Below are 114145 nucleotides of genomic sequence, written 5' to 3' on the forward strand. Positions count from 1 at the left end.
GGGAGCCCACCCTACGGTTGCCGTGCACGATGGGCACCCCGTGCCCACGATGGTCTGCACGAATCCACACGAGCGCATAAAATCCTCGCTTTCCCCACGAACCCACAAGGACAACAATGCGCATCCTGCACACCATGCTACGCGTCGGCGACCTGCAGCGCTCCATCGACTTTTATACGAAAGTGCTCGGCATGAAGCTGCTGCGCACGAGCGAGAACGCGGAATACAAGTACACGCTGGCCTTCCTCGGCTACGGCAGCAACCCGGACCACGCGGAACTCGAACTGACCTATAACTGGGGTGTCGACAAGTACGAGATGGGCTCGGCCTACGGCCACATCGCGATCTCGGCCGACGACATCTACAAGACCTGCGACCAGGTCCGCGCCGCCGGCGGCAACATCACGCGCGAGCCTGGCCCCGTCAAGGGCGGCACGACCGTGATCGCCTTCATCACCGATCCGGACGGCTACAAGGTCGAACTGATCGAGCGCCCCGACCATGCCGGCGGCGCGGGCCTGAGCAGCTGATCACGTCGTCACGGGCGGGTCATAAAAAAACGGCGCCGCGGCGCCGTTTTTAACATCGTGAGCAAGCCTTACGGCTGCTGCAGCAACGCATTGATCGGCTGCAGGTCTTCCTCGCGCAGCGAGCCCGCCGCGGCCTTCAGCTTCAGGCCGGCCAGGATCGTGTTGTAGCGGGCGCGCGCCAGGTCGGTGCGGGTCTGATACAGCTGGCGCTGGGCATTCAGCACGTCGATGTTGATGCGCACGCCGACCTGGTAACCGAGCTTGTTCGATTCCAGCGCGGAATTGCTCGACACCTCGGCGGCTTCCAGCGCCTTCACCTGCGCGAGGCCGCTGTTCACGCCGAGGAACGATTGGCGTGCCACCAGCGCGGCATTCCGGCGGTTCGCTTCGAGGTCGTTGCGGGCCTTGTCTTCCAGCGCGATCGATTCGCGCACGCGGCTCGTCACGGCAAAGCCGCTGAAGATCGGGATGCTGTACTGGATGCCGATGGAGTTGCTGTTGCTCTTGCCCGACTGGGCGAGCTGGCCGTTCACGTCGCGGTGCAGCGACGAGGCGACGAGGTCCACGGTCGGGTAGTGGCCGGCGCGGTTCTTCGAGATGTCGCGCTTGGCCGATTCCAGCTGCAGCTGCGCCACGGTAACGGCATAGTTCTGGTTCTCGGCGGCGGACACCCACTGGTCGACGTTGATCGGCTGCGGCGCCGTCAGGTTCACGCCCGTGCGCAAGGTGGCCAGGGTCGCCGGCGCCGTGCCGATGATGGCTTGCAGCGCCGTCTTCTTCGTCTCCAGGTCGTTGACGGCGGCGATTTCCTGCGACACGACGAGGTCGTACGCGGCCTGGGCTTCATGCGTGTCGGTGATGGTCTGCGTGCCGACTTCGAAGTTGCGCTTGGCGGATGCCAGCTGTTCCGTCACGGCGACTTTCTGCGCGCGCGTCGATTCCAGCGTGTCCTGCGCGGCCAGCACGTCGAAATAGGCCTGCGCCACGCGCGTGATCAGGTCCTGCTGGGCCTGCGCGAACTGGGCTTCCGAGATCGCTTGCTGCAGCTTGCTCTGCTGATAGGTTTCCCAGCGGTCCCAGCGGAACAGCGGCTGCTGCAGCGTGACCTGGACCTCGTTCGTGCGCAGGTTGGAACCGCCGCCCAGCAGCGGACTGTTGTTCCATGCGGTGAAGTCGGAGTTGTTCTTCGTGACGTCACCGGTGACGCCGACGGTCGGCAGCAAGCCGGCACGCCCCTGGGTGATACGTTCCCGACCGGCGGCGGCGGCCGCGCGGGCGCTGGCATAGGTGGCGTCGTTCGCCAATGCCTGCTGGTACACCTGGATCAGATCGGCCGCCTGGGCATTGAGCGAAAACGCGCTGGCCAACAGTACGGCGATGAGGGGCTTCTGCATTACTTTCTCCGTCGGAGTCATCAATTGTTAAGGACGCAGGTCGTCAATACTTCGGCATCGATGGATCGACCTGCACGGCCCAGGCGTGTATTCCGCCTGTGAGGTTGGTGATGTTGCTGAACCCGTTGCGCTCGAGGAAGGCGGCCACCTGCATGCTGCGCGCGCCGTGGTGGCACACGCAGACGATGTCCTGGCCGTCGTCCAGTTCGCTCACGCGGATCGGAATCAGGTTCATCGGGATCTGGGTCGAGCCCTCGATGTGGCAGGTCTCGAATTCCCAGTTTTCCCGCACGTCGAGCAGCAGCGGCTTCGGACGCGACGGGTCGGCCAGCCAGGCGGCCAACTCGGGTGCGGTAATGTGCTGCATCTTGCGTCTCCGCTCAGAACTGGAAGTGCGACGGCACCGGAGCGCCCGTCAGGTAGCGCACGTTGGTCTCGAACACCTTGATCGTGCCGTAGGTGTTTTCGCCAGTGCGCGTGATAATCGACGCTTCCATCACCGGTGCCTGGCCGATGATGGCGGCGATGCGGCCACCCACCTTCACCTGCTTCAGGAACGCTTCCGGCAGCACTTCCAGCGCGCCCGAGATCACGATCACGTCGTACGGCGCGCCTTTCGCCCAGCCTTCCGCGCCGTTGCCGGTCTCGACCGTCACGTTGTGGATGCCCGCGTTGGCCAGGTTCTTCTTGGCCAGTTCCGCCGTTTCCGGATTGATTTCCACGGTCGTCACCTTGGCGGCGCGGTGCGCCAGCAGGGCGGCCATATAGCCCGAACCGGTGCCGATTTCCAGCACGGTCTCGTGCTTCCGGACGCCCACTTCCTGCAGGATGCGCGCTTCGAACTTCGGCGCCAGCATGGCGTCGCCGCCCGGCAGCGGGATCTCGACGTCGGCGAACGCCAGGTTCCGGTACGCCGCCGGCACGAACTGTTCGCGCTTGACGACGTGCAGCAGGTCGAGCACATCCTGGTCCAGCACGTTCCACGGACGGATCTGCTGTTCGATCATGTTGAAGCGGGCTTGTTCGATATTCATCTGTAGACTCGGTGGAAAAATAAATAATCCGATATTTTATCGTTGAACGGCTTCAGCAAACATATCTTAACGACATGCTGCCGGACGCCAGGGGAAATTGCGACAGTCTGCAGTTTAAGGGGCATGAAACCCTGAAAACCGTGTCTTGACGTAGGAAAATAGATCACGCGGCCGATGCGGCCGGTAACAGGCCATGCAGCGCCATGTCGAGGAACGTGTCGAGAAAGGCCTGCGGTTCCAGTTCGCCACGGGGGCATGGGCCCACGGAATGCTTCCAGATGATCAGGGTGAGCATCGGGGCGACGAGCACCTGGGTCATCGTGTTTACGTCGATGCGCCGGAATTCGCCGCGCGCGATGCCGCGCTCCAGCATCGACGACATCGCCCGGGTGCCGCGGTTGATGACTTCTTCCTGGTAGAAGCGGGCCAGCTCGGGGAAATTGTCGGCTTCCGCCATGACCAGCTTGATGATGCCGGACGCCTTCGTCGCGCCCAGCCGCTGCCACCACGAGTGGATCAGGTGGCGCAGCAGGTCGGCGCTGTGGCCGTCGAATTCGGCGACGGACGCTTCCGCCTCGCCGATCACGGGCACGATATTGCTGCGCACGACGGCCTTGAACAGCTCTTCCTTGTTTTCGTAATACAAATACAAGGTGCCCTTCGACACGCCGGCGCGGCGCGCGACGTCTTCCAGGCGTGTGGTGGCATAGCCACGCTCGACGAACAGGTCGATGGCCGCCTCGAGCAACTCCTGGGGCCGCGCGTCCTTACGGCGCTCCCAGCGCGGCTTGGTGTCAAAAGGGCATGGCATGCTTCTGTCCGACAACTAACTGTTGAGTCAGCAAATATAGACCTGGGGATAGGGCCAGTCAAGAACCCTGAGGATAGAGCGCTGTCGGTAGTATACTGGCTGCTTGCCTGCCGCCGGTCTTTACATGCCTATCCCGTCTCCCCCCGTTTCCTGCCGCCCTGGCTGCGGCGCCTGCTGCATCGCCCCGTCGATTTCGTCGCCCATCCCCGGCATGCCGGACGGGAAGCCCGCCGGCGTGCGTTGCGTGCAATTGGACGAGCACAACGGCTGCAAGATTTTCGGGCAGCCGGACCGGCCCCGCGTCTGCGGCAGCCTGCCGCCCTCGCGCGAGATGTGCGGCGACACGCGCGAGCACGCGATGCTGTTTCTGTCCGAACTGGAGCGCTTGACGGCCTCCATGTAGACACGGTAACTCGACGGCGAGCCCCTTCCTCATGGTAAGCTTGCGGCCCGCGCAACACCATCCGCGCATGACCCCAACCCTACCGAACGCATACACCAAATGGATATCATTCTCGCTCTGAAAGCGATCATCATGGGCCTCGTCGAGGGCTTCACCGAATTCCTGCCGATCTCGTCCACAGGTCACCTGATCCTGGCCGGTAGCCTGATCAATTTCACGGGCGAAGTGGCCAAAGTGTTCGAGATCGCGATCCAGGCCGGCGCCATCTTCGCCGTGATGTGGGAATACCGCGCGCGCATCGGTGCCGCTGTGGGTGGCGTCGCGTCCGATCCACGCCAGCAGAAACTCGTCCTCAACGTGATCGTCGGCTTCCTGCCGGCGGCCGTGCTGGGCGTGCTGTTCATCAAGGCGATCAAGGCGCATCTGTTCGCGCCGGTGCCCGTGGCCACCGCGTTCATCGTCGGCGCGTTCGTGATCCTGTGGGCGGAACACCGCCACAAGGTACTGCCGGGCGCACACCGTGTCGAGACCGTCGACGACATGACCGTGCTCGACGCATTCAAGGTCGGCTGCGCGCAATGCTTCGGCCTGATCCCGGGTACGAGCCGTTCCGGCGCCACGATCATCGGCGGCATGCTGTTCGGCCTGTCGCGCACGGCGGCCACCGAATTCTCGTTCTTCCTCGCGATTCCCACGCTGCTGGGCGCGACCGTGTATTCCGTCTTCAAGGCCCGCCACGCGCTGCACGCGACCGACCTCCCGCTGTTCCTCGTCGGCGGCGTGACGGCATTCATTTCCGCCTTCCTGTGCGTGCGCTGGCTCTTGCGCTTCATCAGCACGCACACCTTCACGGGATTCGCCTGGTACCGTATCGTGTTCGGTGTGGTCGTCCTGATCACCGCCCATTTCGGCTGGGTCGTCTGGGCCGATTGAATCTCAGGCAGCAAGCACCATCATGACGAGCGACATCCAGCAACGCGCGCTGCAGATCCTGCAGACGGTATTCGGCTACCCCGCCTTCCGCGGACAGCAGGCCGACATCGTCGAGCAGGTGGCGTCCGGCGGCGACGCGCTCGTCCTGATGCCCACCGGCGGCGGCAAGTCGCTGTGCTACCAGATTCCCGCGCTGCTGCGCGACGGCGTCGGCGTCGTCGTCTCGCCGCTGATCGCCCTCATGCAGGATCAGGTCGACGCGCTGGCGGAGGTGGGCGTGCGCGCCGCGTTCCTGAATTCCACGCAGACGTTCGAGGAAACCCTGCGCATCGAGCGCATGGTGCGTACCGGCGAGCTCGACCTCGTGTACGTGGCCCCCGAGCGCCTGATGACGCCGCGCTGCCTCGAGCTGTTCGAGTCGGCGCACATCTCGCTGTTCGCCATCGACGAGGCGCACTGCGTGTCGCAATGGGGCCACGACTTCCGGCCCGAATACATCCGCCTGTCGATCCTGCACGAGCGCTTCCCGCACGTGCCGCGCATCGCGCTGACGGCAACGGCCGACCAGCTCACGCGCGCGGAAATCGCCCAGCGCCTGCAGCTGGAAGAGGCGCGCCAGTTCGTGTCGTCGTTCGACCGGCCGAACATCCGCTACGCCATCGTCGAAAAGACGAACGCCCGCAAGCAGCTGCTCGACTTCATCTCGACGGAACACCCGGGCGACTCCGGCATCGTGTACTGCCTGTCGAGAAAAAAGGTCGAGGAGACGGCGGAATTCCTGAACGAGAACGGCATCCGCGCCCTGCCCTATCACGCCGGTATGGAGCACCCGCTGCGTGCCCACAACCAGGCGCGCTTCCTGCGCGAGGACAGCATCGTGATGGTCGCGACGATCGCGTTCGGCATGGGCATCGACAAGCCGGACGTCCGCTTCGTCTGCCACCTCGACCTGCCGAAATCGCTGGAAGGCTATTACCAGGAAACGGGCCGCGCGGGCCGCGACGGGCTGCCGTCGAACGCCTGGATGGCCTACGGCCTGCAGGACGTCGTACTGCAGCGACGGATGATCGACGAATCGGAGGCCGACGAGAATTTCAAGCGCGTGCTGTCGTCGAAGCTCGACGCGATGCTGGGCCTGTGCGAGACGCTGAGCTGCCGCCGGATGCGCCTGCTCGAATACTTCGGCGAGCGCTCGGGCCCGTGCGGCAATTGCGATACGTGCCTCATTCCGCCGACGTCGTTCGATGCGACGGTGCCCGTGCAAAAGCTGCTGTCCGCGATCTACCGCGTCGACCAGCGCTTCGCCGCGGGCCACGTGATCGACGTGCTGCGCGGCGTGTCGTCCGAACGCATCGTCCAGTGGCACCACGACAAGCTGTCCGTGTTCGGCGTCGGCGCGGAACGCAGCGAGCAGGAATGGCGCGCCATCGTGCGCCAGACGATCGCGCTGGGCCTCCTCACCGTCGACCACGACGCGTTCAGCTCCTTGAAGCTGACGGAGGCTGCGCGCCCCGTGCTGAAGGGCCAGCAGCCGGTGCAGCTGCGCCAGTACCAGAAACCCGTGAAGCCGAAGCGCACGTCGGCGCCGCGCGCGAGCTACGAAGAGATGGAATTGTCGAAGTCCGAACAGGCGATCTTCGACAAGCTGCGCTGGTGGCGCGTGGAGACGGCGCGCGCACACGGCGTGCCCGCGTACGTCGTGTTCCAGGACGCCACCTTGCGCGAGATCGCCAAGGTCAAGCCTGTGTCGCTGGACCAGTTGCGCGGCGTGTCGGGTGTCGGCGAGAAGAAGCTGACCTCGTACGGCGACGAGATCGTCGGCATCATCAGCGAGATGGTGTAACCAGGAGCGGTAGGGTGGACGGCTCAGCCGTCCACGCGTCCAACGATCCGAAATGTCGCTGCAACGCATGCGGGAATTGAACGCGTGGACGGGAAACCCGTCCACCCTACGCCTACCGAATTATCGCTTGGTGAACACGAGGTCCCACACGCCGTGGCCCAGTTTCAGGCCCCGGTTCTCGAACTTGGTCAACGGCCGATACGACGGCTTCTCCGCATACCCCTCGGCCGTGTTCTGCAGCGCCGGCTCGTTGCCCAGCACGTCCAGCATCTGCACCGCGTAATCTTCCCAATCGGTGGCGCAGTGGATGTAGCCGCCCGACGCCAGTTTCTCGCACAGCAGCTTCACGAACGGCGGCTGGATCAGCCGGCGCTTGTTGTGGCGCGCCTTGTGCCACGGGTCGGGGAAGAAGATGTGCACGCCGGCCAGCGAACCGTCGGCCACCATATTGTTCAGCACCTCGACGGCATCGTGCTGGATGAGGCGCAGGTTGGGAATGTCCTGTTCGCCGGCCAGTTTCAACAGGCTGCCGACGCCGGGCGTGTGCACCTCGACGCCGATGAAATCCTGGTCCGGCATCGCCTTCGCGATGTGCGCCGTCGTGTCGCCCATGCCGAAGCCGATCTCCAGGATCAGCGGCGCCGTGCGGCCGAACGCGGCGTGGAAGTCGCACGGCGCCTTGCGGTATTCGATCAGGTAGCGCGGGCCGTAGGCTTCCAGCGCACGTGCCTGGCCGGTCGACAGGCGGCCGGCGCGGGTGACGAAACTGCGGATGCGGCGTTCGGTCGGGTCGTAGAGCATGGGGCGGCCCTGCTCGTTGGTAGGCGTATCGGCGGACATGGGAGATCGATGAAGAGTGATGAAAAAGCGGGCGCCATTATAACCCGGCGCTTGTGCGCACCGATCTCGGACATAATGCGTCTGTTGCAACGAGGAGCCACCATGCGCCAGCAGACCCACCCCATCGCCACCGAAGACAACGTCGCCGCGTACCGCCTGACGTCCTTCCATTACGGCACGCCGGGCCGCGGCAAGAAGGTCTACGTCCAGGCGTCGCTGCATGCGGACGAGGTGCCCGCGATGCTCGTCGCGCACGTGCTGCGCCGCGAACTCGACCGGCTGGATGCGGAGGGCAAGGTTACGGGCGAGATCATCCTCGTGCCCGCGGCGAATCCGATCGGGCTGTCGCAAGTGATCCACGGCGCGCCGTTCGGCCGCTTCGACCTGGCGACGGGCACCAATTTCAACCGCTCGTACCGGCACGTGGCCGACGCGCTGAAGGCGTCCCTGCAGGACAAGCTCGGTGCCGACCCGGCCGCCAACGCCGCCCTCGTGCGCGGGCACGCGCGGCGCGAGGTGGCGGCGTGGCTGCCGAAGAACGCGACGGAAGAACTCAAGAAGACGCTGCTGGGCATGGCGATCGACGCCGACATCATGCTCGACCTCCATTGCGACAACGAGGCCGTCCTCCACATGTACACGGGTACGCCGCTGGCCGACAGGGTGAAACCGCTGGCAGCGCTGATGGGAGCGCACGCCGTGCTGCTGGCGACGGAATCGGGCGGCGAACCGTTCGACGAGGCGTGCAGCCGCGTGTGGTGGGAACTCGGAAAACACTTCGGCGACCGCTTTCCGATCCCGCTCGGCTGCGTGGGCGTGACGGTCGAGCTGCGCGGCGAGAACGACGTGCGCTACGACCTCGCCGAACGGGATGCGCACGGCCTGCTGCAATACCTGGCGCGCGAAGGCGTCGTCGACGTTCCGGTCGAACCGCTGCCGTCTCCGCTGTGCGAGCCCACGCCGCTGGAAGGCGTCGAGCCGCTGCACGCGCCGCATGCGGGCGTGCTCGTGTTCCTGAAGAAGCTGGGCGACAAGGTGCAGGCGGGCGATGCCGTCGCCGACATCGTCGACCCGGTCAGCGGCAGGACGACCACGTTGCGCCCGACGCAATCGGGCGTGCTGTTCGCCAGCACGGCGCACCGTCACCTGCTGCGCGGGATGCACGTCTGTAAGGTCGCCAGCGCGACGGCGTGGCGCAGCGGGAGCCTGCTGGGTGCGTAGCGGCAGGCGTCACGCGGCCAGCGCGTCGTCGAACAGGTAGCGCTGCGCCAGCAGCGGCGCGATCGACGCCGCCGGCAGCGGGCGCGCGACGAGGTAGCCCTGCACCTCGTTGCAGTTCAGCGCGCGCAGGATCGTCAACTGCGCCTCGTTCTCGACGCCTTCCGCGACGACCTCCATCCCGAGCGCGTGCGCCATCGACACGATCGCCTGGAAGAACACGGTGCCTTCCTTCGAGCGTCCCAGTTCGGCCGTGAACGAGCGGTCGACCTTCAGCACGTCCATCTTCATGCGCTGCAGTTGCGACAGCGACGAGTACCCGGTGCCGAAATCGTCCACGTGCAGCTTGACGCCCAGCGCGCGGATCGCCGCGAGTTCCGCGAGGATCTCGGCCTGGTCGCCCATCATCGCGGACTCCGTGATCTCGACCTCGAGCAGGCCGGCCGGCACGTGGTAGCGGGCCAGCGCGTCGGCCAGCTCGCGCTGCACGCCGCCGCGCAGGAACTGCTTCGGCGAGACGTTGATCGACACGGGCACCGGCACGGCGCCCTGCGCGCGCCAGGCGGCCAGTTGCGCGCAGGCGGCGTCGATCACGATGGCGCCGATCGGCACGATCAAGCCGCTCGACTCGGCCAGCGGGATGAATTCGTCCGGACGGATCATGCCCAGCTGCGGATGCTCCCAGCGCAGCAGCGCCTCCATGCTCAAGAGCTCACCCGTGCGGGTGTCGACGCGCGGCTGGTAATGCAGCACGAACTGGCGCTTGTCGATCGCTTCCAGCAGGCGCTGGCGCAGCTGGGTGCGCGTCTTGAGGATGTTCGACTGCGCATGGTCGAAGAAGCGGTACTGGCCCTTGCCTTCGGCCTTCCCGGCATACATCGCGATGTCGCCGTGGCGGATCAAGGTAGCCGCGTCGAGGCCGTCGCGCGGGTACACGGCGATGCCGACGGAGGCGCCGATCATGTGCTGGTCGTCGGCGATGGCGAACGGCTTGCTGAACGCGTCGACGATGCGCGTGGCCACGACGGCCACCTGCTGGTCGCTGTCGAAGGGGCTGAGCAGCACGACGAATTCGTCGCCGCCGAAGCGCGCCACGCTGTCGCCCGGACGCAGCTGCGACAGCAGGCGCTCGGCCGCGAGCTGCAGCAGGCGGTCGCCGATGGCGTGGCCGTGCGTGTCGTTGACCTGCTTGAATTCGTCGAGGTCGATGAACAGCAGCGCCGCCCCGTGGCCGCCGTCCTCCGCGCGCGCCAGCGCGGCCGGGACGAAGTTCAGGAACCAGTGGCGGTTCGGCAGGCCCGTGAGGCTGTCCTCGTTGGCGAGGCGCGCCAGCTGCGATTCGTGTTCCTTGCGTTCGCTGATGTCCTGCAAGGTCACGGCGAGGACGTCGCCCACGCGCACGATGCGGCGGTGGCCCCAGCGGATGTTCAGGCGGTTGGTGTCGGGCATGCGCCGGTCTTCCTGGTGGAAGCCGACGGCCAGCGCCGTCCGGTAGTTCGTGGCCAGGTCGTCGAACGAGACGCCCTGGTGCAGTTCCGAGATCAGGCTGCCGACCAGCTCCGCGCGCGTCGTGCCGTAGAACGACGCGCCCCGTTCGTTGCAATCGACGATGCGGAAGTCGACCGTCTGGCCCTTGCGGTCGCGCACCGGCGCGACCATGTAGAAGCCGTCGTTGCCGCTCTCCGTCGCGGTGCGGTAGGCGCGCTGGATCTCGGCCCGCTCGCCCGCCCGCGCGCCTGCGCGCAGCGACAGCAGGCTCGCGCCCAGTGCCACCAGCACCAGCGCGGCCGTGGCGAGCAGCATGTGGTTGCGGCTGTCGGTCCAGTAGGCGTCGGCCGCTTCCAGCACCGCGGTGTGCGACAGCGCGACCAGGGTCACGAGCGGATACGCGCTGGAACGGCGCCAGCCCAGCACGCGCGCCTCGCCGTCGGCGAACCCGCCCGGCCCCGTGACGAGCTGCACGCCGCGCGCGACGGGCCAGCGGTCGGCGTTCGCGGGCAGCAGCGCCGCGGCGCCCTGGGTGCGCACGACGCCGCGCGCATCCTGCTCGACGCGCAGGTTGTTTTCGGTGCCGACGAGGGCCAGCAGGCTGCCCGGGCCCAAGGTGGGGGAGCTGACGAACGACGTGAAATACGCGGCGTCGACGGCCATCAGCAGCACGCCGTCGAATTCGTCGTCGGCCGTGTCGAGGCGGCGCGTGAACAGGATCGTGCCGTGCGCCTCGTCCAGCTCCGGCGGCGGCACGCCGATGCGCAGCGCCGTCGAGATGTTGTCGCGGTGCTGGACGAAGAACGCCGCGTGCGCGAGATTCAGCGTGCGTCCGTGGATGCGGCTGGACGAGCGGATCGTGCCGTCCGGCCCCACGACGCTCACGTTGACGAACGCGGCATCCGTGAACATGCCGTCGCGGCGCATGTTCTCGATGAGGTTGCGGTCACGCGCATGCTCCCAGCTGTGCTTGAGCTGCATCGTGATCTGGTCGACCTGCGCGACCGAGCGCGTGACGTATTGCTCGTAGGCCTCGGCATACGCGTCGGCTTCCTTGAACGCCTGCTCTTCGGCACGGCGGCGTTCGGCGCCCGCGTGCAGGATGGTTGCGGTCCAGAGGGCCGCGCAGGCGAGCAGCGCCAGCGCGGGCCACAGCAGCGCGAGGAATCGATGGGTGCGCGGGGCGGTGTGCGCACTGGGCTTGGACATGCGGTTTCCGTCAGAAGGCGCGCGCCGGCGGCACACGCTCAGTTACTGTTCAGCAACGCGCAGTGTAAGAAATGAAAGTGACAGGTTGATGACAAGTCGGCACGGCAATATGACGGCTTTGCAACGTCATTCCGGTACGCCGCCGGCCAGTGCACGCGCCAGCGCATCGACGTCGGCCGGCTTCACGAAATGGTAATGGAAGCCCGCGGCGGCCGACGCGTCGCGGTCCTGCTGCTGGCCATAACCCGTCAGGGCGATGAACAGCGCGCCCGCGGCCTGCGGCAGCGTGCGGATCTGGCGCGCCAGCTCGTGGCCGTCCATGCCAGGCAGGCCGATGTCGAGGACGAAGGCGTCGAACGCGCCTTCGCGCGCGCAGACGAGCGCCTGCAGCGGATCGTATTCGACGGCAGCCTCGTGGCCCAGCACCTCCAGCAACATCGCCACCGTCTGTGCCGCATCGGCATTGTCGTCGACGACGAGCACGCGCCGGATGCCCGGCCCAGCGGTCGCGCGAGGGGCATGGCCGGCCTGCGGGGACGCGGGCGCCGCAGGCCGTCCGCCATGGCGCTCGACGGGCCTCTTGGCCGGCGCGGGCGCCACGTCCGTAGTGTCCGGATGGACCAGTTCGGCCCACGCGGTATCGTCCTGCGTCCCTTCGATTACGTCGATGAGTTCGTCCATACGCTCGTTCCCGTATCCGGCCGCGCCGCGGCATGACATGCCAATGGTACGAAAATATGCGCCGCGGGCGCGCAGCCCACGCATGCAGGATGCATCCGCGCGACACATGCACCAAGAATATCCCTACTGGTTCCGGGCGGCAATACGCGCACGATTGAATCTGCGGATCAGCGTCGCGCCTCCGCCAACGCGAGCACTTCGTTGACCTCATTCAAGTCGGCAGGCTTGACGAGATAGTGGTCGAACCCGGCCTGCTGGGCGTCCTCGCGGTCCTGGTTCTGGCCGTAGCCCGTGAGGGCGACGAGCGTGGCGGCAGTGTTCTCCGGCTGGGCGCGCAGGCGGCGCGCCAGTTCGTAACCGTCCATGTCGGGCAAGCCGATGTCGAGCAGCAGCACGTCCGGATGCTCGGCCCGCGCGCGCGCGAGGGCTCCGCGTCCGTCGTACTCGACGCTGACGACATGGCCGTGCGCTTCGAGCAGCGCGGCCAGCATCTGGGCGGCGTCGGCATTGTCGTCGACGACGAGCACGCGCAGGCGGCCGTTGTCCGGCACCGTGGCGGCGTCCCCGCCGACATCGCGCGCCTGTGCGGGCGGGCGTGCCGCGCAGCACGGCAGGGAAATCGAAAATTCGCTGCCCTGCCCCAGGCCGTCGCTGCGTGCCTGCACGGTGCCGCCGTGCAGGCCGACGAGGCTCTTGACGAGCGCCAGGCCGATCCCCAGCCCGCCCTGCGACCTGTCCGGCGTGCGCTCGGCCTGCGTGAACAGGTCGAAGATGTAGGGCAGGACTTCCGGCGCGATGCCCATGCCGTTGTCGCGCACGGCGACGGTGGCCTGCCCGTCGTCCACGGTCACGGCCAGCGCGATGCGGCCGCCGGGCGCCGTGTACTTGGCGGCGTTGTTGAGGATGTTCGAGATCACTTGCACGAGGCGCGTGCGGTCGCCCGTCACGTGCACCGGCCGGTCCGACGGCTGCAGTGTCAGCGCGTGGCGGCGCGTGTCGATCAGCGGCCGCACCTGCTCGACGGCCGCGGCGACGATCGCGTTCAGGTCCAGCTCTTCCTTCTCCAGCGTGACGAGGCCGCGCGTGACGCGCGAGACGTCCAGCAGGTCGTTGACGAGGTCCGTCATGTGCTCGGCCTGCCGCACGATGATCTCGCTGGCGTTGGCCGTGCTCTTCACGTCGAGCCGGCCGAGCTTCAGCAGCTGGGCCGCCGTCATGATCGGCGCCAGCGGATTGCGCAGCTCGTGCGCCAGCATCGCGAGGAACTGGTCCTTCTGGCGGTTCGCGGCGCGCAGCTCGTCCTCCACGAGCTTGCGGTCCGTGACGTCGCTGCCTTCGACGAAGATGCCGTTCACCTGGCCATTGGCATCGCGGATCGGCTGGTAGACGAAATCGACGTAGCGCTCGTCCAGCGGGCCGTCCGGCTCGCGCTGGAGGCGCACGGGCAGCGCGTGGCCGACGAACGGCTCGCCCGTCGTGTACACGCGGTCGAGCAGTTCGAGGAAGCCCTGGCCGACGATTTCCGGCAGCGCGTCACGCGCGCGCTTGCCGACGATGGCGCGGTGGCCGATGAGCTGCATGTATGACTGGTTCGTCAGCTCGAACACGTGCTCGGGACCGCGCAGCACGGCCATGATGCCGGGCGCCTGCGCGAACAGGCCGCGCAACCGCTCGTTCTCCTCGTCGCGGTACTGCTCGGCCAGCACCTGGTCGGTCACTTCGACCACGGCGCAGTACATGCCGGGGATAGCCCCGGTCTCGTCGCGCACGGGTGAATACGAGAACGTGAACCACGTGGGCTCGTCGTAGCCGTGGCGGTTCATGACGAGGTACAGGCGGTCGGCATACGTCGCCTCGCCGCGCAGGGCGCGCTCGATCAGCGGGGAGATGTCGGGCCAGATCTCGGACCAGATGTCGTGGAAGCGCCCGCCGAGCGCGGCCGGGTGCTTGTCGCCGAGGATCTCGCGGTACGAATCGTTGTACAGGAAGCCCAGCTCCGGGCCCCAGGCGACGAACATCGGGAACTTCGAATTCAGCAGCAGGCCGACGACCGTGCGCAGCGCCTGCGGCCACGCGCGCGGATGCCCCAGCGGCGACGCGGACCAGTCGTGCGCACGCATCATGGCCCCCATATCGCCGCCGGCGCTCAGGAACATCAGGGGGCCGGCGCTGTCAGGCAGGTCCGGGTGCAGGGCAGCTTGGTCAGACCATCGTCCGTCTTCTTGCATGATTGATACTGGTAGGGGCAACAAGATCAGTGTGCCATAAGGGGCATGTCACAGGCGCGCACGGCTGCGCGGCGGAAATGACAACCGAAACCGCGACATGTACACGGGTCTTTTTACAATCTTGTCAGCATATCATTCCCTCGGACAACCGACCACTCAGCTGTCGGCATTTTTTACACTTGCGTGCAGTCTGTCTTATGCATTTCCGATAAGTTCCTGAAAACAATTGATATTTCTCAGTTGGCACGATTAATGCTTATAGACAACAAACATTTTCCAAGGGAACTGCCATGAACAAACTGCTCGCCTCGCTGACCATCGCCCTGTTCGCCCAGGCCGCTCACGCCGACGTCGTCAAAGTCGACTTCACCACGAAATACGACTGGAGTGGCTCGCTCAGCACGATCGATCCGATCGCGAGCCTGACGCTGTCGCTGAACCAGAACGGCACCGTGGCCGCCACGCTCGACACCGCTGCCAACCAGAACTGGTATGGCGTGGCGCTCGATTCCGGCTGGCATTTCACCTCAACCGACATGACCCAGGGCAGCGGAACCAGCTGGGGTACTTCCTTCGGCTCGTTCGGTACCGGGCTGGTCTGCTTCAATAACTGTGCGGGATCGGTCTCCTGGACCATCTCGGACTACAACGGCCCCCTCACCTCGGTCCGCCAGGTGCTCGACGGCGGCGGTTCCGCCTACGACGCGTTCTTCTACACCGGCATGCAATACGCCGGCGATGCGGTCGACGCCTCGGCCGTGCCGGAACCGGCCAGCATCGCGCTGCTGGGCCTGGGCCTCGTCGGCGTTGCCACCGGCCGCCGTCGCAAGGCGCGCTGATTCATCGACATCTGAACAACTGCGGCGCGCCCGGATAAGCATGTGGCGTGCCGCGGATGACGGACGATAGAAGACTGTGTGTGGAACGAGGCCTGCGGCTGGGCTAACGCATTGCCGTGGATTGTTCTGAGTCAGAACGAACAGGTTTTCGTGGGGCGCCATGCATTTTGTGGAGCAATGATCAAGGCGCTTCGGCGTCTTTTTCATTGGAGCGGGTGAAGGGAATCGAACCCTCGTCGTAAGCTTGGGAAGCTTCTGCTCTACCATTGAGCTACACCCGCGTTGCCTGCATTCTACGCGGGATTGCCCTCGATTGACAACGACGGGGGCCGGCAGCCGCCGTATTGACCGCGCTCAGGCCGCCGGTCACACGCCTTAGACGTTTTCAGCATGAGCTAGTGCCGAAAAAAACGTTGGGCCAGCCATGGACGAGCTCGTATATTGCCAACTGGTCCATCAATACAGCGGAGGCACCGTGGCGCTCGCCGAATCATTGTCCACATTACGGCCGTACCTGGGCGGCAATCGCTGCCAGGAGCACGACTGATGGCCGACTTCGACATCAACGCGATCGTGCGCGACCTGCACGCCGCGCGGCGCCAGTGGCGCCAGGCCCATCGCCCCTCAGGCGAAGTGCGCGGCATCGAGTTCCCGTCGCGCGACGCGCTGGCGGGCATCGTGGCGCAGCTGAAGGGCGTGCTGTTTCCGCTGCGCCTGGGGCCGCCCGACCTGCGCGAGGAAAGCGAGGACTTCCACGTCGCGCACGCGCTCGACACCGCCCTGCACGCGCTGCTGCGCCAGGTGCGCATCGAGCTGCGCTACAGCGCCGCGCTGCGCCACCTCACCGATACCGACATCGAGCAGCAGGCGCTGGACGCCACGCGCGCATTCGGCGCTGCCCTGCCCGGCATCCGCATCCTGCTCGACAGCGACGTGATCGCCGCGTACCAGGGCGACCCCGCCGCGCGCAGCGTCGACGAAGTGCTGCTGTGCTATCCGGGCATCCTCGCGATGATCCATCACCGCCTCGCGCATCACCTGTACGGGCTCGGTCTGCCACTGCTGGCGCGCATCGTCGCCGAGCTGGCGCACGGGGAAACGGGCATCGACATCCATCCGGGAGCGACGATCGGTGCCGGCTTCTTCATCGACCACGGCACGGGCGTCGTGATCGGCGAGACGGCCGTCATCGGGCAGCGCGTGCGCCTGTACCAGACCGTCACACTGGGGGCCAAGCGCTTCCCCGAAAATGCGGACGGCACTTTGCAAAAGGGTTTGCCGCGCCATCCCGTCGTCGAGGACGACGTCGTGATCTATGCGGGCGCCACGCTGCTGGGCCGCATCACCGTCGGCAAGGGCGCCGTCATCGGCGGCAACGTCTGGCTCACGCACGACGTGCCGCCGGGCGCGCACGTGGCCCAGGCCGCGTCGCGCGAGGACTGTCCGGGGCTGCCCGGCGAGCCGGCGTGACGTACGCCGACCGGTCCGCTCACCTGTCCGCTCACCTGTCCGCTTACCGAGGGCTCTCGACCGCGTAGCCCTTGGCCTGCAACGCGGCCAGGTAGCTCGTCGGGCCGACGATGTCCTGGATTTCCAGCACGGCAAACGTGGACGCATTGCCGGCCAGCGCCTTCTCCGCCGCGCGCAACCACGACAGGCGCAGGCGTTCGCGCATCTGGCGCAGCGCGGCGGCATCCTTCGCGATCGAACTGTTCAGGATCGCATCGAGGCAGGCATCGCGGCGCTCGGCGAAATTCAGGCCGCGGATCTGGCCGATGTCGCCGTTGGCCCAGGCATTCGCGCGCACGCGCATCGTCTCGAGGTCGACGTCCAGGCTGTCCAGGGTCTTCGTGAAGCAGACGAGGTCGTCGACCTGCGAATTCTTGAAGTCGCGCACGAGCTTGCGCGGGTCGTCGAGCATCACGTCGTAGCCGGAATCGCTCATCCTGACCTTGTTCTTTTTCGCGATGTCCTCGATCGTGCCGAGCACTTCGCTGCCGTAGCTCAGGCCGCTCTGCTTGAGGCCTGCGAGCAGCAATTCCTCGCCGGCGAACACGGGCCGGTAGTGCTCGACGCCGTCGTCGTCGCCGATGTATTTCGCCTTCAACGTCGTCCAGTGCGCATACACATCGGCGGGGACGACGTCGTGCAGCACGGCGTCGTCCGGATTGCGCTTGATGCCGATGAGGCTGGGCAGTGCGGTCAGCCCGCGAAAAAAGCCGATATGGGCTTTCGCGACGGGCGGCATCAAGACTTCGTCCGACTTGGCCACGAGCCGCTCCACGCGCGACGCATCCCACTGCATCTTGTGCGGCAGCGGCGCATACGTCCCGAACACCCACATCACATGCGTTCCCTTCGACACTTTCCACACGCCAGGGCCGGGACGGCGGCCTTCGACGACCACCGTGGCCGGCACGGCATCGGCGGCAATGGCGGGATCGGACGCAGGCATGGCGGGCTGGGCGGCAGTTGCGTCGGCGACGACCGGCTGGGCGGCCGGCGTCGCGGTCGGCTGCCCGGCCTCGTCCTTGTTCTGGGCCAGCGCCGGCAACGCCAGCAAGCCCAGCCACAGCGCCCAGGCGTGGCGCAGGGTTCTCTTTCTCATCGGGTGGCATCCTTATTGTTGTGTACTGCAAGCTTAACGTTCAGGATGCAGCCGCGACTACAGGCAAATGCAACGAAGTGTTACAACTCTGACATGCATATGTAACAACCTCGCGCCGTACGCCTCACTTCGGGCTCTCGACCGCATAGCCTTTCGCCTGCAGGTCGGCCAAGTAGCCGTGCGGACCGACGATGTCCTTCATCTGCAGCAGGGCAAACGTCGACGTGTTGTCGGCCAGTGATTTCTCGGCCGCTTTCATCCAGTTGGCGCGGATGCGCTCGCGCACGTTCTGGAAGGCCGAGGTCGTTTTGGCGAGGGAACTGTTCAGCACCGCGTCCGCACAGACCTCGTCCCGCTCCGCCAGGTCCAGGCGCGCGATGGCGGCGATATTGCCGTCGGCCCAGGCATTGGCGCCGGCGCGCATCGTACCGATGTCCTTGTCCAGGTTCTCGACGGTCCGCGTGAAGCATGCCAGGTCTTCCATCTGCGCCTGCTTGAACGCCTTCAGGGTGGTGCGCGGATCGTCGAGTTCGATGCCGAGCATGGTCCACGTCAGCTTGACCTTGTTCTGCTTGGCGATCTTTTCGATCCGGCCCGACACGTCCATGTTCTGGACGAGACCGTTCTTCTTCAAGCCCGCATGCAACAGCTTCTCCGCTGCGAAGATCGGGCGGTCGCGCTCCACGCCATCGTCGTTGCCGATGTACTTGTCTTTCATGACCTGCCAGTGCGCGTACACGTCCGGCGGCAACACGTCCTGCAGCTTGGCGCCATCCGGATTGTTTTGCAGGCCGATCATCGTCGGCAGCATGGTCAATCCGCGCCACCAACTCATGCCGACGGTGAAGCCCGGCGGCTGCAGCACTTCCTGCGACTTGGCGACGAGGCGCTCGACATGCGATGCATCCCATTCCATCTTCTGCGGCAGCGGCGAGTACAGGCCGAACACCCACATCACGTGGTCGCCTTTCGACACCTTCCAGACGCCGGGCCCGGGCCGGCGCCCCTCGACGACGACGGTGGCCGGGGCGGGCTCCTCGGCGGCCGCCGGCTGCACGGCCGCGGCAGGCGCCTCAGGCGCGGCCGCCGTCTGCGCCAGCGCGGGCAAGGCCAGGAAACTCAGGTACAACGCGCATGTCGTGTGTTTGCTCATCGTGCATCCCTTTGTTGTTGTGTGCGCAATAGATTAGCGCCAGGGATGGGCCCCGCCTATCGGGGCAACGAACTGTTACATTTTTGACATGCATATGTCGCGACGGCAACGCTCACGCATCGGGTACGTCGACAGGACGGTGCAAGAGGTCGTGCGCGAGCTTGATGCCCTCGACCATCGTGTTGAACGCATCGCGCTTCGCGTCCTCGCCGGGCACGCGCAGCACGTACGACGGGTGGTACGTGGTGACGACCCAGCGACCCTCGTGGCGCAGCGGCTTGCCGAGGGAAGTCTTCAGCGTGACGTTCGCCGTGCGCAGCACGGATTTCAGCGCGGTGGCGCCGAGCGCGACGATGACGGTGGGCTTCACGCCCGCCAGCTCCTTGTCGAGCCAGTAGTGGCAGGCCTCGATCTCGCGCTGCGCGGGCGTCTTGTGCAGCCGACGCTTGCCGCGCGGCTCCCACTTGAAATGCTTGACGGCGTTGGTGACGTAGATCGTGTCGCGGTCGACGCCGGCCGCATCGCACACGCGGTCGAGCAGCTTCCCGGCCGGACCGACGAACGGCTGTCCCGCGAGGTCTTCCTGGTCGCCCGGCTGCTCGCCGACGAACATGATCTTCGCCCGTTTCGGGCCTTCGCCGCCGACGGCCTGCGTGGCGAACTCCCACAGCTCGCAGCGCCGGCATTCGTCCAGCGTGGACGGCTGCTGGCGGTCGGGCTGGGCGTCCTCGGGGGCGATAGGGATCGTCGTGCCCTTGCGCTGGCCGACGGCCTCGTACTGGCCCACCTTGCGCGCGCCCAGCGCGGCCGCGCTCACCATTTGCGGGACGATCTTCGCCTCAGGCAGGTTTTTCCACCGATCCGATTGAATATGCTGGTGCATGACGTCCGTGTTCAGGCGCGCCGGGTTGAACACGCTGCGGTAGTACGTCAGCCACAGGGCTTCGCCCGTGTCCTCCAGGTCGGCGGCGTCGCGCACCAGGGGGCCCGTATTGTGCAGCGTGTGGCCGTCCCACAGGACGCTCGCGTCGGGCGTGGCGATCATCCAGCTGATCTTGCCCATGCGCGCGACGAAATGCTCGGCCACCTGGGGCAGCACATCGTGGCGCGGCTCGTACCAGGCGACGAAACGGGGCGGTCCGGCTTCTTCGGGGCGCTCGCGGAAGCGGATATAGGCATGCATGTCGTGTTCCTCGCGGTGCACCGCCTTCACCATCGCATGCAGGCGCGCGCCGTCCTCGTCGGCGGGCGACTGCACGTCGTACTCGCCCTGCTGCCAGCGCCAGATCACGCGGTACAGGAACGCCCAGCGGTCCGGCACGCGGCAGCACGCGGCCGATTGCAGCATCTCCATCAGCGAACGCGGGATATGCGGCGCGGGCCGCTGGGGCTCGGTCGGCGGTGAGGAAGGATTATGCGGGGCCTCGGCCGTCGACGGCGCACCCGAGACCGGATCGGTGCCCGCCAGCAGGTCGTCCATGTGCGGCGCGCCCCACGTCACCTGCTTCGGCGGGATGCCGTGGACGAGCAGTTCGCGCGCGGCCTCGCGCCATGCGGCGAACGTCTCGACGACGAGCGGCCGCCCGGCCCGGACCAGCGCATCCGCGGGTTGGAGGGCGGCGTGCGCATCCATCATGCGGCCTGCAGCTCCGGCCACAGGTTCATCTGCTGCGGGGCGTCGGCCAGGTTACGCCGCAGCAGGTCGGACGACGCGGTGCCTTGCGCCGGCTTGTAGTCCGCCGTGATGACGAACGGGGCCAGTTTCTTCAGGCTGCAGCGCAGGCGCGACAGGTCTTCCCAGCGGATGCGCCGCAGCCGCCGCAAGTCGATCAGGCGCTTCGCCGTGCGCAGCCCGATGCCCGGCACGCGCGCGATCATTGTCTCGTCCGCGCGGTTCAGGTCGAGCGGGAAATGGTCGCGGTTCGCGAGCGCCCAGCCCAGCTTCGGATCGATGTCGAGCGCCAGGTTGCCGGCCGCGGGCATCAACTCCTTCGCCGTAAAACCGTAGCCGCGCAGGAGAAAATCGGCCTGGTACAGCCGGTGCTCGCGCAGCAGCGGCGGCGGTGCGGACGGCACGCTGGACGGGCTTTGCGGGATCGGGCTGAACGCCGAGTAGTACACGCGCTTGAGCTTGTAGCTGCCGTACAGCGTCTGCGCCGTATGCAGGATCGTCCGGTCGTCGCTCGCGTCCGCGCCGACGATCATCTGCGTGCTCTGCCCCGCGGGCGCGAACACGGGCGCCTTCGGGTGGTCGTCCTTTTCGTCCAGCTTCGTGCGGATCGAACCCATCGCGAGCTTGATCGTCTGGACGTTCTTTTCGGGCGCGAGCTTCGTCACGCTGTCCTGCGTGGGCAGCTCGATGTTCACGGACAGACGGTCGGCATAGCGGCCCGCCAGTTCGATGAGGCGCGGGTCGGCATCGGGGATCGTCTTGAGGTGGATGTAGCCGCGGAACAGGTGGTCCTCGCGCAGGCGGCGCGCGACCTCGACCAGCTGCTCCATCGTGTAGTCGCTCGACTGGATGATGCCGGAGCTGAGGAACAGGCCGTCGATGTAGTTGCGCAGGTAAAAATCGTGCGTGAGCTTGACGACTTCGTCGACGGAAAAGCGCGCCCGCGGCACGTTCGACGTGCGCCGATTCACGCAGTACTGGCAGTCGTAGACGCAGAAATTCGTCAGCAGGATCTTGAGCAGCGAGACGCAGCGCCCGTCCGGCGTATAGCTGTGGCAGATGCCCATGCCGTTCGTGGCGCCCAGCCCGTCCTTGTCGACCGAGTCGCGCTTGGGCGCGCCGCTGCTCGCGCACGAGGCGTCATACTTGGCCGCGTCGGCCAGGATCTCGAGCTTGTCTTTAAGTTCCATTGCGCCGCCAATACTGTATATATGTACAGTATATCGCAAATCGCGGCGGCCGCGCCGTGCGCGAACGCACGGTTGCGGCGCCATGTTTATCCGACGGCGGCTATTTCACGATGTTAATATCGACGGATCGCCCCCATGCCGGTCAGGATTCACCATGTCTGTACAGTTCCGCAACAACGTCCACGTCACCGGTGCGGGAACGACGACGATGGTGTTCATCCACGGCTTCGGCTGCGACCAGACCATGTGGCGCCACCTCGCGCCGACCTTCGCCGACCGCTTCCGTGTCGTGCTGTACGACCTGACGGGCAGCGGCCGCTCCGACCTCTCCGCCTACGACCGCACGAAGCACGGCAGCCTGCAGGGTCACGTGACGGATCTGTTCGAAATCCTCGACGCCTGCGCGGCCGGCCCCTGCATCGTCGTCGGCCACTCAGCGGGCGCGTCGATCGGGCTGCTGGCGACGGTCGCGGCGCCAGAGCGCTTCGTCGCGCAGGTGCTGGTGGGGCCGTCGCCGTGCTACCTCAACGACGGCGACTACGTCGGCGGCTTCAATCGCGAAGACATCGACGGCCTGCTCGATGCGATGGAGACCAACTTCATCGACTGGTCGCGCAAGATGGCGCCCGCGATCATGGGCGCGCCGAACCAGCCGGCGCTCGGCGAGGAACTGGCGCGCAGCTTTTGCCGCAACGACCCCGCCATCGCCAAGCATTTCGCGCGCGTGACGTTCAACACGGACGTGCGGGCCGACGTGGTGAAGTCCACCGTGCCCGCGCTGATCCTGCAATGCAGCGACGACCTGATCGTGCCGCGCGAAGTGGGCGACTGGCTGCATCGCCACCTGGCGCACAGCACCTTGCGCGTGATCGACAACGTGGGGCATTGTCCGCACCTGAGCGCGCCGACGGCGAGTTCGGATGCGATCGAGTCGTTCCTCGCGCAGACGTTGCGTTACGCGGCGCCGATATAACCGTTGGCCTGAGCGAGCAGCGCAGGCTCCATGCGCGCACTCACGCGCCGGAGGTAGTTGGCGGCCGGCGCGATGCCGGCGGCGCCCGCGCGGTGCAGCCACGCGTACGCTTCCACGAGATCGCTCGGCACGCCCTGCCCCGCCGCATACATCACGCCGAGGTTGAACTGCGCGCGCGCGTGCCCCTGACGCGCGGCGCACAGGTACCAGAAGTGCGCCGCTTCGTAATCGCGCTCCGCGCCGTGGCCGCTGTCGTGGCGCAGGCCCAGCGCGAACTGCGCGAGCGCGTGGCCCTGCTCGGCCGCCTTGCGGTACCACAGCGTCGCCTGGCGCGGATCGACGGTGCCCGTGTCGTCGCGGTCCAGCAGTTGCCCCAGCGCGTACTGCGCGGGCGCGTAATCCTGGTCGGCCGCCTTGCGGTACCAGTACGCCGCTTCGCGCTCGTCCTGCTGCACGCCATTGCCGCTTTCAAAACGCAGCGCGAGGTCGAACTGCGCACGCAGATGGCCCTGCTCGGCGGCCTTGCGATACCAATCCAGCGCGGCGGCAGGATCCTGCGCGACGCCGTGCCCCGCATCGTGCAACTGGCCGAGGTGATACTGCGCACCGGCGAAGCCCTGCTCGGCCGCCTGGCGGTACCAGTGCGCGGCCTGCGCGTGATCCTGCTCGACGCCCTGGCCGTGTTCGTAGCGCAGGCCGAGGTTGTCCTGCGCGGCGGCGTGGCCCTGCTCGGCCGCGCGCCGGAACCATGCGAGCGCCAGTTGCGGATCGCGCGCGACGCCATGGCCCGCATCGTAGATCAGCGCGAGGTTGAACTGCGAGCTCGCGTGGCCCTGCTCACCCGCGCGGCCGTACCACAAAATCGCCTTCTCGCTGTCCTGCGGCAGGTCCTGGCCCTTGTCGTAACGGAGGCCCAGATTGAACTGCGCGGGGGCATAGCCCTGCTCCGCGGCCTTGCGGAACCAGTGGATGGCCTGCTGCACGTCGCGCGCGATGCCCTGGCCGCTGTCATAGCGCAGCGCCAGATTGAACTGCGAGCGCGCGTAATTCTGCTCGGCCGCCTTGCGATACCAGTCGACGGCTTGCGCGACGTCCTGGGCGACGCCCTTGCCGCCCTCGTACATCATGCCGAGATTGTGCTGCGCGCCCGGGTCGCCCTGCGCGGCCGCCTTGCCGAACCAGTGCAGCGCCTCGTGCACGTCGACCGGAGTGCCCTGTCCCTTCGCGTACAGCCACCCCAGGTTGTACTGAGCCTGCACATAACCCTGTTCGGCCGCCTGGCGATACCAGTACAAGGCCTGGCTCAGGTCCTGCGCGACGCCCTGGCCCTTCTGGTACATCACGCCTAGGTTGTACTGGGCCTGTTCGAGGCCGCTGCTCGCGGCCATGCGATACCACGCGACGGCCAGTTCGTAGTTGCGCGGCACGCCCTGCCCGTTCACGTACATGAAGCCCAGGCTGTGCTGAGCCGTGGCGACGCCGCGCTCGGCCAGCGCTTTTACGCGCAGGAACTCCGCCGTGTGGCGGGCCTCAAGCTCGCGGCGTGCGGCCTGGTCGGGCATGGCGCATCAGGCCTGGAAGGCGAGGATGTTCGACGCGCCCGCCGGCAGTCCCTGCGTGCACAGCACGTCGATGAAGCGGCTCAGGGGCATCGGGCGGTGGTACAGATAGCCCTGCATCGTCAGGCAGCCGTTCGAGCGCAGGTAGCGCGCCTGCGAATCCGTCTCGACGCCTTCCGCGATCAGGTTCAGGCCCAGGCCGCGCGCGATCGAGATGATGGCGAGGACGACCGGATAATGCCCGTGCTCGTCGTGGATCTCCTTGACGAACGACTGGTCGATCTTGATCGTGTGGACGGGGAAGCGGTGCAGGTAGGCCAGCGACGAATAGCCGGTGCCGAAGTCGTCGATCGCGACGGACACGCCCAGCTGGCCGAGTTTGTTCAGCTGCTCGATCGCGTGCTGCGGGTTGCGGATGCAGATGTTCTCCGTGATCTCGACTTCGATCTGGCTCGGCGCGATCCCGTAGCGCACCAGCGCGCCGCGCATCTTTTCGAAGAAGTCGCCGCGGTCGAGATATTGCGGCGACAGGTTCAGCGACAGCCGCACCTGGTTGCCGCCGATGTTCTTCCACTGCAGCATATCGCGGCACAGCGCACCGATCATCCAGTCGGAGATCGGCAGCATCAGGCCATTCTCTTCGGCGAACGGCAGGAACTCGCCCGGCGAGACGATGCCGCGCGTCGGATGGTTCCAGCGCATCAGCGCCTCGGCGCCGACGATGCGGCCGCTGATCGCGTCGATCTGCGGCTGGTAATACATCTCCAGTTCCTCGTTCTCGAGCGCGCGCCGCAGGCTCTGCTCCAGCGCGATCTTCTGGTGCGACACGTCCTGCATCGACGGGTCGTAGAACGCATGGCCGTTCTTGCCCTGGCCCTTGATCTGGTACATGGCGATGTCGGCATGGCGCAGCAGCTCGTCGATCGATTCGCCGTGCACCGGATACACCGCGATGCCGATCGATGCCGAGATGTGCACGGCGTGGCCGTCCAGGTCGAATGGCGCCTGCAGCACCTCGAGGAATTTGTCGGCCACCATGCGCGCGTCGTCGCGGTCGCGCAGTTCCGGCAGCACGATCGTGAATTCGTCGCCGCCCTGGCGCGCGAGTGTGTCGCCCTTACGCAGGCATTCCTTCAGGCGGCCCGCGGCTTGCTGCAGCAGCTCGTCGCCCTTCACGTGGCCCAGCGTGTCGTTCACGAGCTTGAAGCGGTCAAGGTCGATGAACATCACGGCGAGCTCGGTCTGCTTGCGCTTGGCCTGGATGACGGCGAGCCCCAGGCGGTCCTTGAACAGGATGCGGTTCGGCAGGTCGGTCAGGATGTCGTGGTATGCCTGGTACGAGATCACTTCTTCCGCGCGCTTGCGGTCCGTGATGTCGCGCGCGACGCCGTAGGTACCGTAGAACTCGAGCTTGCGCACTTCCTGGTCCGGGACGTGCATGCCGATGGCGTTCAGCGAGATCGTCATCAGCGTATTGTTGAACGTGCGTTCCTGGTTGGCGCCCGCGTGGCACTTCAGGCGCAGCTCGACGTTGCGCGACGCGCGTTCGTCGACGCGGCGCTCGTTGAACACGTAGCGCGCGCGCTCCAGGTCTTCGTCGTGCACGAGGATCGAGTAATGCTGGCCGATGAGTTCTTCGCGCTTGTAGCCGAGCAGCTGGTACGCGCGGTCGTTGATGAAGGTGAACTTGCCTTCGTGGTTCAGCGTGTAGATGATGTCGGGCGAGCTGTCCACCAGGTAGCGGTACATCTTCTCCGAGTTTTCCAGCTGGTTCGCGATGCGCGCGTTGGCTTCTTCCAGGCGGCGCTGCTTCAGCGCGTTCGCGACGGTCTTCAGCAGCTCCTCGCGGCTGTACGGCTTGCGCAGGTAGTCGTACGCGCCCCGTTTCAGCGCGCCGATCGCGGCATCGATGCCGACCTCGCCGCTCATCACGATGACGTCCGATTCGATGCCCTTCTGATTGATGAAATCCATGATCTCGTGGCCGCCGATGTCGGGCAGGCGCAGGTCGAGCAGCACGAGGTCGAAGCGCAGGCGCGACAGGTGCGCGAGCGCTTCGCTGCCGGTGGACGCCGTGACGAGCTGGTAGCCGCGGCCCTGCAGCAGTTCGTACAGGGAGGCGAGCAGGCGGGGTTCGTCGTCGACGAGCAGGAGTCGGGGCTGGTCGTTGCCGAGCGACGTTTGGACGTCGTGGGGGCTGGACGACGGGGCGCTGGCGGAGAATGGATTCATTGTTGCCTTATACGGATCCAAGCGCGCGCACCGGCGGGTTGGCCGGTGCGCCGGCGCCGGCATGCGCCGGCAGCAGGATTTCAAAACTGGTGCCGGTCGTGCCGCTGCGGCAGGCGATATGCCCGTTCAGCTTCTTGACCAGGCTGTGCACGATCGACAAGCCGAGGCCGTGGTGCGGCCCTTCCTTGGTGCTCTTCACGGCCGAGAACAGGTTCGCCAACACGTCGCGCGACAGGCCCGGGCCGGTGTCGGAGACGACCAGTTCCAGGTACAGCCTCCGTTCGCGGTTCACGTGGCCGCGGTTGGCGATCTCGATGCGGCCGCCGCCGGCGGACAGGGCCTCGATCGCGTTCTTCACGAGGTTCACGAGAATCTGCTTGAGGATGTCCGGGTCGCCCTCGACGCGCCCCGCGTCGTCGGGCATGCTGACGACGATCTCCACGTTGGCCGGGACGAAATTCGTCGTGCGGAACAGGCGCAGCACGTCGTCCACGACTTTCGCCACGTCCGCCGCCGGCACGCCGCCTTCGATATTGGACGTAGCGACGCCCGGCTGGATCTGCGTCAGGCTGCCCACCAGCTGGCCCACGCGATCGATCTCCTCGTTCAGGATCGACAGCTCGGCGCTGACCGGTTCCTGGCGTTCCAGCTTGCTGTCCAGGACCGACAGGTAGTTCTTGATGATCGACAGGGGGTTGTTCACTTCGTGCACGACGCGGCGCGACGCCTCGCGGTATTCCTCCGCGACGTGGGCAAGCTGGCGGCGCGCGTGGCCCCGTTCCGACAGCGCCGTCTCCAGCGCGCCCGCGGCCTGCGCGCCGAACGCGTGCAGGAAGCGCTCGCGCTTCTGGCACGACGGCAGCTGCCAGCCTGCGACGCCGCCCACCAGGACGCCGAGGCAGCGCGCGCCCGCGACGAGCGGCAGGCACACGAGCGATTCCGTGCCGAGCATGCGCAGCAGCTGTTCTTCCGCGAGGCCGAGTGGACGGCCGTCGCGGCGGATGAAGCCCAGCTTCCTATCCAGCGCGGCCTGCGCGACGGCGCCCCCCTTCGCCAGCGGGATCGTAAACTCCGCGATGCGCTGCTGGTTCACCGTCGGCGCGCCGACGAGGGCTTGCCCGGTCGGATTCTCCAGCAGCACGACGGCGTTCTCGAAATCGAACAGGATGCGCGCCGACCGCGTCATCGCGTCCAGCAGGCCGGACTCGCCTTGCTGGCGCGCGAACGTCTGCCCGACTTCCGACACGAGCACCAGGTTGCGCACTTCTTCCGACAGGCGCTGCTGCACGGGGTCGACGGGCGGCGGCGGCGCGAACGCGGCCGGCACCGGCAGATCGTCGGCGCCCGCGAGGTCGATGCCGAGATGGATCGCGGCCTTCTCGACCTGGCGCGCGGCGAGACCCAGCAATTCGCTTGGTGCGTCCGGATCGAGGCCGCACAGCACGCGCGCCTCGTCGACGAGCGCCTCGTCGTTCGCATGGCTGGACAGCACGTGCGCGACGCGCACGATGCGGATCAGCGGATGCGCCGCTTCCAGGCGCTCGCTCGGCTCATGGTGGTACAGGACGGAATCGGCGAGGAAGGAATCGAGCTGCCAGCGCTCGATCAGCCAGGCGCCCGCTTCCGCGTGCGTGATCTGCAGGGTGCGCTGCTCGACGGCGCACAGGTCCTCGTCGTCGCGCGCCGTGAAGTTGAACGCGTATTCCTTCGGCGCAGTCGCCAGCAGCGCGAGGCGGCCGACGTTGTGCAGCAGGCCCGCCAGGTACGCTTCTTCCGGCTGCGCATAGTCGATGCGGCGCGCCACTTCGCGCGCCAGCACGGCAGCCATCAGCGAATTCTTCCAGAACGCACGCAGGTCGGTGGCGCCGGAATTCGGGAAGCTGTTGAAGGTCTGGAAGACGGAGTCGCTGATGACCAGCGTCTTGATCATGTCCGTGCCCAGCGCCACCATCGCCTGCTCGAGGTTCGGCTGGCGGCTGTTGCGATGGTACGCGGAGCTCGTGGCGACCGTGAGGATCTTCCCCGTCATGCCCGCGTCCTTCGCCACCAGCGCGGCCAGTTCCGGCATACCCAGATCGTCCGCCTGCAGATGCGCGAGCAGCTTGATGAGGATCTGCGGCATGGCCGGCAGTCGCGCGATCAGCAGGCGATTGCGGATGTCCTGGTCTGGTTGATGTATGGATTCAAGCACGGCCGCCAACTTGTTTTCTGGGTGATGGCCGCCTCCCCTGCGGGGGCTGCCACAGCGTTCGTTTTCGCGGTCCCTGGAACAGGAAAGTTATTACATCGTTATTCCAGGCATGAAAAACTTATCTTAGCATATATACATTTCTGGCCGGGAACAATATTTCCCAACAAAATTGATGTGTTTTAGAGTCACAATTCGACTCAGGCGTATTGACAATGCACAATTCAGACGCAGAAATTTAGCATTTAATTATGACAGGCGTTGTTACGATGCCACGCGTCACGCCAACGCCTTGTACCGGCGATAGTGGCGCGACGTCATCCAGCAGGCCAGTGACGCCAGCGCGAACGCGGCCTGGCCGAGCGCCATCGCCAGCACGGAATGCGTGAGCGCCGGCGCGATGATGCCGGCCACCAGCGCACCCATCAACGTGGTCACGAACGACTGGCACGACGCGACCGTGCCGCGGATGTGCGGGAACAGGTCGAGTGCGAGCAACGTGGCGCTCGGGTTGATGATGGAACTGCCGAAGTTGTAGAAGAACATGGGCAACACGGTCCATGGCAGCGCAGGCGGCAGCACGGCGTGGTACGTGACGCTGCCCGTGACGGCGGCAAGCATGAACGCGTAACCGATGCCGATCTGGCGCGAGAACGTCATGCGTCCCGCCAGCCGGTTGGCGGCGAGCGCGCCCAGGAAGATGCCGCTCACGGCCGGCACGAACAGCCACGCGAACTGCGACGGCCCGAGATGCAGGTGCACGGGCAGCAGCACGGGGGCGCCCGCGATGAACAGGAACATGCCGCCGAAGTTGAACGCGACGATCCCGGACTTCATCTGGAACAGCACGGAGCTGAAGATGTCCCAGTAGCTGCGCGCGAGGAAGCGCGGGTTGAACGGCTGGCGGCGCTCCAGCGGCATCGTCTCCGGCAGGCGCTGCCAGCACACCCACCACAGCCCGATGGAAAACGCGAGCAGGCCGAGGAAGATCGAACGCCAGTCGAACGCGGACACGACCCAGCCGCCCAGCACGGGCGCGATGGCCGGGGCGATGGAAAAGATCATCGTCACCATCGACAGCAGGCGCGCGGCCGGTGCGTCCGAATACAGGTCGCGGATGATTGCCCGGCCCACGACGACGCCCGCACCGGCCGAGACGCCCTGCATGATGCGGAAGACCCACAGGTAGTGCACGGAATGCGCGGACGCGCAGCCGAGTGTGCCCACCGCGAACACGATCAACCCGACGAGGACCACGTTACGCCGCCCGAACGCGTCCGACAGCGCGCCGTGCCACAGCGCCATCACGGCGAACGCCAGCATGTACGCCGTCAGCGTCTGCTGTACTTCGAGCCCCGTCGCGTTCAAGGACGCCTGGATCGCGGGGAACGCGGGCAGGTAGGCGTCGACGGAGAACGGGCCGAGCATCGACATCGCGGCCAGCAAGGTGGCGAGGCCGCCCGCGGACAGCATCGCGATCTTGCGCGGCGCCGGCAGCGGGACGGGGATGACGGGGTCTTTCGGCAGATTGTCCGGTTCGGGTTCGGGCAGCATGTTACTGGTCGTCTTTAGGTTTTGCGGCATCGCGCCGGTTGAACCCCGCGACCATGTCGAAGCGGAACAGGCGGCATTCGAGGGCGCCGTTGAAGAACGGAGTCTTGCGCGATTCCTTCAGGCGCAGCATCTTGGGCAGGCCCAGGTCGGCCGTGAACAGGTACACGGTCCAGCCGGCGAAGCGCTGCTTCAACGTGGCGGACAGCTGCTGGTAGAAGCCGACGGCCATCTCGTCCTGCGGGATCGTGGAATCGCCGCGCACGCCGATCCGCTCGCCGTACGGCGGGTTCGTCAGCAGGATGCCGGGCTGGCTGGTGGGCGGCTGCACCTGCTGCGCCTCGATCTGCTTCAGCGGCACGTCGAACAGGATGCCGGCCGAGCGCAGGTTATGGCGCGTCATCGCGACCATGTCGCCGGAGATGTCGGAACCGAAGATCGTGGGCTCTGCCGGCAGCGGATGCGGCTTGATCGCCGTCTTCATCTCTTGCCAGGCCTTCGCATTGAAGTTCCCGAATTTCTCGAACGCGAAGCGGCGGCGCGCGCCGGGCGGGATGCCCTGCACCATCTGCGCGGCTTCGATGAGGATCGTGCCCGAGCCGCACATCGGATCGAACAGCGGCACACCAGGCTTCCAGCCGGATACGCGCAGCAGGCCGGCGGCCAGGTTCTCGCGCAGCGGCGCGTCGCCGGTCTCTTCGCGCCAGCCGCGCTTGAACAGCGCTTCGCCGGACGTGTCGAGGTAGATCGTGAAGTTGCGCTGGTCGAGGAAGCCCATGATGCGCATGTCCGGCTCGCGCGTGTTGACGGACGGGCGGCGGCCGAACTGGTCGCGGAAGCGGTCACAGACGGCGTCCTTGATCTTCAACGTGGTGAACTCGAGGCTCGTCAGCGGCGACTTGATGGCGGTGATGTCGACGCGGATCGTGTGGTCGACGCTGAACCAGTCTTCCCACGGCTGTTCCAGCACGAGGTCGTAGATGTCGTTTTCGTTGGCGTAGTTGCGGTTCGCGATGCGCAGCAGCACGCGCGACGCGATGCGCGAATGCAGGTTGATGCGGTACGCGTCCGCGTCGGCGCCCGAGCAGTGCACACCGCCCGGCACCTGGTTGTGCACCTTCAGCGTGGCGCTGCCGGTGGTGTGTGCGATCTCGGCCAGCTCGTCGGCCAGCGCCTGTTCCATGCCGCGCGGGCAGGGGCAAAAGTAGGAAGCCATAGGGGTACCCTTTATCCGTAGTTAAAAACGAAACGGCCGGGATCAGGCCCGGCCGCCAATCAAGCAAGTCAATCTGTCAGGTCAGAACGGTTTTACGACGACCAGAATCACGATGGCCAGCAGCAGCAGCACCGGCACTTCGTTGAACACGCGGAACCATTTATGGCTGCGCGTATTGACACCACGTTCGAATTTTTTCAGCAGCGATCCACACGCATGATGGTAGCCGATCACGAGCAGCACGAGCGCCAGTTTTGCATGCAGCCAGCCGCCGCTAAAACCATAAAACAACCACAACCATAAGCCTAGTAGTACTGCAGGCACGGCTAGCAGAGAGGTAAAGCGGTATAACCGGCGTGCCATGCCTAGCAATCGCTCGACAGCAACCGAGTTTTTCTCCTGTGCCAGATTAACAAAAATGCGAGGCAAATAAAATAAGCCTGCAAACCATGAGGCCACAAAAACTATATGAAAGGCTTTAATCCACAACATTGGCAAATTCGGCTAACTGTTCAATTAAATCATTTTCAAATCGATCAAAAGAAGGCACACCCCTCAAAGCTTCGAACGATGCGCTACGTGGAGTGATTAGATGGCGCGCTTTTAATGGATTAAATTTATCGAGAGCTCGGCCATTTTTACCACTGGCCGACTTTAAAATCTCAAGCAGTGTATTTTTTGGATCTGGCAAGGCCTCCCATCGATCACGTCTCGGAATATTTAAAACGTGCCGACCACTCGCATTTCCGGCTGCAAAACGTATAGCCTCCTCATCAGACAACAGCCACGCCTCAGTCATACGAATTGGAATAATTGGAACGTGCGGGGTGCCCAGCTCATCCATAGCATTTACGATTTCCTCTATGCGATTTTCGCGAGTCATATTCTCAGCGTCACGATGCACGAAGAGAAGATCACATGGAAAATTTTTGAGAGCAGCACGTATTCGCGAACGCAGATCATTTCCGACCTTACCAAAGTCTCGTGCAAACGACGCAACAGAGCGCACATCGGGCAAGTGCTGTCGTATCAGCCAGTCAATGACTGGCATTAGTACTTCATCAGATGTGCCGTCAGCCAAAAGTGTATACCGAAATATCTCTTTCATGCTACCGGCAATCAATCTCTAATTGGTGATAAAGTTGGGCGACATTTTCTTTTCCGGGCTCCGCCTCCTCATCCTCACCCGCATCGAGATAGTCAAGCAGAGCACCAAAAGTCACAGCAGCGTCCTCGGCGGCAATTCCAGATTTTGTTCGCCAAGTACCCAAAATAGGACAAAACAGAGACAAAGATGCTCCGTCGCTTTTGTATGCCTGAGACACAATAATACTTTCAGTCTGCAGTCTCTGTATGACCAGAGGGGAATGAGTATTAATAATGATTTGTCTCAGCGGGTTATCAGGGCCGATCGCATATTGAGGATCTACAGCCATGTCTCCCAAAAGCTCAACTATCGCAGGGATACGAGCGGGATGGATGCCATTTTCTGGTTCCTCAAGACAAATTACTCCTCCGGCATCCGGATCTGAACCAATAATCGCTAACGCTAAAAACCTTAGTGTTCCATCAGAAAGCGCTCTTGCTTCGTGCCGAATACCACTAACTGTTTCTAAGTGAAGCGTTTTCAGCTCACGTCGCTCATCAATATCTACCCCAAGGCTCTTAATATCGGGGAGCAAATTCGCCAATTGAGCAGCAACTTCATCAAATCTTTTTAGCCGATGTAACGTGGCTGGCAGATGTTCACCGGTTGGAGAAACTCGACTTGGAGCGGAAAAATCATCTGGCTTTCTAAGCGAACTCGATTCGAGCTGTAGATTAATCCAAGACTGCATTTCCCGTCGAGCAGCCAACGCAGTGGGGCGATCGATCGTATTGATGTTACTTAAGATCGTTCGCTCTGCCTTGTCAATAGGAATACTAATCGGCTGCCCCGAAGACCCACCATCCTGCCGAACTTTTGCAATTGAAGAGTTATCTTTATCGATATATATAAAATCGCTTCGACTAGAACCTTGGTAGATAGATTCAAAAAACTCTTGAGAAACAGGGAAACCTAATCGTCGCTTGGCATCGCCCTTTTGCACGAAATCAAGAGCCTCATAAGCCAACTCGATTCCCTCTGGATGCCCATCGGAAGCCGCAACGTACCTCAAAGCCAATTTATATTGCAGATAAGTCACCTTTGGACGTGCCTCTCGCCCAAAATCGTCCACAACCTTATTTCCAACAAGGAAATCGACTTCGAATTCCATTAAATTACATTGTCCATTCGCAGTTCTAGTAAAAAGCGCCGAAAGATTAATCCTCCTGCGATCACTATTGCGAATTCGAGTTGCGGCATCAATTATCGACGTATCTGCCAAGTCTCTAAGAAACATAATGGCATCAAAAAGATTCGACTTGCCGACACCATTAACCCCGGCGACACATGTGAACGGACCAAAGCGAACCTCAATATCTTCTAAACTTTTGAAGCCTTTAACTTTTAACCGAGTTAACACGTGTATCCCCAGAATTAATTTCGTACTTCGCCATGGCCGAACACCACGTACTTCAGCGACGTGAGGCCCTCCAGCCCAACGGGCCCGCGCGCATGCAGCTTGTCGTTCGAGATGCCGATCTCCGCACCGAGGCCGTATTCGAAGCCGTCGGCGAAGCGCGTCGACGCGTTGATCATCACGGAGGCCGAATCGACTTCGCGCAGGAAGCGCATCGCGTCCGTGTAATCCTCGGTGACGATGGCGTCCGTGTGCTTGGACGAATACGTGTTGATATGCTCGATCGCGGCGTCGATGCCGTCCACGATCTTCACGGCGAGGATCGGCGCCAGGTATTCCGTGCTCCAGTCCTCTTCCGTCGCGGGCACGAGGTGCGGATAGCCCTGCAGGATCGCCAGCGCTTCCGGATCGGCGCGCAGCTCGACTTCCTTCGTTGCGTACAGCTCCGCCAGTTGCGGCAGCACGGTCGGCGCGATGGCGCGCGCGACGAGCAGCGTCTCCATCGTGTTGCACGTGCCGTAGCGGTGCGTCTTGGCGTTCATGGCGATCGGCAGGGCCTTCGCGATGTCGGCCTTCGTGTCGATGTAGACGTGGCAGATGCCGTCCAGGTGCTTGATCATCGGGACCGTGGATTCCTTCATCAGGCGCGCGATCAGGCCCTTGCCGCCGCGCGGGACGATCACGTCGACGAATTCAGGCATCGTGATGAGGGCGCCGACGGCGGCGCGGTCCGTCGTCTCGACGACCTGCACGCCGTGCTCCGGCAGGCCGGCGCCACGCAAACCCTCGGCGACCAATGCGGCCAGCGCACGGTTGCAGTGGATGGCTTCCGAACCGCCGCGCAGGATGGCGGCGTTGCCGCTCTTGATGCACAGGCCGGCCGCGTCGACCGTCACGTTCGGACGCGCTTCGTAGATGATGCCGATGACGCCCAGCGGCACGCGCATGCGGCCTACCTGGATGCCCGTCGGGCGGAATTTCAGGTCCGTGATTTCGCCGATCGGATCGGGCAGCGCGACGATCTGGCGCAGGCCGTCGACCATCGTGGCGATCGCCTTGTCGGACAGCGCGAGGCGGTCGAGCAGCGCCGGTTCCAGGCCGGCGGCGGCCGCCGCTTCCATGTCGCGCGCGTTGGCGGCGCGCAGGCTGTCCGCGTCGCGCTCGATGGCGGCGGCGATCAGCAGCAAGGCCTGGTTGCGGGTGGCGCTGTCCGCGCGCGCCATGCCGCGCGAGGCCGCGCGGGCCTGGCGGCCGATTGTGTGCATGTACTCGGTGATGTCCATCGTGCTTCGTCCGTTGCGGTTGCCCGCGTCAATGTTTAAATGCCTCGATATGCAGGTGTTCGTTGAACGCGTGGACGGGAGACCCGTCCACGCGTCCAACCGGCGTTAATTTTTACGAGGCGACCCGCAACGCCAACTGCAGCATCGCATCCCACGCATCGCCCGCGAACTGCTTCGCGCGCAGGCCCTTGATCATCTTGTCGACCTGCGCCGCCTGCTGCAGCGCCGCTTCCAAAGTCGGCAGGGATATCCGGCGCAGCGCCGGTTCCATCATGCGCTCGCGCGGGCCCCAGATGCGGTATTCCTTCAACAAGGCGCCCAGCGGGCGTCCCTGCGCCATCCCTGCCTTCAATTTTAGCAGCGTGCGGATTTCTTCGGAGACGGCCCACAACACCAGCGGCAGCGCCTCGCCCTCGCCTTTCAAGCCTTCCAGCATGCGCACGAGGCGCGCCGGGTCGCCCGCCAGCATCGCTTCCGACAGCTTGAACACGTCGTAGCGCGCCACGTTCAGCACGGCGTCCATCACCTGCTCGACCGTCAGCTTGCCCGGTTCGTACAGCAGCGCGAGCTTCTGGATTTCCTGATGCGCCGCCAGCAGGTTGCCCTCGACGCGGTCGGCGATGAAGTCCAGGCTCTGGCGGTCCGCGCTCTGGTTCTGCGCGGCCAGGCGCGTGCCGATCCAGCCCGGCAGCTGCGCGCGTTCCACGTTCGGGATCTCGACATAGACCGCGGCCTGCTGCAGCGCCGCCACCCACGAGGCCTTCGCCGTCTGCCAGTCCAGCTTCGGCAACGTGATCAGCGTGAGGTTGTCCGGGTTCAGGTCCTTCGCGTAGCTCTGCAGCGCCGCGCTGCCGTCCTTGCCCGGCTTGCCGCCGGGGATGCGCAGCTCGATCAGCTTCTTGTCGCCGAACAGCGACATGGCCTGGTTCGCGGCGAGCAGCTCGCCCCACTTGAAGCTGCGCTCGACCGTGAGCACGTCGCGCTCGGAATAGCCTTGCGCACGCGCGCGGCTCCGGATCTTGTCCGCCGCCTCCAGCGCGAGCAGGTGCTCGTCGCTGGTGATCACGTACAGGGGCGCGAGCCCCTTGGCGAGGTGGCCGTCGAGTGCCTCGGGCCGCAACTGCATGGTGGTCCTTTATCGTTAAATGGCCGTCAAGTGGCCGGCTTCATGGCGGCCAGGCGGCGGATGATCTGCTGCACGATGTCCGCCTGCATGTCGCGGTACAGCAGCGCTTCCTCCGATTCCTTGGCCAGCACCTGCGTCTCGTCGAACGCCATGTTCCGGCGCAGCGAGATCTGCGTGGGCGGCACCAGCTCGACACCCTTGGCGTCGCGCACGACGAACGACAAGGTGTACGTCAGCAGGTATTCGCGCACGCGCCCCAGGCTGTTCAGCGACAGGATCGATTTATTGCGCGATTCGCCCAGCAGCACGAACTGCGCCTCCGCATCGGACGCTTTGTCGGCGATGTCGACCTGGCCCGTCGCGCGCAGGTTACGCTTGAGTTCCGTGCCCAGCGCGGACGTGTCCGGGAAGCCGAGATAAATGCTGTGGAACGGCATCGTGTAGCTGCCGTTCGAACCGCGCAGCTGGAAGCCGCAGCCTGCCGTGCCAGTTGCCACCAGCAGGGCCGCGACGGCGCGCACTACCCACTTCCTGGAAAGGGCGCGCATGCCTTACACCACGATGTTGATCAGTTTGCCGGGAACGACGATGACCTTCTTCGGCGTGCCTTCGACGAACTTCTGCGCCGCTTCCGATGCCAGCGCGGCGGCCTCGATGGCGGCCTTGTCGGCTTCCTTCGGCACTTTCACCGAACCGCGCAGCTTGCCGTTCACCTGGATCATCAGTTCGACTTCCGCTTGTTCCAGCGCGGTCGGGTCCACTTCCGGCCAGGCCACGTTCAGGATGTCGCCGTACTTGCCCGCATAGCCGAGTTCCTGCCACAGCGCGTGCGTGATGTGCGGCGCGACGGGGTTCAGCATGCGCAGGAAGATCGACAGGCCTTCCGTGATGACCGCGTCGCCCGCCGTACCTTCCGCCAGCTTGCTTGATTCCAGCGTATTGAGCATCTTCATGCACGCGGAGACGACCGTGTTGTACTGGATGCGCTTGAAGTCGTAGTCGGCCTGCTGCAGCACCTTGTGCACTTCGCGGCGCAGCGTCTTCTGCGCTTCGTCCAGCGTGCCCGCCTGCTGGCCGGCCAGCGCGGCGGCGATGCGCGCGCGCTGGGCGTAGGCGAACGCCCACACGCGGCGCAGGAAGCGGCTCGCGCCTTCCACGCCCGACTCGGACCATTCCAGCGTCTGCTCCGGCGGTGCCGCGAACATCGTGAACAGGCGCGCCGTGTCGGCACCGTACTGCTCGATCTGCGCCTGGGGGTCGATGCCGTTGTTCTTCGACTTCGACATCTTCTCGGTGCCGCCGATGACGACCGGCTGGCCGTCTTCCTTCAGCACCGCCGATTGCGGGCGGCCGCGCTCATCGAACGTCAGGGTCACGTCGGCCGGGTTGTACCACGTCTTCTTGCCGCTGGCGTCGTCGCGGTAGTAGGTCTCGTTCAGCACCATGCCCTGCGTGAGCAGGTTCACGAACGGCTCGTCGAATTTGACGAGGCCGAAGTCGCGCATGACCTTCGTCCAGAAGCGCGCGTACAGCAGGTGCAGCACGGCGTGCTCGATGCCGCCGATGTACTGGTCCATCGGCATCCAGTAATCGTTGCGGGCCGGGTCGACCATCGAGTCGTTCGAGCCCGGCGACGTATAGCGCATGTAGTACCAGGACGAGTCGATGAACGTGTCCATCGTGTCCGTCTCGCGCCGTGCGGGCGCGCCGCAGCACGGGCAGTCGACCTTCAGGAACGCTTCGTGTTTCTTCAGCGGGTTGCCGGAACCGTCCGGGACGCAGTCTTCCGGCAGCACGACCGGCAGGTCCTTCTCGGGGACCGGCACCGTGCCGCACTTCTCGCAGTGGATCATCGGGATCGGCGTGCCCCAGTAGCGCTGGCGCGAGATGCCCCAGTCGCGCAGGCGGAACGTGACCTTCTTGTCGCCCAGCTCCAGGTTCGCGAGGTCGCCCGCGACGGCGTTGACGGCCGACGTGTAATCGAGGCCGTCGTACTTGCCCGAGTTGACGACGACGCCGCGTTCCTTGTCGCCGTACCACTCCTGCCAGCCGTCCAGCGAGAACGTCTCGCCTTCCACCGCCACCACCTGCTTGATCGGCAGGTCGTATTTTTGCGCGAACGCGAAGTCGCGCTCGTCGTGGCCCGGCACGCCCATCACGGCGCCGTCGCCGTACGTGATCAGGACGTAGTTGCCGACCCAGACCGGCACCTGCTCGCCGGAGATCGGATGCGTGACGAACAGGCCCGTGGGCATGCCCTTCTTTTCCATCGTCGCCATGTCGGCTTCGATGACGGAGCCCTGTTTGCACTCGGCGATGAACGCCTGCAGTTCCGGGTTGTCCTTCGCGGCGTGCTGCGCGAGCGCGTGTTCCGGCGCGACGGCGCAGAACGTGACGCCCATGATCGTGTCGGCGCGCGTCGTGAAGACGTACATCTTGCCGTCGTTGATGAGCTCACCCTGCTCGTCCATGATCACGTGCGGGAACGCGAAGCGCACGCCGGTCGACTTGCCGATCCAGTTCGCCTGCATGATGCGCACGCGCTCCGGCCAGCCCGGCAGCTTGTTCTCGACGTGGTCCAGCAGTTCGTCGGCGTAGTCGGTGATGCGCACGTAGTACATCGGGATCTCGCGCTTCTCGACGACCGCGCCCGAGCGCCAGCCCTTGCCGTCGATGACCTGCTCGTTCGCGAGCACGGTCTGGTCGACGGGGTCCCAGTTCACGGTGCCCGTCTTCTGGTAGATGATGCCCTTCTCGAGCATCTTCAGGAACATCCACTGGTTCCACTTGTAGTACTCGGGCTTGCAGGCGGTCATCTCGCGCGACCAGTCGATGGCGAGGCCCATCGATTCCATCTGGCCGCGCATGTGGGCGATGTTCGAATAGGTCCACTGCGCGGGCGGCACGTTGTTCGCCATCGCCGCGTTCTCGGCCGGCATGCCGAAGGCGTCCCAGCCCATCGGCATCAGCACGTTGTAGCCGTTCATCCGCAGGTAGCGGTACATCACGTCGTTGATCGTATAGTTGCGCACGTGACCCATGTGCAGCTTGCCCGACGGGTAAGGCAGCATCGAGCAGGCGTAATACTTGCCTTTCGGGAAACGCGGGTCGTTCTCGACGGCTTTGTACGCGTCGATCGACTTCCAGTAGGCCTGCGCGGCCTGTTCGACTTCGGCTGGACTATATTTTTCTTGCATGATGTTCTGCGGACTGAAGGAGGTGAGCAGAACATTATATCGTGTCATTCGTCCACGGCGGCGAACCGACAACCGTAGGGTGGACGGCTCGCCGTCCACGCGTCCAACCAGCGTTCCAGATTCGGGAAAATTCAACCGTGCATTGAACGCGTGGACGGCAGAGCCGTCCACCCTACGCGCTTCGTTCCGGCATTACCGGAGTTCGAGTTCGAGCGCCGCCTTCTCGCCGTAGTCCTCGTAGCGCTCGTTGATGCCGATGATGCAGAACGCCATCTCTTCCAGCACGTCCGGCGCCCGCTCGCGCAGGGCTTCCGAATGCGTCACGACGATGTGCAGCACCTCGTCCTTCTTCAGGCGGACGCTGCTCATGCCGTCCTCGTCGCGCAGGTAGCTCAGGCAATCGACCCACGAATCCATCGTGCGCACGTACGAATCGGGAAAGCCGAACGCACGCTGGCTCTCGACGTGGAAGCTTTCCGCGTCCGTGATTACGGCGCCGTTGAGCTCGACGGTGGCCATGTAACTCTCCTAAAAAACACCTCGCGGCCAGTATGCCAGCAGATTGCCGGCATGGCCGTCCAGTTCAGCAGGCGCGCGCGCTCAGCCCTTCAGGCCCAGGACGTCCTGCATGTCGTACAGGCCCGTGGGCTTGTCGGCGAGGAAGCGGGCGGCGCGCAGCGAGCCCTGCGCGTAGCTGACGCGGCTGCTGGACTTGTGGCTGATCTCGATGCGCTCGCCGATGCCGGCGAACAGCACGGTGTGGTCGCCCACGATGTCGCCGCCGCGCACGGTGGCGAAGCCGATCGTCGACGGATCGCGCTCGCCCGTCACGCCTTCGCGCCCGTAGACGGCGCATTCCTTCAAGTCGCGGCCGAGGGCGTCGGCGATCACCTCGCCCATCTTGAGCGCCGTGCCGGACGGGGCGTCGACCTTGTGGCGGTGGTGGGCTTCGATGATCTCGATGTCATAGCCCTCGGAGAAATTCTTCGCAGCCATTTCCAGCAGCTTCATCGTCACGTTCACGCCGATGCTCATGTTCGGTGCGAACAGGATCGCCGTCTTCTCGGCGGCGGCGCGGATGGCGGCCTTGCCGGCGTCGTCGAAACCGGTGGTGCCGATGATCATCTTGATGCCGTGGGCGGCGCAGTATTCCAGGTGGTGCAGCGTGCCTTCCGGGCGCGTGAAGTCGATGAGGAAGTCGGCGTCCGCCAGGCCCTTGTCGAGGGCCGACTGGATCACGACACCCGTCAGCTGGCCGGAAAACGCGCCCGCGTCGGAACCGATGAACGGATTGCCTTCGCGATCGAGGGCACCCGCGAGCACGGCGTCCGGCGCGGCGGCGATGGTTTCGATCAGCATGCGGCCCATGCGGCCGCTGGCGCCGGCGACGGCGATTTTCAGTTGCGTCATGTTATTGTCCTCCACCGCCACCGCCGCCCTTTGCGGCTTCGTCGCGCTTGCGCTTCAACTCGTCCAGCGATTCCTGCTCGGACTTTTCCTCGTATTTCGAAATACCGATCAGGCGATTGATGTACTCGCGTTCCGTCGGCAGGTTGCCGCCGTCGAAGTGGTCGACCTTGTCGTCCTTGAAGTAGACGGTGACGCGGCTCGTCGTCAGCTCGCCATTGCCGCGCGCCAGGTAGAACGGGTAGTCCCAACGGTTTTCATGGAAGGCGTCCTGCAGCAGCGGGCTGCCGAGGATGAACTTCACTTGGTCGCGGGTCTGGCCGACCTTCAGCTGGTTCAGCATTTCCTGCGAGACGAAGTTACCCTGCTGGATGTCCGGACGGTACGGCGAGAAGACCCAGAGGAATTTCTGCAGCTTGGTGACGGTCGTCGTCTGCGCGCCCGAATTCGCGATGGCCGCGGACTTGCTTGCGTCGGCGGCGACTGCGGCGGGGGCGATGTTCGCCGCTTCCGCCGGCTTGGTCTGGTTGCGCCAGGCGGCGCAGCCGGACAGCGCCAGCGTCATGCAGGCGAGGCCGGCCACGAGCGCTGCGCGCGCGTGGGAACGATGGAAAACGGCTTTATTGCGCATATCTGACCTTAAAAATCGATGAGGCGGAGGCTCTGAAAACGCTATATCATAAAGCACTCCGCCCATATCCGAGTAACAAAACATGAGCAACAATCCAACCGACCTGAAGGCCAGCGGCCTGAAAGCGACCTTGCCGCGGTTAAAAATCCTGGAAATCTTCCAGAACAGCACGGTACGGCACCTGACGGCGGAAGACGTCTACAAGACCCTGTTGAACGACAATATGGACGTGGGCCTGGCGACGGTGTACCGCGTGCTGACCCAGTTCGAGCAGGCGGGTCTGTTGAATCGGAATCACTTTGAAACCGGCAAGGCGATCTACGAGCTGAACGCCGGATCGCACCACGACCACCTCGTCTGCCTCGATTGCGGCCACGTGGAAGAGTTCTACGACGACGAGATCGAAAGCCGCCAGCAGAAGATCGCCAGCGAACGGGGTTTTAAAATCGCCGAGCACGCGCTGGCCATCTACGGCCACTGCCAGAAGACCGACTGCCCGCACCGGCATTAAGAACCTGCCCCGGCCGGGCGACTCCCTCAGGAATGACTCAGCGCGTTCGACAGCAGCTTGGCCGTGATGTCGACGATCGGGATCACGCGCTCGTAGGCCATGCGCGTGGGCCCGATGACGCCGAGGGTGCCGACGATCTTGCCGTTCACCTCGTACGGCGCCGTGACGACGCTCATCTCGTCCATCGGCACGAGCTTCGATTCCCCGCCGATGAAGATCTGCACGCCGCCGGCCTTGCTGGACACGTCGAGCAGCTGCATCAGGCCCGTCTTTTGCTCGAACATCTCGAACAGCTGGCGTAGCGAAGTCATGTTGGACGACAGGTCGGCCACGGACAGCAGGTTGCGTTCGCCCGCGATCACCATGTCGTCCGTCTCGGCCAGCGCCTCGCTGCCCGCCTCCACCGCCGCCTGCATCAGGCGCCCCATGTCGTCGCGCAGCTGGCGCAATTCGCCCGTCAGGCGGCCGCGCACCTGGTCGAACGACAGGCCGGCGAAATGCTGGTTCAGGTAGTTCGCCGACTGGATCAGCTGGGCCGGCGTGTAGTCGACGTCGGTCAGCAGCAGGCGGTTCTGCACGTCGCCGCGCGGATCGACGATGACGAGCAGGATGCGCTTTTCCGACAGGCGCAGGAATTCGATCTGCTGGAACGCCGATTCGCGCCGCGGGCTCTGCACGACGCCGGCGAACTGCGACAGCGACGACAGCATCTGGGCCGCGTTGGCGATGACCTTCTGCGGCTGGTGCGCGGGCAGGCGCATGCCGGCTTCGACGGCGTTCTCGTCGATCTGCTGCACGGTGAGCAAGGTGTCGACGAACAGGCGGTAGCCGCGCGGCGTGGGGATGCGCCCGGCCGACGTGTGCGGACTGGCGACGTAGCCCATTTCCTCCAGGTCGGCCATGATGTTGCGGATCGTGGCGGGCGACAGGTCGAGGCCGGAAATCTTCGACAGCGCGCGCGAACCGACCGGCTGGCCATCGGCGATGTAGCGCTCGACCAGGGCTTTCAGCAGGGTTTGGGCACGATTATCGAGTTGCATAGCCTGAGTGTGAACGGGTGCGCCGTCCGGTTGTCATCGTTTCATTTCTGTCATTATGCACGTTCGACGCCCGCATGTGCTTCATCCGTGCTCGCGCTTGAGCCAGTCGAGCAGTTCGTCGAAGTCGCGCACGACCGCATCCGGCACCACGTCGTGTTCCAGGTGCTGCGTCGAGCCCGTGCGATTCATCCACACGGCGCGCAGCCCGGCGCGCTGGGCACCCTGCACGTCGAGCAGCACGTCGTCGCCGACGTAGACCGCGTCCTCGGGCGCCACCTCCAGTTCCTTGCAGGCGGCCAGGAAGATGGCCGCATCCGGCTTGGCCACGCCGAACTGCGACGCCGCCACCGACACCTTGAAGTGGTGCGACAGGCCGATCGTGCGCAGGTCGGCGTTGCCGTTCGAAATGGAGCCGATCAGCACCCGGTTCTTCAGGCGCAGCAGGCCGGGCAGCACGTCGTCGTACGGCACGACGGCATTGCGCGCGGCGAAGAATTGCGTCATCGCGTGCTCGACCTTGGCCGCGTCCTCGCCCGCCTCCTCGAACGCGGCGACGAGGCCCGCGTGGCGCAGCTTGCCGAGGTCGAGGTGGAACTCGGGCTTGCGCGCCAGCAGTTCCAGCCGCGCCTGGCGCAAGGAGTCGACGGTGAAGCGCTCGGCCACGCGCGGCGCGTGCTCGCGCAACCACGCGAACAGCGCTTCCTCGGCTTGCAGGATCGCGGGCGCGATCGGCCACAGCGTGTCGTCGAGGTCGAACAGGATGGCCTTCGGCCAGGCACGGCGCGTGTTCATCGATTGCGGCTTCGGAAACGAAGCTTGGAGAGTGGAAAGAGCCGTCCAAGCATAACGAGGGCGGCGCGGAAATGCAATGCCGCTGCGGCGCCAGGCCCCGGTTACACCGTGATACAAAGGCAAATGGCATCCGGGCTTGGCAAATGCACTAAAATGATGGGTATTTTTCCATTCAGCCGTACCGGCGCCGCGTGCGCGCCACCATTCCACTGTGGAGATTTTATGAAGAGCTCGATCCTGCGTGCCGGCGCCGTCTCGCTGGCATGCGCGCTGGTCCTGTCCGCCTGCGGCGGTGGGAGCGGTGACCTGACCCTGGGCGGCGCCGTCCAGAACGTGACCAAGGACGGCCTCGTCCTGCAAAATAATGGCGGCAACGATACGAACGTCGTGTACCCCTATACGTCGTTCCAGTTCACCAACCGTGTGTCGACCGATGACCAGTTCAACATCACGGTCAAGAGCATTCCGTCGAACGCCAGCGAATGCCATGTCAACAACGGCAAGGCGCGCGCCAACTATTACTCGATCTACCAGGTCAGCGTGGCTTGCACGATCAAGCAACATGCGCTGACCGTGACGGTCAACAACCCGACCGGCGTCGGCATCACGATCGTCAACGGTGCGGACAAGAAAGATGCGCCGGCCGGCACGACGTCGGTATCGATGTCGCCGGTGAACGAAGACGGCCCCTACGGTATCACCGTGCTGACCCAGCCGACCGGCCATACGTGCACCGTCACCGGCGGCAGCAGCGGCAACGGCTCGGGCACCATGGGTTCGGACGAGAACACGACCGTCACCGTCACCTGCGCTTAAATACTGGAATACTGGAGAGCACCACATGAAGTTTTCCCTCGCGCGTCCGGCCCTCGCCCTCGCAATCCTGGCAACGCTGGCTGCCTGCGGCGGCGGCGGCAAGGCCACGTTCCCGATCAACGTCACGGTCAGCAACGTCCAGTACTCGGGCCTCATCCTGACCACGAACGGCATGGAATACAAGGTCGAGCCGCCCGCCACGGCCGGGCAGGACGTCACGTTCGTCTTCCCGAACCAGATCGAGTACGGCCAGACGTATGATGTGATCCCGAAAGGCCAGGTCGTCACCAACGGTACCCTCACGGCGCTGGGCGCCCAGCCGGCCCACCAGACCTGTTCGTCGTCGCTGTTCCCGAAAACGGGCACGGCCGGCCAGCTGGCCAAGATCGACATCCGCTACGTGTGCGCCGTCAATACGTACCCGCTCACCGGCACCGTCAATGGCCTGACCGGAACCGGCCTCACCCTTGCCAATGGCAGCACCTACCTCCCGGTGTCCGTCAGCCCGGCGCTGGACAGTGCCGGTGCCCCGACCGGCGCCGCAGTGCCGCTCGCGATGAACTCGGTTCCCTATGGTGCGACGTATGGCGTGACCGTGCTGACCCAGCCGAAGGACCAGACGTGTACGGTCACAGGCGGCGCCAACGGCACGGGCGGCGGCACGATGGACGACGCGGCGGAAAAAGCCGGCGGCGTCACGAATCTGGTCGTCACCTGCGTCAAATCGAGCTGAGCGGCCGTTCGCCTCGAATGGATGAGATATGGAGAATTCGTATATCGAATATACGAAACAAAAATTGGACTGATATGCTGTAGCGCAGCATAATTGCACCTGTCTCCTCCAACTCTCCTCAGAAAAGAATTGGATTTAAGCCCGCCTCAACAGCGGGCTTTTTTTTCGCCCGCATGTTTGCCCGTATGCCGGCGCGTCGACCGGACGAGCGCGATCGGCGGCGGCGAGGCGGCGCGCGCGGTCGGGGTCTCGGGGTGCCGGCGCGAGGCCGGCATGGTCGGTAAGGCTTGCTGTCGCGGCGCCGTGGACTGCGTGGCAGCCGGGCCGTTTCTTCATCGTTCACTGCCGGGCGGCAGTGGCTTGCTGCGGTGTTGCGTGATGCGGTGCTGCGGCCGCGCTTCAGCCGGCGGCGAGGCGCTTCGCCGTCACTTTGACGACGGCCATCTGCTGGCCTTCGATCGTCACCTGGGCATCGTAGCGGGCGTGCTTGGCGACGCTGGCGGCGTGCGCGGCGCTGGTGACACCGACGAGGACGGCAGCGGCGAGGAAGATGGCTTCCATGTTTTTCAGGATGTTCATGACCGGGCTCCTTCGTTGTGTATGTGCGTGGATCAGATGGCGGCTTTGGGGGCGGCCGGGAGGCGTTTCGCCGTGACTTTGACGACGGCCATCTGCTGGCCTTCGATCGTCACCTGGGCGTCGTAGCGGGCGTGCTTGGCGACGCTGGCGGCTTGTGCGGCGCTCGTGACACCGACGAGGACGGCAGCGGCGAGGAAGATGGCTTCCATGTTCTTGAGGACGTTCATTTTGCTTCTCCTTGAAGGTTCGTCGGTTGGGTCGGTGCCGTGATCGGCTTCGGATGATGTCACTGTAGGCGCGCGCGCCCTGCCCTTCCACCGGGGTGCGACGAACTGCACAAAATGCGGGATAAAAGGCTTAAAAACGCGATGGTGCGTTGCGACACGGCGCGCCCGCACATGCGTACGCTCAACAGCCAGGCCGGCTACGCTGGCGATACTCCTCTGCGGCACACGCGGAGGCGACATGGAACGTTGGAACATCCCGGAACTCGATGCGGACGGCGCGGCGCGGACGGCCCGCACCGTGCGCGGCTGGAACACGCTCGCGCTGCGGGCGACCGGCGCACGGCCGCACGGCGCACACGCGCTCGCGCTGCTGCACGGCGCCATGTACAACGCGTGGGCCGCCTACGACGGCGCCGCGCGCCAGACCGTGCATGGCGTGGCCGTCCGCCTGCCGCGCGCCGAGCGCGACGCCGCCAGCAAGGCGGCCGCGCTGAGCCACGCGGCGCACGGCGTGCTCGTCGGCCTGCATCCGCACGCGCGGCCGGACGCGGACGCGCGCATGGCGAGCCTGGGCCTCGATCCGGCCGCGGCCGCCGCCCAGTTCAGTCCGGCGGGCATCGGCCTGGCCGAGGCGGCGGCTGCGCTCGACGCCCGCGAGGGCCGCCGTTCGCACCGCTGCCGCCCGAGGCCGGCGCACTCCGCACGGCCGCGCCACAACCTGCTGCCGCCATCCCGACGCTGCAGCACTGGTGCCGCCTGGCCCGTCACGTAGCGCTGCGCGACGGGTACGACGACGACCGCGACGTGCTGCTGTTCTTCGTATTGGCCCACGGCCTGGCCGACGCCGCGCGCACGGCGCCCTACGATCCGTCCGTATCGGCCGGCTGCGCCGCCGAGGTCCTGCGCCGCTTCACGGGCAGCGACCGCCTGGGCGCGGGCGCGCGCTGGACCACGTTCACGCAGGCGGCAGGGGCCGGAATGACGAACGCCCGCGACGATGCGCAGGCGTTCGGAAGAAAGGTGGGTGCGCGCGTGTTCGACAAGGCGCGCAGGTATTGGCAGGGGAAGCTGTAGCCGCCTCGCCGCTTGGCGCCGGCTTATTTGTGCGAGGCGCCGCTCGACGCCTGGCTGGCGCCCGTCGACGAACCGCCCGCGCTGCCCGACGCCGAACCGCTCGCGCTGCCGTCCAGGGCCACGCTGCCGTTCAAGCCCGATGCCCCGTCGCGTACCGCGTGGGCGGCGCCTCGCGCCGTACCGGCTGCCTCGCCGCCCGCGTTCGCGACACGGTCACGTGCCTGGCCGGCCGCACCGCGTGCCGCGCCCGCCGCTGCGCTGCCCGTGGTCGCCACACGGTCGCGTGCCGCGCCTGCCGCGTTGCGGGCCGTACCCGCGGCCTGGCTGCCGGCCGTCGTCGCGCGGTCCCGTGCCGCGACAGCGGCATGGCGCGCCGTTCCGACGGCTTCGCTGCCGGTGGCCGTCGCACGGTCGCGCGCTTGGCCGACCGTGCCGGCCGCTTCGCTGCCCGTCGTTACCAACCGGTCCCGTGCCTGGCCCGCCGCGCCGGCGGCACTGCCGAGCGAACCGCTGCCATCCACGCTGGCCGAACCGGAGCCGTCGGCGCGGCCCGATGCCTTGCCATTGCCCGCATCGACGGACGCCGAGCGCTCCGCGCCCGCCGTACCGGACGCGTTCCCGCCGAGACCGCCCATGCCCGACAGCAGGCCCGAACGCTGAGCCGGTGCGGCGGGCTGGGTTGCAGGCTGGGTCGTAGACTGGGTCGCGGGCTGGCTTGCAGCGGTGGCCGGGGCCTGTTGGCGCGACGCGCTCAGCGCACCGTCGAGGGCACCGCTGCCGGACGCATTGCCGGCCGCGCCGTCGCCCGCACCGTGTGCCGCACCGGTGATGTCGCCCGCGCCGCGGGTGGCGCGGCCGGCCACGTCCGCACCGAGGACGCCATTGCCGCGTGCGCCGTCCGCCGTGCCGTGCACCGCGCCGGCGGTGTCGCTTGCGCCGCGGTTCGCGTGACCGGCCGCATCGGCGCCGCGGCTTGCACCGCCACGCATATCGTCCGTCGCATCGCGGACGATGCGGCCTTCGCCACGCAGGCCGCCCATCGAATCCATGCGGCCCATGCCGCCCATGCCGCCACCGCCGATCATGCCGCCGATGGAACCACCCAGCGAGCCGCCCATGCGGCCGCCGAGCAGCTGCGCGTGCGCCTGGTGGGTCATGCCGATGGCGAGGATGAGGGCGATGTGGTGGGCAATCTGTTTGGCTTTCATGTCTGTTCTCCTTGTCAGTGAGCGGCAAAGTGCGCCGCCGATACCAGGAAAACGGATCAGCTCGCCGTTTTCTTCCATCCCTTCCAAAAAATTTTTAAATTTTTTTTCAGCGCAGGTCGGCCGGGTCCGTGCGCACGGCGGCGCCGACGATGCCGTACCCGACCTCGTCGTTCGCGACGGCCTGGCCATGGCCCGCCTCGCGCGCGAGCGCGTCCACGGCGCGCGCGGCGGCGGCGCGATCGGGCCTGGGCAGGCGCTGTGCCAGCAACGCGGCGACGATGGGCGCCGCGAACGACGTGCCGCGCACCTGGCGGTACGGCGGCGTGCCCGGCGCGGCACTGACCATCTGGCTGCCCGGCGCCGCGAATTTCACTTGCGGGCCCCGCGCCGCTTCCGGCAACGGCTTGCCGCGCCGGTCGACACCGGTCACACCGACGACGCCCGGATAGCTGGCCGGGTACAGCGGCGGCGCCGCGGGCCCGTCGTTGCCGACGGCCGCCACGAGCAGGTGTCCGTGCGCCTGCATCGCGGCGACGGCGCGCGCGAGCAGCGCATTCGACGGCCCGACGAGGCTGATGTTCACGACGCCCACCGCCTGCTGGTCGAGCCAGCCGAGGGCGGCGGCGATCCGGTCCGCGGCGCCGCCCACCGGGCTGCCGCAATAGACGTCTGCCGCGTACAAGGAGGCACCGGGCGCAGCGCCGTGCAGGTGCTCGGAGCGCCCGACCATCAGCGCGGCCACCGCCGTGCCGTGCGGCGCGGGGACGGCCTGGCCGTTGCAGCCCCAGCGCGTGATGGCGGCGTCCTCGAAGACGGGATGATCGCCGTCGACGCCGCTGTCCACGAGGCCGACGCGCACAGCCGGTCCGTCGCCGGCCCTCACGCCGCCCGCCGCGCCGCTGCCGGTATAGACGTGATTGAAATCGTAGCTGCCATCGGGATCGATGGCGCGCAGCTGCTCCACCATCGCAGCCGTCGACGCACCGGCCGGCAGGCGCAGCACGACCATGCGGTCGCCCAGCCCCGGCAGCACGTCGTCGCTCACGACCGTCGCGCCCGCGTCGCGCGCGGCCTGCAGCGCCGCCTCGGACGGCGACCACGCAAGCACCTCGCCCCGCAGCGCCGGTTCGCCGCGCGGGTCGGCCTCGAGCTGGTCGGGGTGATTGCGCAGCAGTTGTTTGACGGTGTCCAGGCGCAGGCTGCCGAGGTCCGGCAACGGCGCCCGGTCGAGCAGGCGGTCGACGGGACGCCGCAAGCCGTCCAGCCCCACCGGCCCGATGCGCCCCGGCAGCGGCAGCGACGGCAGCCCCAGCTGCGCGTGCGCGGATGCCGCCGCGCCCAGCAGGACGGCGGCCGCCGCGGCACGCATCTTTACGTAAGGGAATTTCATGAGGAGATCATATATGATTGGGCGATATCGTATAAACGAACGGGAGTGGGAAGAAAATCCCCGTTCGGATCGTTTACCTGACACAGACACCGTTCATGCTTGCCGACGAGATTGCCGCCCTGCTGCCCCGCATGCGCCGTTTTGCGCGGGCCCTGACCTTTCACCGCGAAGATGCGGACGACGTGGTGCAGATCGCAATGGAGCGCGCGCTCGGCCGCAGCGAACAGTGGGAACCGGGGACGCGGCTCGACAGCTGGCTCTTCCGGATCATCAAGAACGCATGGATCGATGAAGTACGCAGCCGCACCCGGCGCGCCGAGCTGTTCGCGCCGGAGGAGGAAGGTGAACATGTGGGCGACGACACGGCGCAGGCGCACCAGCAGCGGCTCGCGGTCCAGAAGGCGATCAGCCTGCTGTCCGAGGAGCACCGGCTCGTCGTCGGTCTCGTGCTGGTGGACGGCTTGCCGTACAAGGAAGCCGCCGAGGTGCTGGAGATCCCCATCGGGACCCTGACCAGCCGCCTGGCCCGCGCCCGCGACGCCCTGCAGCAGCTGCTCGCCGATCAGACACCGAGGACACGATGAGATTTTCCGATGAAACCCTGATGGCCTATGCCGACGGCGAGCTCGATCCGCAGGAGCGCGCCGCCATCGAACAGGCGATGCGCGACGACCCGGCCGTCGCCAATGCCGTGGCCAGCCACCTTGCGCTGCGCGCCGACGTCGCCGCCGCATTTGCCGGCATCCTCGACGAGCCCGTGCCCGCGCGCCTGCAGCCGCCGCCGGCGCCCGCACCGGTGCTGTCGCTCGACGCGGCGCGGGCCGAGCGCGCGGCCGCGAAGGCGCGCCGCACGTGGTCGTGGCCGGAATGGGGCGCGCTGGCGGCGATGCTCGTCGTCGGCGTCCTGGCCGGCAAGGCGCTCCCCGGCGGCGCGCCTGCCATCGCCGGCAACGGCGGACAGGTGGTGGCGCAGGGCGAACTCGCGTCGGCGCTCGACCGCGAGGTCGGCGGCCAGGGCGGCGGGAAGGTGAAGGTCGGCGTCAGCTTCGCCGCACGCGACGGCGATTATTGCCGCACCTTCGTCATGGGCACGTCGGCCGGCCTCGCGTGCCGCACGGGCGGGCAATGGAAGATTCCCGTGCTGTCGGAAACGGCACCCGAAGCCGCCGGCGGCTATCGCCAGGCAGGCAGCGCGTTGCCGACGGCCGTGCTGGACGCCGTCGACGAACGCATCGCGGGCAAGCCGCTCGACGCGGCGGGAGAAGAGGCGGCGCGCGCCCGCGGCTGGCGGGCCGGCCGCTGAGGCGATCAGGCCAGCGGCTTCAATACGTTGGCGAGCGCCACGTACTGTTCCAGCCCCACGGTTTCCGGGCGCGCGCCCGGGTCGATGCCGGCGTCGACGAGCTGCTGCTCGGTGAACATGCCGGCCACGCAGTTGCGGATCACCTTGCGGCGCTGCGAGAACGCCTTCTGCACGACGGCTTCCAGCGCGCCCGCGTCGGCGGACAGCTGGCGGCGCGTGGGCACCATGCGCACGATGGCGGAATCGACTTGCGGCGGCGGATCGAACGCCGTCGGCGGCACGACAAACAGCAGCGCCATGTCGTAGCGCCACTGCAGCATCACGGACAGGCGGCCATAGGCCTTCGTGCCCGGTTCCGCCACCATGCGCTCCACGACTTCCTTCTGCAGCATGAAGTGCTGGTCCTCGATGAGGTGGGCGAAGTCGGCCAGGTGGAACAGCAGCGGGCTGGAGATGTTGTACGGCAGGTTGCCCACCACGCGCAGCTTCCTCCCTTCCGGGACGGGAATGCTGCCGAAATCGAATTTCAGCGCGTCGCCCGAGTGGATCGTCAGGCGTTCGCGCGGATATGATTTTTCCAGGCGCGCGACGAGGTCGCGGTCCAGCTCGACCACGTGCATGTGGTCCAGCTCCTTGAGCAGCAGCGCCGTCATCGCGGCCAGGCCGGGGCCGATTTCGACCATGGTGTCGCCGCGGCGGGGGCCGATGCCTTCGATGATGTCGTGGAGGACGTGGTCGTCGGTCAGGAAGTTCTGGCCGAAGCGCTTGCGGGCTACATGTTTCATTGTCTTATGCGGGTTGTTGCTGTTGTGCGCGCACCATCGAAACGGCGACGCGGATCGCCTCTTCCATGCTGCCGCAATCGGCCTGCCCCAGGCCTTGCGCCGCCAGGTCGAGCGCCGTGCCGTGGTCGACGGACGTGCGGATCAAAGGCAGGCCCAGCGTGATGTTGACGCCGCGGCCGAACGTCGCGTACTTGAGCACGGGCAGGCCCTGGTCGTGGTACATCGCGAGCACGGCGTCGGCATCGCGCAGATACTTCGGCTGGAACAGCGTGTCGGCCGGATACGGGCCGCGCGCGTCGATGCCGCGCGTGCGCGCCTCCGCCAGCACGGGTTCGATCACGTCGATCTCTTCGCGGCCCAGGTAGCCGTTCTCGCCCGCGTGCGGGTTCAGGCCCGTCACGAGGATGCGCGGCGATGCGATGCCGAACTTGCGCACGAGGTCCGCGTGCAGGATATCCAGCACCTGCGTGACACTGTCCCGCGTGATCGCCGCCGGCACGTCTTTCAACGGCAGATGCGTCGTCGCGAGCGCCACGCGCAGATAGGGTTGATCGTCACCGGGCGAACCGGCGAGCATCATGACGACCTTGGATGTACGCGTCTTCTCGGCGAGGTATTCCGTGTGGCCGGAAAACGCGACGCCGGCATCGTTGATGGTGCTCTTCTGCAGCGGCGCCGTGACGATCGCGTCCCACCAGCCGGCCTGCGTGCCTTCGATCGCGAGGTCGAGCGTCGCGAGCACGGCGCGGCCGTTCGCGGCATCCAGCTTGCCGGGCACGACGTGCGCGTCGAGCGGCACGTCGACGACGGGGATGACGTCGGGACCGAAGTGCGGCAGGCCGCTGTGGCGCAGCGCCAGCGTGGAAATCGCGGACAGGCGGATCGCCGGGTCGATCAGGCTCGCCGTGAGGGATAAAAAGGCGGCATCGCCCACGAGGACGCACCGGGCCGTGCCGCGCAGCGCCCACGCCGCGCGGATCGAGATCTCCGGACCGATGCCGGCCGGCTCACCGACCGTGACGGCGAGCGTGGGGCGTGTGCCTGCCGGGGACATCGCTTATTTGTCCTCGCGGAACTCGACGTAGGCGCGGTCGCGGACCTGGCGGCTCCAGTCTTCCAGCGCTTCCTGGCGCTTGCGGTCGGTGAGGACCTGGCGCGCGGCCGAGCGTTCCTTCTCCTTCGACACGTCTTCCGACTTGCGCTCGACGACTTGCACGATGTGCAGGCCCAGCGGGGTCTTGATGACCTCGGACACGTCACCCGGCTTCAGCGCGTTCATCGGATTTTCGAATTCCGGCATCGCGTCGCCCGGGAACAGCCAGCCCAGGTCGCCGCCTTTCGACGCCGAACCGTCCTGCGAGTACTGGCGCGCCATGTCTTCGAACGTGGCCTGCTTGCTCACGATCTTCTGGCGGATGTCCTCGAGCTTCTTGCGCGCTTCGTCCTCACTCTGCGTCGGCGTGATCTTCAGCAGGATGTGGCGCGCGTGCGTCTGCTGCACGACGGCCTGGTCGGCCTTCTGCGCGCTTTCCAGCTTGCGTTCACCCGCCAGCTTGATGATGTGGAAGCCGACGTTGGTGCGGATCACGGGCGTGACCTGGCCCGGCTTCAGCTTGTGCAGTTCGCTCGCGAAGATCGGGGGCAGGCGGTCCGGGTCGCGCCAGCCGACGGCGCCGCCCTTCAGTGCGTCCGGCGAATCGGAATACGTGGCGGCCATCTTGGCGAAGTCGGCGCCCGTGCGCAGCTGGCGCGCGACTTCGTCGGCGCGTGCCTTGCGCGCGGCGATCTGCTCGGGCGACGCGTTTTCCGGGATGCGCACGAGGATCTGTGCGATGTCCATCTCGACCTTGTCGGCCGCGGCGGCCTTCTCGGCCGCCATATACGTGTCGATCTCGGCGTCCGTGACCTGGATCTTGCTGTCGACTTCGTGCTCGATCAGGCGCTGCATCATGATCTCGTTGCGGATCTGCTCGCGGAACTGGGAGAACGGCAGGCCCTCCTTTTCCATCGCGTTGCGCATGTCCTGCACGCTCATCTTCTGGTTCTCGGCGATGCGGCCGATGGCGCGGTCGAGCGTCGTGTCGTCGACGCGCACGCCCATCTCCTTGGCCATCTGGAGCTGGGCGCGTTCGGTGATCATGGCCTCGACGACCTGGCGGCGCAGGTCTTCCTCGGCCGGCATCTGCGCGCCCTGGGCCTTCAGGCGTTGCGTGATTTCGGCCACGCGCTGCTCGACGTCGCGCTTCGTGATGACTTCGTCGTTGACGATCACGTACACGGAATCGATCACGTGGGCGTTGCTGGACGCCGGCGGCAGGAAGCCGGTGCCCGGCTTCGTCGAAGGAGCGGCGGCCGGCGCTCCGGCGGCCGGCGCTCCGGCGGCCGGCGCTCCGGCGGCCGGCTTGGCGGCGGGGGCAGCGGCAGGAGCGGCCGGGGCGGCCTGGGCCAGGACGTCGCCGGCGGCAAAGGCGCATAGCAGCACCGCCGCCAGCTTGAGCTGGTGCGGACGGCGCGAGGACAGACGGGTAGTACGCATATTCAAAGAACTCATTTCAGGTATCTGGTTGTCCATGGCCCGGTCAGGGGCGGCCGACGTTATTCAGCCGGGTGTAGCCGGGGATGCTCTTGTTGAAGGTATCCAGCGCGTTGCCGACGCCCAGGTGCGACAGGCCGTTCAGCTCGAGCTGGAAGAAGCTCGACGTGGAGAGGGTCTGCGCGGCGGTCACGAAACGCTGTGCGCCCATGCGGAAGACCCAGCAATCCGCCTTGTACTCGAGCCCCACGAGGCTCTCGAGCAGCTTGCGGTCGCGCGTCGAGTAGCTGACCCGGCTCACGCCATACCAGCGCTGCGTCAGCGGCCACTGGCCCGAGACGTCGACGTTGCGGAAGCCGTTGGCGATGCCGAAGGTGTCGCGCTGGAAGCGGTATTCCAGGTTCAACACCTTCATCGGGGCCGGCTGCCATTGCACCCCGAGATTCGAGCTGTACAGGCTGCGCGCCTGTGCATCGTATTGTACGCCGCTGTCGACGGTCCACGACTCCGAGATGCGGCCCGACGCCGCCAGCAGCGCGTCCGAACGCGTCTGGTTCTTTGGCTCGCTCGAATTCAGGCGCACGCTGGGGTCGGAGAAATAATAACGGCTGCCGACGGCCAGGCGCAGGCGCTCGGCGCCGTCGGACTCGATGAAGCGCGACACGATCGCCGCCGTCAGCTGGTTCGCGTCCGACACCTTGTCGGCGCCGACGAAGCGGTTTTCCGTGAACAGCTGGGCGTAGTTGAAGCCCGCCACGCCCGTGTCGAAATTGGGGATGTCGTCCTGCTTCTTGTACGGCGTGCGCACATAGAACAGGCGCGGCTCCAGCGTCTGCGTGCCGTCCGGACCGAACAGCGACGACTTGCGCTCGAACGTCAACCCGCCATCCAGCGAGAACGTGGGCAGCACGCGCGAGAGGTGGTTGTCGTTGTTGACGTTGCTCGTCAGGTCGTACTGCGTCGCGTGCAGCATGACCTTGGGCGTGATGAACCAGCCCGGATGCACCCACGGATAGCTGACCTGGCCGACGAAGTTGGCGCGGTTGCCCTGGACCTGCTTCTCGTCCGGATGGCCGAAGCGCACGGCCTCGGCGTCTACCGCCCAGTCGAAGCCACCCAGCACGTCGTAGCGGCCGGCGTGGAAGTTAACCTGCGGCAGGCGGTTGTACGGCGTCGCCACCGTCAGCGCCGGATTCAGCACGGCGCCCGGGTCCTGCAGGATCTGGAAGTTCTGCACGCGGGCCGTCAGGTTCCAGTACTGGCCGTAGTACTCCGTGTGCAGTTCGCGCACGAGCTGGCGCACGGCGCTCGCGGCGACGGTGCGCGAGAAGTCGGACGGGTATTCGTTGTCGGACGCCGCATGCGCGTTCCAGCCGAACGTCCAGCTGGGCGCCAGCACCTGGTTGTGCAAGGTGTCGACCCACCAGCGGTCGCGGTGCGCCAGGCCGTCGTTGGCGAGGAACTCCACGTGGCTCTCGCCGCTGTACGCGCCTCTCCCGGTCTCGCCGATGTAGCGCCCCGTCGCGCCCAGCTGCAGGCCGCGCGCGAAGATGTAGCGCGGGAACAGCGTCAGGTCGCGGTTCGGCGCGATGTTGACGTAGTACGGCACCATCAGCTCGGCCGACCCCTTGGAACCGAGGCCGATCGTGGGCGGCAGCCAGCCGGACCGGCGCGCGCCGGACAGCGAGAACGACATCGCCGGCGTGCCGATGATGGGCACGTCCTTGAAATAGATGATGGTCTTGCCGGCAGTGCCGATGTCGCGGCCCTGGTCCAGGCGCAGGGTGCTGGACTTCAGGTACCAGTCGGGATTCGGGCCTTCGCACGTGCTGTACGTGCCATCGACGACGACGGCCTCGCCCTCGCCGAGGAAGTTGATGCGGTCGGCCCTGCCCTGCGCATTGTTCACGTGCAGGCGGTACGCGGGATGCAGCACCCAGCCCTTGCCCGTTTCCAGATTCAGTTGCAGGGCGTCGCCCTTGTAGCGGTCGCCGAAGCGCCACATCGTGATGTTGCCTTCGGCCGTGACCTCGTCCTCGACGCGGCGGTAGCACGCGGTGTCGGCCGTGACGCCGGTGGCGCCGCGCGTGATCTCGACGTTGCGCACCATGTTCAGGACGCGATCGGGACGGCCGCTGAACTCCTCCGCACGCATCGTGATCGGAAGATCCTGCTCGTCAGTACGGGAAGACGCGGGCTGTCCCGGCGCGGGCGCCGTCGGTGCCGCCGTCTGTGCATACAACGGCCCCGTGGCCACGGCCACGAGGGCGGACAGGGCGGCGGTTCGCCGCGGCGGGAATGGTAGGGCCGTCATCCAGCTCATGAAAGATCGCGTTGCACCATAGAGGGCGATTTTTTGGATTGAATCTCGTATTATATGGGAATTCCTATCACCAACCCGTTTCACCGGGACGCTTCATGTCTTCTCAGTCTCAACACGCTCCCACCTCCCACGACAAGGATGCCCGCCTCGCCCTGTTGACAGAATGGCTCGGTTCGCTCGACCTCGTCGACGTCGCCAGCGTCCGCCCCGCGTCGACGGATGCGAGTTTCCGCCGCTATTTCCGCCTCGATGTTGTGCCGGCGCTACGCGACAAGCTGGGCGCCACCCTCGTCGCGATGGACGCCCCGCCGGAGCGCGAAAACGTGCCTGCCTTCATCAACGTGGCCGACCTGCTGCGCGATGCCGGCGTCACCGTGCCCGCCATCGTGGCTCGCAACGTGGAAGCCGGCTTCCTGCTGCTGTCCGACCTCGGCACGACCACTTACCTGCAGCGCCTGAACGTCGACAACGCGTCGTTCATGTACTCGGACGCCGTCGACGCGCTGATCAAGTTCCAGCTCGCGAGCCAGCCCGGCGTGCTCCCCGAATTCGACCGTGCCTTCGTGCTGCGCGAACTGAACATCTTCCCCGAGTGGTTCATCGGCCGCCACCTGGGCGTGCAGCTGGACGACGCGCAACGCGCGCAGCTCGACAAGGTGTTCGAGGCGATCACGGCCAACGTGTTGGCGCAACAGCAAGTCTACATGCACCGCGATTTCCATTCCCGCAACCTGATGTTCCTCGACCAGGGCAATCCGGGCGTGCTGGACTTCCAGGATGCCGTCTACGGCCCTGTCACCTATGACCTTGCCTCGCTGCTGCGCGACGCCTACATCCAGTGGGACGAGGAATTCGTGCTGGACTGGGTCGTGCGTTACTGGCAGAGCGCGAAGCAGGTCGGGCTGCCCGTCAATCCGGACATCGACACGTTCTACCGCGACTTCGAATACATGGGCTTGCAGCGCCACCTGAAAATCCTGGGCATCTTCTGCCGCCTGAACTACCGCGACGGCAAGTCCACCTACATGGGAGACCTGCCCACGGTGATGGACTACGTGCGCAAGACCGCCCACCGCTACACCGAACTGCGCCCGCTCGTGCGCCTGCTCGACGCCTTCGAGGACAAGGCGCCGCAGGTCGGCTACACCTTTTAAAAGTCGATCCGATGAAAGCCATGATCTTCGCCGCGGGCCGCGGCGAGCGGATGCGTCCGCTGACCGACACCTGCCCGAAGCCCCTGCTCAAGGTGCGCGGCCGTCCCCTCATCACGTGGCACGTGCTGAACCTCGTGCGCGCCGGCATGCCGGACATCGTCATCAACCACTCCCACCTCGGCCACATGATCGAGGAAGAGCTGGGCGACGGCAGCCGCTACGGCGCGCGCATCGTCTACTCGCACGAGCCGACGCCGCTCGAAACGGCCGGCGGCATCGCCAACGCGCTGCACCTGCTCGGTGACGAGCCGTTCCTGGCCGTCTCCGGCGACATCTACGCGCCCTACTTCGACTTTTCCCAGGTCAAGGACGTGCTGAAGGACACGGACGCCGTCGGCCAGCCCATTCCGCCCGAGAAGCGCGACATCGCCTGGCTGTACCTGACGCCGAACCCGTGGCACAACCCGGACGGCGACTTCGGCCTGACGATGTACACGCTGTCGAACGACGGGAACCCGAAATGGAATTTCTCGAACATCGGCGTCTATCGTCCCGAGATGTTCGACGGGATCAAGCCCGGCGAAGTTTCGCGGCTGGGCCCCCTGATGCGCAAGTTCATTGACCTGGGCCGCATCGGCGGCGAGATCTACGACGGCCAATGGGTCAACGTGGGCACCGTGCGCCAGCTGGAAGAACTGAACGCGCCGCCCGGTTCCCTGCCGAAAGCGGGCGCCTGATGGATTACGCGGCACGCCGCGCGCGCCTGGCCGCGCAGATGCAGGAAGGCAGCGTCGCCGTGCTGTTCACGGCGCCGGAAGTTCCGCGCAACGCCGACAGCGACTATCCGTACCGGCACGACAGCCATTTTTATTACCTGACCGGTTTCACGGAACCGGAAAGCGTGCTCGTACTCGTCGCCCCGCAAGGCGACAAGCCCGCGCGCGCCATCCTGTTCTGCCGCGAGAAGAACGTGGAGCGCGAGATCTGGGACGGCTACCGCCACGGCCCGGAAGCGGCGCGCACAGCGTTCGGATTCGACGACGCCTATCCGATCGGCGAGCTCGATACGCACATGGCGCGCATCCTCGCCAACGCGCCCGCGCTGTACTACGCGCTGGCCTCGAACGCCGCGCTCGACGCGCGGGTGACGGGTTGGATCAAGGCCGTGCGCGCGCAGGGCCGCACGGGCACGACGGCGCCCGACACGTTCGTGAACGTGCTGCCGCTGCTGGACGAGATGCGCCTCGTGAAGGACGCCGACGAACAAGCGGTGATGCTGCGCGCCGGCGACATCTCGGGCGGCGCGCACGCGCGCGCGATGCGCGCGGCGCGCCCCGGCATGTTCGAGTACGAGCTGGAAGCGGAACTGCTGTACGCGTTTCGCAAGAACGGCGCCCAGTTCCCCGCCTACACGCCGATCGTGGCGTCGGGCCCGAACGCGTGCGTCCTGCACTACAACGTCAACGACAGGCAGATGCAGGACGGCGACCTCGTGCTGATCGACGCGGGCTGCGAGCTGGATGGCTACGCATCCGACATCACGCGCACGTTCCCCGTGAACGGCCGCTTCACCGAGGCGCAGCGCACCTTGTACGAACTGGTGCTGGCCGCGCAGGACGCGGCGTTTGCCGCCATCGCGCCGGGCCGCCCGTACAGCGCCTTCCACGAAGCGGCGTTGCGCATGCTCGTGCGGGGCATGCTCGACCTGGGCCTCGTCGATGCATCGAAATACGCGAGCGTGGACGACGCCATCGCCGACAAGGCCCACGTCCCGTTCTACATGCACGGCACGGGCCACTGGCTCGGCATGGACGTGCACGACGTGGGCGCCTACCGCGACGTCACGCATCCCGACAAACCCTCGCGGCCGCTGGTGCCGGGCATGGTGGTGACGGTGGAACCGGGCATCTACGTGCGCCCCGCCGCCGGCGTGCCGGAGCGCTTCTGGCACATCGGCATCCGCATCGAGGACGACGTCGTCGTGACGAGCGACGGCTACCGCCTGCTGACGGCGTCCGCGCCGAAGACGGTGGCGGAGATCGAAGCGATCGTGGGGACGGCGCATGGCTGAACAAGACCTGCAAGCGGACGTCGCCATCTGCGGCGCCGGACCCGTCGGCCTCGCGCTGGCGGCACTGATGGCGCACCGCGGCGTCGCGGGCGAGCGCATCGTCCTCATCGACGCGAAGGCGCTGGGCCAGGCCATTTCCGATCCCCGCTCGATCGCGCTGTCATGGGGCAGCCGCATGCTGCTCGTCGACGTGGGCGCATGGGCCAACGTGCAGCCGCACGCGACGCCGATCCACCAGATCCACGTGTCGCGCCGCGGCCACCTGGGCCGCAGCATGCTGGACCGCGCGGAACACAAGCTCGATGCGCTGGGCTATGTGGCGCGCTACGGCGACGTCGTCGACGCGTTGTCCCGCGCCTGCACGCGCGCCGGCGTGCGCGTGCTCCGCCCCGCGCGCGTGGCCGCGCTGCATGAAGAGCGCGACGGCGTCGTGCTGGACCTGGACGATGGCCGCACGCTCCGGGCGAAGGTGGCCGTGCAGGCCGAAGGCGGCGTGTTCGGCGAACAGGCGGAACGGACGCAGCGGCGCGACTACGTGCAGACGGCCGTCATCGCGCGCGTCTCGACGAGCGCCCCCATCGCGCATCGCGCCTTCGAACGTTTTACGGACGAAGGCCCGCTCGCCCTGCTGCCGCAGGACGGTCCCGATGGCCACCAGTACGCGCTCGTGTGGTGCGTGCGGCCGGAACGCGCGCAGCAGTTGCTGGACCTGGGCGAGGACGACTTCCTCCGCCAGCTGGGCGACGCATTCGGCGAGCGCCTCGGCACCTTTACGTGCGCGGCCGAGCGCGCGGCGTTTCCCCTCGGGCTGAATGCCGACCCACGTTTCAGCGCGCGCACGGTCGCCATCGGGAATGCGGCGCAAACGCTGCATCCCGTCGCGGGACAGGGCCTGAACCTCGGGCTGCGCGATGCGGCGGTGCTGGCGCGGCTGCTCGCGCGCGGCATCGACGGCGACCACGGCATTGCGGACGCCCTGGCGCGCTTCGCCGAGGAACGCGCACGCGACCGCGGCGCCATCATCCGCACGACGGATGCGATGGCGCGCGTGTTCGCGAATACGGGGCCGCTGCAGGCCCTGTTCGGGCTCGCGCTGGCGACGCTGGACACCGTCAAGCCGGCGCGGATGCTCCTTGCCGAGTTGATGATGTTCGGGCGGCGTTGAACGCGTGGACGGCATAGCCGTCCACGCGTTCAACCGGCACTGATTATTCGACCGCCTTCACCATCGATTCGATGACCTTCTTCGCATCGCCAAACACCATCATCGTGTTCGGCTGGTAGAAGAGATCGTTGTCGAGCCCCGCATACCCCGACGCCATCGACCGCTTGTTGACGATGATGCTCTTGGCCTTATAGGCCTCGAGGATCGGCATGCCCGCGATCGGCGACTTCGGATCCTTCGCGGCCGGGTTCACGACGTCGTTCGCGCCCAGCACGAGCACGACGTCCGTCTGGCCGAATTCGCCGTTGATGTCTTCCATCTCCGCCACCTGGTCGTAAGGCACTTCCGCTTCCGCCAGCAGCACGTTCATGTGGCCCGGCATGCGCCCGGCCACCGGGTGGATCGCGTAGCGCACCTGCACGCCGTGTTCCGTCAGCTTGTCGACCAGTTCCTTCACCGTGTGCTGCGCGCGCGCCACGGCGAGGCCGTAGCCGGGCACGATGATGACGGATTCCGCGTTCTGCAGGATGAACGCCGCGTCTTCCGGCGAGCCGGATTTCACCGGGCGCTGTTCCTTCGCGCCGCCCGTATCTGCCGCTGCCGCCTCGCCGCCGAAGCCGCCCAGGATCACGTTGAAGAACGAGCGGTTCATCGCCTTGCACATGATGTACGAGAGGATCGCGCCGGAGGAGCCGACGAGCGAGCCCGCGATGATCAGCATCGAGTTGTTCAGCGAGAAGCCGATGCCGGCCGCCGCCCAGCCCGAGTACGAGTTCAGCATCGACACGACGACGGGCATGTCGGCGCCGCCGATCGGGATGATGATCAACACGCCCAGCACGAACGACAGCACGGCCATCACGATGTACGGCGTCCACGCCGGTGCCGCGCCACTCGAGAAGCAGAACACGAGGCCGAGACCGACGATGGCGAGGGCCACCAGCAGGTTGATCAGGTGCTGGCCCGGATAGCGCACCGGCGCGCCCTGGAACAGGCGGAATTTGTACTTGCCGGCCAGCTTGCCGAACGCGATCACGGAACCGGAGAACGTGACGGCGCCGACGAACGTGCCGATGAACAGTTCCAGGCGATTGCCGAACGGGAGCCCTTCGCCGCGCGCGGCGATGTTGAAGGCCCACGGCTCCGACACGGCCGCGATGGCGATGCAGACAGCCGCGAGGCCGATCAGCGAGTGCATGGCGGCGACCAGTTCCGGCATCTTGGTCATCTCCACGCGTTTCGCGGCGACGGCACCGATCGCGCCACCGACGACGACGCCCAGCAGCACGAGGCCGAAGCCCATGCCACCCGTCTGCATCTGCTCCTTCAGCTTGAACATGAGGGCGATGGTCGTGATGACGGCGATGCCCATGCCCGTCATGCCGAACGCGTTGCCCATGCGCGCGGACGCGGGCGACGACAAGCCCTTCAAGGCCTGGATGAAGCAGACGGACGCCACGAGGTACAAGAGCGTCACGACGTTCATGCTGATCATGTTCATGCGGCCTCCTTGGCATGGACGGCGCCGGCGGCATCCTTGACGGCGGGCGCCGCCTTCGCCTTCGGTTCCTTCTTCTTGAACATCTCCAGCATGCGCTGGGTGACGAGGAAGCCGCCGAACACGTTGACGGCCGCCAGCGCGACGGCGATGGTGCCGGCGACCCGGCCCGTCAGGCCTTCCGTCAGGCCGGCCGCCAGCATGGCGCCGACGATGATGATCGCGGAGACGGCGTTCGTCACCGCCATCAGCGGCGTGTGCAGCGCGGGCGTGACGGTCCACACGACGTGGTAGCCGACGTAGATCGCCAGCACGAAGATGATCAGGTTGATGATGGTATGGCTGATTTCCATGACATTCCCTCTTTGTTTATGCCGCCTTGCGCAGCACGTCGCCGTCGATGGCGACGAGCACCGCGCGCACGATCTCATCCTCGCGATCGATCACGAGCTTGCCGTCCTTGTCGATCACGAGCTTCAAAAAGTCCAGCACGTTGCGCGCGTACAGCGCGGACGCGTCGGCCGCCACGAGCGCCGGCAGATTCGGCTCGCCGATGATCGTCACGCCATGCTTGATCACCGTCTTGCCCAGCTCCGTGAGCGGGCAGTTGCCGCCCTGTTCGATGGCCATGTCGACGATCACGGAACCCGGCTTCATCGCGCGCACCGTCTCTTCCGCAATCAGCACCGGGGCCTTGCGGCCGGGGATCAGCGCCGTCGTGATGACAATGTCGGCCAGCTTGGCGCGCTCGTGCACGAGCTCCGCCTGGCGCCGCATCCAGTCCGCGGGCATCGGGCGCGCGTAACCGCCCACGCCTTTCGCGATCTCGCGCTCCTCGTCCGTCAGGAACGGGACGTCGATGAACTTGGCGCCCAGCGATTCCACCTGCTCCTTCACGGGCGGACGCACGTCGGACGCCTCGATGACGGCACCCAGCCGCTTGGCAGTCGCGATGGCCTGCAGACCCGCGACGCCGACGCCCATGATCAGGACGCGCGCCGCCTTCACGGTACCGGCGGCCGTCATCAGCATCGGCATGAAGCGCTGGTACGCGTTGGCGGCCATGATCACGGCCTTGTAGCCGGCGATGTTGGCCTGCGACGACAGCACGTCCATCGACTGCGCGCGCGTGATGCGGGGCGCCGCTTCCAGCGCGAACGCGGTGATCTGCCGCTGCGCCAGGGCGGCGAGATTGTCGGTATCGAACGGATTCAGCATCCCGACGAGGGCGGCGCCCGGCTTCATCAGCGCGCGTTCGTCCGCGTCCGGGCTGCGCACTTTCAGGACGAGGTCCGCGCCGAGCGCTTCCGCCGCCGTGACGATGCGCGCGCCGGCGGCGACATAGGCGTCGTCGATCGCGGATGCATGGACGCCGGCGCCCGCTTGCACGAGAACTTCGTGCTGGGCTGCCAGCTTTTTGACGGTCTCGGGAGTTGCAGCGACACGCGTCTCGCCCGGCCTCGTTTCGGCCGGCACACCAATTCTCATGATGCCTCCGTATAATTGATAAACTGTCCACAATCTAGCATGTAATGCTCGCGATCAATACAGATGAGTGGTTTTTCGTCAACAGATCGGCAATTTTCACGGCACCGCGTGCGGGGGACTCGACGTATCCATAGTCTTTTTGTTTCAAATCAATATTCAAACTTGTCAGGAACTATTGCACCGCAGCGTGCGCCCGAGCAACGCACGTTCCATCAAGGTAGAATGTCGGCTCACTACAAGGACGCGCATGACCCATACCTTCAGACCGTCAGTCACCGTCGCCGCCATCATCGAGCGCGATGGCCGCTTTCTGCTGATCGAAGAAGAAACCAGCGACGGCATCCGCCTGAACCAACCGGCCGGCCACCTCGACCCGCATGAATCGCTCGAACAGGCGGTGATCCGCGAGGCGATGGAAGAGACGGCGCACGAGTTCATCCCGGAAGCCCTGGTGGGCATGTATTTGTCGCGCTACCACTCGAAATCGCGCGGGCACGACGTGACGTATCTGCGCTTCACGTTCTGCGGCAAGCCGGGTAGGCAGTACGACCAGGCGCTCGACCACGGCATCCTGCGCACCTTGTGGCTCACGCGCGACGAACTGGCCGCGTGCCATGAACGCCACCGCAGCCCCATCGTGCTGCGTTGCGTGGACGATTACCTGGCGGGCAAGCGCACCCCGCTGGACCTGCTGTACACGGACCACTCGGTGTTTAACAGCGGGCTAACCATCAAACCGGACGTAACCTGAAGCTATGCACAAAAAGAAAGTCGTGATCGGGATGTCGGGCGGCGTCGACTCCTCGGTCGCGGCCTGGATGTTGAAGGAACAAGGCTATGACGTCGTCGGCCTGTTCATGAAGAACTGGGAAGACGACGACGACTCCGAATACTGTTCCTCGCGCCAGGACTGGATCGACGCGGCCAGCGTGGCCGACGTCGTCGGTGTGGACATCGAGGCCGTGAACTTCGCCGCCGAATACAAGGACCGCGTGTTCGCGGAATTCCTGCGCGAATACCAGGCCGGCCGCACGCCGAACCCCGACGTGCTGTGCAACGCCGAGATCAAGTTCAAGGCCTTCCTCGACCACGCGATGAAGCTGGGCGCCGACCTGATCGCGACCGGCCACTACGCGCGCGTGCGCCAGAACGGCGCCCGTTTCGAGTTGTTGAAAGCGCTGGATGCGACGAAGGACCAGAGCTATTTCCTGCATCGCCTGAACCAGGCGCAGTTGTCGAAATCGCTGTTCCCGCTGGGCGAGATCGCGAAGACGGAAGTGCGCAAGATCGCGGAAAAGCTGAACCTGCCCAACGCGGCGAAGAAGGACTCGACGGGCATCTGCTTCATCGGCGAGCGCCCGTTCCGCGAATTCCTCGGCCGCTATCTGCAACACAAGCCGGGCCCGATCAAGCTCGATAACGGTCAGACCGTCGGCGAGCACGTCGGCCTGTCGTTCTACACGCTGGGCCAGCGCAAGGGCATCGGCATCGGCGGCCTGAAGTCGCACAAGAATGCGGACGGCACGAGCGAGCCGTGGTTCGTGGCGCGCAAGGACATTGCCACCAACACGCTGTACATCGTGCAGGGCCACGACCATCCGTGGCTGCTGTCGGCGCAGCTCGGCGCCGGCCAGGCGTCATGGATCGCGGGCGAACCTCCCGAGCCGCGCGCGCTGTCGGCCAAGACGCGCTACCGCCAGGCCGACGTCCCGTGCACGGTGGCGCCGGAAGGCTTGGACCGCTTCTCGCTCGCGTTCACCGACCCGCAATGGGCCGTGACGCCGGGCCAGTCGGCCGTGCTGTACGACGGCGACGTGTGCCTGGGCGGCGGCATCATCGACACGGCCAGCGCCGTCTGACCCTGGCGCGGCCGCCCGGCCGCGCCTGCCCGCTGTTGCGTTCTCCCCGCAGCCGCGGCTTTTTTGTTCGCGGTTGCCATTCATCCATCGCATCGGACATAAAAATGTCTTAGTCTTCAGGTATATTTCCACATGGAAATTTAATCCGGGGGATACCATGACTGAAGACATCGTCAACAATGCGACCGAAGTGCTGTCGTTCCGCCTGGGCGGCGAGGAATATGCGATCAGCATCCTGAAGGTCCAGGAAATCCGCGGCTACGACGCCGTCACGCGCATCGCCAACGCGCCCGACTACCTGAAGGGCGTCGTCAACCTGCGCGGCATCATCGTGCCGGTCGTCGACATGCGCCTCAAGTTCAATGTCGGCACGGCGACGTACGACGCGTTCACCGTCGTGATCGTCCTGAACATCAACAGCCACACGATCGGCATGGTCGTCGACAGCGTGTCGGACGTCGTGACGCTCACCCCGGACCAGATCAAGCCGGCCCCGGACCTGGGCGCCACCGTGTCGGGCGATTACCTGCGCGGCCTGGGCACCGTTGGCGAGCGCATGCTGATCCTGCTCGATATCGACAAGCTGCTCGGGTCCGAGGAGATGGGGTTGCTGGCGGCGGCGAAGAACGCCGCCTGATTCAAGCCCCCCGGTGCTTCTTGACGATCGCCAGCACGGTATTGCGGATCGTCTTCAGCACCGTATCGGCCTTGAACGGCTTGACGATGAAGCCGTGCACGCCGCCCGCCAGCGCCGCCTGGATCGCGGGCGCGTCGAGCGTGCCGGACACCATGAAGATCAGCGTCTTCGGCAGTTGCGCACGCAACTGGTCGATGACGTCCCGGCCGTCCTCGAACTGCTCGCGCGCGATGCAGAAGATGTGTGGCTGGTGCTTCAGCGCGAGCGCGAACCCGGCCGCCGCGGTGTGGGCCTGGCCGGCGACGTCGTAGCCGCCGTCCGTGAGCACGGTGTTGAGCAGACCGCGCGCCACGGCGCTGCCGTCGACGATGATCGCCTTGAGCATCGGTTTCTTTTCCACTTCAATGGGCCTCATAGGTCAACATATTCCACGTGACGCCCAGGCGCACGTCCGTCTTCAATTGCACGAGCTTGCGCGACACGTCCAGGATCTCCCGTTCCGCGCGCAGGCGCTCGCCCAGCGGTGTCTTGAGGATGCCGGCGCCGGCCATCACGGCATCCAGGTCGCCGTACGCGTTCAGCAGGCGCGCGGCCGTCTTCATGCCGACCTTCGACACGCCCGGCACGCCGTCCGTCGGATCGCCCATCAAGGCCAGCAGGTCGTGCAGGCGTTCCGGCGCGACGCCGAACTTGTTGCGCACCCACGCGTCGTCGTGCCACTCGCCCTTGAAATGATCCCACACGAGCGCGCCGTGCGCGATCAGCGCGTGCAAGTCCTTGTCGGTCGTGGCGACGATGGCGTCGCCGCGTCCCTCGGACAGCCAGCGCAGCACGCCCGTGCCGATCACGTCGTCGGCCTCGACCTCGGGTAGCATCAGCACGTGCAGGCCGGCCTTCGTCAGGCGCTCGTGGAATTCCGGCAGCGCCTCGCGCAACACGCCCGGCATCGGCGCGCGGCCTTCGCGATAGCGCGGATACAGCGCGTGCCGCCACGTGGGCCCGCCGTAGTCGAACGCGGCCAGCACGTGCGTGGGCGCGTGCGCCTCGAGCAGGTTGCGGAACGACGAGAACGCGTGACGCAGCGCGATGCTCGCCTTGAGGTCGGAGTCCGGCTCGGGACTCGCCTCGTACACGCGGCGCACGATGTTCAGGCCGTCGATGGCCAGCAGCTTTGCCATGTCTTGCTTACTTCACGAAGTCGTATTGCCCGCCCCGCTCGAGCGCGCGCCGGTAGGCCGGCCGTGCGTGGATCTTGTCGAGGAAGGCGACGAGGTTCGGATATTGTGCGTCCAATCCGCCCCGCGCGGCGGCCGCCTCCAGCGGAAAACTCATCTGGATGTCGGCGGCGGAAAACGCGTCGCCCGCGAACCACGTGCGCTTGCCCAGTTCTCCCTCCAGGTAGGCCAGGTGCTGGCGGATCTGCGGCAGCACGAACGTGTCCTTGACCTTGTTCGCGATCGCGCGCGCGATCGGGCGCACGAAGAACGGTGCCGGACTGCTCTCCACGCGGTCGAACACGAGCTTCAGCAGCAGCGGCGGCATCGCCGAGCCTTCCGCATAGTGCAGGAAATACGTGTAGCGCAGCCGCTCCGGCGTGCCCGCTGCGGGCGCCAGCGCCGCGCCGTAGCGGTCCGCGAGGTACTCGATGATCGCGCCCGATTCCGCCACGATGGTGTCGCCGTCCTGGATCACGGGCGATTTGCCGAGCGGGTGCACGGCGCGCAGCTCGGGCGGCGCCAGCATCGTCTTCGGATCGCGCTGGTACTTCTTGATCTCGTATTCCAGGCCCAGTTCTTCCAGCAGCCACAGGATGCGCTGGGAGCGCGAGTTGTTCAGGTGGTGGACGACGATCATCGATGTTGGCGGGCGTGATAAAGGCGGTAGCTTAGCATTGTTGCGCGCCGGCCAGAAGCAGACTGACAACGGCACCGTTTGCGAACAAGCCATATGCCTTGGCGGATACCCGATATATCCCTGTTGCCATTCGATATTCGAACATTTGCAAGACTATAAAAGAACGTTGTAGGGATGCCTCGCCGGCGCGTGATTTTTTGCCGAAATCGAGCATGACGAACGTCATCCCATCTGTCCGTGATTAAACTCAATTTACCTTTCCTCAAATCAATGTGGCTACCATGAAGCTCCGTCATCTCGCCATTCGCGCAAAGCTCATGCTCAGCATGGGCGTCTGCCTGCTCGCATTCATCGCCATCTCCTCCACCCTGTCGATCACGATGACGAGTTCGCAGATGCGCGAACGCGTCGTCGACAACGAATTGCCCGCGCAGATCAGCGCCATCCGCAACGACATCCAGCGCCAGATCGCGGAACCGGCCGCGATCTCGCAGACGCTCGCGAACAACACGTTCCTGCAGGCGTGGGAAGACGCCGGCGACCCGGACGACGGCCTCGCCGCGTGGACGGCGCAGGCCAAGCGCCTGCAGGACGCCAACCATGCGGCCACCGTGTTCTGGGTGTCGGACACCACGTCGAAATACTTCGTCGAAAAGGGCCTCGATCGCATGATCGACAAGAAGTCCGACAAGGATGCGTGGTTCAAGAAATTCCTCGACAGTGGTGCGCCCTACACGCTCAATCTGGACAAGGATGGCACCACGGGCGTCTACATGCTGTTCATCGACTCGCGCGTGCAGACGCCGGGCGGCAAGCTGGCCGTCACCGGCCTGGGCCTCTCCGCCGAAGCGCTGGCGAACAGCATCCGCAACTACCGCCTGGGCAAGTCGGGCTACGTCTACCTCGTGAACAGCGACGGCGTGCTCATCATCCACCGCGACCGCAACCTGCTCGACGGCCACCACACGCTCGACAAGCAGCCCGGCTTCACGCCCGAACTGGCGCGCCAGCTGCTGGGCAAGCAGGCGTTCGCATCGAGCCGCTACGACGCGCCGGCGGGCCGCCAGTTCGTCGCGTCGTCGTACGTGCCGGAGCTGAAGTTGTACGTCATCGCCGAAGTGCCGGAAGCCGAGGTGCTGGGCAATATCGGCCGCACGGCCGCCGTGTCCGCGATCATCGCGGCCGTCGTCGGCGGCGCGATCGGCCTCGCGGCGATCTGGTTCGTCGCCGGCGCCATCTCGGCGCCCGTGATGGGCGCCGCCGGCATGCTGGGCGAGATTGCCGACGGTGAAGGCGACCTCAGCCGCCGTCTGCAATCGGACAGCGACGACGAGGTCGGCAAGCTGGCCCAGGCGTTCAACCGCTTCGTCGGCTCGCTCAGCGGCACGATCGGCAAGGTGCGCGACAGCAGCCATGTGATCGCGGGCGCGTCCGAAGAAATCGCACGCGGCAATATGGACCTGTCCGCGCGCACGGAAGCGCAAGCGTCGAGCATTGAAGAGACGGCCGCCGCGATGGAAGAACTGACGTCGACCGTGCGCAACAACGCCGAGCACGCGATCGAGGCGAACCGCCTCGTGTCCGAGACGGCACAGTCGGCCGAGAAAGGCGGCACCGTCGTGGCCGAGGTCGTGCGCACGATGGGCGCCATCACGGAAAGCTCGCGCAAGATTTCCGAGATCATCGGCGTCATCGACGGCATCGCGTTCCAGACCAATATCCTTGCCCTCAACGCGGCCGTGGAAGCGGCGCGCGCGGGTGAGCAAGGCCGCGGCTTCGCCGTCGTCGCGGGCGAGGTGCGCACGTTGGCGCAGCGCTCGGCCGCGGCATCGAAGGAGATCCGCCAGCTGATCCTGGACTCGGTCGCGAAGGTCGACGCGGGGAGCGCCCTGGCCGACGGCGCGGGCCAGGCGATGGAAGCGATCGTCGCGTCGGTGCGGCGCGCGGAAGTCCTGATGCGCGACATCGCCGCGTCGAGCCAGGAACAGAGCACGGGCATCGCCCAGGTCAACCAGGCGATCGCGCAGATGGACGACGCGACGCAGCAGAACGCGGCCCTCGTCGAGGAAGCCGCCGCCGCCGCGGCCGCGCTGCAGGAACAGGCGCGCGAGCTGGATGCCGTCGTCGGCACGTTCAAGCTGGCGGCGTCGGCCTCGGCCCTCGCTGCGCCGGCGGGGCGCAAGCGCCTGGCCGCGTGATCTCCCTCAATTCGGGGTCGGAGCACGTGCTTTGCGTGCTCTGACCCCGAATTTGCGCCTCTGTTTAGTGGCACGTTTGCAGACTTTCCCACGGTTCGGTACTATGTTTTGTTGCAACTTTACCCAAGTTGCTCATTCAACCGTCCCGTGGAGAACCATCCAATGTCGTGTCACCGCCTGCCTTCCCTGTCCGCCCTTTCCCTCGTGCTCGCCGCCTGCTTCGCCACCGCGGCGCAGGCTCAGACTTCGCCGATGGCGCCGGACATCCCGGCCGGCAAGTTCACCACGACGGTCCCGAACGCCGACTACGTGAAGCAGGACGTGATGATCCCCATGCGCGACGGCGTCAAGCTGCACACGGTGATCGTCATTCCGAAGAGCGTCATGACGGGCAAGGCGCCGATCATGCTGACGCGCACGCCGTATAACGCGACGCACCGCGCGGAACGCATGAAGAGCCCGCACATGGCCTCGATGCTGGGCGACGGCGACGATGCGTTCATCGAGAACGGCTACATCCGCGTGTTCCAGGACGTGCGCGGCAAGTACGGCTCGGAAGGCGACTACGTGATGACGCGGCCCGTGCGCGGCCCGCTGAACGACACGAAGGTCGACCACAGCACCGACGCGTACGACACGATCGACTGGCTCGTCAAGAACGTCCCGCAGTCGAACGGCAAGGTGGGCATGGTCGGCTCGTCGTATGAAGGCTTCACGGTGCTGATGGCCCTCGTCGAACCGCACCCGGCGCTGAAGGCCGCGGTGCCGATGAGCCCCATGGTCGACGGCTGGCGCGGCGACGACTGGTTCCACAACGGCGCCTTCCGCAACCCGAACCTGGCGTACATCGCGGGCCAGAACGCGGCGCGCGGCGAGGGCGAGCAGATCGTCACCGGCATCAACGACGATTACGAAGCGTGGCTGCGCGCCGGCTCGACGTCCGACTTCGCTCACCTCTACGGCCTCGACCAGCTGAACTTCACGAAGAAGCTGTTCGAGCATCCCGCGTACGACAGCTACTGGCAGGAACAGGCGCTGGACAAGATCCTCGCCAAGCGCCCGCTGACCGTGCCCACGATGACCGTCGTCGGCCGCTGGGACCAGGAAGACATCTACGGCGCCTACGCCACGTATGCCGCCGTCGAGCCGCAGGACAAGACCAACAAGATGAATTCGCTCGTCGTCGGCCCGTGGCGCCACAGCGGCGTCAATTACGAAGGCTCGACGCTCGGCGCGCTGAAGTTCACGGGCGACACGGCGCGCGAATTCCGCCGCGAGGTCATGCTCCCGTTCTTCAACCAGTACCTGAAGGATGGCGCGCCCGCGTTCGACACGCCGCCCGTGTGGTCGTACCAGACGGGCGTGAACCACTGGCGCCGCCTCGAGCAGTGGCCGCTCGTGCCGGCCGCCACGCCGCTGTACCTGAAGCCGGGCTTCGGCCTCGGCTTCGACAAGGCCCAGGGCAAGGCTGACAAGACGGCCGCGTTCGACGAATACGTATCCGATCCGGCCAAGCCGGTGCCGTTCGTGCCGCGCCCCGTGCACATGGGCGACACGAACGTGTGGAAGCCGTGGCTCGTGACGGACCAGCGCAGCTATTCCGACCGTCCCGACGTGCTGACCTACACGACCGCCCCGCTCACCGCGCCGCTGCAGCTGGCCGGCCAGCCGATGGTCGACCTGTACGCATCGACGTCGGGCACGGACAGCGACTGGGTCGTCAAGCTGATCGACGTGTACCCGGACGAGGTGGCGGCGCAGCCGGAACTGGGCGGCTACGAGCTGCCGATCGCGATGGACATCTTCCGTGGCCGCTACTACCAGGGCCTGGACAAGCCGGCCGCGATCCCCGCGAACAAGGCCGAGCGCTTCCGCTTCGCGCTACCGAACGTCGACCACGTGTTCCTGCCGGGCCACCGCATCATGGTGCAGATCCAGTCCAGCTGGTTCCCGCTGTACGACCGCAACCCGCAGACCTTCGTGCCGAACATCTTCTACGCGAAGCCGGGCGACTATCGCAAGGCGACGCAGCGCGTCTACCACGCGCCGGGGCTGGAAAGCGCGATCGAACTGCCGGTGGTGCAGGCGAAGTAATCCACGGTTCGCCAACGCACGGATTGCGCCCGCACGCCGGCCTAGACTGCCGGCATGGGCGCAATCCTCATCGGCATCTCCGGCTGGCGTTATCCGCCGTGGCGCGGCGTGTTCTATCCGTCCGGCCTCGCGCAGGCGCGCGAGCTCGCACCGGGTCGCGCGCCCTGCCCACCATCGAGATCAACGGTTCCTTCTATTCGCTGCAACGCCCGTCCAGCTACGCGGCGTGGTACGACGCGACGCCGCCCGGCTTCGTGTTCGCCGTGAAGGGCAACCGCTTCCTCACCCACATGCTCAAACTGCGCGGCATCGAGACGCCGCTCGCCAACGTGCTCGCGTCGGGCATGTTCGCGCTGCGCGAGAAGCTCGGCCCGATCCTCTGGCAATTCCCGCCGCAGCTGCGCTTCGACGCGGACAGGGTCGAACGCTTCCTGTCCCTGCTGCCGCACGACACGGGCCATGCGCTCGCCATCGCGCGCGGCCACGACGAGAAACTGGCGTTCCTCGCGCTGCTGCGCAAGTACGGGGTGGCGCTGGTGGTCGCCGACACGGCCGGCAAATGGCCGGACATCGACGCCGTGACGGCGGACTTCGTGTACGTGCGGCTGCACGGCGAGCATGAGCTGTATGCGAGCGGATATGACGACGAGTCGCTGGCGCGCTGGGCCGCGCGCATCCGCGCGTGGGCGAAGGATGGGGATGTGTACTGCTACTTCGACAACGACATCAAGGTGCGAGCGCCGTTCGATGCGAAGCGCCTGATGGAAATGGTAGGGTGGACGGCTCGTCCGTCCACGCGTTCAACTGGCTTATGAATAACCGTATCGTCCGTTCGCACGCTGGTTGGACGCGTGGACGGCAAAGCCGTCCACCCTACGTCATTGACGAACGTGCACCTGGATGATCTTGCGGCCCTGCGCGTCCTTTTCCGGCATCGGTTCGGTCTCGCACGTCCCGCACGTATCGCACCCGCTGCCGCAACTCGAATCCGTCCCGAGCCACTTCACGATGCGCCCACGGCCTGTGCCGCCCGACAGCTTGTAGACGAGCCGCTCGCGCCACGCCTTCGGCAGATACTTGACCGCCGCATACAGCGCGGCGAAGGCGACGACGACGGCGACGATCAGGTATTGGATCACGATCAGCTCCCCAGCACGGCCCGTGCGATGTGGAAGGTCAGGAACGACGCGGTGTACGCAAGCGCGAACATATAGCCCGCCATCAGGAACGCGTAGCGCACGCTCCCGGTCTCGCGCCGTACGACGGACAACGTGGACAGGCACTGCGGCGCGAACACGTACCACGCGAGCAGCGACAGCGCCGTCGGCAAGGTCCACGACGCCGCGATGATCGGGGTGAGCGAGCTCGCGACATCGTCGCCCGTCGTCGACAGCGCGTACACGGTGCCCAGCGCGCCGACCGCCACTTCGCGTGCGGCCATGCCCGGCACGAGCGCGATGCAGATCTGCCAGCCGAAGCCGATCGGCCCGAACACGACGGCCAGCGCCCGGCCCAGCATGCCGGCGATGCTGTAGTAGATCGGCGGCTGCGTCGCGCCTTCCGGTGCGCCCGGGAAGCTGGACAGGAACCACACGAGGATCATCAACGTGAGGATCACGGTGCCGACGCGCGTGATGAAGATGCGCGCGCGTTCCCACAGGCCCAGCGCCAGGTTGTGCAAATGCGGCCAGTGGTACGCGGGCAGTTCCAGCATCAGCGGCTGGTGGCCCTTGGCACCGACCGTGCGCTTGAAGAAGTAGGCGACGCCCATCGCGCTGACGATGCCCGCCGCGTACAGCAGGAACAGCACGAGCCCCTGCAGGTTGATGCCGCCGCCCAGTTCGCGGTGCGGGATGAACGCGGCGATCACGAGCGCGTACACGGGCAGGCGCGCGGAACACGTCATCAGCGGCGCGATCATGATCGTCACGAGGCGGTCGCGCGGGTTCTGGATCGTGCGCGCGGCCATCACGCCGGGGATCGCGCAGGCGAACGACGACAGCAGCGGGATGAACGCGCGGCCCGAGAGGCCCACGCCGCCCATCATGCGGTCGAGCAGGAACGCGGCGCGCGGCAGGTAGCCGCAATCCTCCAGCACGAGGATGAAGAAGAACAGGATCAGGATCTGCGGCAGGTACACGAGGACGCTGCCCGCGCCGCCGAACACGCCGTCGACGATCAGGCCGCGCAGCGGGCCGTCCGGCAGCGCGTTGCCGACCCAGTGGCCCAGCGCGTCGACGCTGCTCTTGATCAGGTCCATCGGCGCGTTGGCCCAGCTGAACACGGCCTGGAAAATCAGGAACATCGTGGCGGCGAGGATGATGGGGCCGATCACGGGGTGCAGCACGACCTGGTCGATCTGCTCGCTCAAATTGCCCTTGTCGTTGTCGTAGCTGACCGTCGCGTCGATGATGCGGCGCACTTCGCGCTGCGTCTCCTCGACGGGCACGGCATCGATGGCGGAAAGCGGGTTCGGCGTGACGCGCAGGTCGAACGGCATCGCTTCCAGTGCCGCGAGCAAGCCCTTCTCGCCGCCGGCCTGCACGGCCACGGTCTCGATGACGGGCATGCCCAGCTCTTTCGACAGGCGCGCCGTGTCGATCTCGATGCCGCGCTTCTTCGCGACGTCGACCATGTTCAGTGCCAGCACCATCGGCTGGCCGAGGCGCTTGATCTCGAGGACGAGGCGCAGGTTCAGGCGGAGGTTGGTCGCGTTGACGACGCAGACGACGGCGTCCGGCGTCTGCTCGCCGGCGCGCAGGCCGGCGACCACGTCGCGCGTGATCGCTTCGTCGGGGGTGTGGGCGGCGAGGCTGTAGGCGCCCGGCAGGTCGAGCACGCGCAGCGGACGGCCGCCCGGCAAGGTGAAACTGCCTTCCTTGCGCTCGATGGTGACGCCGGCGTAGTTCGCGACCTTCTGACGCGCGCCGGTAAGACGGTTGAACAGCGCGGTCTTGCCGCAGTTCGGATTACCCAGCAGGGCGACGAGCGGCGTTTTTGCGGCCGCCTGGACCTGCTGATCTACTGCTCCCATGTTCGTTCCATTACTCCGGCTGGATCGAGACGAGGGCCGCCTCGAAACGGCGCAAGGCGAACGTCGACTGGCCGACCTTCACCGCCAGCGGACCGCCGGGCAGCCCGCGCTTGAGCATGCGAATGCGCTCGCCCGGCACGAAGCCCAGTTCCATCAGGCGGCGCGACACGTCGATGCCGCCATCGCGACTGCCGACCGCGTTCGGCGCGAGGTGGATCACGGTGGCGCTCTGGCCGGCCTTGAGGCTGTCGAGCGTGGTCAGGGTGGGTGCAAGAGTCATGGTGTCGCTTCCGGAGAATGGCGATGCTTAACGGTTGGGTACATCATAAACCTAAATGCGAATTATTTCTATTTGCGCTTTGACTACTTCAGCTCACTCGGCCGCTTTTTACACAACAACGCAACAAAAACACTTGCATTCGCGATCCGACTTCAGCAGAATACGAAGGGTAATGAGAATGATTCGCATTATATATCAAACAACCGGCAGTTCGTCACATCTTCGGAACCTTTCATGATCGTCTGTGTCTGCAATAACATCTCCGACCGCGAAATCCGCCAGGCCGTCGACCTGGGCCTGACGTCGATGGCCGACCTGTACAAGGAACTGGGCGTCGGCACCTGCTGCGGCAAATGCGTCAGCTATGCGCGCGAAGTCATGCATGAGCACCTGGAGAGCAAGACGGTCGTTACCGAACTGCGTCGTACGCCGCACGACGGCCTGGCCGCCTGACGCGCGCGATCCCTGTTCCCTTCCTGCCGGCCGTCGCCGCGCCAGCGGCGCCAGCGACGCCGGTCGTCTTTTCCCACCGCGGCGGTGGCGACGGATATTGCTACGCACAATGCGCGCGCACCCGACCATGCCCCCGCCGGTCTTGGTAATATGTGACTTCCGATGCGCCCAGATTTCACTCCTATGCCCGTCATTCCGTTCCGTCCGCCAAAAGCGCCCTTTACGGTCCAGCCTCCCCCGCAGCCGTCGCGCCGTGCACTCATCGTGAAATGGCTGCGCAAGACCCACGGCTGGATCGGCCTCTGGGGTGCCGTGCTGGGGCTGCTGTTCGGCGGCACCGGCATCCTCCTCAACCACCGCGCCGTGCTGAAGATTCCCGCCGCCCAGGCGCAGGAATCCACCGTGCAGATTCCCCTGCCGCAACCGGCGCCCGGCAATCCGCAGGCGCTCGCCGCGTGGCTCAAGCGCTCGCTGCGGCTGGAGCCAGAACCGAGTCGCGTGAAGGCCGAGGCCGCACGTCCGGTCGCGTGGGGCGACAAGTCGATCGTGCAACCGGCGCGCTGGAGCGCCAACTTCACGTCGCCGTCGGGCAGTGTCCAGGCCGAGTATTGGGTCGGCAACAGCTATGTCACCGTCAAGCGCGCCGAGAACAACGTCTTCGGCACGCTCGTCAACCTGCACAAGGGTGTCGGGATGAGCGTGGGATGGATCCTGCTAGTGGACACGCTGGCCGGCTCCATCATCCTGCTGTCGCTGTCGGGCGTCGTGCTGTGGGCGCTCACCAACCGGCGCCGCACGGTGGGTATCGTGATCGGTGCCGTGTCGCTGCTGGCGGCAGGCGGGCTGGCGCTGGCGGCGATCTGATCGGCGTCGCCGGCCGGGCCGGGGTTTGCTATGATGCTATGACGACAACCGCAAAGGCCATCCATGAAGGGCGATCCCAACATCATCCGGCTGCTCAACGCGCAGCTGACCAACGAGCTCACCGCCGTCAACCAGTACTTCCTGCATGCGCGCATGTACAAGCACTGGGGCTTCGACAAGCTGGGCAAGAAGGAATACGACGAGTCGATCGGCGAGATGAAGCATGCCGACCGGCTGATCGACCGCATCCTGATGCTGGACGGCCTGCCGAACCTGCAGGCGCTGCACAAGCTGTTGATCGGCGAGTCGGCGCAGGAGATGCTGGAATGCGACCTCAAGCTGGAACGCGCGGCCCAGGTCACCGTGAAGGAAGGCATCGCCGCCGCCGAAATCGCGCACGACTACGTGTCGCGCGACCTCCTGCTCGACATCCTCGAGGACACCGAGGAGCACATCGAGTGGCTGGAGACGCAGCTCGACCTCATCGTCAAGGTCGGCATCCAGAACTACCTGCAGTCCCAGATGGGCGAATAAGGGGCGGCAATGCGCGCCGCCCCGCTACCCCGGGCGGCGTCCGTCAGAACACGAGGTCCAGCGTCACGCTGAACAGCTTGGCGTCATGCGTGAAGTCGTAGTTGCTGGAATCCTTGACGGAGTCCCACTGCACCTTGAGGTCCATGTTCTTCCTGAAGTCCCAGCGCACGGCGGCAAAGCGCGTCGTGTCGTTCTGCGTCGACGTATAGGTCGGCGTCAGTTTTTCCTTGTATGACGAATAGCCGACCAGCGGCGTGAACTGGCCGACGCGGTAGCCGACCGTCGTCGTCCAGCTGGACGACTTGTAGTCGAGCGAGGGACGCATGAAGCGGTTGGCTTCCGCGCGCACGAGCCAGTTGCCGTAGTCGATGGTGCCGGACAGGCCGATGATGCGCTGGCGCGTGCCGTTGGACGACGAGACGTCCTCGCCCGGCGGGTGGAACGTCAGGTCGATCGAGTTCTGCATGTAGATCAGGCGCGCGCCGAACACGTCGTCCGACACGTCCAGGTAACCGCCCAGGATGTGCTTCCAGGCGTCGTCCACCTTGTAGCCGTAATAGATCTTGCGCTGCTCGATATTGTCCTTGGTGACTTCCTGGCCGGCGAACAGCGTGCCCGTCACGGCCCAGTCGCCGAAGCTGCGCGTATGGCGTACGTTGACGCCGTTATAGGCCCCCACTTCCCAGCCGTAGATGTCCTGCGGAACGCGCACCCAGGGCAGCGAATAGCCGATGTAGACGCTGTCCGAATACGCGTAGATCGGCAGGCGGCGCCGGCCGACCTGCACGGTGGTGTCGGGGGCGACGTCGTAAGAGAGATAGGCCCAGTCGACATCGAGCTTGCTTGGCCGCGACGCGCGCCACACCGCCTGCGCCGTGGCGGAGAGCTTGTCCGTGAGCTTGTATTTGAGCTGCAGGCCGGCAAGCGATTCGCGCGTGGCGCTCCATTCGTTCTTGTCGTACACGGCGCCGTGCTCGTAATTGCCGATGAAGCAGGGGCACTGGGCGTCCAGGAACTGGCCGTCATAGCCGCTGTAGGCCTTGCCGGCGGTAAGGGTGGCGAAACCGGTGACGCTCAGGTCATCGGCATGGGCCGCGCCCGCGCTGGCCAGCAGGGCGGCGATCAATAATGTTTTCATGCGTGTGCTTGGATTCGGTAGACGGTGGTGCGAGGCGGTGGTCAGTTGACCGTGGCGATGATCGTCACGGATGGATCAACATCCTTCTTGTCGATGTAGCCGACTGCGTTCGGATCGGCCGCCACGGCCTTCTTCATCGCGGCGGCGCTGTCGACTTCGGCCGGCGGTGTGCCCGTGCCGGTCAGGATCAATTTGCTCCACGTGGCCAGCACCTGGGCCGGCGTCTTCTTGCAGGCCTTGGCATAGAACTCGTCGCGCAGCGGGCTCTTTTCGTTGAAGTTGATCGAGGTCGGCGCCTTGACCTTGCCGAGGTACGCCTGGCAGACCTGCGCCAGCGGCGGCGGATTGGCCGCGTGGGACGAGACGATGACGCCGATTTCGGCACGCGCCGCGGGCGCGGCCAGCAGTGTGGCGAGGACCGCGCCCGCGAGGGCTGCCGGTCCTGCCATGATTGGTTTCTTCATGTTGGACAGTGACGTTGACGAAAGGGGTAAAACGGCAATGCGCTCAGGCGCGGCGCAACTGCGGCGCGGGCAAGCGCGCGTCCGGCGCCCGTGCCGGCGGAGCGTCCGTACGCGCGAGCGTGAACACGCTCACGACCTGGGCCAGGCTCGCGGCCTGTTCGCGCAGCTCGGCGGCGGAGCTCGCGGTTTCCTCGACCAGGCGGGCGTTGTGCTGGGTGTCCTGCTCCATCTGGGCGACGGCGGCGTTGACGTGCTCGATGCCATCCGTCTGCTCGGTGCTGGCCGCCGCGATGGCGGCCATGATCGACGTCACGCGCTGCACGCCGGCGACGATCTCGCCCATCGTGCTGCCCGTCTGGTCGGCGAGCTTCGTGCCCAGTTCGACCTGCTCGACGGAGCGCCCGATCAGCGCCGTGATTTCCTTGGCCGCGGTGGCCGAGCGCTGCGCCAGGCTGCGCACCTCGCCGGCGACGACGGCGAACCCGCGCCCTTGCTCGCCGGCGCGCGCCGCTTCCACGGCCGCGTTCAGCGCGAGCAGGTTGGTCTGGAACGCGATGCCCTCGATGACGCTGACGATGTCCGCGATCTGGCGCGAGGACGCATGGATCGCACCCATCGTGTCGATCACCTGCCCCACCACCTCGCCGCCGCGCTTCGCCGCATCCGCCGCGGAACCGACCAGGGCGTTGGCCTGGGCCGCGCTCACGGCGTTCTGCTTGGCGGTGCCCGTCAGGCCGCCGATCGACGACGTCGTTTCCACGAGCGCGGCGGCTTGCTGCTCGGTGCGTGCGGACAGGTCGCCGTTGCCGTCCGCGATGCGTTCGGACGTGGTGGCGATCGTGTCCGTGGCGAGGCGCGCCTGGCTGACGATGCGCACCAGGCTCGCGTTCATGTGCTGCAGGGCCAGCAACAGCTTGCCCGTCTCGTCGCTGGACGTGACTTCGATGGTGCTCGTCAAGTCGCCCGCGGCCACCGTCTCGGCCACGCGCACGGCTTGCTGCAACTGACGCACGAGGATGCGCGCCACCAGCAGCGCGATGCCGATGGTCAGCGCCACGCCCAGCGTGCCGATGGCCGCGCCACTCAGCACGGCCCGGTTGGCCGCGCCGGTGGCGGCGTCGATGGTGGCGATGAAATGCTCGCGCGACGCGGTGCGGAACGCGCTAGCGTCCTTGCGGTAGGTGGCCAGGTTGGCCGCCATGGCCTGCAGCTTGTCCTTGGCGGGGAGTCCGGTATGCTGGGCCATCGCATCCGCGACGTCGCGCGCTTCCTTGTAGTAGACGTCGAATTCACCGGCCAGGCGCTGCAGGTCCTGGGCGTGCGCGCCGTCGATGCGGCGCAGGCGGGCATAGTTGTCGCGGACCTTGGCGGCCAGCGCGTCGGCGTTCGGCAGTTGCTCCGGTTCGCCGGCCGTGGCCGCGCTGTTCAGAATGTCGATGATCTTGTCGAGCGAACCCGTGTTTTCCGTCATCGCGTCCAGCACGGGGTATTGCACGTCCCGCACGTCGGTCAGGCTGCGATTGTTCTGCTTGGAGACGAAGGCCGTGAAGCCAAGATAGGCAACCATGCACACGATGGCGATGGCCGGGGCGAACAGGACTTTCCACAAAACGGACACGCGGTTGAGCAACTTCATGTCGATCCTATACTATTGGCAATATTTCCATAATACAATTTCCAATAGTACATATAAAAGTGCCAACCAGCAAGTTACTTATGCGTGCTTGTTTCTCACTTTTTACTCGCGACGGAAGGTAATGCCGAACGAGACGGCGGAGTGGCCGCCATCGCCGCCAAGGTCAGGCCGCAGTCTCGCGCCAGCGCGCGACCCACTTGTCGTAGAAGCCCATATCGCCGGGCACCGCGCCGCTGACGGCACAGATCGCGCCGGCGAATTCGTTGGCTCGGGCCAAGGTGGTTTCCAGCGGCCAGCCGCGCGCGCGGCCCAGCATGAAGACGGCGGAGAACGCGTCGCCGGCGCCCGCCGTGTCGATCACGAACGGCGGCACCGGATTGTCGCGCGTGGCGACGTAGCTGCCGTCCGCGCCGAAGTACACGGACCCGCGATGGCCCAGCGTGACGATCAACGCCTGCAGCGAGAACCGGTCCATCAGCGCGCGGCAGGCCGCGTGCACTTCGTCCTGCGACAGCGCCGCATCGTTGGGGCCGATCTGGAAATACCACTGGAACAGCGCCTGCAATTCCTCTTCGTTGACCTTGAGGACGTCGGCCATCGTCAGCGACTTCGTCACGATGGCTTCCGTGGCCTGGCCGGGCCGCAGGTTGAGGTCGAGGAAGCGCAGTGCGGCCGTCGCGTCCAGCACGGCCGTCAGCGCCAGCCGCGAACGTTCCTCGCGCTGGACCAGCGTGCCGAAATACACGGTGTCGTGGTGGCCGCCGTCGGCGACGGCCGCGGCGGCCGCTTGCGGGTCGATGAAGTCGTAGGCCTGGCGCGGCAGCAGCGCCAGGCGCGGGGCCCCGCCGTGGCGCTCGGCGACGGCGCGGCCCGTCTCTTCCATCGGGTCGACCTGCAGGCCGGCGTCGGGGATGACGAAGCGCTCCAGCTCCGCGCGCACCGCGGCGCCGTTGCGGTCGTCGCCGATACGCGTGATCAGGAGGGGTGGCGCCATGAAGGCGGCCAGGTGGCGCGCCACGTTGAACGGTGCGCCGCCCACGACCGGGGCGCTTGGGCCTTCCTCAACGAGCACCTCGCCGAACACCACCGCCATCCCGTTCCATTTCACCATACGCCGTCTCCGTCCGTTCGATCGCACCCGGGGCATTGTAGCGCACCAGTCGCATCGCGCCGGCGGCGCAGATCAGCAGCGCACCCGCGAGGCGGATCACGTTTTCCGGATTCCCGCCCAGCCAGCCGCGGTAGATCAGCGGCAGCGTGAAGATCTGGATGATCATCGGGATCACGATGAACATGTTGAAGATCCCCATGTAGACGCCCGTGCGTTCCGGCGGCAGGCTGGAGGCGAGGATCACGTACGGATTGCCCATGATGCTTGCCCATGCCAGGCCGATGCCGACCATCGGCACGAGCAGCAGCACCGGGGCGTGGATGTGCGGGATCGCGAGCATGCCGGCACCGGCCAGCAGCAGGCACACGGCGTGCACGACGTGCGGTCCGATGCGGCGCGCGAACGGCACGAGGGCGAACGCGGCGAGGAACGCGACGAAGTTGTAGAACGCGCCGATCTGGCCGTTCAGCAGGCCCGCGTCGCGAAAGCCGGGCGACGCCGCGTCGCTCGTGCCGAACAGCGTGCGCGCCAGCGACAGCGTGATGAATTGCCAGTAGCAGAACATCGCGTACCACTGGAACAGTTTTACGAGCGCCAGCTGCTTCATCGTCGGAGGCATGTCGCGCACGGCCTCGGCGATCTCCACCAGCGTATGGCGCCAGCCGCCCGGCGCCGCGCGCATGGCGGCGAGTTTCTCGGCCGGCAGCGGGTCTTCGGGCGTCGTCTTCACGGACCACAGCACGGAGACGAGCGAGCACACGGCGCCGATCAGGAACGCGGCCACGACCACCTGCGGAATGTGGCTGCCGTTGACGGCGTCCTTGTCCATGCCGGTCCAGACGAGCAGCGACGGCGCGAGATATGCCAGCGTCTGGCCCAGGCCCGTGAACGCGCTCTGCGTGAGGAAGCCGAGCGTGTGCTGGCTCGCGGGCAGCTTGTCGCTGACGAACGCGCGGTACGGCTCCATCGTCACGTTGTTGGCGGCGTCGAGGATCCACAACAGGCTCGCGGCCATCCACAAGGTGGGACTGTACGGCATCAGCAGCAGGCCGATGCTGCACAGGATGGCGCCGATGAGGAAGTACGGCGTGCGTCGTCCCCAGCGGCTCGTCGTGCGGTCGCTCAGCGCGCCGACCAGCGGCTGCACAAGCAGGCCCGTCATCGGTCCAGCAAGCCACAGGTACGGCAGGCTCGCCTCGTCCGCGCCGAGGTATTTGTAGATGGGGCTCATGCTGCTCTGCTGCAGACCGAAGCTGAACTGGATGCCGAAGAATCCGATGTTCATGTTGACGATCTGCCAGAACGTCATGCGTGGTTTGGACATGGTGTCTCCCAGCGTTCGATGAATGGACGGTAGAACGCATGGTCGTCCGGGACGGCGCCGACGATGCCGCACACGGCGCCGGCGAATTCGTTGGCGCGGGTGAGCAGGACGTCCAGCGGCCAGCCGCGTGCGCGGCCGAGCAGGAACACGGCGGAGAACGCGTCGCCCGCGCCCACGGTGTCGGCCAGCTGCACGGGCGCGGCGAGCGCCGGCGTGGCGTGGCGCGCGCCGTCGGCGCCGAAGTACACGGCACCGCGCGGGCCCAGCGTGACGATCAGGCCCGCGAGGTTGAACACGCGCAGCAAGGTCGCGCACGCGTGGCGCACGTCGGCGTCCGCCATGTCGTCGGTCGGGAGGCGCATATGGGTGTACCAGCCGAACAAGTCCTGCAACTCCTCTTCGTTGACCTTCACGATGTCGGCCGCGTGCAGCGACGCGTACACGCACCGCTCCGTCACCTGCCCCGCCCGCACGTTCAGGTCCAGGTAGCGGCAGGCGTCCGTGGCGCCCAGCAGGCGCGTCAGCGCGTCGCGCGACAGCGGCTCGCGCTGGGCCAGCGTGCCGAAATACAGCGTCGCCGGCCGCGCAGCATCCAGCGCCGCGACGGCGGCATTGCCGTCGATCGCATCATAAGCCTGATGCGGCAGGATCGTGAAGCGGTGGCCGCCGTCGGGCAGACGGTCGACGCGCACGGCGCCCGTCGGCAACGTCGCGTCGACCTGCAGCCCGGCCATCGTGAGGCCGAAGCGTTCGAACTCGGCGCGCATGCGGGCGCCGTTCCCGTCGAGGCCCACGCGCGTCAGCATCAAGGCATCCTGCCCGAACGCGGCCAGGTGGCGCGCCACGTTGAACGGCGCGCCGCCGATCACCTGGCGGTCGCCGAAGTCGTCGACCAGTGCTTCGCCGAACACGGCGACGGTCTGTTGTCCACTCTGTGTCATGTCGTTCCTCGTCATGGATCACGCCAACGGCCGGCCGCGGTGCAGCCAGACCTGGTCCCACGGGGCCAGCGCCAGCGTGCCTGTGCCGCCGTAGGCGCCCAGGTCGAGCGCGAGCGGGCGGCCGGAAAAATTGAGCAGCGCCCGGAAACCGTCGCCGCGGGCGAGCACCAGAAGCGCGGGATCGTCGGACGGCAGCATCGTGCACGCCACGCCGGCCGCCAGCTCGGGCAATTCGCGGCGCAGGCAGATCAGGCGGCGCAGGGCCGCGTACGCGCGCCCGGCCGGCGTCGTCGGATCGGTGCGCTCCGCGTAACGGACGATGTCGAATGGCGCGCGCTGGATCCAGCGGCTGTCGTGCGCGCGCGCGGGGTCGTTGCGATAACTGTCGTCGTTGGCCATCGCCAGTTCGTCACCCATGTACAGCACGGGCAGGCCGCCGAAGCACAGCGCCAGGCCATGCACGAGCAGCAGCCGGCGCAACGCCGCATCGGACGCGTCGGCCGCGTATCCGCACAGCGCGGCCGCCGTGCCGTTGGTCGCGAGGCCACCCTGGAAGCCGGTGCCGGCCGCGTAGCTTGCGCCGTCGTTGTAGAAGTGCGCGACGGCGGCGAGGCGCTCGATGGCGCCCGCCTCGGCCAGCAAATGCTTCCAGCCGATGTCGTCGTGGCAGCGCACATAGGTCAGCCAGCTGGCCCCGGCCGGCAATGCGGGCGTCGCGGCGGCCACTGCGCGCACGAGGCTCGCGTCTTCTTCCGCGAGCGCCGCCCAGCCGGCCGTCATCAAGGTGCTGTGGTAAGCCAGGTGGCATTCGGGCGCGTCGGCGCCGCCGACATACGCGGGCAGTTCGCGCGTCGGGACGATCGCCTCGGCCTTCAGCAGCACGCCCGGCGCGGCGATGTCGACGATGGCGCGCAGCGCCTGCAGCAGCCAGTGCGCTTCCGGCTGGTTCATGCAATCGGTGCCGAGGCGCTTCCACAGGAACGCCGTGGAATCGAGGCGGAACACGTCGATGCCGCGGTTCGCGAGGCGCAGCAGCGCGGCCGCGACAGCCGCGAAGACGGCGGGATTGGCGTAGTTCAGGTCCCACTGGAACGGGTAGAACGTCGTCCACACCCAGCCCCCCATCGCGTCGACGTGGGTGAAGTTGCCGGGGGCGGCCTGCGGGAACACCTGGCCCAGCGTGGCTTCGTACGCGTCCGCCTCCTCGCGGTCCAGCACGTGGAAGAAGCCGCGCAGGTGCGTATTGCCGGCCGCGGCGCCTTGCGCCCACGGGTGATCATCGGCGACGTGGTTCAGGATCAGGTCGGAGCACAGGCTGATCCCCGCTTCGCGCAGCGACGCCGTCAGGTCTTCCAGGTCGGCGACCGTGCCGAGGCGCGGGTCGACGTCGTCGAAGCTGGCGACGGCGAAGCCGCCATCGTTCTCGCCCGCGCGCGGGCGCAGGAACGGCAGCAGGTGCAGGTACGTGACGCCGAGGTCGCGCAGATGCGGAATGCGCGCCTTCACGCCGCGCAGATTGCCGCCGAACCGGTCGACGTACGCGCTATAGCCCAGCATCGTCGGCGCGCAGAACCAGGCCGGGTCGTCCTCGCGCGCGGCGTCGACGGCTTGCAGGGCCGCGGGCCGCGCAGCCATCAGGCGGCCCACGTCGGTCATCAGGCTTTCCAGCCAGGCGGCGTGGCCCGGCAGGTGGCCGTACAGCCGGTGCAGGCGGTCGGCCAGCACGGCCTCATGGCGCGCGGCGCGCCGGCGCGCGTCGCCCTGGCGGCCGGCGGGCAATGCGTCGAGCAGGCGACGCAGGGGAAGTGACATCGTCGTCATGGATCTCAAGAATCAGGATGATGGGCCGGCGACGAGGCGCCGGCCCAGGAGGGGACGCGTCAGAACGCGTACTTGACGCTGGCCTTCACGGCGCGACCGGTGATCGAGCGGGCGGCGTGGCCGTCGCCTTCGATTTCCGTGTAGCCGATGCGGTTGAACAGGTTGTTGGCGTTCAGCGACAGCTGCACCTTCGGCGTCACCTGGTAGTTCAGGAACGCGTGCACGACGGTGTAGCCCGGCAGGACGAGCGTGTTGGCGTCGTCGCCCCAGCTCTTGCCCGTGCCGACCACGGTCAGGCCGAAGCTGGCCGGGCCCAGGTCGTAACTCGGCGCCAGCTGGTACACGGCGTGCGCCTGGCGGCGCGGCGTGTGGCCGACGGTGGCTTCGCCGCCCGGCGCCGTCGCCGTGATCTTCGCGTTCGTGAGCGTGAGGCCGCCCGTCACGTGGAAGTCGCCGAGGCGATACGCGGCTTCCAGTTCGGCGCCTTTCGCGTCGTAGCTGTTCGCGGTCGACAGCTGCGTGGTCGCCTCGTAGTTGCTTTCCTTGGTGCGGGCACGGAACAGCGTGAGGAATGTGGACAGGCCGCCGCTGCGCCATTTCACGCCGCCTTCCAACTGCTTGACGGTGTTGATGCTGATCGGCGCGCTGCCGTCCAGCGGGGTGCCGAACAGGATGCGGTCGGCGTTGAACGCCACGCCTTCGCTGGTGCGGGCGAACAGCGCCAGCGCCGGCGTCACGCGCCAGTTCCCGCCGACGGAATACGACGTGTGGCCGATGTCGTAGTCGACGTGCTGCACGGTGGCGGGATCGTAGCTCGCCGCGTTCGTCGCGATGTTGGCGCTGCCGCCGGCATGCTGGCGGTCGCGGCGCACGCTGGCGTCCAGGTTGACGGGGCCCTGCTCCCAGCCGATGTTCGCGTACGGCGAGTTGGTGCGGTATTCGACGTCGACGGCGCGCGAGCAGCAGGCGCCGAACGCGGGACCGACGAAGCCCGGCGTGCTGCTCGCCGTCTTCAGCAGCGCGGGGTCGTCGCCCGTCCCCTGCAGCAGGTACTGGTTGAAGTTCCACGTCAAGCCCAGCTTCTGGAGCGACGAGTACCAGCCCGCGGTCAGGTTGAGCTTTGCGCCATCGAGCTTGAACGTCTTCGTGACGCGTGCATCGTTCAGCGTATTGCCCGCGTCGTCGATCGACGTGTTGAAGACGACGGCATTGATGGCGCGGCCGTTGTACGCCTGGCCGGCGGACGGGCCGGTCGCGACTGTGTAGCTCCCGACGGTGCCGCTGTCGGCCGGGAAGACCCCGATGAAGCGGCCGCTGTTGGACGCCTTGCGGAATTTGTCCGTCACGGTCCAGCCGTTACCGAGGTCGTACGAGCCTTCCAGGCCGATCGCATTGCTCTTCACGGACAGGCCGTCGTTGACGTCGCTCGATACGTGGCCGTTGCCCTTCGTGAGCGAGACGTCCTGGACCCAGTACGGCGAATAGAACGATGCGTAGCGCGGGTCGATGCCGGGGATTTCCGAGATGTGGCCGTTGTTGACGAGGACGGGCACCGGCAGCGCCGTCGGGCTCTGGTCGTCGAGGTGCTTGAGTGACACGCGCACAAAGCCGCCGTCGAAATCGTGCGTGAAGTTCGCGCGCAGCTGGCCGCCGCGTTCGTCCTTGCCGGCCGCGTTGCGGATGCCTTCGCCGCGACGGTAGAAGCCGCCGACGAAGACGTGGTCACGGTCCGACACGGGCGTGCCGTAGTCGAAGTCGACGCGCGTGCTGTCGTAATCGACGCCGCGCGTCAGGCCGATGCTGCCGCCCTTTTCCTTGCCGTCCTTGCTGATGAAGTTGATGATGCCGCCGGGCGAGTTGGTGGCCAAGGTGGATGCCGAGCCGCCGCGCACGACTTCCACGTGGTCGAGGGAACCGTCGATCTTGACGTAGCTGTCCGGGGTGATGAAGTTGAAGTCGCCGAACTGCAGCACCGGCAGGCCGTCTTCCTGGATCTGCACGTAGCGCGCGCCGCCCGCGGAAATGGGCACGCCGCGCACGGTGATGTTGGCGTTGCCTTCGCCGCCGGACGATTCCGAGCGCACGCCGGGGATCGCGCGCAGCACTTCGGCGGCGCTCGTCGGCGCCAGGTTCTGGATCGCGTCCGCTTCCAGGGTGCTGACCGAGACGCTCGACTTCATCTTGCTGGAACCGATCGGTGTGCCGGTGACCACGACGCGCTCCATCTTCAGGCCGTCGGTCGATTGCGGGGCCGGCTGCTGGCCGGCGTCTTGTGCGGATGCCGCGCCCAGGTGCAGCAAAGCCAGCGCCACGGCACGCGCCGTGTGCTTCATGCGAACTTCCATGTCTCCTCCGTTGTGTTGGCCGCCGTGCGGCGCTCGATTTGTTGGCACCTTGTCAGGCACGCGGCCATTATTTCCCGAATTTTCGAAAATTGCAAACGATTGCAATAACGTTGCAAAAACGCCGCACCGGTGCAAGTCTGTGCATTTGCAGCACTGCCGCCTTCTCTGCATCATCAGATTGCAAACGTTTGCAAAAACACGTGCAACGCCGGCGTCGCAGCGGCGCCGGGTCAGGCGCTGGCGCGGGCGATCAGTTCGGTGGGAAGCTGGACGGACGGCACGGTGCGGCCGTCGACGAGGACGAGCAGCGCGTCGACGAGCGCGCGCGCGGCCACGTCGCGCGGCTGGCCGATGGTAGTCAGCGGCGGGTGGAAGTAGCCGGCCAGCTCGATGTCGTCGTAGCCGACGACGGCCACGTCGGCCGGCACGTCGCGGCCCTGTGCGCGCATGGCGTGGATGGCTTTCATCGCGAGCAGGTCGCTGCTGGCGAACATGGCGTCGTAGTCGACGCCGCGGCGCGCCAGTTCTGCCACGGCCTGGCCGCCGCTCTCGGGCAGGAACGAGACGGCCACTTGCAGTTGCGGGTCGGGCGCGAGGCCGTGCGCGGCCAGCGCCTGCACGTGGCCGCGGTAGCGCAGGTCGACCTCGGGCAACGTTGTGTCGCCGAGGAAGGCGATGCGGCGCCGGCCCTGCGCCAGCAGGCGTTCCGTCGCGAGGCGGCCGCCCGTCACGTTGTCGCCGCCGACCGTCGTGTACAGCTGCTGCGGCAGTTGCGCGCCCCAGACGACGAATGGCACGCCACGCGCGGCCATCTTGTTCAGCTGGTCGTGGTGGCGGCCCTGGCCGATCAGGATCACGCCGATGGCGCGCCCGCCGTCGAACGGCGCGGCGGCCGCGTCGACCTGGTCGGCGTCGACGCGCGAGACGAGCGTGTCGAACCCCTGCTCGCTCAGCGCATCCGCGAGGCTGCCCAGCATCGACAGGAAGAACGGGTCGGACAGCTGCTGGCGCGACGACTGGTCGATCGGGATGACGACGGCCACCGTGCGGTTCTGCTGCAGGCGCAGGTTCTGCGCGCCGATGTTGATCGTGTAGTTCAGCGAGCGCGCGAGGTCGAGGATGCGGTCGCGCGTCTCCTGGTTGACGAGGGGGCTGTGGCTGAGCGCGCGCGACACGGTCGACGTCGACACGCCCGCGAGGCGTGCGATATCGGCCATCTGCAACCGCCGGGATGGCGTCGTCATTGGCCGAGCGTCAGTGCGGGACCGTGTCCTTGAACGACTGCCGTTCGGACAGCTTGTCGAACAGGCGCGCCAGGTTCGGGTGGGTGTCGCGCCAGGCGATGTCCGGGAAGCGGAACGCCAGCCAGCCCAGCGTGCAGCCGACGGCGACGTCGGCCAGCGTGTAGTGGATCCCCATGCAGAACGGCTGCTCGCCCAGGTTCTCGGCCATGACGGCGAGACCACCGTGCACCTTGCCCATCTGGCGGTCGAACCAGGCCTGGCTCTGTTGCCCGGCCGGGCGCCACGTGCGCTCCAGGTAGGCCAGCACGGCCGCGTCCAGCACGCCGTCGGCCAGCGCTTCCCACACCTTGACGTTGGCGCGGTCGCGGCTGTTCGGGGGCAGCAGCTTGCACACGGGGGTCAGCGTATCGAGGTATTCGGCGATGACGCGCGAATCGTACATCGTGCTGCCGTCTTCCATCACGAGGCAGGGCACCTTGCCGAGCGGGTTCGACGACGCGATCTTCGTTTCCGCCGACCAGACGTTTTCCAGCTCGAACTGATAGTCGAGCTTTTTTTCTGCCAGCACGACGCGCGCCTTGCGCACATAGGCACTGGTGAAGGAACCGATGAGTTTCATAAATGCTCAGTAATGGAGATTGGCAGACAGTATAGCATCGGCCTATCGTCCGCCGAACGCCGGGGAACCGCGTGCAACGGTGGCCAAATGAGACTTGACAAAGCGGCCGGCGCCAGGCTGCCGATGGTAGAATCTCGTTTTTGCACTCACCGCTTCCGTCCTCCCATGACCTCTACCGCCTCCTCCTCGACCCTGTTGGCCCTGTCCCCGCTGGACGGCCGCTACGCCGCCAAGACCGACAAACTGCGCCCGATCCTGTCGGAAGCCGGCTTCATGCACCACCGCGTGAAAGTGGAGATCGCCTGGCTGCAGGCGCTGTCGCAGGCCGGTTTCGCCGAGCTGAAGCCGTTCTCCGCGCAGGCCGGCGCCCTGCTGGACAAGCTGGCTGCCGACTTCTCGGACAGCGACGCCGCCCGCATCAAGGAAATCGAGGCCGTCACCAACCACGACGTCAAGGCCGTCGAGTACTGGCTGAAGGAGAAAGTGAAGGACGTGCCGGAACTGGTCGCGGCGTCCGAATTCATCCACTTCGCGTGCACGTCGGAAGACATCAACAACACGTCGCACGGCATGATGCTGAAGGCCGCGCGCGACGGCGTGCTGCTGCCGTCGCTTGCCGCCGTCATCGCCAAGCTGACCGAGATCGCCCACGTCAACGCCGACCTGCCGATGCTGTCGCGCACGCACGGCCAGACCGCGAGCCCGACCACGCTCGGCAAGGAATTCGCCAACGTCGTCGCCCGCCTGCAGCGCGCCGTGAAGCGCATCGCCGACGTGGAAATCCTCGGCAAGATGAACGGCGCCGTCGGCAACTACAACGCGCACCTGTCCGCGTACCCCGGCTTCGACTGGCCGGCGTTCTCGAAGAACGTCATCGAACAGCGCCTGGGCCTGACGTTCAACCCGTACACGATCCAGATCGAGCCGCACGACTACATGGCCGAGCTGTTCGACGCGATCTCGCGCACGAACACGATCCTGCTCGACCTGAACCGCGACATCTGGACGTACGTCTCGCTGGGTTACTTCAAGCAGAAGCTGAAGGCCGGCGAGATCGGCTCGTCGACGATGCCCCATAAAGTCAATCCGATCGACTTCGAGAACTCGGAAGGCAATCTGGGCCTCGCCAACGCCATGCTGCGCCACATGGCGGATAAGCTGCCGGTCTCGCGCATGCAGCGCGACCTGACCGACTCCACCGTGCTGCGCAATATCGGCGTGGGCTTCGGCTACGCGCTGCTCGCGTACGACAGCTGCCTGCGCGGCCTGAACAAGCTGGAAGTGAACCCGGCGCGCCTCGCGCAGGACCTGGACGCGAACTGGGAAGTGCTGGCCGAGCCGGTGCAGACCGTGATGCGCCGCTACGGCATCGAGAACCCGTACGAGCAGCTGAAGGAACTCACGCGCGGCAAGGGCATCACCCGTGAAGCGCTGCAGGAATTCATCGGCAAGCTGGCGATTCCGCAGGACGCCAAGGACCTGCTGCTGGCGATGACGCCGGCGAATTACACGGGTCTGGCGGCGCAGCTGGCGAAGGCCATCTGATCGAAAACCGGGGCGCGTCCCCGGTTTTTTTTGGCCGCGCGATCATGCGAACGCTGGTTGAACGCGTGGGCACGTGTTTGATGCCCCCGGTTGTTCAACGACGTTGGCAACACCGGTAGGGTGGACGGCTCGGCCGTCCACGCGTTCAACCGGCGTGTGCCCTCACCGCTGCCACGTCAATTTGACACCCACCGTCCGCGGCACCTCGCCGCGCACGGACGCGACGCCGTATTCCGCATGGCCGCCGTTCAGGTTCGTGCCGATCACCGACAACTCCATCCCCGGCGCGCAGCGCCAGCCGAAGCGGGCGTCGATGGCCCAGTAGGCAGGCACGTCCGGGTAGCCCAGCGCGCCGTTGCGGCGCACGGCCACCTCCAGTTCGCGCGCCTCGTCGAGCACGTGGCTGGAGCGCAGCTGCGCCGTGTACGCGGGGTCGCGGCCCGTCGTCATGACGCTGCCCTCGTCGCCGCTGCCCGGCTTCAGCGTGAATTCCTCGTGCAGCAGCGTGGCGCCCGCCGCCAGGCGCCAGGCGTCCGTCATCTGCACATTGCCCCAGGCCTCGAGGCCGCGCGACCGGCCTTCCATCAGGTTGCCGAACACGATCGCCCTGCCGTCGGGCGTGACGTCCTGCGTGCGCAGGTGGTCGTACAGGTTGCGGAACGCGGTCACGGAATACGACACGATCTGCCCCGCCTGGCCGCGGTAGCCCAGCTCGAACACGCGCGCGGTCTCGGCGCGCACGCCGCGGCCGCCGGCCAGCAGGTACGGCGGCGCGCCCGGCACATAGGCATCCACGTCCAGCCGCGACGGCGCGCGCACGGTGCGCGACACGGCCGCCCAGAACGCGTGCGCGGGTGTGGCGCGCCAGGACAGGCGCACGTTCGGCAGGAATTCCGCGCCCGTGTACGGATTGCGCTCCCAGCGCACGCCGGCCGTCAGGCGCAGGTCGTCGCGCAGCGCCACCTCGTCCTGGGCGAACAGGCTGGCCCACGCCTGCTTGTCGCTGGCCGGCAGGAACGCGACGAAGCGGCTGTTCTCGACATGGTCCCAGCTGTAGCGGTATTCGCCGCCCCACACGATGCTGTGACGGCCCAATGGCGCCAGCGCGTGCTGCAGCTGCAGGTCGGCGATGTCGACTGCGTCGCGGAACGTCGGCGGCACGCGGCGGTAACGGTAGTCGTAATACGCCTGCGCCGTCACGCTGCCGCCGCCGTCGAGCAGGTGTTCCCAGCGCCCCGTCACGTTGGCGCCATGCGTCGTGATGTCGCCCAGGCCCTTGTCCGCACCCGGCGCCCCGATGACGCCCGGCGCCGGCTGGCCCTGGCGCCCGCGCCACGTGTTGGCGTTCACGCTGAAGCGCTCGGCGCCCCGCGCCCAGTCGCCGCGCAATCCGGCCTGGCCCTGCGTCCAGTCGTCGTCGATGGGCTGGCCGGACGCCAGTTCGCTGCGGGCGAGCCCGAACACCTTCGCGTACGCGCGCCACGCGCCGCCGGCCATGGCGCCGCCGTGGCGGAACGCGGCCGCGCCGCCGTCGCTGTCCGCACGCAGCACGAGCAGGTCGCCCTGCGTGTCGCGCGCGTGGCGCGTCGTGATGCTGATGACGCCGTTCACGGCATTCACGCCCCACAAGGTGCCGCCCGGGCCGCTGATCACCTCGATCCGTTCGACGTCTTCCAGCATCACGTCCGACTCGTCCCAGAACATGCCGGAAAACAGCGGCGAATACACGGAGCGCCCATCGATCATCACGAGCAGCTTGTTGGCCGGGCTGTTGCTCGTGCCGTTCATGCCGCGCGCGGAAATGAAATAGTCGGTGTTGCTGCCACGCGCGACCTGCACATTGGGCGCGAGGTTCAGCGCCTCCGCGAGGTTGCGGACGCCCGCGCGGCGGATGTCTTCCGCCGTGATCACGTACACCGACGCCGGCGCGTCCTGCAGGCGCTCGGGCCGGCGCGACACGGACGTGACGTCGATGTTCGCCAGCTCCTCGATCGACAGGTCGACGAATTCCCCGCCGGGCCGCCGCACCGCGTCGTCGGCGCATGCCGGCTGCGCGAGCGCCAGGCCGGCCAGCAGCAAGGTCCAGGGAAAGGGACGGCCCGTCGCGTTCATCGCTTATCGAAGGAAATGATCATTTCCCAACCATTATGTTTTATAAATCCATTTTCTCAACATTTTACCTTCACGCTGGACGGTTTTTCTTGTACGCACGGTAGAGACTGGCAAACGCACCACGGATTGTGCCGCTGGCTGAACAAAGTTATCCGCGAAGGTGGCTTCCTCACCCAATTTGGAACGGGTAAAGTGTCCGTATTGCAAAATCACGCTCGCATGCAAGTCATGCTAGTGTGTCCAAGGAAATGCAGGCTGCTTAAGCCAGCCGATTTGGTAAGATTTAGTTCTAACGCGTACTAATTGATCGGAGCCCCCATGCAGCGCTACACCACGACCGCCATCGTGCTTCATTGGCTGATCGCCGTGCTGATCATCGGCGCGTTCACGCTGGGGCTCGTGATGACGGACATGCCCGGCATCTCGCCCACGAAGCTGAAGTATTTTTCGTGGCATAAATGGGCCGGCGTCACGGTGCTGCTGCTGGCCACGTTGCGCATCCTGTGGCGCCTGAAGAACCGTCCGCCGGCCCTGCCCGACTCGATGCCCGCGTGGCAGCGCGGCGCCGCCCACGGCCTGCACCACCTGCTGTACGTGCTGATCTTCGCCGTGCCGCTGTCCGGCTATTTCTACACGCTGGCGGCCGGCTTCCCGGTCGTCTATTTCGGGCTGTTCCAGCTGCCGGTGCTGATCGCCAAGAACCCGGCGCTGGCCGAGGCGCTGAAGCCCATCCACTACTGGCTGAACATGGTCATGGCCGGCCTCGTCGGCCTGCACGTGGTGGCCGCCCTGAAGCACCAGTTCATCGACCGCGACGGCACGCTGGGACGCATGCTGCCGGGCCGTTCCCTTTGAAGGAGATATCCATGACATTTACCCGCGGCACCGTTGCTGCCATCCTCGCAGGCGTCACCCTGATCGCCAACGCCGTGCCGCTGAAAACGGACGTGGCGCACAGCAGCGTCTCGGCCGTGTTCAAGCAGATGAACGTGCCCGTCGAATCGAAGTTCAAGAGCTTCAACGCGCAGATCGACTACGACGCCGCGCATCCGGACAAGGCGAGCGCGCGCGTCGACATCGACACCGCGAGCTTCGACATCGGCGAGGCCGAGTACAACAAGGAAGTGGCCGGCAAGGACTGGTTCAACTCGGCCAAGTTTCCGAAGGCCACGTTCGTGTCGTCCGCCATCAAGCCGGCCGGCGCGGGCAAGCTCTCCGTGTCGGGCAAGCTCACGATCAAGGGCCATGCCCAGGACGTGACGTTCCCCGTCACCATCAAGCCGGAAGGCGGCAAACAGGTTTTCGAAGGCCAGCTGCCCATCAAGCGGCTGGCGTTCAATATCGGCGAAGGCGAGTGGACGGACACGAGCATGGTCGCCGACGACGTCGTCATCAAGTTCCGCGTCGCCGCGGGACAGTAATCCAACACCCACCGTTAAAGGATCGTTTTACATGAAACTCAAGCATCTCGCCCTGCTCGCCGCCGTCTTCGCTTCCAGCGCCGCCTTCGCCGACGTCTACAAGGTCGACTCCGGTCACACCTTCCCGAGCTTCGAGGCCGACCACTTCGGCGGCCTGTCGAACTGGCGCGGCAAGTTCGACAAGACCGACGGCACCATCGTCCTGGATCGCGCGAACAAGACGGGCACCGTGGACATCAACATCGACGCGACCAGCCTGGACTTCGGTCACAGCAAGCTGAACGAGCACGCCAAGGGCCCGGACATGTTCGACGTCGCCAAGTACCCGACCGCGAACTACAAGGGCAAGCTCGTGTTCAAGGGCGACGTGCCGACCTCGGTCGACGGCGAACTGACCTTGCACGGCGTGACCAAGCCGGTCACCCTGCACATCAACCAGTTCAAGTGCATGCCGCATCCGATGCTGAAGCGCGAAGTGTGCGGCGCCGACGCGTCGGCCACGTTCAACCGTGCCGATTTCGGCGTGGACTACGGCGTCAAGATGGGCTTCAAGCCGGAAGTCAAGCTGGCCATCCAGGTCGAAGCCGTCAAGCAGTAATCGGCCTTCGCAAAAACAAAGCCCCGCGGCCAGCAACGGCCGCGGGGCTTTTTTATTTACGCAGATGAATCAACGGCCGTCGCGATCCAGGTCCCCCGGCATCGCACGCTCCACGCGGTCCCACGCGGCGCGGCTGGCCGACTTGGCCTGCTCCCACGACAGGCGCGACTGGCCCTTCACGCGGTCCCATTCGTCCGCCATGTGCGGCTCGGCCAGGTCGTAGTTCGGGAAGCGGCGGGCGTTGTTGTAGCCCAGCGCATAGGCCGGCGAATAATCGTCGTACGTGTAGCCCTGCTGGTAGTACGGCTGGGTTTGGTAGTTCGTGCGCCAGTACGCATCTTCCGCCGTCGGATTGACGAGGTGGCCCGCCCCCTTGCCGACCATGCCGCCGGCGATGCCGCCGATTGCGGCACCGGCCGCCATGCCCACCGGACCGCCCACGGCGCCCAGCGCGGCACCTGCCGCTGCGCCACCGCCCGCGCCGACGCCGCCGGCCAGGTTGTGCTCATGCAGCTGGTCGCCCGGTTTCGGGTTCACGACTTCGCCCGCGCCCTTACCGGCCATGCCGCCCGCGATGCCGCCGATGGCAGCGCCCGCGACGGTGCCGATCGGCCCGGCGGCGCTGCCGACGGCCGCACCGGTCAGCGCACCCGCGCCGGCACCGGTACCCTGGGCCAGGTTGTGCTCATGCAGGCGGTCTTCCGAGTGCGGATTCGCCACTTCGCCCGCACCGCGGCCCGCTGCGCCGCCGGCCAGGCCGCCGATCGCGGCACCGGCCAGCGCACCCACGGGACCGGCCACGGAACCGGCCGCCGCACCCATCGCGGCACCAGCACCTGCGCCCGTGCCTTTGGCCAGATAGTGTTCGCCCAGGTCGTCGCCCGCCTTCGGATTGACGACTTCGCCCACGCCCTTGCCGGCCATGCCGCCGGCGATGCCGCCGATCGCGGCGCCTGCCGCCATGCCGATCGGACCGCCGACCGCGCCGAGGGCGGCGCCGGTCGCTGCACCTGCTGCTGCGCCGATGCCGGTGCCGATCACGTGCGAGCCGCCGTTATCGACGAAGGTCTGGTTCAGGTAGGCAACGTCTTCGTCCGAACGCGGCGTCACGCCCATCACGATGCCGCCGTTCTTGATGCCTTCTTCGTAGTGCTTCACGCGCTCTTCCGGAATGCCGGCGCCGATCAGTGCGCCGATCAGCCCGCCGGTGATGCCGCCGGCGCCCGCACCGGCAAGCGCGGCCGCGAGCGGGCCGGCGACGACGAGGCCGGCGCCCGGGATCACGAGCGAGGTACCGATAGCGGCCACGCCGGCCAGCACGGCACCGATCGTGCCGCCGATGCCGGCGCCGGCAGCGGCGCCCTCGGCGGCCTTGCTGCCCAGCTCAGTCTCGGAGTCGGCGAAAGTCTTGCGGGTGGAGTCCGACATCATCAGGTTGACGTCGTCCTTCGTGTAGCCGCGGGTCGAGATCGCGTTGTAGGCGCGCTCGGCGCTGTCACGGTCCGGGAACAGGCCGGTGATCATGCGATTGTCCTTGGTCGTTGTCGTAGTCGTTGTCGTGTCGTAAGTAGCCATGATGGATCCTTTCGGTAAATCGATGTGGTCCGGGATGCCGGGGTCGGGTGATGCAAGGTGATTTACACGATATGCCTGCCCAACAGCGACCTTCTGTTCGATGACGCACTCAGGTGGGGACATTCCGCACCACAAGAGAACACGGCGCCGGATTGCGCGTCTAACGTTCGGCAGCGCACCGACCCCGTACCGTGTGCATCACTAGACTTTGCACATGGCCTCGGCATTCAATTGGCCTGGAGTATGTTTTTTCCAACTTGAGGAGGACTCAACATGTTATTCATTATCTGGATCGTCGTTGGTGGTGTGCTCGGCTGGCTCGCCAGCATGGTCATGAAAACGGATGCTGAGCAAGGCATGATTCTGAATGTCGTGGTCGGCATCATCGGAGCCTTCCTGGGTGGCTGGCTGCTGTCCCCGCTGTTCGGCAGTGGCACCATCAATTCGGATGACTTCAGTGTCTCGTCACTGCTGGTGTCGTTCCTGGGCGCCGTCATCCTGCTCGCCATCGTGAATCTGCTGCGTCGCGGCCGCGTCCGCTAAGCAGGTGCAAGCCCCGCTTTGAAAACCAACGTCGGCTGGCGTTGGTTTTTTTACGTCTGGAACCCGAGCTCATGCGTATCAAACGTCCCATGATCATCCTCATCACCTGTATCGCCACCCTCGTGGCGGGCTTGCTCGTGCTGAACTTCTCGCCCGGCGAAAAAAAGATCGATACGCAGCTCACCCGGCAATACGACACGGGCGACCCGCAGTTCCGCCGCTCGCTGGGCGTGCTGCTGGGTCCCCCGATCGTCGAGGGCAACAAGGCCGACGCGTTGCTCAACGGCGACCAGATCTTCCCCGCCATGCTGGCCGCGATCCGCTCCGCGCAGAAGTCCGTCAGCTTCGAAACCTATATCTACTGGGAAGGCACGATCGGGCGCGAATTCACGGAAGCGCTGTCGGAACGGGCGCGCGCCGGCGTCAAGGTGCACGTGCTGCTCGACTGGATCGGCAGCATGAAGATCGGCGAAGCGTCGCTCGACGCGATGCGCCGCGCCGGCGTCGAGGTGCACCGCTATCACAAGCCCGTCTGGTGGAAGCTCGCGCGCCTGAACAACCGCACGCACCGCAAGCTGTTGATCGTCGACGGCAAGGTCGGCTTCACGGGCGGCGTCGGCATCGCTGACAAATGGCGCGGCCACGCGCAGGACCCCGACCACTGGCGCGACTCGCATTTTCGCGTGGAAGGCCCCGTCGTCGGCCAGATGCAGGCCGTCTTCAACGACAACTGGACGAAGGCGACGGGCGCCGTGCTCGACGGCCCCGACTACTTCCCCGCGCTCACGGCGAAAGGCGACATGCCCGCGCAGATGTTCTCCAGCTCGCCCACGGGCGGCGGCGAGAGCATGCACCTGATGTACCTGCTCGCCATCACGGCCGCGCGCCGTACGATCCACCTGTCGAACTCGTATTTCGTGCCGGACGAACTGGCCATCAAGGCCCTCATCGCGGCGGCGAAACGGGGCGTGGACGTGCGCATCATCACGCCCGGCCCGGTCATCGATTCCGACGTCGTGCGCGCCGCGTCGCGCGAGCGCTGGGGCCAGCTGCTCGCGGCCGGCATCAAGATGGCCGAGTACCAGCCGACGATGTACCACGTGAAGGCACTCATCGTCGATTCGCTGCTCGTGTCCGTCGGGTCCACCAACTTCGACAACCGCTCGTTCATCCTCAACGACGAGGCGAACCTGAACGTGCTCGACCCCGGCTTCGCCAGGCAGCAGGAGGCCGTGTTCGAGGACGACTGGAAGCACGCGCGCCCCGTCACCTTGCAGGCCTGGCAGAACCGGCCGCTCAAGGAAAAGATCGGCGGCATGCTGGCGGACCTGATCGGCGCGCAGCTTTGATCGCAAAGGACATGCGATGAAATCCACCCTTCTCTCGCTCGCCATCCTCGCCAGTGTCGCCGCACATGCCGACGAAGGCATGTGGATGCCGCAGCAGCTGCCGCAAGTCGCGAAGCAGCTCAAGGCCGACGGCCTCAAGCTCGATCCCGCGAGCCTCACGCGACTGACCGATTTCCCGATGGGCGCGATCGTGAGCCTCGGCGGCTGCTCGGCGTCGTTCGTGTCGCCGCAAGGCCTCGTGATCACGAACCACCACTGCGTGTACAACAGCGTGGCCGTGAATTCCACGCCGCAGCGCGACCTGCTCGCCGATGGCTTCTTCGCGAAGACGATGGCGGACGAATTGCCGGCAGCACCGGGCAGCCGCGTGTTCGTCACGGAAGACGTCGCGAACGTCAGCACCCGCGTGATCACGCCGGAAGTCGCCAAGCTGACGGGCAGGGCGCGCCAGGACGCGATGGAGAAGAACCAGAAAATCCTCGTCGCGGAATGCGAGAAGGACCCCGGCTACCGCTGCACCGTCGCGAGCTTCTACGGCGGCCTCGAGTTCTACCGCATCAGGCAGCTCGAGATCCGCGACGTGCGCCTCGTGCACGCGCCGCCCGTCGGCATCGGCAAGTTCGGCGGCGACACCGATAACTGGATGTGGCCGCGCCACACGGGCGACTACGGCTTCTATCGCGCCTACGTCGGCAAGGACGGCAAGGCCGCGGACTACGCGAAGGACAACGTCCCGTACCGCCCGAAGCTGTGGCTGAAAATCGCGAAAGACGGCGTGAAGGAAGGCGATTTCGTCATGGCCCTCGGCTACCCCGGCCGCACGAACCGGCACCGCCTGCCCTCGGAAGTGGCGTTCACGTTCGACTGGAACTACCCCGCCTTCGTGAAGGCATCGGGCGAGACGCTCGCCATCATCGAGCGCGAGACGAAGAACGATCCGGCCACGCACCTGAAGTACGCGGGCCAGATCGCGAGCGTCAACAACTACTACAAGAACCGCAAGGGCATGCTCGCCAGTTACGCAGGCAGCGACATCCTCGCGCGCAAGACGGCCGAGCACGAGGCGCTGAAGGCGTGGGTCAATGCGGACCCGCAGCGCCGCGCGGCGTTCGGTGGCGACATCGCGGCGGCCGAACAACTGATCGCCCGGCGCGATGCGGAATTACGGCGCGACTTCTTCCTCGGCTATTCGATGCCGCGCTTCCTGAACTCGGCGCGCACCTTGTACCGCCTCGCGAACGAGCGCACGAAGCCGGACATCGAACGCAAGTCCGGCTACCAGGAGCGCGACGCGCCCCGGCTGGCGTCCGTCATCGGCGGCCAGGACCGCACGTACGACGAGAAGGTCGACAAGGCCCTCGTGCTGAACTTCCTGAAGCAGTACAACGCGCAGCCCGCCGACCAGCACGACGCGGCGTTCGATGCCGCCCTCGGCATCCGGCCCGGCATGAGCGAGGCCGAGCTGAAAGCGGCTCTCGACCGCATCTACGCGGGTTCGCAGCTGCAGAACAAGGATCAGCGCACCGCGTGGCTGACGAAGACCCCGCAGGACTTCAAGGCCAGCAACGACAGCTTCATCAAGGCCGCCGTCGCGATGTACGACGCCGACATGAAACGCGAGGCCGAAGACGACGAACTCGCGGGGAACATCCAGAATGCCTACGCCGGCTACATGAAAGCCAAGATCGCGTACCTGCACAGCCGCGGCCGCGCCGTGTACCCGGATGCGAACAGCACGCTGCGCGTCACCTTCGGCAACGTGAAGGGCCGCGACTACGGCGCGGACGGCACGGGCTCATGGACCGCGTTCACGACCGTGAAAGGCGTCGTCGCGAAGCACACGGGCGAAGGCGAGTTCAATGCGCCCGAGCGCCAGCTGGCCGCCATCCGCGCGAAGGACTTCGGCCGCTGGGCCGATCCGAAGCTGAAGACCGTCCCCGTCGACTTCCTCGCCACCTTGGACATCACGGGCGGTAACTCCGGCTCGGCCGCACTGAACGCGCGTGGCGAACTGGTGGGCCTCGCGTTCGACGGCACGCTCGATTCCATCATCTCGGATTGGGATTTCGACCCGCGCGCCACGCGCGACATCCAGGTCGACATCCGCTACATCCTGTGGAATATGGAGAAGGTCGACCATGCGGACAACCTTCTGAAGGAGATGGGCGTGTTGTGATCAGGCGGTTTCGACTTTGGAGCGCTGCAGCGAGTTCTCCAGTTCGGCCATACCGGCCGGCAGGTCGACGGTCGTACCGAGGTCGCGCATCGTGCTGCCCAGCGCGTGCACCGTGCGGAACAGGTGGTGCGCGCGGCACTGTTCGCCCATCTGCCCGATCCTGACGATGGGCAGGCCGAACGAGCCGGAGATCTCGACCTGGTAGCGGCTGGAGATCGTGGAGCACACGGCCTGGTTCGTGATGCCATCCGGCAGATTGATGCCGACGACGGAATTGAGCCGCGATGCCGCCGGCGCGAACAGCGACAGGCCCATCGCCTCGATGCTGTCCTGCAGTGCCGTCGAGCAGCGCAGGTGGCGCGCGAAGCGGACCGGCAGCGTTTCCTCGCACACGAGGCGCAATGCTTCGTGCAGCGCCAGCACGCCCGACACGGGCGCCGTGTAGTGGTACGACGCCTTGTGCCAGAAATTCTCGGCCAGCAGCGCGTCCAGGCACCAGTGCGTATTGGGCGTCGGCCGTTCGCGGATGCGGCTCCATGCGGCGTCGGAGAACGCGAGCAGCGAGACGCCGGGTATCGACGACAGCCCTTTTTGGCCACCGGTGATCACGGCATCGACCTGCCAGTCGTCCATCTCGAACGGCGTCGTGCTGAGCGTGCACACGGCATCGACGATGACGAGACACCCGCGCGCTTGCGCCAGCCGCGCGATGTTCTTCACGTCGGCGTTGAACGTCGTGTTGGATGTTTCGCCCTGCACGAGCGTCAGGCAGTGCGGCCGGTGCTGGTCGAGCAGCTGTTCCAGCCGTTCCAGCGACAGCGAGTGCGGGAAGATCTCGTTCATCTCGACGACGTCCGCGCCGGCGCGGCGGCTCATTTCCGCCATCCTGCCGCTGAAGAATCCATTGCAGATCGAGAGCACGCGCGTGCCCGGCCAGACCAGATTGCAGATCGCCATTTCCATCGCGGCCGAGCCTGGACCGGCCACGCCCAGCACCCAGTTGGAGCGGGTCTGGAACACGTACCGGGCCATGTCCTTCACCTGGCCGATGATCTTCGCCATCGTCTCGCCGAGGTGGTTGATGACGACCGAATTCGCGCGCGCGACCGCGCTGGGGATCGGCACGGGGCCGGCGCCCATCATGAGCAGGGGGTCGTCCGGCAGGATGTTGGTGAGATGTTCCACCTGCGGCGGCAGGATGTCGTGGCGGGTCGGCTGGGGCTGTGTATGCATGGGGTCTCGTCGATGTGTTGGCAGTCGGACAAGTGTACCAAGTATTCCATCCGCGCCATCTGCAGCTCATCCCGCGCAATGTGCAATCCATGCCATCGCGCCTGCGCGTCCCGCGGGCATCCCTTTACACTGCCGGCACATCAAGAACAAGGAGGCTGCAATGAAACGAATCTGGATCTGGTGCTGGGCCCTGCTCGGCATCGCGTGCGCGGACGTGCGCGCGCAGGACGACGCCTGGAACAAGGCCCGCGCCATCGTCGCGGACCTGGATAAAATCGTCGCGCCGCACGGCGTGCAGGAGTCGTACAAGACGCGCATCGGCGGCATCGACCAGTGGCTCACCGTGCGCGGCCAGGAGCGCGACAATCCGATGATCCTCTTCGTGCACGGCGGCCCCGCGGCGCCCGTCACGCCCACCTTGTGGCAGTTCGAGCGTCCGCTCGAGGAATACTTCACCATCGCGAACTGGGACCAGCGCGGCGCGGGCAGGACGTACGGCGAGACGGCGCCGGACAAGATCGCGGACACGATCCACATCGACCGCTACGTCGACGACGCGATCGACGTGGCCGAGCACCTGCGCCAGCGCTACGGCAAGAAGAAGCTGATCCTGATGGGCCACAGCTGGGGCACCATCGTGTCGATGAAGGCGGCGCTGAAGCGGCCCGATTTATTCTATGCCTACGTGGGCATCGGGCAGGTGATCAGCACGCGCGAGAACGAGCGTATCAGCTTCGAGTACGCGCTGGAGCAGGCGAAGCTGCACAAGAACGAGGAAGCGCTGCACGACCTGGAATCGATCGCGCCCTACCCCGGCAACCAGCCGATCACGCGCGAGCGCATCATCGTGGCGCGCAAGTGGCCGCAGTACTACGGCGGCCTGAGTGCGTGGCGCAGCGAATCGGCCTATTACTTCGACGGCCCGCGCCTGTCGCCGGACTACGATGCGAAGCAGGCGCACGACATCGACCAGGGCAACCTGTTCACGCTGGGCCGCATCCTGCCGGAATTCGTACAAGTGGATTTCTCGAACGTGAAGCGCTTCCCGATCCCGGTCGTCATGTTCATGGGCCGGCACGACTACACGACGCCGACGGCACCGACCGAGGCCTGGCTCGCGCAGGTGCAGGCGCCGTCCAAGCAGGCCGTGTGGTTCGAGCGTTCGGCGCACATGGTGCCGTGGGAAGAGCCGGGCAAGACGCTCGTCAGCCTGTTGACCTACGTGCGCCCGTTGGCCCAATGATGACTCAGTGCGTCAACTCCGCCCGCACCGCCTCGACCTTGTTGAGGCGGCTGTTGCGGATACCGTAGCCGAAATAGGTCAGCACGGCCACGGTCATCCAGATGGTGAAAACGGTGTAGGTCGTGCTGGACAGCCCGAACACGAGGTACAGGCAGGCGACGATCGACAGGCCCGGCACCAGGTAAGGCCCGAACGGCACGCGGAACCCTTTGCGGCCCGTGTCGCCCTGCTTGCGGCGGATGACGGGCACGGCGATCGACACGACGATGAACGCGACCAGCGTGCCCATGCTCACCATGTCCCACAGGAAGGTCGAGTCGACGAGGCCCGCGACGGTGCCGACGGCGATGCTGACGATCAGCGTGTTCGTCACCGGCGACTGCGTGCGCGGATTGACGGTGCGGAAGGCCTGCGGCACGAGGCCGTCCTTGGCGATGGCGTACAGGATGCGCGTCTGGCCGTAGATCGTCACGAGAGTCACGGAAAACACGGAGATGACGGCGCCGGCCGACAGCACGAGCGCCGGCCACGCCTTGCCCGTCACGTTCTGCAGGATCACGGCGAGACCCGCTTCCTGGCCCGCGAACTGTGTCGCCGGCTGGGCGCCGAGGGCGGCGATGGCCACCAGCATGTAGAACACCGTGACGATGCCGAGGGCGGCCAGGATGCCGATCGGGACGTCGCGCGTGGGATTCTTGACCTCTTCGCCAGCCGTCGCGATGGTGTCGATGCCGATGAACGAGAAGAACACGGTGCCCGCGGCCGCCGTCACGCCGGCCAGCCCGCCGATGCCGTGCCCGTTGGCCGGCCAGACGAACGGGTGGAAGTTGCGGATGTCGAAGCCGGACAGCGCGATCGCGGAAAAGAACAACAGGATCACGAGCTTGATCACCACCATGACGGCGTTCGTCGTCGCCGATTCCTTGGTGCCGCGGATGAGCAGCACGCAGCACAGCACGACGAGCAGGATCGGCGGCAGGTTGATATGGCCGGCGTGGAATTCGACGCCGCCCGTCTTGCCCGCGACGACCATGGGCGAGCGCAGCGCGTCCGGGATCTGCCAGCCGAGCGCGTTCTGCAGGAAGTTGTTCAGGTAGTCCGACCAGCCGATGGCCGTCGCGCTGGCCGCGAGGCCGTATTCCAGCAACAGGCACGCGGCGACGACGAAGGCGCCGAACTCGCCGACGGTGGCGTAGGCGAACGAATACGAGGAACCGGACGCGGGCACGCGGTCGGCCAGCTCGGCGTAGCACAGCGCGGTGAGGCCCGCCGTGAGGGCGGCCATCAGGAACGACAGCACGACGGCTGGCCCTGCCTTCGGCACGGCTTCCACCATCGTGAAGAAGATGCCGGTGCCGATCGTGGCGCCGACGCCGATCATGGTCAGGGGAAATAAGCCCAGCGAGCGGCCCAGGGCGTGGGCATGGCCGTCTTCGAGTTTGTGCTCGGACGTCTTGGTGCGGATGAGCTTTTGGCCCAGGGTCTGGTTCACGGCGTCTTCCTCTTGGCGCGCGGGTAGCGCGCTCTTATCTATCCAAAGTCCGCGATTATAGGTCCACTTTCCGTGCTGCTATCAATGCGGGAAAAAAATACTTCGCTTAAATATGCATTTTTAATGCAGATTTATGTAGAATACGTTCAAGCGGGTAGAATACACTTGTACCCACCGAGCTTACCCAATGCGACTTACCCGATTCTCCGATATTGGCCTGCGCGTCCTGATCTACCTGGAGCGTGCGGGAGAACGTCCGCATCCGGTGACGGTGGCGGAGATCGGCAAACAGTTCGACATTCCCCTGAACCACCTCGTGAAAGTGGTCGGGCAACTGGCCAAGCTGGGGTGGGTGCAGGCGACGCGTGGACGCAACGGTGGCCTGCGCCTCGCGGCCGATCCGGCGACCTTGACGATCGGCCAGGTGTTGCGCAAGCTGGAAGGCGAGGACAATGAACTGGTCGATTGCGAAGGCACCGACTGCGCGCTGAAGCTCGATTGCCAGCTGCGCGGCATGCTGCGCACCGGCATGCGAGCGTTCTACGACGCGATGGACGGCTACACGCTGGCCCATGCCACGGCCGGCAATACCGGCGAACAGGTCATGCGCATGCACCGCATGTTCTGGGATGGCGGGGCCGCGAAAAGCAGTCTGCCGGCGCCTGAGCCGGTGAGTGAGGATTAACTTAGTATTGATGGCAACGCCCGCCGAGCGGGCATTTTTTTGAATCTTAAATCTGCATTTTAAATGCATAATTAAAGGAACCACCATGATTTCGGAAGCTTCCCGTCCCTACATCGATGCCAGTGTCCCCGTCCTGCGCCAGCATGGCCTGACGATCACCAAGCTGTTCTACACGAACATGCTGGGCGCGCATCCTGAACTGACCCGGATCTTCAATATGGGGAACCAGGCCAGCGGGGCGCAACAGCAATCGCTGGCGTCGGCCGTGTTCGCCTACGCGGCCAACATCGGCAATCCGGGCGCGCTGGGCCCAGTCGTCGAACGCATCGTGCACAAGCACGTGTCCGTCGGCATCCGCGCCGAGCACTACCCCATCGTCGGCAAGCACCTGCTGGAATCGATCGCCGCCACCTTGGGCGATGCCGCCACGCCGCCACTGCTGGACGCCTGGAAGGAAGCGTACAACTCGCTCGCCAAGCTGCTGATTGCGGCGGAAGCGAAGATGTACAACACGGCCGGTGTCGAGCCGGGCGAGACCCGTCCGATGCGCGTGACCGAGGTGAAAACGGAGAGCGTGAACGTGCTGTCGATCCGCTTCGTGCCGGAAGACGGCAAGCCGGTCCCCGCGTTCAAGCCGGGCCAGTACGTGAGCGTCGCCGTCGACCTGCCGGGCGGCCGCCACCAGTTGCGCCAGTACAGCCTGTCGGATGCGCCGAACGGCGACAGCCTGCGCATCTCCGTCAAGCGCGAAGACAGCGTCGACGACGCGCCGGCCGGCGAAGTGTCGAACTGGCTGCACGCCAACGTGAAGGTCGGCGCCACCTTGCAGGTGTCGCATCCGTTCGGCGAATTCACGCCGGAGACCGAAGGCGACAAGCCGCTCGTGCTGCTGTCGGCCGGCGTCGGCGTCACGCCGATGGTCGCGAGCCTGAAGCGCGTGGCGCAGGTGAACCCGCAGCGCCGCGTGATCTTCGCGCACGCCGCCCGCGATGCGGGGCACCACGCGCTGCGCGCGGAAGTCGACGGTTTGAAGGCGACCATGCCGAACCTCTCGGTCGTCGCATTCCACGAAGATGCCCAGGGCGCCGCGGACGTCATCGAAGGCCGCATGGATGTCGCCAAGCTGCCGGCCTGGCCGCGCGAGGAAGCGGAGGTGTATCTGTGCGGTCCGCACAAGTTCATGCAGGCGCAGTGGCTCGGCCTGCTGAATGCGGGCGTACCGGCGGGCCGCCTGCACCGCGAGGTGTTCGGGCCGGAGCTGCTCGATCACCTGCTCTGATCGAACGATCGTTGAACGCGTGGACAGCCGAGCTGTCCACCCTACGTTCGTGCGACTGTTGTAGGGTGGACGGCTTGCCGTCCACGCGTTCAACTACAACTCGAGTTATCGCGCGGGCTTAGGCGTCAACGCTGCCCCAGCCGCGTATCCCCAAACAGGTGCTTGAACTCATGCGGCTGCGAGCGCCAGTACTGGGGCGGCGCGCTGACCGATGCTCCCAACTCGACCGCCGCATGCCACGGCCAGCGGGGGTCGTACAGCATGGCGCGCGCCAGCGCCACCATGTCGGCCTGGCCCGTCTGCACGATGGTCTCGGCCTGCTTCGCCTCCGTGATCAGGCCCACGCCGATCGTCGGCATGGCCGTTTCCGCCTTGATGCGCGCGGCGAACTCGATCTGGTAACCCGGCCCGACGGGAATCTTCTGCAGCGGCGACACCCCGCCGCTCGACACGTGGATGAACTGGCAGCCGAGCTTCCCGAGCTCGCGCGCCAGCACGATGCTTTGCGCCAGGTCCCAGCCGCCGTCGACCCAGTCGCTGGCGGAGATGCGCATACCCACCACCATCTCCGGCGACACGGCCGCGCGCACTGCGGCGAACACTTCCAGCGGAAAGCGCATGCGGTTCTCCAGCGAGCCGCCATAGGCATCGTCGCGCCGGTTCGACAGCGGCGACAGGAACTGGTGCAGCAGATAGCCGTGGGCACCGTGGAGCTCGATGGCGTCCAGGCCCAGCGCATCGGCGCGGCGGGCGGCGGCAACGAAACCGTCCTTCACGCGCGCGAGGCCGGCGGCATCGAGCGCCTGCGGCACCGCATCGCCGTCCGCATGCGGGAGCGCGGACGGGGCCACGGTCTGCCAGCCATGCACATGATCGGGCGGAATGCTCGCCCCACCCAGCCACGGCACCTCGCTGGACGCCTTGCGGCCCGCGTGCGCGAGCTGGATGGCGATCTTGATCGGAGAATGCTTCCGCATCGCGTTGACGACGGGTTCCAGCGCGGCCGCGTGCTCGTCGGACCACAGGCCCAGGTCGGCGTAGGTGATGCGGCCCTCCTCCGTCACGGCGGTCGCCTCGATGATGAGGAGACCGGCGCCGGACAGCGCGAGGTGACCCAGGTGGATCATATGCCAGTCGGTCGCGAGGCCCTGCTCGGCGGAGTATTGACACATCGGCGCGATGGCGATGCGGTTGGCCAGCGCGAGCGGGCCGAGCTCGATCGGTGAAAACAGCTTGCTCATGGGCGACGGCTTCCTATGGTCAAAGGAACAGTCTAGCGCGCCTGGGGGAAACGTGCTTTTCGAGACGGCAAACGTACGTTGAACGAACGATCAATCCGCGCGCACCACCATGATCCCCGCCCGCAAGCCCACCCGGACGTCGGGGTTGGGAAACACGACACACTCCTCGTCATGCTGAACGGTATAAACGGTTTCGCCATCGCGCGCGATCACCTCGCCCTTTTTCAATGGCGTGAAGTTCTCCGTATCGCGCCCGAAGCTCATGGTGAACGCATCGGACAGCTTGGTGATCGACTGGGCCGTATTGAACACGATGGGCGCCGTACCGCCCGCCTGCACATGCCCGCGCAGCAGACCAGCCAGCGCATCGGCCATCGCCGCGAACTGCGACAGGTCGTTCTGCCCCAGCGTCCCGATGCGCCCCAGCTCCACGGTGGTGCCCGCGGTGCCGTACCGCTCGGCCGTCCAATAACTGTACGTGCCCGCAGATGCCGGATTCATGATGACGGCGTCGATGCCGCCCATCCCCAGCCATGCGATCAGCTCGCGACGGGGCGCGTCGGCGATCAGCTCCGGCACGATGGCAAAGCGCGGATAGCGCGACGCGCGGATCGCCGTGTGCAGGTCCAGGTGCCAGCGGCGCGGGCCGCTGCCGTCGAAGAACGCGGCGGTGGCCGCGATGAGCGTGTCCGCACGGCCGGCTTCGAACGTGCCGGCCAGGTCGCCCCGCTGGTCGCGGAACATGCGGTTCAGGTCCGCATCGATGAAGCGCTTGCCGGCCGCGATGGCGTCGATGTTCCCCACGCACAGCATCAAGTCCACCGCCAGTTCATGCGGCGTACGCGACAACGCGTCGATGGCATACGCCACCATCTCGATCGGCCCCGTCTCGTCGCCGTGCACGCCGACGGACAGCAGCACGGCGGGACGATCCGGCGCCGGCGTTGCCGCCTTCACCGTCAACACACCCTTCGCAGGCTGGCCGACCGTGAAGCCGGCCTCCGCGAACCGGGCGGCCACCTCGCCGAAGTCGCCTTCGGCCAGCGCCCGGATTTCCTTCGGCAAGGTGGCCGTCATCGCTTACGCCAAGGTCGCGACCGAGGCCGCGGCATTGCCCGCCGCGAGGCGGTCCGGGCTCGCCCCTTCCGACAGCGACCACACCGCGAGCATCGCCTGCTCCAGGTCCGTCGGCTGGGTGTAGCCACCCGCCAAGCCCATCGCGGCCGTCAGCTCGCGCACCGCGGCCTGCATGTCGCCGGTGGCGCGGCTTGCTTCCAGCACTTCGAGCAGCAGGCGTTGCTGCGTGCGGCGCAGCGCTTGCAGCGCGTAGTTGCGCAGCTGTTCCTGCGACTTGCTGATGGCAGGCAGCTTGAGGCCGCGCTCCAGCATGTCGATACCCGCCTGCGCGCGCAACAGCATGCCCACCTGCAGGAACTCGGCCAGCGACATGCCTTGCGGACGCTGGACGGAGACGGCCGCGAACAGGAAGGCCGCGAGCGATTCGACCGTGTCGACCGCTTTCCACGCCTGCACGAACGACGACGACAGGCCGGCCTGCGCATCGGCATCCGACTTCGCCGGCATCAGCTGGCGCAGTTGTTCCGGCTGGGCGAACAGATTCGACAGCTCTTCCATGCCGCCGGCGCCGGCCTGCTCCGCCGGCAGCGACAGCACGCCTTCGATCACGGTGCGCAGCATCACGCGGGTGCGCGCGTCGACCGTCTGCGACACGTCGCGCGGCACGGCCAGCGCATCATGGTCGAGCGCCTCGAACACGGGCGCCAGGTGCAGCGCGGCCCAGGCCTGGCCCCACGCTTTCACGACCTCGACGTCGTCGATGCGGTGTTCCAGCGCCAGGTCGCGCAGCATCAGCGGGCCGCAGCGGTTGACGGATTCGTTCGCGAGCACGGTCGCGAGGATCGCGTTCGCCAGCGGGTGCGCCAGCGGATCGCGCGTGGCGACCAGCTGCGCCGGGAAGTACGGGCGCAGGATGGTCTCGGCCCAAGGCTGCTGCGTGAGCGGCAGCGCGGCCAGCAGGCGCTTGAAGCGGTTCTTGACGTTGGCGACGACGACCGCCAGCTCCGGCGTCGTGAGGCCCAGCCCCAGTGCCTTGCGGCGCTGCAGTTCCGTCTCGCTCGGCAGCTGTTCCAGCTCGCGCGACACGGCGCCCTCAAGCTCCAGGCTGGCGATCAGCGCGGCGTAGCCGTCGACGACGGCGCTGTTCGATTGCGCCTGCGCTTCGCGCACCAGCAGGTGCGTTTGCAGCGTGTTGTCGCGCAGGACCAGCTTCTCGATCTCGCCCGTCATTTCCGTCAGCAGGCGGTTGCGCTCGCCCTCGTCCAGCTGGCCCGCGTTGACTTCCGTGTCGAGCCAGATCTTGACGTTGACTTCGTGGTCGGAGCAGTCCACGCCGGCCGAGTTGTCGATGGCGTCCGTGAAGATGCGGCCGCCGGCCAGCGCGAATTCGATGCGGCCGGCCTGCGTCGCACCCAGGTTGCCGCCTTCCGCCACGACTTTTACACGCAGCTCGTTGCCGTTGACGCGGATGTTGTCGTTGGCACGGTCTTTCACCTGTGCGTGCGATTCGCTCGACGCCTTGATGTAGGTGCCGATGCCGCCGTTGTAGAACAGGTCGACCGGTGCCAGCAGGATTCGGTGCATCAGTTCCTCAGGCGTCAGCGACGTCTCTTCGATGTCCAGCGCTGCGCGCACCTGCGGCGACAGCTCGATGTGACGCGCCGTGCGCGGGAACACGCCGCCGCCTTCCGAGATCAGCTCCTTGTTGTAGTCCTCCCATGAGGAACGCGGCAGCGCGAACATGCGCTTGCGTTCTTCGAACGACACGGCGACGTCCGGATTCGGGTCGAGGAAGATGTGGCGGTGGTCGAATGCGGCCAGCACTTTCAGCTGGCGCGACAGCAGCACGCCGTTGCCGAACACGTCGCCCGACATGTCGCCCACGCCGACCATCGTCACCGGGGTCGAGTTCATGTCGTGGCCCATCTCGTAGAAGTGGCGCTTCACGGCTTCGAACGCGCCCTTCGCCGTGATGCCCATCTTCTTGTGGTCGTAGCCGTTCGAGCCGCCCGATGCGAACGCGTCGCCCAGCCAGAAGCCGCGCGAGACGGCGATGCTGTTGGCGATGTCGGAGAACGTCGCGGTGCCCTTGTCGGCGGCGACGACGAGGTACGGGTCGTCCTGGTCATAGCGGACGGTGTCCGTCGGCGGCACGATCTCGCCGCGCACGCGGTTGTCCGTCATTTCCAGCAGGCTCGCGATGAACAGGCGGTAGACGGCTTCGCCTTCGGCCGCCACGACGTCACGCGCCGCATCCTTCGGCATCTGCTTGCAGACGAAGCCGCCCTTCGAACCGGCCGGCACGATGACGGCGTTCTTGACCATCTGCGCCTTCACGAGGCCCAGCACTTCCGTGCGGTAGTCTTCCATGCGGTCGGACCAGCGCAGGCCGCCGCGCGCGACAGGGCCGCCGCGCAGGTGCACGCCTTCGAAGCGGCGCGAGAACACGTAGATCTCGCGGAACGGACGCGGTTCCGGCACCAGCGCCAGGTGGCTCGTGTCCAGCTTGAAGATGATCTTTTCGCCGTCGTTCTGGTAGTAGTTGGTGCGCACGGTCGCCATCACGAGGTCGACCAGCGCGGCCATGATTTCCTCGGTGTCGGCATGGTTGACGCTGGCGAGGCCGGCCTTCAGCATGGCCAGCTTGGCATCGCCCGCCGCGCGTTCCTCATCCGACAGCTTCGGATCGAAGCGCAAGGTGAAGCCTTCGACGAGTTCCTTGACGAGGGCCGCGCGCGGGCGCAGCGTCTCCGCCATGTAGCGGGTCGAGAACTTGCTGCCGGCCTGGCGCCAGTAGCTGATGTAGGCGCGCACGAGCTGCACTTCGCGCATCGACAGGCCGCCTTCGATCGTGAGGCCGTTCAGGCGGCCGTCTTCCGCTTCGCCGTTGAACAGCGCGGCAAACAGCTCGTCCGCGACGTCCACGACACCGGGCTTGGCCAGCTTGGCGGCGGAATCGGCGTCGACGATCAGGCTCGTGATGTAGCGGCGGGTGCCGTCGGCCGTATCGATCCAGAAGCTCTGTTCGCGGTCGATGGCGACGCCGGCGTTCTGCAGCGCGGGCAGGATGCGCGACAGCGACGGCATCGTGTTCGCCGAGTACAGGCGCAGCGACGTGACCCCGGCTTCATCCGTTTCGATGCGCACGGACACGTGGCCCTGCTGGCCGTTCGCGATGAGCGCCGTCACGTCGCGGAAGGCGATTTCCGGCGCCGTCGCCGCGACGTAGTTCACCGGCAGCGTGGGCAGGAGCTTGCGCAGCGCGTTGCGGGTCGGGACGTCTTCCACGGTGTCGGTCAGCGCCGTGTAGCGGTCGTGCCAGCCGTCCAGCACGGACAGCAGCGGTTTCTGGATGTCCGTTTCGAGGTCGAGCGGATAGCGCGCGGCTTGGGCGATCAGGTAGACGCGGGCCAGCGGGCCGTCGGCGACGAGGGTCTGCGTGCGGACGTCGACGGCGCCCGAGCTGTCCTTCAGCGCCTGCGCCAGCGCGGCCAC

At 66.3% G+C, this 114145-nt stretch carries 101 protein-coding genes, 1 tRNA gene and 1 pseudogene (1 of these 103 cut by a window edge); 38 read left to right on the plus strand and 65 right to left on the minus strand.

Going from position 1 to position 114145, the window contains the following annotated elements; all coding sequences use genetic code 11:
* Positions 1-116: 116 nt before the first annotated feature.
* Entirely contained in the window at positions 117-530 is a 414-nt protein-coding gene (gene gloA, locus NX784_RS16585) for a lactoylglutathione lyase (RefSeq protein ID WP_258817806.1), read from the plus strand.
* A gap of 68 nt (positions 531-598) precedes the next feature.
* Here the strand turns inward: gloA and NX784_RS16590 are convergent, their stop codons facing one another.
* From NX784_RS16590 to NX784_RS16605, 4 genes are all read right to left on the minus strand, one after another.
* The gene (locus NX784_RS16590) at positions 599-1924 is read right to left on the minus strand and encodes a TolC family outer membrane protein (RefSeq protein WP_258817807.1); all 1326 of its coding nucleotides are present in this window, start codon (positions 1922-1924) and stop codon (positions 599-601) included.
* 43 nt (positions 1925-1967) lie between these two features.
* Positions 1968-2291 (minus strand): rhodanese-like domain-containing protein, encoded by a 324-nt coding sequence (locus NX784_RS16595; RefSeq protein WP_056438391.1) that lies wholly within the window; start codon positions 2289-2291, stop codon positions 1968-1970.
* A gap of 13 nt (positions 2292-2304) precedes the next feature.
* A complete protein-coding gene (locus tag NX784_RS16600) occupies positions 2305-2958 on the minus strand; it encodes a protein-L-isoaspartate O-methyltransferase family protein (RefSeq protein ID WP_258817808.1) in 654 nt (217 codons plus the stop codon).
* Between the two features lie 163 nt (positions 2959-3121).
* Complete coding sequence (locus NX784_RS16605) at positions 3122-3769, minus strand: TetR/AcrR family transcriptional regulator (protein WP_258817809.1); 648 nt, start codon at positions 3767-3769, stop codon at positions 3122-3124.
* A 124-nt stretch (positions 3770-3893) separates the two neighbouring features.
* Here NX784_RS16605 and NX784_RS16610 point away from each other — a divergent pair, with 124 nt between their 5' ends.
* From NX784_RS16610 to recQ, 3 genes are all read left to right on the plus strand, one after another.
* On the plus strand, positions 3894-4172 hold the full coding sequence (locus NX784_RS16610; protein WP_258817810.1) for a YkgJ family cysteine cluster protein: 279 nt from the start codon (positions 3894-3896) through the stop codon (positions 4170-4172).
* Between the two features lie 99 nt (positions 4173-4271).
* A complete protein-coding gene (locus tag NX784_RS16615; RefSeq protein ID WP_258817811.1) occupies positions 4272-5105 on the plus strand; it encodes an undecaprenyl-diphosphate phosphatase in 834 nt (277 codons plus the stop codon).
* A gap of 22 nt (positions 5106-5127) precedes the next feature.
* A complete protein-coding gene (gene recQ, locus NX784_RS16620; protein ID WP_258817812.1) occupies positions 5128-6948 on the plus strand; it encodes a DNA helicase RecQ in 1821 nt (606 codons plus the stop codon).
* Positions 6949-7068: 120 nt separating this feature from the next.
* Here recQ and trmB read toward each other — a convergent pair whose 3' ends face one another.
* Entirely contained in the window at positions 7069-7749 is a 681-nt protein-coding gene (gene trmB / locus NX784_RS16625) for a tRNA (guanosine(46)-N7)-methyltransferase TrmB (protein ID WP_258817949.1), read from the minus strand.
* A gap of 141 nt (positions 7750-7890) precedes the next feature.
* On the opposite strand from trmB, the gene NX784_RS16630 reads away from it, so the two are divergent.
* Positions 7891-9009: a succinylglutamate desuccinylase/aspartoacylase family protein gene (locus NX784_RS16630; protein ID WP_258817813.1), complete on the plus strand. Its 1119-nt coding sequence runs from the start codon at positions 7891-7893 to the stop codon at positions 9007-9009.
* Between the two features lie 9 nt (positions 9010-9018).
* On the opposite strand, the gene NX784_RS16635 is transcribed toward NX784_RS16630, so the two are convergent.
* The 3 genes from NX784_RS16635 to NX784_RS16645 all read right to left on the minus strand — a co-directional run bounded on the left by NX784_RS16635 (position 9019) and on the right by NX784_RS16645 (position 14612).
* The gene (locus NX784_RS16635; RefSeq protein ID WP_258817814.1) at positions 9019-11703 is read right to left on the minus strand and encodes a bifunctional diguanylate cyclase/phosphodiesterase; all 2685 of its coding nucleotides are present in this window, start codon (positions 11701-11703) and stop codon (positions 9019-9021) included.
* Positions 11704-11829: 126 nt separating this feature from the next.
* Entirely contained in the window at positions 11830-12384 is a 555-nt protein-coding gene (locus NX784_RS16640; RefSeq protein WP_258817815.1) for a response regulator, read from the minus strand.
* 167 nt (positions 12385-12551) lie between these two features.
* Complete coding sequence (locus tag NX784_RS16645; RefSeq protein ID WP_258817816.1) at positions 12552-14612, minus strand: hybrid sensor histidine kinase/response regulator; 2061 nt, start codon at positions 14610-14612, stop codon at positions 12552-12554.
* Positions 14613-14902: 290 nt separating this feature from the next.
* Here NX784_RS16645 and NX784_RS16650 point away from each other — a divergent pair, with 290 nt between their 5' ends.
* Complete coding sequence (locus NX784_RS16650) at positions 14903-15451, plus strand: PEP-CTERM sorting domain-containing protein (RefSeq protein WP_258817817.1); 549 nt, start codon at positions 14903-14905, stop codon at positions 15449-15451.
* 207 nt (positions 15452-15658) lie between these two features.
* Here NX784_RS16650 and NX784_RS16655 read toward each other — a convergent pair.
* Positions 15659-15732: transfer RNA gene (locus NX784_RS16655), tRNA-Gly, on the minus strand.
* Positions 15733-15997: 265 nt separating this feature from the next.
* On the opposite strand from NX784_RS16655, the gene epsC reads away from it, so the two are divergent.
* On the plus strand, positions 15998-16921 hold the full coding sequence (gene epsC, locus NX784_RS16660; protein WP_258817818.1) for a serine O-acetyltransferase EpsC: 924 nt from the start codon (positions 15998-16000) through the stop codon (positions 16919-16921).
* 43 nt (positions 16922-16964) lie between these two features.
* Here the strand turns inward: epsC and NX784_RS16665 are convergent, their stop codons facing one another.
* From NX784_RS16665 to NX784_RS16680, 4 genes are all read right to left on the minus strand, one after another.
* A complete protein-coding gene (locus tag NX784_RS16665) occupies positions 16965-18059 on the minus strand; it encodes a TraB/GumN family protein (RefSeq protein ID WP_258817819.1) in 1095 nt (364 codons plus the stop codon).
* 124 nt (positions 18060-18183) lie between these two features.
* A complete protein-coding gene (locus tag NX784_RS16670; protein ID WP_258817820.1) occupies positions 18184-19212 on the minus strand; it encodes a TraB/GumN family protein in 1029 nt (342 codons plus the stop codon).
* A 112-nt stretch (positions 19213-19324) separates the two neighbouring features.
* Positions 19325-20845 carry a UdgX family uracil-DNA binding protein gene (locus NX784_RS16675; protein ID WP_258817950.1) on the minus strand — a complete coding sequence of 507 codons (1521 nt, stop codon included), beginning with the start codon at positions 20843-20845 and terminating at the stop codon, positions 19325-19327.
* On the minus strand, positions 20845-22074 hold the full coding sequence (locus NX784_RS16680; protein WP_258817821.1) for a putative DNA modification/repair radical SAM protein: 1230 nt from the start codon (positions 22072-22074) through the stop codon (positions 20845-20847). Before NX784_RS16680 ends, NX784_RS16675 begins: the two co-directional genes overlap by 1 nt.
* Positions 22075-22228: 154 nt before the next feature.
* Here NX784_RS16680 and NX784_RS16685 point away from each other — a divergent pair, with 154 nt between their 5' ends.
* Positions 22229-23047 (plus strand): alpha/beta fold hydrolase, encoded by an 819-nt coding sequence (locus NX784_RS16685; protein WP_258817822.1) that lies wholly within the window; start codon positions 22229-22231, stop codon positions 23045-23047.
* On the opposite strand, the gene NX784_RS16690 is transcribed toward NX784_RS16685, so the two are convergent.
* From NX784_RS16690 to NX784_RS16760, 15 genes are all read right to left on the minus strand, one after another.
* Positions 23029-24609 carry a tetratricopeptide repeat protein gene (locus NX784_RS16690; protein ID WP_258817823.1) on the minus strand — a complete coding sequence of 527 codons (1581 nt, stop codon included), beginning with the start codon at positions 24607-24609 and terminating at the stop codon, positions 23029-23031. The genes NX784_RS16685 and NX784_RS16690 overlap by 19 nt on opposite strands.
* A 6-nt stretch (positions 24610-24615) precedes the next feature.
* Positions 24616-26838, minus strand: a complete 2223-nt coding sequence (locus NX784_RS16695) for a putative bifunctional diguanylate cyclase/phosphodiesterase (RefSeq protein ID WP_258817824.1) — start codon at positions 26836-26838, stop codon at positions 24616-24618.
* A gap of 7 nt (positions 26839-26845) precedes the next feature.
* A complete protein-coding gene (locus tag NX784_RS16700; protein WP_258817951.1) occupies positions 26846-28960 on the minus strand; it encodes an HDOD domain-containing protein in 2115 nt (704 codons plus the stop codon).
* Between the two features lie 345 nt (positions 28961-29305).
* Positions 29306-30580, minus strand: a complete 1275-nt coding sequence (locus tag NX784_RS16705) for a multidrug effflux MFS transporter (protein ID WP_258817825.1) — start codon at positions 30578-30580, stop codon at positions 29306-29308.
* A 1-nt stretch (position 30581) separates the two neighbouring features.
* Positions 30582-31793 (minus strand): THUMP domain-containing class I SAM-dependent RNA methyltransferase, encoded by a 1212-nt coding sequence (locus tag NX784_RS16710; protein ID WP_379789685.1) that lies wholly within the window; start codon positions 31791-31793, stop codon positions 30582-30584.
* 81 nt (positions 31794-31874) lie between these two features.
* Positions 31875-32285, minus strand: a complete 411-nt coding sequence (locus NX784_RS16715) for a CopD family protein (RefSeq protein ID WP_258817826.1) — start codon at positions 32283-32285, stop codon at positions 31875-31877.
* The gene (locus tag NX784_RS16720) at positions 32272-32901 is read right to left on the minus strand and encodes a DUF4276 family protein (protein ID WP_258817827.1); all 630 of its coding nucleotides are present in this window, start codon (positions 32899-32901) and stop codon (positions 32272-32274) included. Before NX784_RS16720 ends, NX784_RS16715 begins: the two co-directional genes overlap by 14 nt.
* 1 nt (position 32902) lies before the next feature.
* A complete protein-coding gene (locus NX784_RS16725) occupies positions 32903-34300 on the minus strand; it encodes an AAA family ATPase (RefSeq protein WP_258817828.1) in 1398 nt (465 codons plus the stop codon).
* A gap of 14 nt (positions 34301-34314) precedes the next feature.
* Positions 34315-35580, minus strand: coding sequence for a glutamate-5-semialdehyde dehydrogenase (locus NX784_RS16730; RefSeq protein ID WP_258817829.1), 1266 nt, complete (start codon positions 35578-35580; stop codon positions 34315-34317).
* A 112-nt stretch (positions 35581-35692) separates the two neighbouring features.
* A complete protein-coding gene (gene holA / locus NX784_RS16735; protein ID WP_258817830.1) occupies positions 35693-36706 on the minus strand; it encodes a DNA polymerase III subunit delta in 1014 nt (337 codons plus the stop codon).
* 26 nt (positions 36707-36732) lie between these two features.
* On the minus strand, positions 36733-37254 hold the full coding sequence (locus tag NX784_RS16740; protein ID WP_258817831.1) for an LPS-assembly lipoprotein LptE: 522 nt from the start codon (positions 37252-37254) through the stop codon (positions 36733-36735).
* Positions 37255-37257: 3 nt separating this feature from the next.
* On the minus strand, positions 37258-39903 hold the full coding sequence (leuS, locus tag NX784_RS16745) for a leucine--tRNA ligase (protein ID WP_258817832.1): 2646 nt from the start codon (positions 39901-39903) through the stop codon (positions 37258-37260).
* Between the two features lie 192 nt (positions 39904-40095).
* The gene (locus NX784_RS16750) at positions 40096-40422 is read right to left on the minus strand and encodes a barstar family protein (protein ID WP_258817833.1); all 327 of its coding nucleotides are present in this window, start codon (positions 40420-40422) and stop codon (positions 40096-40098) included.
* 81 nt (positions 40423-40503) lie between these two features.
* Positions 40504-41313, minus strand: a complete 810-nt coding sequence (gene dapB, locus NX784_RS16755) for a 4-hydroxy-tetrahydrodipicolinate reductase (protein ID WP_258817834.1) — start codon at positions 41311-41313, stop codon at positions 40504-40506.
* Between the two features lies 1 nt (position 41314).
* Positions 41315-41941 carry an outer membrane protein assembly factor BamE gene (locus NX784_RS16760; protein WP_258817835.1) on the minus strand — a complete coding sequence of 209 codons (627 nt, stop codon included), beginning with the start codon at positions 41939-41941 and terminating at the stop codon, positions 41315-41317.
* An 82-nt stretch (positions 41942-42023) separates the two neighbouring features.
* Here NX784_RS16760 and fur point away from each other — a divergent pair, with 82 nt between their 5' ends.
* Complete coding sequence (gene fur, locus NX784_RS16765) at positions 42024-42452, plus strand: ferric iron uptake transcriptional regulator (protein WP_166861102.1); 429 nt, start codon at positions 42024-42026, stop codon at positions 42450-42452.
* 26 nt (positions 42453-42478) lie between these two features.
* On the opposite strand, the gene hrcA is transcribed toward fur, so the two are convergent.
* Both hrcA and NX784_RS16775 read right to left on the minus strand, forming a co-directional pair.
* Positions 42479-43492, minus strand: a complete 1014-nt coding sequence (gene hrcA / locus NX784_RS16770; RefSeq protein ID WP_258817836.1) for a heat-inducible transcriptional repressor HrcA — start codon at positions 43490-43492, stop codon at positions 42479-42481.
* Between the two features lie 81 nt (positions 43493-43573).
* Positions 43574-44284 carry an HAD family hydrolase gene (locus tag NX784_RS16775; protein WP_258817837.1) on the minus strand — a complete coding sequence of 237 codons (711 nt, stop codon included), beginning with the start codon at positions 44282-44284 and terminating at the stop codon, positions 43574-43576.
* A gap of 222 nt (positions 44285-44506) precedes the next feature.
* On the opposite strand from NX784_RS16775, the gene NX784_RS16780 reads away from it, so the two are divergent.
* Together NX784_RS16780 and NX784_RS16785 are read left to right on the plus strand one after the other, a co-directional pair.
* Positions 44507-45100 (plus strand): hypothetical protein, encoded by a 594-nt coding sequence (locus NX784_RS16780; protein ID WP_258817838.1) that lies wholly within the window; start codon positions 44507-44509, stop codon positions 45098-45100.
* A gap of 25 nt (positions 45101-45125) precedes the next feature.
* The gene (locus NX784_RS16785) at positions 45126-45833 is read left to right on the plus strand and encodes a hypothetical protein (RefSeq protein ID WP_258817839.1); all 708 of its coding nucleotides are present in this window, start codon (positions 45126-45128) and stop codon (positions 45831-45833) included.
* Positions 45834-46232: 399 nt separating this feature from the next.
* On the opposite strand, the gene NX784_RS16790 is transcribed toward NX784_RS16785, so the two are convergent.
* Both NX784_RS16790 and NX784_RS16795 read right to left on the minus strand, forming a co-directional pair.
* Complete coding sequence (locus NX784_RS16790) at positions 46233-46412, minus strand: hypothetical protein (RefSeq protein ID WP_166861112.1); 180 nt, start codon at positions 46410-46412, stop codon at positions 46233-46235.
* A 32-nt stretch (positions 46413-46444) separates the two neighbouring features.
* Complete coding sequence (locus tag NX784_RS16795) at positions 46445-46639, minus strand: hypothetical protein (protein WP_258817840.1); 195 nt, start codon at positions 46637-46639, stop codon at positions 46445-46447.
* 238 nt (positions 46640-46877) lie between these two features.
* Between NX784_RS16795 and NX784_RS16800 the strand changes: the two genes are divergently transcribed.
* Complete coding sequence (locus NX784_RS16800; RefSeq protein ID WP_258817841.1) at positions 46878-47411, plus strand: DUF6851 domain-containing protein; 534 nt, start codon at positions 46878-46880, stop codon at positions 47409-47411.
* A 32-nt stretch (positions 47412-47443) separates the two neighbouring features.
* Entirely contained in the window at positions 47444-47713 is a 270-nt protein-coding gene (locus NX784_RS16805; RefSeq protein ID WP_258817842.1) for a hypothetical protein, read from the plus strand.
* Positions 47714-47736: 23 nt separating this feature from the next.
* On the opposite strand, the gene NX784_RS16810 is transcribed toward NX784_RS16805, so the two are convergent.
* Together NX784_RS16810 and NX784_RS16815 are read right to left on the minus strand one after the other, a co-directional pair.
* The gene (locus NX784_RS16810; RefSeq protein WP_258817843.1) at positions 47737-48921 is read right to left on the minus strand and encodes a hypothetical protein; all 1185 of its coding nucleotides are present in this window, start codon (positions 48919-48921) and stop codon (positions 47737-47739) included.
* 106 nt (positions 48922-49027) lie between these two features.
* A complete protein-coding gene (locus NX784_RS16815) occupies positions 49028-50311 on the minus strand; it encodes a S8 family serine peptidase (RefSeq protein WP_258817844.1) in 1284 nt (427 codons plus the stop codon).
* A gap of 95 nt (positions 50312-50406) precedes the next feature.
* On the opposite strand from NX784_RS16815, the gene NX784_RS16820 reads away from it, so the two are divergent.
* Positions 50407-50895 carry an RNA polymerase sigma factor gene (locus tag NX784_RS16820; RefSeq protein ID WP_258817845.1) on the plus strand — a complete coding sequence of 163 codons (489 nt, stop codon included), beginning with the start codon at positions 50407-50409 and terminating at the stop codon, positions 50893-50895.
* Complete coding sequence (locus tag NX784_RS16825; protein ID WP_258817846.1) at positions 50892-51614, plus strand: anti-sigma factor; 723 nt, start codon at positions 50892-50894, stop codon at positions 51612-51614. The genes NX784_RS16820 and NX784_RS16825 overlap by 4 nt, the downstream gene beginning before the upstream one ends.
* Before the next feature lie 5 nt (positions 51615-51619).
* Here the strand turns inward: NX784_RS16825 and rsmA are convergent, their stop codons facing one another.
* From rsmA to NX784_RS16845, 4 genes are read right to left on the minus strand one after another with little or no spacing between them, the layout of a single operon-like run.
* Complete coding sequence (rsmA, locus tag NX784_RS16830; RefSeq protein WP_258817847.1) at positions 51620-52399, minus strand: 16S rRNA (adenine(1518)-N(6)/adenine(1519)-N(6))-dimethyltransferase RsmA; 780 nt, start codon at positions 52397-52399, stop codon at positions 51620-51622.
* 4 nt (positions 52400-52403) lie between these two features.
* Positions 52404-53453 carry a 4-hydroxythreonine-4-phosphate dehydrogenase PdxA gene (pdxA, locus tag NX784_RS16835; RefSeq protein WP_258817848.1) on the minus strand — a complete coding sequence of 350 codons (1050 nt, stop codon included), beginning with the start codon at positions 53451-53453 and terminating at the stop codon, positions 52404-52406.
* A 3-nt stretch (positions 53454-53456) separates the two neighbouring features.
* A complete protein-coding gene (locus NX784_RS16840) occupies positions 53457-54935 on the minus strand; it encodes a peptidylprolyl isomerase (RefSeq protein WP_258817849.1) in 1479 nt (492 codons plus the stop codon).
* Positions 54936-54978: 43 nt separating this feature from the next.
* On the minus strand, positions 54979-57255 hold the full coding sequence (locus NX784_RS16845) for an LPS-assembly protein LptD (protein WP_258817850.1): 2277 nt from the start codon (positions 57253-57255) through the stop codon (positions 54979-54981).
* Positions 57256-57350: 95 nt separating this feature from the next.
* On the opposite strand from NX784_RS16845, the gene NX784_RS16850 reads away from it, so the two are divergent.
* From NX784_RS16850 to NX784_RS16865, 4 genes are read left to right on the plus strand one after another with little or no spacing between them, the layout of a single operon-like run.
* The gene (locus NX784_RS16850) at positions 57351-58409 is read left to right on the plus strand and encodes an aminoglycoside phosphotransferase family protein (RefSeq protein WP_258817851.1); all 1059 of its coding nucleotides are present in this window, start codon (positions 57351-57353) and stop codon (positions 58407-58409) included.
* Positions 58410-58420: 11 nt separating this feature from the next.
* Positions 58421-59146, plus strand: coding sequence for an N-acetylmuramate alpha-1-phosphate uridylyltransferase MurU (gene murU, locus NX784_RS16855; RefSeq protein ID WP_258817852.1), 726 nt, complete (start codon positions 58421-58423; stop codon positions 59144-59146).
* The gene (gene pepP, locus NX784_RS16860; protein WP_258817853.1) at positions 59146-60480 is read left to right on the plus strand and encodes a Xaa-Pro aminopeptidase; all 1335 of its coding nucleotides are present in this window, start codon (positions 59146-59148) and stop codon (positions 60478-60480) included. The genes murU and pepP overlap by 1 nt, the downstream gene beginning before the upstream one ends.
* Positions 60473-61645, plus strand: a complete 1173-nt coding sequence (locus tag NX784_RS16865; RefSeq protein WP_258817854.1) for an FAD-dependent monooxygenase — start codon at positions 60473-60475, stop codon at positions 61643-61645. The genes pepP and NX784_RS16865 overlap by 8 nt, the downstream gene beginning before the upstream one ends.
* A gap of 43 nt (positions 61646-61688) precedes the next feature.
* On the opposite strand, the gene NX784_RS16870 is transcribed toward NX784_RS16865, so the two are convergent.
* Genes NX784_RS16870 through NX784_RS16880 form a run of 3 tightly spaced genes read right to left on the minus strand, consistent with a single transcriptional unit; the run spans position 61689 to position 64631 of the window.
* Positions 61689-63146 carry an NAD(P)(+) transhydrogenase (Re/Si-specific) subunit beta gene (locus NX784_RS16870; protein WP_258817855.1) on the minus strand — a complete coding sequence of 486 codons (1458 nt, stop codon included), beginning with the start codon at positions 63144-63146 and terminating at the stop codon, positions 61689-61691.
* The gene (locus tag NX784_RS16875; RefSeq protein ID WP_258817856.1) at positions 63143-63496 is read right to left on the minus strand and encodes an NAD(P) transhydrogenase subunit alpha part 2; all 354 of its coding nucleotides are present in this window, start codon (positions 63494-63496) and stop codon (positions 63143-63145) included. Before NX784_RS16875 ends, NX784_RS16870 begins: the two co-directional genes overlap by 4 nt.
* A 16-nt stretch (positions 63497-63512) precedes the next feature.
* Positions 63513-64631 (minus strand): Re/Si-specific NAD(P)(+) transhydrogenase subunit alpha, encoded by a 1119-nt coding sequence (locus tag NX784_RS16880; RefSeq protein WP_258817857.1) that lies wholly within the window; start codon positions 64629-64631, stop codon positions 63513-63515.
* A gap of 247 nt (positions 64632-64878) precedes the next feature.
* Between NX784_RS16880 and NX784_RS16885 the strand changes: the two genes are divergently transcribed.
* The 3 genes from NX784_RS16885 (at position 64879) to NX784_RS16895 (ending at position 67127) form a co-directional block, all read left to right on the plus strand.
* On the plus strand, positions 64879-65382 hold the full coding sequence (locus tag NX784_RS16885) for an NUDIX hydrolase (RefSeq protein WP_258817858.1): 504 nt from the start codon (positions 64879-64881) through the stop codon (positions 65380-65382).
* A gap of 4 nt (positions 65383-65386) precedes the next feature.
* Positions 65387-66490, plus strand: coding sequence for a tRNA 2-thiouridine(34) synthase MnmA (mnmA, locus tag NX784_RS16890; protein ID WP_258817859.1), 1104 nt, complete (start codon positions 65387-65389; stop codon positions 66488-66490).
* A gap of 157 nt (positions 66491-66647) precedes the next feature.
* Entirely contained in the window at positions 66648-67127 is a 480-nt protein-coding gene (locus NX784_RS16895) for a chemotaxis protein CheW (protein ID WP_258817860.1), read from the plus strand.
* A 1-nt stretch (position 67128) separates the two neighbouring features.
* Here NX784_RS16895 and NX784_RS16900 read toward each other — a convergent pair whose 3' ends face one another.
* The 4 genes from NX784_RS16900 to NX784_RS16915 are packed head-to-tail and all read right to left on the minus strand — an operon-like array spanning position 67129 to position 69207.
* Positions 67129-67512: a response regulator gene (locus NX784_RS16900; protein ID WP_258817953.1), complete on the minus strand. Its 384-nt coding sequence runs from the start codon at positions 67510-67512 to the stop codon at positions 67129-67131.
* A gap of 16 nt (positions 67513-67528) precedes the next feature.
* On the minus strand, positions 67529-68305 hold the full coding sequence (locus tag NX784_RS16905; protein WP_258817861.1) for a 5'-3' exonuclease: 777 nt from the start codon (positions 68303-68305) through the stop codon (positions 67529-67531).
* A 7-nt stretch (positions 68306-68312) separates the two neighbouring features.
* Positions 68313-68981: a glutathione S-transferase gene (locus NX784_RS16910; RefSeq protein WP_258817862.1), complete on the minus strand. Its 669-nt coding sequence runs from the start codon at positions 68979-68981 to the stop codon at positions 68313-68315.
* Between the two features lie 31 nt (positions 68982-69012).
* Positions 69013-69207, minus strand: a complete 195-nt coding sequence (locus NX784_RS16915; protein ID WP_258817863.1) for a hypothetical protein — start codon at positions 69205-69207, stop codon at positions 69013-69015.
* 55 nt (positions 69208-69262) lie between these two features.
* Here NX784_RS16915 and NX784_RS16920 point away from each other — a divergent pair, with 55 nt between their 5' ends.
* The 3 genes and pseudogenes from NX784_RS16920 (at position 69263) to NX784_RS16930 (ending at position 74088) form a co-directional block, all read left to right on the plus strand.
* Entirely contained in the window at positions 69263-71179 is a 1917-nt protein-coding gene (locus tag NX784_RS16920; protein WP_307736022.1) for a methyl-accepting chemotaxis protein, read from the plus strand.
* 162 nt (positions 71180-71341) lie between these two features.
* Entirely contained in the window at positions 71342-73273 is a 1932-nt protein-coding gene (locus tag NX784_RS16925; protein ID WP_258817864.1) for a CocE/NonD family hydrolase, read from the plus strand.
* Positions 73274-73327: 54 nt separating this feature from the next.
* Positions 73328-74088, plus strand: a pseudogene (locus NX784_RS16930) (DUF72 domain-containing protein).
* Positions 74089-74151: 63 nt separating this feature from the next.
* On the opposite strand, the gene NX784_RS16935 reads toward NX784_RS16930, so the two are convergent.
* Genes NX784_RS16935 through NX784_RS16945 form a run of 3 tightly spaced genes read right to left on the minus strand, consistent with a single transcriptional unit; the run spans position 74152 to position 76587 of the window.
* Positions 74152-74412, minus strand: coding sequence for a DUF6587 family protein (locus tag NX784_RS16935; protein ID WP_258817865.1), 261 nt, complete (start codon positions 74410-74412; stop codon positions 74152-74154).
* 2 nt (positions 74413-74414) lie between these two features.
* Entirely contained in the window at positions 74415-76307 is a 1893-nt protein-coding gene (gene feoB, locus NX784_RS16940; RefSeq protein ID WP_258817866.1) for a ferrous iron transporter B, read from the minus strand.
* 10 nt (positions 76308-76317) lie between these two features.
* Complete coding sequence (locus NX784_RS16945; RefSeq protein WP_258817867.1) at positions 76318-76587, minus strand: FeoA family protein; 270 nt, start codon at positions 76585-76587, stop codon at positions 76318-76320.
* 234 nt (positions 76588-76821) lie between these two features.
* Here NX784_RS16945 and NX784_RS16950 point away from each other — a divergent pair, with 234 nt between their 5' ends.
* The 3 genes from NX784_RS16950 (at position 76822) to bfr (ending at position 78438) form a co-directional block, all read left to right on the plus strand.
* Positions 76822-77040 carry a (2Fe-2S)-binding protein gene (locus tag NX784_RS16950; protein WP_056438559.1) on the plus strand — a complete coding sequence of 73 codons (219 nt, stop codon included), beginning with the start codon at positions 76822-76824 and terminating at the stop codon, positions 77038-77040.
* Between the two features lie 183 nt (positions 77041-77223).
* A complete protein-coding gene (locus tag NX784_RS16955) occupies positions 77224-77904 on the plus strand; it encodes a PepSY-associated TM helix domain-containing protein (protein ID WP_370662946.1) in 681 nt (226 codons plus the stop codon).
* Between the two features lie 63 nt (positions 77905-77967).
* The gene (bfr, locus tag NX784_RS16960) at positions 77968-78438 is read left to right on the plus strand and encodes a bacterioferritin (protein WP_258817869.1); all 471 of its coding nucleotides are present in this window, start codon (positions 77968-77970) and stop codon (positions 78436-78438) included.
* A gap of 43 nt (positions 78439-78481) precedes the next feature.
* Here bfr and NX784_RS16965 read toward each other — a convergent pair whose 3' ends face one another.
* From NX784_RS16965 to NX784_RS17010, 10 genes are all read right to left on the minus strand, one after another.
* Positions 78482-79576 carry a porin gene (locus tag NX784_RS16965; protein WP_258817870.1) on the minus strand — a complete coding sequence of 365 codons (1095 nt, stop codon included), beginning with the start codon at positions 79574-79576 and terminating at the stop codon, positions 78482-78484.
* Positions 79577-79617: 41 nt separating this feature from the next.
* Complete coding sequence (locus NX784_RS16970; protein WP_258817871.1) at positions 79618-80025, minus strand: hypothetical protein; 408 nt, start codon at positions 80023-80025, stop codon at positions 79618-79620.
* A gap of 58 nt (positions 80026-80083) precedes the next feature.
* Positions 80084-81676: a methyl-accepting chemotaxis protein gene (locus NX784_RS28835; RefSeq protein ID WP_307736023.1), complete on the minus strand. Its 1593-nt coding sequence runs from the start codon at positions 81674-81676 to the stop codon at positions 80084-80086.
* A gap of 163 nt (positions 81677-81839) precedes the next feature.
* Positions 81840-82787 carry a PfkB family carbohydrate kinase gene (locus tag NX784_RS16980; RefSeq protein ID WP_258817872.1) on the minus strand — a complete coding sequence of 316 codons (948 nt, stop codon included), beginning with the start codon at positions 82785-82787 and terminating at the stop codon, positions 81840-81842.
* The gene (locus NX784_RS16985) at positions 82738-84111 is read right to left on the minus strand and encodes an MFS transporter (protein WP_258817873.1); all 1374 of its coding nucleotides are present in this window, start codon (positions 84109-84111) and stop codon (positions 82738-82740) included. Before NX784_RS16985 ends, NX784_RS16980 begins: the two co-directional genes overlap by 50 nt.
* On the minus strand, positions 84093-85052 hold the full coding sequence (locus NX784_RS16990) for a PfkB family carbohydrate kinase (RefSeq protein ID WP_258817874.1): 960 nt from the start codon (positions 85050-85052) through the stop codon (positions 84093-84095). The genes NX784_RS16985 and NX784_RS16990 overlap by 19 nt, the downstream gene beginning before the upstream one ends.
* An 18-nt stretch (positions 85053-85070) precedes the next feature.
* Complete coding sequence (locus tag NX784_RS16995) at positions 85071-86873, minus strand: alpha-amylase family glycosyl hydrolase (RefSeq protein ID WP_258817875.1); 1803 nt, start codon at positions 86871-86873, stop codon at positions 85071-85073.
* A gap of 59 nt (positions 86874-86932) precedes the next feature.
* Positions 86933-89218 (minus strand): TonB-dependent receptor, encoded by a 2286-nt coding sequence (locus NX784_RS17000; protein ID WP_258817876.1) that lies wholly within the window; start codon positions 89216-89218, stop codon positions 86933-86935.
* Positions 89219-89448: 230 nt separating this feature from the next.
* Entirely contained in the window at positions 89449-90462 is a 1014-nt protein-coding gene (locus NX784_RS17005; protein ID WP_258817877.1) for a LacI family DNA-binding transcriptional regulator, read from the minus strand.
* A gap of 10 nt (positions 90463-90472) precedes the next feature.
* Complete coding sequence (locus tag NX784_RS17010) at positions 90473-91081, minus strand: glutathione S-transferase C-terminal domain-containing protein (RefSeq protein ID WP_258817878.1); 609 nt, start codon at positions 91079-91081, stop codon at positions 90473-90475.
* A 165-nt stretch (positions 91082-91246) separates the two neighbouring features.
* Here NX784_RS17010 and purB point away from each other — a divergent pair, with 165 nt between their 5' ends.
* Entirely contained in the window at positions 91247-92626 is a 1380-nt protein-coding gene (gene purB, locus NX784_RS17015; protein ID WP_258817879.1) for an adenylosuccinate lyase, read from the plus strand.
* Positions 92627-92788: 162 nt separating this feature from the next.
* On the opposite strand, the gene NX784_RS17020 is transcribed toward purB, so the two are convergent.
* Positions 92789-94738, minus strand: a complete 1950-nt coding sequence (locus NX784_RS17020; protein WP_258817880.1) for a TOL_0244 family TonB-dependent receptor — start codon at positions 94736-94738, stop codon at positions 92789-92791.
* Between the two features lie 318 nt (positions 94739-95056).
* On the opposite strand from NX784_RS17020, the gene NX784_RS17025 reads away from it, so the two are divergent.
* From NX784_RS17025 to NX784_RS17035, 3 genes are read left to right on the plus strand one after another with little or no spacing between them, the layout of a single operon-like run.
* On the plus strand, positions 95057-95593 hold the full coding sequence (locus tag NX784_RS17025) for a cytochrome b (protein ID WP_258817881.1): 537 nt from the start codon (positions 95057-95059) through the stop codon (positions 95591-95593).
* A gap of 11 nt (positions 95594-95604) precedes the next feature.
* Entirely contained in the window at positions 95605-96159 is a 555-nt protein-coding gene (locus NX784_RS17030) for a YceI family protein (RefSeq protein ID WP_258817882.1), read from the plus strand.
* Between the two features lie 31 nt (positions 96160-96190).
* Entirely contained in the window at positions 96191-96757 is a 567-nt protein-coding gene (locus tag NX784_RS17035; RefSeq protein WP_258817883.1) for a YceI family protein, read from the plus strand.
* Between the two features lie 69 nt (positions 96758-96826).
* Here NX784_RS17035 and NX784_RS17040 read toward each other — a convergent pair whose 3' ends face one another.
* Complete coding sequence (locus NX784_RS17040) at positions 96827-98281, minus strand: hypothetical protein (RefSeq protein ID WP_258817884.1); 1455 nt, start codon at positions 98279-98281, stop codon at positions 96827-96829.
* A 324-nt stretch (positions 98282-98605) separates the two neighbouring features.
* Between NX784_RS17040 and NX784_RS17045 the strand changes: the two genes are divergently transcribed.
* The 3 genes from NX784_RS17045 to NX784_RS17055 all read left to right on the plus strand — a co-directional run bounded on the left by NX784_RS17045 (position 98606) and on the right by NX784_RS17055 (position 102400).
* Complete coding sequence (locus tag NX784_RS17045; RefSeq protein WP_105379201.1) at positions 98606-98875, plus strand: GlsB/YeaQ/YmgE family stress response membrane protein; 270 nt, start codon at positions 98606-98608, stop codon at positions 98873-98875.
* A 71-nt stretch (positions 98876-98946) separates the two neighbouring features.
* Complete coding sequence (locus tag NX784_RS17050; RefSeq protein WP_258817885.1) at positions 98947-100224, plus strand: phospholipase D-like domain-containing protein; 1278 nt, start codon at positions 98947-98949, stop codon at positions 100222-100224.
* A gap of 16 nt (positions 100225-100240) precedes the next feature.
* A complete protein-coding gene (locus tag NX784_RS17055) occupies positions 100241-102400 on the plus strand; it encodes a S46 family peptidase (RefSeq protein ID WP_258817886.1) in 2160 nt (719 codons plus the stop codon).
* Here the strand turns inward: NX784_RS17055 and NX784_RS17060 are convergent, their stop codons facing one another.
* The gene (locus NX784_RS17060; RefSeq protein ID WP_258817887.1) at positions 102401-103633 is read right to left on the minus strand and encodes a pyridoxal-phosphate-dependent aminotransferase family protein; all 1233 of its coding nucleotides are present in this window, start codon (positions 103631-103633) and stop codon (positions 102401-102403) included. It abuts the gene before it with no gap.
* 160 nt (positions 103634-103793) lie between these two features.
* On the opposite strand from NX784_RS17060, the gene NX784_RS17065 reads away from it, so the two are divergent.
* Positions 103794-104876: an alpha/beta fold hydrolase gene (locus NX784_RS17065; RefSeq protein ID WP_258817888.1), complete on the plus strand. Its 1083-nt coding sequence runs from the start codon at positions 103794-103796 to the stop codon at positions 104874-104876.
* A 4-nt stretch (positions 104877-104880) separates the two neighbouring features.
* Here the strand turns inward: NX784_RS17065 and NX784_RS17070 are convergent, their stop codons facing one another.
* Positions 104881-106368: an APC family permease gene (locus NX784_RS17070; protein WP_258817889.1), complete on the minus strand. Its 1488-nt coding sequence runs from the start codon at positions 106366-106368 to the stop codon at positions 104881-104883.
* A gap of 187 nt (positions 106369-106555) precedes the next feature.
* Here NX784_RS17070 and NX784_RS17075 point away from each other — a divergent pair, with 187 nt between their 5' ends.
* Complete coding sequence (locus NX784_RS17075; protein WP_258817890.1) at positions 106556-107053, plus strand: RrF2 family transcriptional regulator; 498 nt, start codon at positions 106556-106558, stop codon at positions 107051-107053.
* A gap of 85 nt (positions 107054-107138) precedes the next feature.
* On the plus strand, positions 107139-108332 hold the full coding sequence (gene hmpA / locus NX784_RS17080) for an NO-inducible flavohemoprotein (protein ID WP_258817891.1): 1194 nt from the start codon (positions 107139-107141) through the stop codon (positions 108330-108332).
* 125 nt (positions 108333-108457) lie between these two features.
* On the opposite strand, the gene NX784_RS17085 is transcribed toward hmpA, so the two are convergent.
* The 3 genes from NX784_RS17085 to NX784_RS17095 form a co-directional block, all read right to left on the minus strand.
* Positions 108458-109573, minus strand: coding sequence for an NADH:flavin oxidoreductase/NADH oxidase (locus tag NX784_RS17085; RefSeq protein WP_258817892.1), 1116 nt, complete (start codon positions 109571-109573; stop codon positions 108458-108460).
* A gap of 90 nt (positions 109574-109663) precedes the next feature.
* Positions 109664-110650, minus strand: a complete 987-nt coding sequence (locus tag NX784_RS17090; protein ID WP_258817893.1) for a succinylglutamate desuccinylase — start codon at positions 110648-110650, stop codon at positions 109664-109666.
* Positions 110651-110653: 3 nt separating this feature from the next.
* On the minus strand, positions 110654-114145 hold the 3' portion of the coding sequence (locus NX784_RS17095; RefSeq protein ID WP_258817894.1) for an NAD-glutamate dehydrogenase domain-containing protein. It continues 1254 nt past the right edge of the window; only the last 3492 of its 4746 coding nucleotides appear in the window; its start codon lies off the right edge, out of view; the stop codon is at positions 110654-110656.

Origin of the sequence: Massilia pinisoli (assembly GCF_024753285.1) — a bacterium.
Lineage (GTDB): Bacteria > Pseudomonadota > Gammaproteobacteria > Burkholderiales > Burkholderiaceae_D > Telluria > Telluria pinisoli.

Excerpts from the sequence above, each read along its gene's own strand:
- NX784_RS16850 (WP_258817851.1), top strand. The coding sequence starts at position 57,351 with ATGTCTTCTCAGTCTCAACACGCTCCCACCTCCCACGACAAGGATGCC.
- NX784_RS16825 (WP_258817846.1), top strand. The coding sequence starts at position 50,892 with ATGAGATTTTCCGATGAAACCCTGATGGCCTATGCCGACGGCGAGCTC.
- NX784_RS16810 (WP_258817843.1), bottom strand. The coding sequence starts at position 48,921 with ATGAAAGCCAAACAGATTGCCCACCACATCGCCCTCATCCTCGCCATC.
- NX784_RS16680 (WP_258817821.1), bottom strand. The coding sequence starts at position 22,074 with ATGGAACTTAAAGACAAGCTCGAGATCCTGGCCGACGCGGCCAAGTAT.
- hrcA (WP_258817836.1), bottom strand. The coding sequence starts at position 43,492 with ATGCAACTCGATAATCGTGCCCAAACCCTGCTGAAAGCCCTGGTCGAG.
- NX784_RS16995 (WP_258817875.1), bottom strand. The coding sequence starts at position 86,873 with ATGACGACGATGTCACTTCCCCTGCGTCGCCTGCTCGACGCATTGCCC.
- hmpA (WP_258817891.1), top strand. The coding sequence starts at position 107,139 with ATGATTTCGGAAGCTTCCCGTCCCTACATCGATGCCAGTGTCCCCGTC.
- NX784_RS16870 (WP_258817855.1), bottom strand. The coding sequence starts at position 63,146 with ATGAACATGATCAGCATGAACGTCGTGACGCTCTTGTACCTCGTGGCG.
- NX784_RS17065 (WP_258817888.1), top strand. The coding sequence starts at position 103,794 with ATGAAACGAATCTGGATCTGGTGCTGGGCCCTGCTCGGCATCGCGTGC.
- murU (WP_258817852.1), top strand. The coding sequence starts at position 58,421 with ATGAAAGCCATGATCTTCGCCGCGGGCCGCGGCGAGCGGATGCGTCCG.
- NX784_RS16710 (WP_379789685.1), bottom strand. The coding sequence starts at position 31,793 with ATGGCTTCCTACTTTTGCCCCTGCCCGCGCGGCATGGAACAGGCGCTG.
- NX784_RS16785 (WP_258817839.1), top strand. The coding sequence starts at position 45,126 with ATGAAGTTTTCCCTCGCGCGTCCGGCCCTCGCCCTCGCAATCCTGGCA.
- NX784_RS16815 (WP_258817844.1), bottom strand. The coding sequence starts at position 50,311 with ATGAAATTCCCTTACGTAAAGATGCGTGCCGCGGCGGCCGCCGTCCTG.
- NX784_RS17045 (WP_105379201.1), top strand. The coding sequence starts at position 98,606 with ATGTTATTCATTATCTGGATCGTCGTTGGTGGTGTGCTCGGCTGGCTC.
- NX784_RS17040 (WP_258817884.1), bottom strand. The coding sequence starts at position 98,281 with ATGATCACCGGCCTGTTCCCGGACCGTGACAGCGCCGAGCGCGCCTAC.
- NX784_RS16610 (WP_258817810.1), top strand. The coding sequence starts at position 3,894 with ATGCCTATCCCGTCTCCCCCCGTTTCCTGCCGCCCTGGCTGCGGCGCC.
- NX784_RS17035 (WP_258817883.1), top strand. The coding sequence starts at position 96,191 with ATGAAACTCAAGCATCTCGCCCTGCTCGCCGCCGTCTTCGCTTCCAGC.
- trmB (WP_258817949.1), bottom strand. The coding sequence starts at position 7,749 with ATGCTCTACGACCCGACCGAACGCCGCATCCGCAGTTTCGTCACCCGC.
- NX784_RS16920 (WP_307736022.1), top strand. The coding sequence starts at position 69,263 with ATGAAGCTCCGTCATCTCGCCATTCGCGCAAAGCTCATGCTCAGCATG.
- NX784_RS16950 (WP_056438559.1), top strand. The coding sequence starts at position 76,822 with ATGATCGTCTGTGTCTGCAATAACATCTCCGACCGCGAAATCCGCCAG.
- NX784_RS16925 (WP_258817864.1), top strand. The coding sequence starts at position 71,342 with ATGTCGTGTCACCGCCTGCCTTCCCTGTCCGCCCTTTCCCTCGTGCTC.
- NX784_RS16670 (WP_258817820.1), bottom strand. The coding sequence starts at position 19,212 with ATGAGCAAACACACGACATGCGCGTTGTACCTGAGTTTCCTGGCCTTG.
- NX784_RS16780 (WP_258817838.1), top strand. The coding sequence starts at position 44,507 with ATGAAGAGCTCGATCCTGCGTGCCGGCGCCGTCTCGCTGGCATGCGCG.
- NX784_RS17090 (WP_258817893.1), bottom strand. The coding sequence starts at position 110,650 with ATGACGGCCACCTTGCCGAAGGAAATCCGGGCGCTGGCCGAAGGCGAC.
- NX784_RS17030 (WP_258817882.1), top strand. The coding sequence starts at position 95,605 with ATGACATTTACCCGCGGCACCGTTGCTGCCATCCTCGCAGGCGTCACC.
- NX784_RS28835 (WP_307736023.1), bottom strand. The coding sequence starts at position 81,676 with ATGAAGTTGCTCAACCGCGTGTCCGTTTTGTGGAAAGTCCTGTTCGCC.
- NX784_RS17020 (WP_258817880.1), bottom strand. The coding sequence starts at position 94,738 with ATGAACGCGACGGGCCGTCCCTTTCCCTGGACCTTGCTGCTGGCCGGC.
- rsmA (WP_258817847.1), bottom strand. The coding sequence starts at position 52,399 with ATGAAACATGTAGCCCGCAAGCGCTTCGGCCAGAACTTCCTGACCGAC.
- pdxA (WP_258817848.1), bottom strand. The coding sequence starts at position 53,453 with ATGTCCCCGGCAGGCACACGCCCCACGCTCGCCGTCACGGTCGGTGAG.
- NX784_RS16955 (WP_370662946.1), top strand. The coding sequence starts at position 77,224 with ATGCCCGTCATTCCGTTCCGTCCGCCAAAAGCGCCCTTTACGGTCCAG.
- NX784_RS16650 (WP_258817817.1), top strand. The coding sequence starts at position 14,903 with ATGAACAAACTGCTCGCCTCGCTGACCATCGCCCTGTTCGCCCAGGCC.
- NX784_RS16675 (WP_258817950.1), bottom strand. The coding sequence starts at position 20,845 with ATGGATGCGCACGCCGCCCTCCAACCCGCGGATGCGCTGGTCCGGGCC.
- NX784_RS16985 (WP_258817873.1), bottom strand. The coding sequence starts at position 84,111 with ATGTCCAAACCACGCATGACGTTCTGGCAGATCGTCAACATGAACATC.
- NX784_RS17055 (WP_258817886.1), top strand. The coding sequence starts at position 100,241 with ATGAAATCCACCCTTCTCTCGCTCGCCATCCTCGCCAGTGTCGCCGCA.
- NX784_RS16775 (WP_258817837.1), bottom strand. The coding sequence starts at position 44,284 with ATGAACACGCGCCGTGCCTGGCCGAAGGCCATCCTGTTCGACCTCGAC.
- NX784_RS16720 (WP_258817827.1), bottom strand. The coding sequence starts at position 32,901 with ATGAAAGAGATATTTCGGTATACACTTTTGGCTGACGGCACATCTGAT.
- NX784_RS16595 (WP_056438391.1), bottom strand. The coding sequence starts at position 2,291 with ATGCAGCACATTACCGCACCCGAGTTGGCCGCCTGGCTGGCCGACCCG.
- NX784_RS17060 (WP_258817887.1), bottom strand. The coding sequence starts at position 103,633 with ATGCATACACAGCCCCAGCCGACCCGCCACGACATCCTGCCGCCGCAG.
- NX784_RS16945 (WP_258817867.1), bottom strand. The coding sequence starts at position 76,587 with ATGACTCTTGCACCCACCCTGACCACGCTCGACAGCCTCAAGGCCGGC.
- NX784_RS16605 (WP_258817809.1), bottom strand. The coding sequence starts at position 3,769 with ATGCCATGCCCTTTTGACACCAAGCCGCGCTGGGAGCGCCGTAAGGAC.
- NX784_RS16600 (WP_258817808.1), bottom strand. The coding sequence starts at position 2,958 with ATGAATATCGAACAAGCCCGCTTCAACATGATCGAACAGCAGATCCGT.
- NX784_RS17025 (WP_258817881.1), top strand. The coding sequence starts at position 95,057 with ATGCAGCGCTACACCACGACCGCCATCGTGCTTCATTGGCTGATCGCC.
- NX784_RS16630 (WP_258817813.1), top strand. The coding sequence starts at position 7,891 with ATGCGCCAGCAGACCCACCCCATCGCCACCGAAGACAACGTCGCCGCG.
- NX784_RS16845 (WP_258817850.1), bottom strand. The coding sequence starts at position 57,255 with ATGAGCTGGATGACGGCCCTACCATTCCCGCCGCGGCGAACCGCCGCC.
- NX784_RS16740 (WP_258817831.1), bottom strand. The coding sequence starts at position 37,254 with ATGCGCGCCCTTTCCAGGAAGTGGGTAGTGCGCGCCGTCGCGGCCCTG.
- NX784_RS16705 (WP_258817825.1), bottom strand. The coding sequence starts at position 30,580 with ATGCTGCCCGAACCCGAACCGGACAATCTGCCGAAAGACCCCGTCATC.
- NX784_RS16970 (WP_258817871.1), bottom strand. The coding sequence starts at position 80,025 with ATGGCAGGACCGGCAGCCCTCGCGGGCGCGGTCCTCGCCACACTGCTG.
- NX784_RS16910 (WP_258817862.1), bottom strand. The coding sequence starts at position 68,981 with ATGATCGTCGTCCACCACCTGAACAACTCGCGCTCCCAGCGCATCCTG.
- NX784_RS16840 (WP_258817849.1), bottom strand. The coding sequence starts at position 54,935 with ATGCGTACTACCCGTCTGTCCTCGCGCCGTCCGCACCAGCTCAAGCTG.
- NX784_RS16895 (WP_258817860.1), top strand. The coding sequence starts at position 66,648 with ATGACTGAAGACATCGTCAACAATGCGACCGAAGTGCTGTCGTTCCGC.
- NX784_RS17085 (WP_258817892.1), bottom strand. The coding sequence starts at position 109,573 with ATGAGCAAGCTGTTTTCACCGATCGAGCTCGGCCCGCTCGCGCTGGCC.
- NX784_RS16875 (WP_258817856.1), bottom strand. The coding sequence starts at position 63,496 with ATGGAAATCAGCCATACCATCATCAACCTGATCATCTTCGTGCTGGCG.
- NX784_RS16885 (WP_258817858.1), top strand. The coding sequence starts at position 64,879 with ATGACCCATACCTTCAGACCGTCAGTCACCGTCGCCGCCATCATCGAG.
- gloA (WP_258817806.1), top strand. The coding sequence starts at position 117 with ATGCGCATCCTGCACACCATGCTACGCGTCGGCGACCTGCAGCGCTCC.
- NX784_RS16915 (WP_258817863.1), bottom strand. The coding sequence starts at position 69,207 with ATGACGTTCGTCATGCTCGATTTCGGCAAAAAATCACGCGCCGGCGAG.
- NX784_RS16645 (WP_258817816.1), bottom strand. The coding sequence starts at position 14,612 with ATGCAAGAAGACGGACGATGGTCTGACCAAGCTGCCCTGCACCCGGAC.
- leuS (WP_258817832.1), bottom strand. The coding sequence starts at position 39,903 with ATGCAAGAAAAATATAGTCCAGCCGAAGTCGAACAGGCCGCGCAGGCC.
- epsC (WP_258817818.1), top strand. The coding sequence starts at position 15,998 with ATGGCCGACTTCGACATCAACGCGATCGTGCGCGACCTGCACGCCGCG.
- feoB (WP_258817866.1), bottom strand. The coding sequence starts at position 76,307 with ATGGGAGCAGTAGATCAGCAGGTCCAGGCGGCCGCAAAAACGCCGCTC.
- NX784_RS16900 (WP_258817953.1), bottom strand. The coding sequence starts at position 67,512 with ATGCTCAAGGCGATCATCGTCGACGGCAGCGCCGTGGCGCGCGGTCTG.
- dapB (WP_258817834.1), bottom strand. The coding sequence starts at position 41,313 with ATGACGCAACTGAAAATCGCCGTCGCCGGCGCCAGCGGCCGCATGGGC.
- NX784_RS16790 (WP_166861112.1), bottom strand. The coding sequence starts at position 46,412 with ATGAACATCCTGAAAAACATGGAAGCCATCTTCCTCGCCGCTGCCGTC.
- NX784_RS16695 (WP_258817824.1), bottom strand. The coding sequence starts at position 26,838 with ATGAATCCATTCTCCGCCAGCGCCCCGTCGTCCAGCCCCCACGACGTC.
- NX784_RS17050 (WP_258817885.1), top strand. The coding sequence starts at position 98,947 with ATGCGTATCAAACGTCCCATGATCATCCTCATCACCTGTATCGCCACC.
- NX784_RS16635 (WP_258817814.1), bottom strand. The coding sequence starts at position 11,703 with ATGTCCAAGCCCAGTGCGCACACCGCCCCGCGCACCCATCGATTCCTC.
- mnmA (WP_258817859.1), top strand. The coding sequence starts at position 65,387 with ATGCACAAAAAGAAAGTCGTGATCGGGATGTCGGGCGGCGTCGACTCC.
- purB (WP_258817879.1), top strand. The coding sequence starts at position 91,247 with ATGACCTCTACCGCCTCCTCCTCGACCCTGTTGGCCCTGTCCCCGCTG.
- NX784_RS16665 (WP_258817819.1), bottom strand. The coding sequence starts at position 18,059 with ATGAGAAAGAGAACCCTGCGCCACGCCTGGGCGCTGTGGCTGGGCTTG.
- NX784_RS16590 (WP_258817807.1), bottom strand. The coding sequence starts at position 1,924 with ATGCAGAAGCCCCTCATCGCCGTACTGTTGGCCAGCGCGTTTTCGCTC.
- bfr (WP_258817869.1), top strand. The coding sequence starts at position 77,968 with ATGAAGGGCGATCCCAACATCATCCGGCTGCTCAACGCGCAGCTGACC.
- NX784_RS16795 (WP_258817840.1), bottom strand. The coding sequence starts at position 46,639 with ATGAACGTCCTCAAGAACATGGAAGCCATCTTCCTCGCCGCTGCCGTC.
- NX784_RS16865 (WP_258817854.1), top strand. The coding sequence starts at position 60,473 with ATGGCTGAACAAGACCTGCAAGCGGACGTCGCCATCTGCGGCGCCGGA.
- NX784_RS16965 (WP_258817870.1), bottom strand. The coding sequence starts at position 79,576 with ATGAAAACATTATTGATCGCCGCCCTGCTGGCCAGCGCGGGCGCGGCC.
- NX784_RS16800 (WP_258817841.1), top strand. The coding sequence starts at position 46,878 with ATGGAACGTTGGAACATCCCGGAACTCGATGCGGACGGCGCGGCGCGG.
- holA (WP_258817830.1), bottom strand. The coding sequence starts at position 36,706 with ATGCAGTTGCGGCCCGAGGCACTCGACGGCCACCTCGCCAAGGGGCTC.
- NX784_RS16990 (WP_258817874.1), bottom strand. The coding sequence starts at position 85,052 with ATGACACAGAGTGGACAACAGACCGTCGCCGTGTTCGGCGAAGCACTG.
- NX784_RS16880 (WP_258817857.1), bottom strand. The coding sequence starts at position 64,631 with ATGAGAATTGGTGTGCCGGCCGAAACGAGGCCGGGCGAGACGCGTGTC.
- NX784_RS16760 (WP_258817835.1), bottom strand. The coding sequence starts at position 41,941 with ATGCGCAATAAAGCCGTTTTCCATCGTTCCCACGCGCGCGCAGCGCTC.
- NX784_RS16615 (WP_258817811.1), top strand. The coding sequence starts at position 4,272 with ATGGATATCATTCTCGCTCTGAAAGCGATCATCATGGGCCTCGTCGAG.
- NX784_RS16750 (WP_258817833.1), bottom strand. The coding sequence starts at position 40,422 with ATGGCCACCGTCGAGCTCAACGGCGCCGTAATCACGGACGCGGAAAGC.
- NX784_RS17005 (WP_258817877.1), bottom strand. The coding sequence starts at position 90,462 with ATGACGACGCCATCCCGGCGGTTGCAGATGGCCGATATCGCACGCCTC.
- recQ (WP_258817812.1), top strand. The coding sequence starts at position 5,128 with ATGACGAGCGACATCCAGCAACGCGCGCTGCAGATCCTGCAGACGGTA.
- NX784_RS17000 (WP_258817876.1), bottom strand. The coding sequence starts at position 89,218 with ATGGAAGTTCGCATGAAGCACACGGCGCGTGCCGTGGCGCTGGCTTTG.
- NX784_RS16730 (WP_258817829.1), bottom strand. The coding sequence starts at position 35,580 with ATGGACATCACCGAGTACATGCACACAATCGGCCGCCAGGCCCGCGCG.
- NX784_RS16715 (WP_258817826.1), bottom strand. The coding sequence starts at position 32,285 with ATGTTGTGGATTAAAGCCTTTCATATAGTTTTTGTGGCCTCATGGTTT.
- NX784_RS16700 (WP_258817951.1), bottom strand. The coding sequence starts at position 28,960 with ATGCCGCAGATCCTCATCAAGCTGCTCGCGCATCTGCAGGCGGACGAT.
- NX784_RS16690 (WP_258817823.1), bottom strand. The coding sequence starts at position 24,609 with ATGCCCGACCAGGCCGCACGCCGCGAGCTTGAGGCCCGCCACACGGCG.
- NX784_RS16820 (WP_258817845.1), top strand. The coding sequence starts at position 50,407 with ATGCTTGCCGACGAGATTGCCGCCCTGCTGCCCCGCATGCGCCGTTTT.
- NX784_RS17075 (WP_258817890.1), top strand. The coding sequence starts at position 106,556 with ATGCGACTTACCCGATTCTCCGATATTGGCCTGCGCGTCCTGATCTAC.
- NX784_RS17010 (WP_258817878.1), bottom strand. The coding sequence starts at position 91,081 with ATGAAACTCATCGGTTCCTTCACCAGTGCCTATGTGCGCAAGGCGCGC.
- NX784_RS16905 (WP_258817861.1), bottom strand. The coding sequence starts at position 68,305 with ATGGCAAAGCTGCTGGCCATCGACGGCCTGAACATCGTGCGCCGCGTG.
- NX784_RS16980 (WP_258817872.1), bottom strand. The coding sequence starts at position 82,787 with ATGGTGAAATGGAACGGGATGGCGGTGGTGTTCGGCGAGGTGCTCGTT.
- NX784_RS16685 (WP_258817822.1), top strand. The coding sequence starts at position 22,229 with ATGTCTGTACAGTTCCGCAACAACGTCCACGTCACCGGTGCGGGAACG.
- pepP (WP_258817853.1), top strand. The coding sequence starts at position 59,146 with ATGGATTACGCGGCACGCCGCGCGCGCCTGGCCGCGCAGATGCAGGAA.
- fur (WP_166861102.1), top strand. The coding sequence starts at position 42,024 with ATGAGCAACAATCCAACCGACCTGAAGGCCAGCGGCCTGAAAGCGACC.
- NX784_RS16640 (WP_258817815.1), bottom strand. The coding sequence starts at position 12,384 with ATGGACGAACTCATCGACGTAATCGAAGGGACGCAGGACGATACCGCG.